Source organism: Arthrobacter sp. BGA-UO-ETr-C19 (assembly GCF_059568005.1).
This window is the reverse complement of sequence record NZ_JCAQPC010000022.1, coordinates 1-115,343: the sequence shown is the minus strand read 5'-3', so window position 1 is coordinate 115,343 and position 115,343 is coordinate 1. Positions and strand designations below refer to the sequence as shown.

The 115,343-nt window shown below is 66.6% G+C and carries 103 protein-coding genes and 2 pseudogenes (1 of these 105 running past the window's edge); 73 read left to right on the top strand and 32 right to left on the bottom strand.

Annotated elements, in window-relative coordinates:
- Together secF and AC57BR_RS15385 are read left to right on the top strand one after the other, a co-directional pair.
- On the top strand, positions 1–586 hold the 3' portion of the coding sequence (gene secF, locus AC57BR_RS15390) for a protein translocase subunit SecF (protein WP_496362049.1). Its footprint begins 431 nt before the window's first position; 586 of the gene's 1,017 nt are visible here — the last part of the coding sequence; its start codon lies off the left edge, out of view; it ends in the stop codon at positions 584–586.
- Positions 587–817: 231 nt separating this feature from the next.
- Positions 818–3,211, top strand: a complete 2,394-nt coding sequence (locus AC57BR_RS15385) for a RelA/SpoT family protein (protein WP_496362323.1) — start codon at positions 818–820, stop codon at positions 3,209–3,211.
- Here AC57BR_RS15385 and AC57BR_RS15380 read toward each other — a convergent pair.
- The 3 genes from AC57BR_RS15380 to AC57BR_RS15370 all read right to left on the bottom strand — a co-directional run bounded on the left by AC57BR_RS15380 (position 3,092) and on the right by AC57BR_RS15370 (position 6,509).
- Positions 3,092–3,886 carry a hypothetical protein gene (locus tag AC57BR_RS15380; RefSeq protein ID WP_496362047.1) on the bottom strand — a complete coding sequence of 265 codons (795 nt, stop codon included), beginning with the start codon at positions 3,884–3,886 and terminating at the stop codon, positions 3,092–3,094. The genes AC57BR_RS15385 and AC57BR_RS15380 overlap by 120 nt on opposite strands.
- A 106-nt stretch (positions 3,887–3,992) precedes the next feature.
- Positions 3,993–5,618: a DUF349 domain-containing protein gene (locus tag AC57BR_RS15375; RefSeq protein WP_496362045.1), complete on the bottom strand. Its 1,626-nt coding sequence runs from the start codon at positions 5,616–5,618 to the stop codon at positions 3,993–3,995.
- A 72-nt stretch (positions 5,619–5,690) separates the two neighbouring features.
- Positions 5,691–6,509 carry a peptidylprolyl isomerase gene (locus AC57BR_RS15370; RefSeq protein WP_496362043.1) on the bottom strand — a complete coding sequence of 273 codons (819 nt, stop codon included), beginning with the start codon at positions 6,507–6,509 and terminating at the stop codon, positions 5,691–5,693.
- Between the two features lie 277 nt (positions 6,510–6,786).
- Between AC57BR_RS15370 and hisS the strand changes: the two genes are divergently transcribed.
- Positions 6,787–8,139: a histidine--tRNA ligase gene (gene hisS / locus AC57BR_RS15365; RefSeq protein WP_496362041.1), complete on the top strand. Its 1,353-nt coding sequence runs from the start codon at positions 6,787–6,789 to the stop codon at positions 8,137–8,139.
- A 30-nt stretch (positions 8,140–8,169) separates the two neighbouring features.
- Here the strand turns inward: hisS and AC57BR_RS15360 are convergent, their stop codons facing one another.
- Positions 8,170–9,447, bottom strand: a complete 1,278-nt coding sequence (locus AC57BR_RS15360) for an APC family permease (protein WP_496362039.1) — start codon at positions 9,445–9,447, stop codon at positions 8,170–8,172.
- A gap of 99 nt (positions 9,448–9,546) precedes the next feature.
- On the opposite strand from AC57BR_RS15360, the gene aspS reads away from it, so the two are divergent.
- Together aspS and AC57BR_RS15350 are read left to right on the top strand one after the other, a co-directional pair.
- Complete coding sequence (gene aspS, locus AC57BR_RS15355) at positions 9,547–11,352, top strand: aspartate--tRNA ligase (protein ID WP_496362037.1); 1,806 nt, start codon at positions 9,547–9,549, stop codon at positions 11,350–11,352.
- 76 nt (positions 11,353–11,428) lie between these two features.
- Positions 11,429–12,268, top strand: a complete 840-nt coding sequence (locus AC57BR_RS15350; RefSeq protein WP_496362035.1) for a GNAT family N-acetyltransferase — start codon at positions 11,429–11,431, stop codon at positions 12,266–12,268.
- A 30-nt stretch (positions 12,269–12,298) separates the two neighbouring features.
- On the opposite strand, the gene AC57BR_RS15345 is transcribed toward AC57BR_RS15350, so the two are convergent.
- The 5 genes from AC57BR_RS15345 to AC57BR_RS15325 all read right to left on the bottom strand — a co-directional run bounded on the left by AC57BR_RS15345 (position 12,299) and on the right by AC57BR_RS15325 (position 17,432).
- Complete coding sequence (locus AC57BR_RS15345) at positions 12,299–13,693, bottom strand: MFS transporter (protein ID WP_496362033.1); 1,395 nt, start codon at positions 13,691–13,693, stop codon at positions 12,299–12,301.
- 10 nt (positions 13,694–13,703) lie between these two features.
- Positions 13,704–14,033: a Dabb family protein gene (locus AC57BR_RS15340; RefSeq protein WP_496362031.1), complete on the bottom strand. Its 330-nt coding sequence runs from the start codon at positions 14,031–14,033 to the stop codon at positions 13,704–13,706.
- A gap of 1 nt (position 14,034) precedes the next feature.
- Positions 14,035–15,714, bottom strand: coding sequence for a 4-oxocyclohexanecarboxylate 2-dehydrogenase (gene chcC1 / locus AC57BR_RS15335; RefSeq protein ID WP_496362029.1), 1,680 nt, complete (start codon positions 15,712–15,714; stop codon positions 14,035–14,037).
- 64 nt (positions 15,715–15,778) lie between these two features.
- Positions 15,779–16,540, bottom strand: a complete 762-nt coding sequence (locus AC57BR_RS15330; RefSeq protein WP_496362027.1) for an SDR family NAD(P)-dependent oxidoreductase — start codon at positions 16,538–16,540, stop codon at positions 15,779–15,781.
- A 106-nt stretch (positions 16,541–16,646) separates the two neighbouring features.
- Positions 16,647–17,432, bottom strand: a complete 786-nt coding sequence (locus AC57BR_RS15325) for an IclR family transcriptional regulator (RefSeq protein ID WP_496362025.1) — start codon at positions 17,430–17,432, stop codon at positions 16,647–16,649.
- Between the two features lie 133 nt (positions 17,433–17,565).
- Between AC57BR_RS15325 and chcC2 the strand changes: the two genes are divergently transcribed.
- The 6 genes and pseudogenes from chcC2 to AC57BR_RS15295 all read left to right on the top strand — a co-directional run bounded on the left by chcC2 (position 17,566) and on the right by AC57BR_RS15295 (position 23,251).
- The gene (chcC2, locus tag AC57BR_RS15320; protein WP_496362023.1) at positions 17,566–19,326 is read left to right on the top strand and encodes a 4-oxocyclohex-2-ene-1-carboxylate 5-dehydrogenase; all 1,761 of its coding nucleotides are present in this window, start codon (positions 17,566–17,568) and stop codon (positions 19,324–19,326) included.
- A gap of 21 nt (positions 19,327–19,347) precedes the next feature.
- Positions 19,348–19,515: pseudogene (locus tag AC57BR_RS15315) on the top strand (helix-turn-helix domain-containing protein); the annotation flags it as partial.
- A 36-nt stretch (positions 19,516–19,551) separates the two neighbouring features.
- A pseudogene (locus AC57BR_RS15310) lies at positions 19,552–20,067 on the top strand (IclR family transcriptional regulator); the annotation flags it as partial.
- Positions 20,068–20,244: 177 nt separating this feature from the next.
- The gene (locus AC57BR_RS15305; RefSeq protein WP_496362021.1) at positions 20,245–21,567 is read left to right on the top strand and encodes a cytochrome P450; all 1,323 of its coding nucleotides are present in this window, start codon (positions 20,245–20,247) and stop codon (positions 21,565–21,567) included.
- 43 nt (positions 21,568–21,610) lie between these two features.
- Positions 21,611–22,876: an NAD(P)/FAD-dependent oxidoreductase gene (locus AC57BR_RS15300; protein WP_496362019.1), complete on the top strand. Its 1,266-nt coding sequence runs from the start codon at positions 21,611–21,613 to the stop codon at positions 22,874–22,876.
- A gap of 9 nt (positions 22,877–22,885) precedes the next feature.
- Positions 22,886–23,251 (top strand): 2Fe-2S iron-sulfur cluster-binding protein, encoded by a 366-nt coding sequence (locus tag AC57BR_RS15295; RefSeq protein ID WP_496362017.1) that lies wholly within the window; start codon positions 22,886–22,888, stop codon positions 23,249–23,251.
- Between the two features lie 26 nt (positions 23,252–23,277).
- On the opposite strand, the gene AC57BR_RS15290 is transcribed toward AC57BR_RS15295, so the two are convergent.
- Complete coding sequence (locus AC57BR_RS15290; RefSeq protein WP_496362015.1) at positions 23,278–23,952, bottom strand: acVLRF1 family peptidyl-tRNA hydrolase; 675 nt, start codon at positions 23,950–23,952, stop codon at positions 23,278–23,280.
- Positions 23,953–24,013: 61 nt separating this feature from the next.
- Between AC57BR_RS15290 and AC57BR_RS15285 the strand changes: the two genes are divergently transcribed.
- The 14 genes from AC57BR_RS15285 to nusB all read left to right on the top strand — a co-directional run bounded on the left by AC57BR_RS15285 (position 24,014) and on the right by nusB (position 37,630).
- On the top strand, positions 24,014–25,534 hold the full coding sequence (locus AC57BR_RS15285; protein ID WP_496362013.1) for a replication-associated recombination protein A: 1,521 nt from the start codon (positions 24,014–24,016) through the stop codon (positions 25,532–25,534).
- Positions 25,535–25,705: 171 nt separating this feature from the next.
- On the top strand, positions 25,706–26,332 hold the full coding sequence (rpsD, locus tag AC57BR_RS15280; protein ID WP_011692125.1) for a 30S ribosomal protein S4: 627 nt from the start codon (positions 25,706–25,708) through the stop codon (positions 26,330–26,332).
- 145 nt (positions 26,333–26,477) lie between these two features.
- On the top strand, positions 26,478–26,852 hold the full coding sequence (locus AC57BR_RS15275; RefSeq protein WP_003800727.1) for a DUF948 domain-containing protein: 375 nt from the start codon (positions 26,478–26,480) through the stop codon (positions 26,850–26,852).
- 19 nt (positions 26,853–26,871) lie between these two features.
- Positions 26,872–27,102 carry a DUF6167 family protein gene (locus AC57BR_RS15270; RefSeq protein ID WP_387101157.1) on the top strand — a complete coding sequence of 77 codons (231 nt, stop codon included), beginning with the start codon at positions 26,872–26,874 and terminating at the stop codon, positions 27,100–27,102.
- 105 nt (positions 27,103–27,207) lie between these two features.
- Positions 27,208–29,886: an alanine--tRNA ligase gene (gene alaS, locus AC57BR_RS15265; protein ID WP_496362009.1), complete on the top strand. Its 2,679-nt coding sequence runs from the start codon at positions 27,208–27,210 to the stop codon at positions 29,884–29,886.
- A 6-nt stretch (positions 29,887–29,892) separates the two neighbouring features.
- Positions 29,893–30,492, top strand: a complete 600-nt coding sequence (gene ruvX, locus AC57BR_RS15260) for a Holliday junction resolvase RuvX (protein ID WP_496362007.1) — start codon at positions 29,893–29,895, stop codon at positions 30,490–30,492.
- Positions 30,489–32,162 carry an endolytic transglycosylase MltG gene (gene mltG / locus AC57BR_RS15255; protein ID WP_496362005.1) on the top strand — a complete coding sequence of 558 codons (1,674 nt, stop codon included), beginning with the start codon at positions 30,489–30,491 and terminating at the stop codon, positions 32,160–32,162. The genes ruvX and mltG overlap by 4 nt, the downstream gene beginning before the upstream one ends.
- Positions 32,159–33,019 (top strand): shikimate dehydrogenase, encoded by an 861-nt coding sequence (locus AC57BR_RS15250; RefSeq protein WP_496362003.1) that lies wholly within the window; start codon positions 32,159–32,161, stop codon positions 33,017–33,019. The genes mltG and AC57BR_RS15250 overlap by 4 nt, the downstream gene beginning before the upstream one ends.
- 26 nt (positions 33,020–33,045) lie before the next feature.
- A complete protein-coding gene (aroC, locus tag AC57BR_RS15245) occupies positions 33,046–34,245 on the top strand; it encodes a chorismate synthase (RefSeq protein WP_496362001.1) in 1,200 nt (399 codons plus the stop codon).
- Between the two features lie 59 nt (positions 34,246–34,304).
- Positions 34,305–34,886 carry a shikimate kinase gene (locus tag AC57BR_RS15240; RefSeq protein WP_496361999.1) on the top strand — a complete coding sequence of 194 codons (582 nt, stop codon included), beginning with the start codon at positions 34,305–34,307 and terminating at the stop codon, positions 34,884–34,886.
- Positions 34,883–35,971 carry a 3-dehydroquinate synthase gene (gene aroB / locus AC57BR_RS15235; RefSeq protein WP_496361997.1) on the top strand — a complete coding sequence of 363 codons (1,089 nt, stop codon included), beginning with the start codon at positions 34,883–34,885 and terminating at the stop codon, positions 35,969–35,971. Before AC57BR_RS15240 ends, aroB begins: the two co-directional genes overlap by 4 nt.
- Complete coding sequence (locus AC57BR_RS15230; RefSeq protein WP_496361995.1) at positions 35,971–36,489, top strand: tetratricopeptide repeat protein; 519 nt, start codon at positions 35,971–35,973, stop codon at positions 36,487–36,489. The genes aroB and AC57BR_RS15230 overlap by 1 nt, the downstream gene beginning before the upstream one ends.
- 167 nt (positions 36,490–36,656) lie before the next feature.
- On the top strand, positions 36,657–37,220 hold the full coding sequence (gene efp / locus AC57BR_RS15225) for an elongation factor P (RefSeq protein ID WP_003800749.1): 564 nt from the start codon (positions 36,657–36,659) through the stop codon (positions 37,218–37,220).
- Positions 37,220–37,630, top strand: a complete 411-nt coding sequence (gene nusB / locus AC57BR_RS15220; RefSeq protein WP_003800750.1) for a transcription antitermination factor NusB — start codon at positions 37,220–37,222, stop codon at positions 37,628–37,630. Before efp ends, nusB begins: the two co-directional genes overlap by 1 nt.
- Positions 37,631–37,710: 80 nt before the next feature.
- On the opposite strand, the gene AC57BR_RS15215 is transcribed toward nusB, so the two are convergent.
- On the bottom strand, positions 37,711–38,955 hold the full coding sequence (locus AC57BR_RS15215) for a PrsW family intramembrane metalloprotease (protein ID WP_496361992.1): 1,245 nt from the start codon (positions 38,953–38,955) through the stop codon (positions 37,711–37,713).
- A gap of 203 nt (positions 38,956–39,158) precedes the next feature.
- On the opposite strand from AC57BR_RS15215, the gene pyrR reads away from it, so the two are divergent.
- The 13 genes from pyrR to AC57BR_RS15150 all read left to right on the top strand — a co-directional run bounded on the left by pyrR (position 39,159) and on the right by AC57BR_RS15150 (position 54,279).
- Positions 39,159–39,743 carry a bifunctional pyr operon transcriptional regulator/uracil phosphoribosyltransferase PyrR gene (gene pyrR / locus AC57BR_RS15210; RefSeq protein ID WP_496361990.1) on the top strand — a complete coding sequence of 195 codons (585 nt, stop codon included), beginning with the start codon at positions 39,159–39,161 and terminating at the stop codon, positions 39,741–39,743.
- Positions 39,740–40,735, top strand: coding sequence for an aspartate carbamoyltransferase catalytic subunit (locus tag AC57BR_RS15205; RefSeq protein ID WP_496361988.1), 996 nt, complete (start codon positions 39,740–39,742; stop codon positions 40,733–40,735). Before pyrR ends, AC57BR_RS15205 begins: the two co-directional genes overlap by 4 nt.
- The gene (locus tag AC57BR_RS15200) at positions 40,735–42,096 is read left to right on the top strand and encodes a dihydroorotase (RefSeq protein WP_496361986.1); all 1,362 of its coding nucleotides are present in this window, start codon (positions 40,735–40,737) and stop codon (positions 42,094–42,096) included. Before AC57BR_RS15205 ends, AC57BR_RS15200 begins: the two co-directional genes overlap by 1 nt.
- Complete coding sequence (locus AC57BR_RS15195) at positions 42,096–42,614, top strand: PH-like domain-containing protein (RefSeq protein WP_214856761.1); 519 nt, start codon at positions 42,096–42,098, stop codon at positions 42,612–42,614. The genes AC57BR_RS15200 and AC57BR_RS15195 overlap by 1 nt, the downstream gene beginning before the upstream one ends.
- On the top strand, positions 42,595–43,944 hold the full coding sequence (carA, locus tag AC57BR_RS15190; protein WP_496361984.1) for a glutamine-hydrolyzing carbamoyl-phosphate synthase small subunit: 1,350 nt from the start codon (positions 42,595–42,597) through the stop codon (positions 43,942–43,944). The genes AC57BR_RS15195 and carA overlap by 20 nt, the downstream gene beginning before the upstream one ends.
- Positions 43,944–47,288: a carbamoyl-phosphate synthase large subunit gene (carB, locus tag AC57BR_RS15185; RefSeq protein ID WP_496361982.1), complete on the top strand. Its 3,345-nt coding sequence runs from the start codon at positions 43,944–43,946 to the stop codon at positions 47,286–47,288. The genes carA and carB overlap by 1 nt, the downstream gene beginning before the upstream one ends.
- Positions 47,281–48,168 carry an orotidine-5'-phosphate decarboxylase gene (gene pyrF, locus AC57BR_RS15180; protein ID WP_496361980.1) on the top strand — a complete coding sequence of 296 codons (888 nt, stop codon included), beginning with the start codon at positions 47,281–47,283 and terminating at the stop codon, positions 48,166–48,168. The genes carB and pyrF overlap by 8 nt, the downstream gene beginning before the upstream one ends.
- A gap of 98 nt (positions 48,169–48,266) precedes the next feature.
- Positions 48,267–48,590 carry an integration host factor, actinobacterial type gene (gene mihF / locus AC57BR_RS15175; RefSeq protein ID WP_043418338.1) on the top strand — a complete coding sequence of 108 codons (324 nt, stop codon included), beginning with the start codon at positions 48,267–48,269 and terminating at the stop codon, positions 48,588–48,590.
- A 43-nt stretch (positions 48,591–48,633) separates the two neighbouring features.
- Positions 48,634–49,230, top strand: a complete 597-nt coding sequence (gene gmk / locus AC57BR_RS15170; RefSeq protein WP_496361976.1) for a guanylate kinase — start codon at positions 48,634–48,636, stop codon at positions 49,228–49,230.
- Positions 49,231–49,245: 15 nt separating this feature from the next.
- Positions 49,246–49,506 (top strand): DNA-directed RNA polymerase subunit omega, encoded by a 261-nt coding sequence (gene rpoZ / locus AC57BR_RS15165; protein ID WP_307028775.1) that lies wholly within the window; start codon positions 49,246–49,248, stop codon positions 49,504–49,506.
- Positions 49,507–49,546: 40 nt separating this feature from the next.
- Complete coding sequence (gene coaBC, locus AC57BR_RS15160; protein ID WP_496361974.1) at positions 49,547–50,782, top strand: bifunctional phosphopantothenoylcysteine decarboxylase/phosphopantothenate--cysteine ligase CoaBC; 1,236 nt, start codon at positions 49,547–49,549, stop codon at positions 50,780–50,782.
- 76 nt (positions 50,783–50,858) lie between these two features.
- Positions 50,859–52,094 carry a methionine adenosyltransferase gene (metK, locus tag AC57BR_RS15155; RefSeq protein ID WP_496361972.1) on the top strand — a complete coding sequence of 412 codons (1,236 nt, stop codon included), beginning with the start codon at positions 50,859–50,861 and terminating at the stop codon, positions 52,092–52,094.
- A 112-nt stretch (positions 52,095–52,206) separates the two neighbouring features.
- Positions 52,207–54,279, top strand: coding sequence for a primosomal protein N' (locus AC57BR_RS15150; RefSeq protein ID WP_496361970.1), 2,073 nt, complete (start codon positions 52,207–52,209; stop codon positions 54,277–54,279).
- A 22-nt stretch (positions 54,280–54,301) separates the two neighbouring features.
- Here the strand turns inward: AC57BR_RS15150 and AC57BR_RS15145 are convergent, their stop codons facing one another.
- The 4 genes from AC57BR_RS15145 to AC57BR_RS15130 form a co-directional block, all read right to left on the bottom strand.
- Complete coding sequence (locus AC57BR_RS15145; protein WP_496361968.1) at positions 54,302–55,378, bottom strand: glycosyltransferase family 4 protein; 1,077 nt, start codon at positions 55,376–55,378, stop codon at positions 54,302–54,304.
- The gene (locus AC57BR_RS15140) at positions 55,375–56,304 is read right to left on the bottom strand and encodes an alpha/beta fold hydrolase (RefSeq protein ID WP_496361966.1); all 930 of its coding nucleotides are present in this window, start codon (positions 56,302–56,304) and stop codon (positions 55,375–55,377) included. Before AC57BR_RS15140 ends, AC57BR_RS15145 begins: the two co-directional genes overlap by 4 nt.
- A 14-nt stretch (positions 56,305–56,318) precedes the next feature.
- Entirely contained in the window at positions 56,319–57,188 is an 870-nt protein-coding gene (locus tag AC57BR_RS15135) for an aldo/keto reductase (protein WP_496361964.1), read from the bottom strand.
- Between the two features lie 76 nt (positions 57,189–57,264).
- Positions 57,265–57,627 carry a VOC family protein gene (locus tag AC57BR_RS15130; RefSeq protein ID WP_496361962.1) on the bottom strand — a complete coding sequence of 121 codons (363 nt, stop codon included), beginning with the start codon at positions 57,625–57,627 and terminating at the stop codon, positions 57,265–57,267.
- A gap of 266 nt (positions 57,628–57,893) precedes the next feature.
- On the opposite strand from AC57BR_RS15130, the gene AC57BR_RS15125 reads away from it, so the two are divergent.
- Positions 57,894–58,211: a hypothetical protein gene (locus tag AC57BR_RS15125; protein WP_496361960.1), complete on the top strand. Its 318-nt coding sequence runs from the start codon at positions 57,894–57,896 to the stop codon at positions 58,209–58,211.
- Position 58,212: 1 nt separating this feature from the next.
- Here AC57BR_RS15125 and AC57BR_RS15120 read toward each other — a convergent pair whose 3' ends face one another.
- Complete coding sequence (locus tag AC57BR_RS15120; RefSeq protein WP_496361958.1) at positions 58,213–59,175, bottom strand: sugar-binding transcriptional regulator; 963 nt, start codon at positions 59,173–59,175, stop codon at positions 58,213–58,215.
- Between the two features lie 140 nt (positions 59,176–59,315).
- On the opposite strand from AC57BR_RS15120, the gene AC57BR_RS15115 reads away from it, so the two are divergent.
- From AC57BR_RS15115 to holA, 11 genes are all read left to right on the top strand, one after another.
- Entirely contained in the window at positions 59,316–61,088 is a 1,773-nt protein-coding gene (locus AC57BR_RS15115; protein ID WP_496361956.1) for a glycerol-3-phosphate dehydrogenase/oxidase, read from the top strand.
- A gap of 58 nt (positions 61,089–61,146) precedes the next feature.
- The gene (locus AC57BR_RS15110) at positions 61,147–61,893 is read left to right on the top strand and encodes an MIP/aquaporin family protein (RefSeq protein WP_496361954.1); all 747 of its coding nucleotides are present in this window, start codon (positions 61,147–61,149) and stop codon (positions 61,891–61,893) included.
- Positions 61,894–62,013: 120 nt separating this feature from the next.
- Positions 62,014–63,528 (top strand): glycerol kinase GlpK, encoded by a 1,515-nt coding sequence (gene glpK, locus AC57BR_RS15105; protein WP_496361952.1) that lies wholly within the window; start codon positions 62,014–62,016, stop codon positions 63,526–63,528.
- A 391-nt stretch (positions 63,529–63,919) separates the two neighbouring features.
- The gene (gene leuS / locus AC57BR_RS15100; protein WP_496362321.1) at positions 63,920–66,445 is read left to right on the top strand and encodes a leucine--tRNA ligase; all 2,526 of its coding nucleotides are present in this window, start codon (positions 63,920–63,922) and stop codon (positions 66,443–66,445) included.
- Between the two features lie 73 nt (positions 66,446–66,518).
- On the top strand, positions 66,519–67,547 hold the full coding sequence (locus AC57BR_RS15095) for a DegV family protein (RefSeq protein WP_496361950.1): 1,029 nt from the start codon (positions 66,519–66,521) through the stop codon (positions 67,545–67,547).
- A gap of 70 nt (positions 67,548–67,617) precedes the next feature.
- Entirely contained in the window at positions 67,618–67,887 is a 270-nt protein-coding gene (locus tag AC57BR_RS15090) for a hypothetical protein (RefSeq protein ID WP_496361948.1), read from the top strand.
- A gap of 139 nt (positions 67,888–68,026) precedes the next feature.
- The gene (locus AC57BR_RS15085; RefSeq protein WP_496361946.1) at positions 68,027–69,679 is read left to right on the top strand and encodes an HNH endonuclease signature motif containing protein; all 1,653 of its coding nucleotides are present in this window, start codon (positions 68,027–68,029) and stop codon (positions 69,677–69,679) included.
- A 139-nt stretch (positions 69,680–69,818) separates the two neighbouring features.
- Positions 69,819–70,004 carry a hypothetical protein gene (locus AC57BR_RS15080; RefSeq protein ID WP_496361944.1) on the top strand — a complete coding sequence of 62 codons (186 nt, stop codon included), beginning with the start codon at positions 69,819–69,821 and terminating at the stop codon, positions 70,002–70,004.
- A 66-nt stretch (positions 70,005–70,070) separates the two neighbouring features.
- Positions 70,071–71,147 carry a ComEA family DNA-binding protein gene (locus AC57BR_RS15075; RefSeq protein ID WP_496361942.1) on the top strand — a complete coding sequence of 359 codons (1,077 nt, stop codon included), beginning with the start codon at positions 70,071–70,073 and terminating at the stop codon, positions 71,145–71,147.
- A gap of 127 nt (positions 71,148–71,274) precedes the next feature.
- Positions 71,275–73,095, top strand: a complete 1,821-nt coding sequence (locus tag AC57BR_RS15070; RefSeq protein WP_496361940.1) for a ComEC/Rec2 family competence protein — start codon at positions 71,275–71,277, stop codon at positions 73,093–73,095.
- On the top strand, positions 73,032–74,045 hold the full coding sequence (holA, locus tag AC57BR_RS15065; RefSeq protein WP_496361938.1) for a DNA polymerase III subunit delta: 1,014 nt from the start codon (positions 73,032–73,034) through the stop codon (positions 74,043–74,045). The genes AC57BR_RS15070 and holA overlap by 64 nt, the downstream gene beginning before the upstream one ends.
- 302 nt (positions 74,046–74,347) lie before the next feature.
- Here the strand turns inward: holA and rpsT are convergent, their stop codons facing one another.
- Positions 74,348–74,608, bottom strand: coding sequence for a 30S ribosomal protein S20 (gene rpsT, locus AC57BR_RS15060; protein WP_111903413.1), 261 nt, complete (start codon positions 74,606–74,608; stop codon positions 74,348–74,350).
- Between the two features lie 185 nt (positions 74,609–74,793).
- Entirely contained in the window at positions 74,794–75,339 is a 546-nt protein-coding gene (locus AC57BR_RS15055; RefSeq protein ID WP_496361936.1) for a type II toxin-antitoxin system PemK/MazF family toxin, read from the bottom strand.
- 182 nt (positions 75,340–75,521) lie between these two features.
- Between AC57BR_RS15055 and lepA the strand changes: the two genes are divergently transcribed.
- Entirely contained in the window at positions 75,522–77,375 is a 1,854-nt protein-coding gene (lepA, locus tag AC57BR_RS15050) for a translation elongation factor 4 (RefSeq protein WP_307103078.1), read from the top strand.
- Positions 77,376–77,414: 39 nt separating this feature from the next.
- Entirely contained in the window at positions 77,415–78,644 is a 1,230-nt protein-coding gene (gene hemW / locus AC57BR_RS15045; protein WP_496361933.1) for a radical SAM family heme chaperone HemW, read from the top strand.
- A 97-nt stretch (positions 78,645–78,741) separates the two neighbouring features.
- Here hemW and AC57BR_RS15040 read toward each other — a convergent pair whose 3' ends face one another.
- Both AC57BR_RS15040 and AC57BR_RS15035 read right to left on the bottom strand, forming a co-directional pair.
- The gene (locus tag AC57BR_RS15040) at positions 78,742–79,161 is read right to left on the bottom strand and encodes a DUF4870 domain-containing protein (RefSeq protein WP_076802815.1); all 420 of its coding nucleotides are present in this window, start codon (positions 79,159–79,161) and stop codon (positions 78,742–78,744) included.
- 130 nt (positions 79,162–79,291) lie between these two features.
- Positions 79,292–80,143, bottom strand: coding sequence for a DUF3097 domain-containing protein (locus tag AC57BR_RS15035; protein WP_496361931.1), 852 nt, complete (start codon positions 80,141–80,143; stop codon positions 79,292–79,294).
- 212 nt (positions 80,144–80,355) lie between these two features.
- On the opposite strand from AC57BR_RS15035, the gene hrcA reads away from it, so the two are divergent.
- From hrcA to AC57BR_RS15020, 3 genes are read left to right on the top strand one after another with little or no spacing between them, the layout of a single operon-like run.
- Positions 80,356–81,369 (top strand): heat-inducible transcriptional repressor HrcA, encoded by a 1,014-nt coding sequence (gene hrcA / locus AC57BR_RS15030; RefSeq protein ID WP_496361929.1) that lies wholly within the window; start codon positions 80,356–80,358, stop codon positions 81,367–81,369.
- A gap of 58 nt (positions 81,370–81,427) precedes the next feature.
- The gene (gene dnaJ, locus AC57BR_RS15025; protein WP_496361927.1) at positions 81,428–82,555 is read left to right on the top strand and encodes a molecular chaperone DnaJ; all 1,128 of its coding nucleotides are present in this window, start codon (positions 81,428–81,430) and stop codon (positions 82,553–82,555) included.
- Between the two features lie 2 nt (positions 82,556–82,557).
- Positions 82,558–83,328 carry a 16S rRNA (uracil(1498)-N(3))-methyltransferase gene (locus AC57BR_RS15020; protein WP_496361925.1) on the top strand — a complete coding sequence of 257 codons (771 nt, stop codon included), beginning with the start codon at positions 82,558–82,560 and terminating at the stop codon, positions 83,326–83,328.
- 35 nt (positions 83,329–83,363) lie between these two features.
- Here AC57BR_RS15020 and AC57BR_RS15015 read toward each other — a convergent pair whose 3' ends face one another.
- Positions 83,364–84,281, bottom strand: coding sequence for a GerMN domain-containing protein (locus AC57BR_RS15015; protein WP_496361923.1), 918 nt, complete (start codon positions 84,279–84,281; stop codon positions 83,364–83,366).
- A gap of 345 nt (positions 84,282–84,626) precedes the next feature.
- Here AC57BR_RS15015 and AC57BR_RS15010 point away from each other — a divergent pair, with 345 nt between their 5' ends.
- The 5 genes from AC57BR_RS15010 to AC57BR_RS14990 all read left to right on the top strand — a co-directional run bounded on the left by AC57BR_RS15010 (position 84,627) and on the right by AC57BR_RS14990 (position 90,178).
- Positions 84,627–85,727 (top strand): PhoH family protein, encoded by a 1,101-nt coding sequence (locus tag AC57BR_RS15010; protein WP_003800832.1) that lies wholly within the window; start codon positions 84,627–84,629, stop codon positions 85,725–85,727.
- Entirely contained in the window at positions 85,711–86,184 is a 474-nt protein-coding gene (gene ybeY, locus AC57BR_RS15005; RefSeq protein ID WP_496361921.1) for an rRNA maturation RNase YbeY, read from the top strand. The genes AC57BR_RS15010 and ybeY overlap by 17 nt, the downstream gene beginning before the upstream one ends.
- Positions 86,181–87,524 carry a hemolysin family protein gene (locus tag AC57BR_RS15000; RefSeq protein WP_496361919.1) on the top strand — a complete coding sequence of 448 codons (1,344 nt, stop codon included), beginning with the start codon at positions 86,181–86,183 and terminating at the stop codon, positions 87,522–87,524. The genes ybeY and AC57BR_RS15000 overlap by 4 nt, the downstream gene beginning before the upstream one ends.
- Positions 87,508–88,467: a GTPase Era gene (gene era, locus AC57BR_RS14995; protein WP_003800837.1), complete on the top strand. Its 960-nt coding sequence runs from the start codon at positions 87,508–87,510 to the stop codon at positions 88,465–88,467. Before AC57BR_RS15000 ends, era begins: the two co-directional genes overlap by 17 nt.
- 127 nt (positions 88,468–88,594) lie before the next feature.
- Entirely contained in the window at positions 88,595–90,178 is a 1,584-nt protein-coding gene (locus AC57BR_RS14990; protein WP_496361917.1) for an LCP family protein, read from the top strand.
- Positions 90,179–90,228: 50 nt separating this feature from the next.
- Here AC57BR_RS14990 and AC57BR_RS14985 read toward each other — a convergent pair whose 3' ends face one another.
- Positions 90,229–92,181 carry a M13 family metallopeptidase gene (locus tag AC57BR_RS14985; RefSeq protein WP_496361915.1) on the bottom strand — a complete coding sequence of 651 codons (1,953 nt, stop codon included), beginning with the start codon at positions 92,179–92,181 and terminating at the stop codon, positions 90,229–90,231.
- A gap of 250 nt (positions 92,182–92,431) precedes the next feature.
- Between AC57BR_RS14985 and leuA the strand changes: the two genes are divergently transcribed.
- The 3 genes from leuA (at position 92,432) to AC57BR_RS14970 (ending at position 95,836) form a co-directional block, all read left to right on the top strand.
- Complete coding sequence (gene leuA / locus AC57BR_RS14980; RefSeq protein WP_496361913.1) at positions 92,432–94,171, top strand: 2-isopropylmalate synthase; 1,740 nt, start codon at positions 92,432–92,434, stop codon at positions 94,169–94,171.
- 76 nt (positions 94,172–94,247) lie between these two features.
- Positions 94,248–95,012 carry a DNA repair protein RecO gene (gene recO / locus AC57BR_RS14975; RefSeq protein WP_496361911.1) on the top strand — a complete coding sequence of 255 codons (765 nt, stop codon included), beginning with the start codon at positions 94,248–94,250 and terminating at the stop codon, positions 95,010–95,012.
- 2 nt (positions 95,013–95,014) lie between these two features.
- Complete coding sequence (locus AC57BR_RS14970) at positions 95,015–95,836, top strand: isoprenyl transferase (RefSeq protein WP_496361909.1); 822 nt, start codon at positions 95,015–95,017, stop codon at positions 95,834–95,836.
- Positions 95,837–95,874: 38 nt separating this feature from the next.
- Here AC57BR_RS14970 and AC57BR_RS14965 read toward each other — a convergent pair whose 3' ends face one another.
- Entirely contained in the window at positions 95,875–96,846 is a 972-nt protein-coding gene (locus tag AC57BR_RS14965) for an alpha/beta hydrolase (RefSeq protein ID WP_496361907.1), read from the bottom strand.
- A gap of 89 nt (positions 96,847–96,935) precedes the next feature.
- Here AC57BR_RS14965 and AC57BR_RS14960 point away from each other — a divergent pair, with 89 nt between their 5' ends.
- Positions 96,936–98,012 carry a quinone-dependent dihydroorotate dehydrogenase gene (locus AC57BR_RS14960; protein ID WP_496361905.1) on the top strand — a complete coding sequence of 359 codons (1,077 nt, stop codon included), beginning with the start codon at positions 96,936–96,938 and terminating at the stop codon, positions 98,010–98,012.
- Positions 98,013–98,132: 120 nt separating this feature from the next.
- On the opposite strand, the gene AC57BR_RS14955 is transcribed toward AC57BR_RS14960, so the two are convergent.
- On the bottom strand, positions 98,133–98,723 hold the full coding sequence (locus AC57BR_RS14955) for a DUF3043 domain-containing protein (protein ID WP_496362319.1): 591 nt from the start codon (positions 98,721–98,723) through the stop codon (positions 98,133–98,135).
- 129 nt (positions 98,724–98,852) lie between these two features.
- Here AC57BR_RS14955 and AC57BR_RS14950 point away from each other — a divergent pair, with 129 nt between their 5' ends.
- The 5 genes from AC57BR_RS14950 to AC57BR_RS14930 all read left to right on the top strand — a co-directional run bounded on the left by AC57BR_RS14950 (position 98,853) and on the right by AC57BR_RS14930 (position 104,036).
- Positions 98,853–100,298 carry a dipeptidase gene (locus AC57BR_RS14950; RefSeq protein WP_496361903.1) on the top strand — a complete coding sequence of 482 codons (1,446 nt, stop codon included), beginning with the start codon at positions 98,853–98,855 and terminating at the stop codon, positions 100,296–100,298.
- A 160-nt stretch (positions 100,299–100,458) separates the two neighbouring features.
- Complete coding sequence (locus AC57BR_RS14945; RefSeq protein WP_496361901.1) at positions 100,459–100,848, top strand: HesB/IscA family protein; 390 nt, start codon at positions 100,459–100,461, stop codon at positions 100,846–100,848.
- A 185-nt stretch (positions 100,849–101,033) separates the two neighbouring features.
- Positions 101,034–101,906, top strand: coding sequence for an aa3-type cytochrome oxidase subunit II (gene ctaC / locus AC57BR_RS14940; RefSeq protein WP_331569378.1), 873 nt, complete (start codon positions 101,034–101,036; stop codon positions 101,904–101,906).
- 10 nt (positions 101,907–101,916) lie between these two features.
- Positions 101,917–103,638 (top strand): aa3-type cytochrome oxidase subunit I, encoded by a 1,722-nt coding sequence (gene ctaD / locus AC57BR_RS14935; RefSeq protein WP_496361899.1) that lies wholly within the window; start codon positions 101,917–101,919, stop codon positions 103,636–103,638.
- Positions 103,635–104,036, top strand: a complete 402-nt coding sequence (locus AC57BR_RS14930; protein WP_102974540.1) for a cytochrome c oxidase subunit 4 — start codon at positions 103,635–103,637, stop codon at positions 104,034–104,036. Before ctaD ends, AC57BR_RS14930 begins: the two co-directional genes overlap by 4 nt.
- Positions 104,037–104,116: 80 nt before the next feature.
- Here AC57BR_RS14930 and AC57BR_RS14925 read toward each other — a convergent pair whose 3' ends face one another.
- The gene (locus AC57BR_RS14925) at positions 104,117–104,410 is read right to left on the bottom strand and encodes an HPr family phosphocarrier protein (protein WP_496361896.1); all 294 of its coding nucleotides are present in this window, start codon (positions 104,408–104,410) and stop codon (positions 104,117–104,119) included.
- Between the two features lie 184 nt (positions 104,411–104,594).
- Here AC57BR_RS14925 and AC57BR_RS14920 point away from each other — a divergent pair, with 184 nt between their 5' ends.
- Complete coding sequence (locus AC57BR_RS14920) at positions 104,595–105,386, top strand: GntR family transcriptional regulator (protein WP_003800861.1); 792 nt, start codon at positions 104,595–104,597, stop codon at positions 105,384–105,386.
- 112 nt (positions 105,387–105,498) lie between these two features.
- Here AC57BR_RS14920 and qcrB read toward each other — a convergent pair whose 3' ends face one another.
- The 4 genes from qcrB to ctaE form a co-directional block, all read right to left on the bottom strand.
- Positions 105,499–107,169: a cytochrome bc1 complex cytochrome b subunit gene (gene qcrB / locus AC57BR_RS14915; RefSeq protein WP_496361894.1), complete on the bottom strand. Its 1,671-nt coding sequence runs from the start codon at positions 107,167–107,169 to the stop codon at positions 105,499–105,501.
- Complete coding sequence (gene qcrA / locus AC57BR_RS14910; protein WP_496361892.1) at positions 107,147–108,217, bottom strand: cytochrome bc1 complex Rieske iron-sulfur subunit; 1,071 nt, start codon at positions 108,215–108,217, stop codon at positions 107,147–107,149. Before qcrA ends, qcrB begins: the two co-directional genes overlap by 23 nt.
- Before the next feature lie 100 nt (positions 108,218–108,317).
- Positions 108,318–109,106, bottom strand: a complete 789-nt coding sequence (gene qcrC / locus AC57BR_RS14905; RefSeq protein WP_496361890.1) for a cytochrome bc1 complex diheme cytochrome c subunit — start codon at positions 109,104–109,106, stop codon at positions 108,318–108,320.
- Positions 109,107–109,194: 88 nt separating this feature from the next.
- Positions 109,195–109,833 carry an aa3-type cytochrome oxidase subunit III gene (ctaE, locus tag AC57BR_RS14900; RefSeq protein WP_217491537.1) on the bottom strand — a complete coding sequence of 213 codons (639 nt, stop codon included), beginning with the start codon at positions 109,831–109,833 and terminating at the stop codon, positions 109,195–109,197.
- 148 nt (positions 109,834–109,981) lie between these two features.
- On the opposite strand from ctaE, the gene trpD reads away from it, so the two are divergent.
- Complete coding sequence (gene trpD / locus AC57BR_RS14895; protein ID WP_496361888.1) at positions 109,982–111,040, top strand: anthranilate phosphoribosyltransferase; 1,059 nt, start codon at positions 109,982–109,984, stop codon at positions 111,038–111,040.
- Positions 111,041–111,122: 82 nt separating this feature from the next.
- On the opposite strand, the gene AC57BR_RS14890 is transcribed toward trpD, so the two are convergent.
- Positions 111,123–111,404, bottom strand: coding sequence for an Lrp/AsnC family transcriptional regulator (locus AC57BR_RS14890; protein ID WP_003800871.1), 282 nt, complete (start codon positions 111,402–111,404; stop codon positions 111,123–111,125).
- Between the two features lie 110 nt (positions 111,405–111,514).
- Positions 111,515–111,925 carry a DUF3054 domain-containing protein gene (locus AC57BR_RS14885; RefSeq protein WP_496361885.1) on the bottom strand — a complete coding sequence of 137 codons (411 nt, stop codon included), beginning with the start codon at positions 111,923–111,925 and terminating at the stop codon, positions 111,515–111,517.
- A 97-nt stretch (positions 111,926–112,022) separates the two neighbouring features.
- Between AC57BR_RS14885 and AC57BR_RS14880 the strand changes: the two genes are divergently transcribed.
- Together AC57BR_RS14880 and AC57BR_RS14875 are read left to right on the top strand one after the other, a co-directional pair.
- Entirely contained in the window at positions 112,023–112,406 is a 384-nt protein-coding gene (locus tag AC57BR_RS14880) for a VOC family protein (RefSeq protein WP_496361883.1), read from the top strand.
- A 126-nt stretch (positions 112,407–112,532) separates the two neighbouring features.
- Entirely contained in the window at positions 112,533–113,309 is a 777-nt protein-coding gene (locus tag AC57BR_RS14875; protein ID WP_496361881.1) for a glycoside hydrolase family 16 protein, read from the top strand.
- Between the two features lie 61 nt (positions 113,310–113,370).
- On the opposite strand, the gene AC57BR_RS14870 is transcribed toward AC57BR_RS14875, so the two are convergent.
- Positions 113,371–115,134, bottom strand: a complete 1,764-nt coding sequence (locus AC57BR_RS14870) for a thiamine pyrophosphate-dependent enzyme (protein ID WP_496361879.1) — start codon at positions 115,132–115,134, stop codon at positions 113,371–113,373.
- Positions 115,135–115,343 lie beyond the last annotated feature (209 nt).

Here is a 115,343-nt window from a genome sequence, read left to right as displayed (position 1 = left end):
GATCGGCCTCGTGGTCTTCGTTGCCCTCGCGACGGTCCTGATGGCCCTGTACTTCCGGACCTGGAAGATGTCCCTCTCGGCGATCGTGGGCATGCTCGTCACGATGTTCATTACGGCCGGCGTCTACGCCTTGAGCGACTTCGAGGTCACACCGTCGGCGATCATCGGGTTCCTGACGGTGCTCAGCTACTCGCTGTACGACACCGTGGTGGTGTTCGACAAGATCCGTGAAAACACGGCCGACATCGACTCCTCCACGCGCCGGACCTTCGGCGAGGAAGTCAACCTTGCCGTCAACCAGACCCTGGTCCGCTCCATCAACACCATGATGGTGGCCATCCTTCCGGTCGGGGCGATCCTGTTCATCGGGGCCGGCTTGCTGGGTGCGGGAACCCTGCGTGACCTTTCGCTGGCCCTGTTCGTCGGGATCCTGATCGGCACGGCCGCGACGATCTTCATCGCCGCCCCGATGTATGCCTGGCTGCGCCAAAGTGAGGCGCCGCTGGTCAAGCAGGCCCATCGTGTCAAGCAGCGCCGCGCTGACGCTGCCGCCAAGGCTGCGGCCGCCGAGCCCGCTAAAGCCTAGCGGCCTGTAATGCCTGGGGCGCCCGCGAAAGCATAGAGCCCCGACCTTGGACCGGATGCCGTCACCGCGACGGCATCCGGTCCTTGCGTTAAGCGCCTGTCCTAGTCGCGTCGGGCCGTCCGGGAACCGGGCTGCGTATTCGGTTGCGCCGTTGGTGACGGACGCGGTTATCAGTCGGGCCCGGAGCGGGAATAGACTGGGATAATTAAACGGGTCGTGAGGGGTACTTCATTGGAAGAAGGTTCGACGTCGGCGCCAACGGCAGCCGGAGGCAACGGTCCGGGCCAGGGACAACAGACTGGTCTGGTGGCTGCCGGGCGCCCGGCGCCCGGCGTGCCCGTGGACAACTCCGGCGTCCGGCCCACTTTCCCGGGCCGGCGTGAGCGCACGAGATCCCGCCTGGCACGTTTGACGGGCCGCAGCACCGCGACGTACTCGCCCATCCTGGAGCCGCTGCTGCGGACCGTCCGGGCGAACAACCCCAAGGAAGACTTCGACCTCATCCAGCGTGCCTTCGTGGTCGCGGAGCAGAGCCACCGCGGACAGAAGCGCAAGAGCGGTGACCCCTACATCACCCATCCCGTCGCCGTCGCAACGATCCTCGCCGAGCTGGGACTCAGCGGCACCACGCTGGCGGCGGCACTGCTGCACGACACCGTGGAGGACACGCCGTACACCCTTGAGGACCTTCGGGCGGACTTCGGGGCCGAAGTCGCCATGCTGGTCGACGGCGTCACCAAGCTGGACAAGGTCAGCTTCGGCGAGGCAGCCCAGTCCGAGACCGTCCGCAAAATGGTCGTGGCCATGGCCAAGGACATCCGGGTCCTCATGATCAAACTTGCGGACAGGCTGCACAACGCGCGCACGTGGCGGTTCGTCTCCGCCGAGTCCTCAGCCCGCAAAGCCAGGGAAACCCTGGAAATCTTCGCCCCCTTGGCACACCGGCTCGGTATGAACACCATCAAGTGGGAGCTCGAGGACCTGTCCTTCGCGGCGCTTTATCCCAAGGTGTACGAGGAAATCGTCCGCATGGTGGGGGACCGAACGCCGGAACGCGAAAAGAGCCTCAGCGTGATCCGGAACCAGATCGCCGACGATCTGCGCACGGCACGGATCAAGGCCACGATTACCGGCCGGCCAAAGCACTATTACTCGATCTACCAAAAAATGATCGTCCGGGACAAGGACTTCGACGACATCAACGACCTCATGGGCGTCCGGGTCCTGGTGGACTCGGTCCGCGACTGTTACGCCGCCCTGGGCACCCTGCATTCGCGCTGGAACCCGCTGCCTGGCCGGTTCAAGGACTACATCGCGATGCCGAAGTTCAACATGTACCAGTCACTGCACACCACGGTTATCGGCCCCGGCGGCAAGCCGGTTGAAATACAGATCCGCACGCACGAGATGCACCGCCGTGCCGAGTACGGTGTGGCCGCGCACTGGAAGTACAAGGACCAGCCGAACCGGACCGCCACCGGACCAGGCAGTCCGCGCGACGGCGACATGGGCTGGCTCCGCTCCCTGGTGGACTGGCAGCAGGAGACTTCCGATCCCGGCGAGTTCCTCGACTCGCTCCGGTTTGAGATCAACGCCCGCGAGGTGTTCGTATTCACCCCCAAGGGCGAGGTCATGGCCCTGCCGGCCGGTTCCACCCCGGTGGACTTCGCCTATGCCGTGCACACCGAGGTGGGCCACCGCACCATCGGAGCCCGGGTCAACGGCAAGCTCGTGCCGCTCAACAGCGAACTCAACCATGGCGACTGGGTGGAGATCTTCACCTCCAAGGCCGAAGGCGCCGGCCCGAGCCAGGACTGGCAGCACTTCGTCAAGAGCGCCCGGGCACGCAACAAGATCCGGCAGTGGTTCAGCAAGGAACGGCGCGAAGAGGCGATAGACCGCGGCAAGGAGCTGCTGACCCGCGCCATGCGGAAGCAGAACCTTCCGCTGCAGCGCCTGATGACGCACGACGCACTGGCCGCCGTGGCTGAGGACTTCAAGTACGTCGACATTTCCGGGCTGTACGCCGGAGTGGGCGACGGCCACACCTCCGCGCAGTCCGTCATGGAAAAGCTCGTGGAGAGCCTTGGCGGCAATGAAACACCCGATGACGACCTCACCGAAGTCAGCATTCCCACCCAGGTCAGCAAGGCCCGGTTCTCGGATTCCGGCGTGGTGGTCCGCGGCGTGGGCGACGTCTGGGTGAAGCTGGCCCGCTGTTGCACCCCCGTGCCGCCTGACCCGATCCTCGGCTTCGTCACGCGCGGGTCGGGCGTGTCGGTGCACCGGACGGACTGCACCAACGTGGCAGGCCTGAAGGACCAGCCTGATCGGATCGTCGACGTCGACTGGGCGCCGACCCAGTCAAGCGTCTTCCTGGTGGAAATCCAGGTGGAGGCACTGGACCGGAAGTCCCTCCTGTCCGACGTGACGCGCGTGCTCTCGGAGAACCACGTGAACATCCTGGCCGCCAGTGTGCACACGTCCACGGACCGCGTGGCCATCTCAAAGTTTGCCTTCGAGATGGGTGACCCCAAGTACCTCAGCCACGTGCTCAGTGCTGTGCGGCGGATCGACGGGGTGTTCGACGTCTACCGGACCACGGGCAACCGCCGGAGAAGCTAGCAGGGAGAGCTTCTCCAGCGCCGCGTTTTTGTGCGGCAGCCGGGGCATCGCCTCGACCGCCAGCACCAGGAGCCGGAGCCTGACATCGAGTTCGGGTTTCGCCAGGAGCAGCCGCAGTGCCGGAACCGCCCTCTCGGCCTCCACATGCAAGGCGATGTCCAGTGCAGTCCGGAGCGGACTCGAGACCATCAGGCCGCCCAGGCTGACGACGTCGAACGGGCCCAGGCGGACCTCGTGGAGAGTGCAGCCACGGGTGGAGCGAAGGCTGGAGATCCGGCGTTTGGCGTCCACCAGGAGGGCCAGCCGGTCCGGCTCGCGGGCGCAGCCGTAGATCCAGGCCGCGGTCATCCGTCCCGCTACCACGCGCCGGCGCACCGGGGCCGGTACCCCGTGGGCCGCGGCGCGTGCCCGCAGCTGCGGGGAGGCTGCAGTCCCGGGAACGGTGTAGCCGTGCTGATAGAGCTGCGTGAGCACGCCGTCAGCCGCCATGGACTGGAGCTCAGGCCAGGTGAAGGGCAGCCCCGGCGAATAGAGCTCCAGCAGCTGCGCGGGGGAGTCCGGAGACAGGGAATCGCCCCGGACCTGGAGCGAATGGGCCCGGGAGGCATGGGCCTGAAATGCAGGTGTCTGCGAAACAGGTTCCCGAGAAACAGGGGGCTGCGAGAACGGTGCCATTCCGTCATCCTGCCGGAAGCGGCCTTAACGGGTAAGGCCCCGTCCCGGTTATGTGGATAACCGGAACGGGGCCTTTCCTCGTCCTGCTGAGGGGAGCAGGCGCTGCCTAGGAGAGCTCGCTCGCCGACCGCTGGATCTGGTCCAGCCAGGCCTGGCGGGCTTCAAGGGCTTCCCTTGCGGCCTTGATCTTGCGCTGGTCGCCTGCCTTCTCGGCGTCGGCCAGGTCATCCTTCAGGCCGGCGATGGCGGATTCGAGCTGGCTCAAGGCGCTGTTGGTGCGCGCCTTGGTCTCCGGGTTGGAGCGCTGCCACTTCTCGTCCTCGGCCTGGCGGACTGCATCCTCGATCCGGCGCAACCCGGCCTCGATCCGGCCCATGTCCGCGCGCGGAACCTTGCCTGCCTCTTCCCAACGGTCGTGGATGGACTGCAGGGCCTTCTTGGCGGCTGCGATGTCCTTGACCGGGACGATGGACGAGGCCTCCTCGAGGAGCGCCTCCTTGACCTTGAGGTTGGCGGCGTATTCCTGGTCGATCTCGTCGTTGGCAGCCTGGCGCGAGCTGAAGAAGACGTCCTGGGCGGCGCGGAACCGGGCCCACAGTGCGTCGTCATCCTTGCGGCTGGCACGCGGCGATGCCTTCCACTCGTCCATCAGCCGGCGGTATTCCCCGGCAGCGAAGCCCCAGTCGGTGGACGTCGAGAGAGCCTCGGCCTCCGCAATCAGCTTCTCCTTGGCAGCCTTCGCCGCCGAGTTGTTGCTGTCCAGCTGGGAGAAGTAGGCGCGGCGGTGGCGGTCAAAGACGGTCCGGGCGGCACGGAAACGCTTCCACAGGGCGTCCTCGTTGCTGCGGCCCAGCCGTACCCCGCTCTTCTGCGCGGCCTTCCAGCTTTCAAACAGCTCGTTCATGCGCGCGCTGGATGTCTTCCACTGCACCTGGGCCGGATCGGTACCGGAGATCGCCTCGGCCTCGGCCACGATGGCCTCACGGGCGGCCAGCTCGGCGGCACGAACGGCGTCGTGCTCTGCCTTTTCCGCCTTCTCCAGCTCGGTGATCTGGGTGGACAGGGTGTCCAGCCGGCCTTCCGCGGAACGGATGTCGCCCACCATGTTCCGTTCAGCGAGCTGCTCGCGCAGGTGCGTCACGGTCTTCTGCATGTCAGTGGTGGGGGCCTTCGAGGCCACACGCTGTTCCAGCAGCACAATCTGGGCGACGACGTCGTCATACTTCCGCGCGAAGTAGGCCAGGGCCTCGTCATTGCTGACGTCGGGGTACTGACCGACCGGGTGCTCCTCGCCGTCGATGGTCAGGAACACGTGGCCGTCGCCCTCAACGCGGCCCCAGCGGGCGGCTTCGGCCAGCGAGGTGGCGGGCGGTGCCTGCACCGGCGTTACGGTAGCAGCAGGGCCGGCCTTGGGCCGGGCAGCAAACGCTGCCGGCGTCGGCGCGGGACGGGGTGTCGGCGACGGACGCGGTGACGGTGCCGGGCTGGGAGCCGGTGCTTCCTGCACAGCCTCCGGCTGCGGGCTTTCCTGGGCAGCCTCTTCGGGCTGCGAGGCTTCGGCCTGGGCAGCCACTTCGGGCTGCGAGGCATCGGCCTGGGCCTCACCCGCAGGCTCGGTCGCCTCCGCAGGCTCGGCCGTTTCCACGGGCTGTGCCGTTTCCACTGATTCGGGGGAAGCCTGGACCTCGGTCACTTCGGCTGCTGTTTCGTCGGATTTCTGACTGTCTGTCACCGCTAAAAGTCTTTCGCTTGGAGGAAGATACTCATTCATAAGTCGCCCGTGGCGGCTGGCGCCACAACGTTCCTACTTCAGAGAAAACGAGTCTATCGTGACTGCTTCCGCAGGTGCGCCGTCCGTGTCGCTTTCGCCGGTCTTAAGTCCGGCAGCTGCAATCTTCGTCACGACTTCCAGGCCCGAAGTCACCTTGCCCACGACGGTGTAGCCGCCGGCGGAGTCGGCCGGAATGACGGTGTCCTTGTAGACGATGAAGAACTGCGTGCCGTTGCCGTAGGCGTTGTTGCCCGTGCGGGCCACCGCAATCGTGCCGGCAGGGTACTTGTTGTCTGCCGGCGTGTTCTCCAGCGGCCCCCAGGTGTAGTTGGGGTCGCCCTGGCCATCGCCGGTCTTGGAGCCGCACTGCAGGACGCCGAAGTTCTCGGCGGTGGTGAGGCGGTGACAGCTGACGCCCCTGTAGTAGTTCTGGTCAGCCAGGGACTTGAACACGGCGGCCGCCTGCGGGGCCTTGGTGCCGTCCAGCTGCACACCCAAGGTGCCGCTGTTGACCTTCAGTGAGCCGGTGAACGTCTTGCCGGCCGCCGTCGCGGGCTTGGGGATGTTTGCCGCGTTGGTCTTCGCTGCAGTCGGAGTCGCCGAGGCGGAAGGGGCGGCTGAGGGCGATTCAAGGCCCGCCTGGGCGGCAGCGAATTCCTCTTCGGTGGGGTTCCCGGCAAATACCGTCAGCTGAAGCACGACGGCGAGCACCACCGCGGCGGCGCCCGCACTTCCCGCCACCACGTTGTCCCGTTTGCGGCGCTTCTCCTGGTCACGTCGAAGCTCGCGTTTGGCTTCCATCTGCTGGATGCGCCTCTTGGCTTCGCGTGTTTCGCGTGGACTGGCCGCCACGGGTCCTCCTCATTGATCGGACTGCCCGGCCGGGCAGGCCCGTGAAGGCATCCCCGGCTGCAGATTGCGCTGCTGCAGATTTGAACAGCGGCAGCCCGCCACCGCCCGGTTTCCCGCATTAGAGATGCAGGCGCCGAAAGCATAAACTGACTGCCGCACATAAGTTTATGCAGAACAGGCTGGACTCCCGCCGCTGCCGCAGCTGTTTGATCCAAATAGCGACGCGGAACATGGCGCAGCGGCTCCGGCCTTCGTTTACCTGAGGAGAAACTCCACCATGGCACGCACCGCCTCCCTGTCCGGATTCCCCGAGTGGCTTCCCGAGGAGCGGCTGGTGGAGCAGCACGTCCTGGACTCGCTGCGCCGCACGTTCGAGCTGCACGGTTTCGGCTCCATCGAGACCCGCGCCGTGGAAACGGTCGGTCAGCTGCTGCGCAAAGGCGAGATCGACAAAGAGGTCTACGGGCTGAGCCGGCTCCAGGACGATGAGGGAGAGGAAGCGAAGGGCAAGCACGATCCGCACGCCCTGGCCCTGCACTTTGACCTCACCGTGCCCTTCGCCCGGTACGTCGTGGAAAACGCCGGCTACCTGGCCTTCCCGTTCCGCCGTTACCAGATTCAGAAGGTCTGGCGAGGGGAACGGCCGCAGGAGGGCCGCGCCCGCGAGTTCACCCAGGCGGACATCGACGTGGTGGGCGACGGCGAGCTGCCCTTCCGCTACGACGTCGAGATCGCCCTGGTCATCGCCGAGGCGCTGGGCGCCCTCCCGATTCCGGAGTTCCGGCTGCGCATCAACAACAGGAAGCTCGCCGAGGGCTTCTACCGCGGCATCGGCCTGCCCGACACAGCCGGAGTGCTACGCAGCATCGACAAGCTGGAGAAAATCGGCCCGGAGAAGGTAGCCGAACTGCTCAAGTCCGAGCTCGGCGCCACCGACGAGCAGGCACAGGCGGCCCTGAAGCTGGCCGGCATCAAGACCGAGGACACCTCCTTCGTTGCGCAGGTCCGCTCCCTCGGGGTCAGCAACGACCTCCTGGAGGAGGGCCTGAACGAACTCGAACAGGTGATCGAGGCCGCCGTGAAGCGGGTCCCCGGCAAGGTCGTCGCCGACCTCAGCATTGCCCGCGGCTTGGACTACTACACCGGAACCGTCGTGGAAACCGTCCTGGTGGGCCACGAGCAGCTCGGCTCGATCTGCTCCGGCGGCCGCTACGACGCCCTGGCCAGCAAGGGCAACCGGAAGTTCCCCGGCGTCGGGCTGTCCATCGGCGTGACCCGGCTCGTCTCCCGCATCCTCAGCCAGGACCTGGCAAAAGCTTCCCGTTCCGTCCCCACGGCAGTGTTCGTGGCGCTCACCTCGGACGAGAGCTGGGGCGAGGCGCAGGACGTGGCCACCGAGCTGCGCAGCCGCGGCATCGCCGCCGAGGTGGCCGCCAAGGCAGAGAAGTTCGGCAAGCAGATCAAGTTCGCTGACCGGCGCGGCATCCCCTTCGTCTGGTTCACGGACGAGGACGGCAAGCACCAGGTCAAGGACATCCGCTCCGGCGTGCAGGTGGACGCCGATCCGGCGACGTGGACGCCGTCGGACGAGGACATCCGCGTCCAGGTCGTCGCCGCGCCCGCTTCCTGAGCTGTCCCTTCCGGGCTGCCGTAGCCGGGGCTACCGCAGCCGCCGCTTCCGCAGCGCCAGGACGGCGGCCCGCCCGGCGAGTCCGGCGGCCATGACCGCAGCCATGCCAAGCGCCGGGGCAGGCGGCAGGGTGAAGGCCAGGACCAGGCACCCGGCCAGCCCTGCGGCGTTCAGCCACTTGGGGGCGTGCCGGGGCCGGTCCCGGAGCGTGAACGCGGCGGCATTCGTCACCGCGTAGTACAGCAGGACGCCGAAGCTGGAAAAGCCGACCACCGTCAGCACGTCGGTGGTGAGCAACAACAGAACGACGACGGCGGCCACCGCCAGTTCGGCCGTTACCGGCACCGGATGGCGTCCGCCGAGCCGGGCCAGGGGACCGGGGAGGTCGCGTTCGCGGGCCATCGCCATGGCCGTGCGTCCCACTCCGGTGATGAGGGCGAGCAGCGCGCCGAGCGAGGCGGCGGCGGCCCCGGCCTGGACGGCCGGCGCTCCGGCGGCCAGCTGGGACTGTTCCACGGCGTCGAGGAGCGGCGCCGTGGAGGAGGCAAGCATCTGCGCCGGAAGATGCGCCAGGAGCAGCGCCCCCAACAGCAGGTAGATCACCAGGGCGCCGCCCAGGGCCCCGAGGATGGCGCGCGGAATGACGCGCGCCGGGTCCTTCACCTCCTCGCCGAGTGTGGCGATGCGGGCGTACCCGGCAAAGGCGAAGAACACCAGGCCGGCGGCGGGCAGGATGCCCCAGAAGCTGCCGGCTGGCCCGGGAGAGGCGCCGGCCTGTCCGGCAGCTGTCCCGCCGTCGGGAACATGCGGTCCCAGGATGCTCGCGGCGGCCACGAAGGCGAGGGTGGCCAGGACCATGGCCAGCAGGATGCGCGTCAGGAAGGTGGTCCGGGTGATGCCCAGCAGGTTAACGCCGGTCAGTGCAGCCACGGCAGCGATGGCCACGGGGGTGGCGTATCCCGGCGCAACGTACTGGCCGAAGGTCAGGGCCATGGCCGCGCAGGAGGCCGACTTGCCGGTCACGAAACCCCAGCCGGCGAGGAAACCGGGCCACTCGCCGAGTTGCTTCCGACCGTAGACGTACGTCCCGCCGCTTTGCGGATACTTTGCCGCGAGCTGGGCTGAGGCCACGGCGTTGCAGTAGGCCACGGCGCCGGCCAGGGCTATGGCCACCAGGAGCAGCGATCCGGCCAGCCGGGCCGCCGGCGCGAAGACGACAAAAACGCCGGCCCCGAGCATGGATCCGAGGCCGATGGCTGTTGCGTCGGCCACACCGAGCCTTCGCTGCAGCTGCTGGTGCTTGGTCATGGCGGGGCAGGAACCTTTCAAACGGGTAAACTCGGACGGGATCGTTTCCGCAACGATCGTATTTAAACTTCATTCTGTCTTCCTTCTGAAAGGAATGCTGTGCTGCGCACACATGACCTCGGATCCCTTCGCTCCGAGCACATTGGACAAACCGTAACCCTGGCAGGCTGGGTTGGCCGCCGTCGTGATCACGGTGGTGTCGCATTCGTCGATCTGCGTGACGCCTCGGGCGTGGCGCAGGTGGTGGTCCGTGAGGAAGAGGTCTTCCACGGGCTGCGCAACGAATACGTGCTGCAGGTGACCGGCACGGTCTCCAAGCGCCCGGAAGGCAACGAGAACGCTGCCCTGGCCACGGGCGAGGTGGAGGTCATGGCGGACAAGGTGGTCATCCTCAACACCGCCGACGCCCTGCCCTTCCAGATCGATGAGCACGTGGAAGTGGGGGAGGAAGCCCGGCTCAAGCACCGCTACCTGGACCTGCGCCGCCCCGGCCCCAGCCGCAACATCCGCCTCCGGTCCGAGGCCAACCGCGTGGCCCGCGAGCTGCTGCACGAAGAGGGCTTCGTCGAAATCGAGACGCCGACCCTGACGCGTTCGACGCCGGAAGGCGCCCGTGACTTCCTGGTGCCCGCCCGCCTGGCTCCGGGTTCCTGGTACGCCCTGCCGCAGTCGCCGCAGCTGTTCAAGCAGCTCCTGCAGGTGGGCGGCTTCGAGAAGTACTACCAGATCGCCCGCTGCTACCGCGATGAGGACTTCCGCGCCGACCGCCAGCCCGAGTTCACCCAGCTCGACATCGAGGCCAGCTTCGTGGAGCAGGACGACATCATCCGGCTCGGCGAGAACATCGTCAAGGCTGTCTGGAACCTGATCGGCGTCGAAATTCCGACGCCGATCCAGCGCATCACCTACGCCGACGCCATGGCCCGGTACGGGTCGGACAAGCCCGACCTGCGGTTCGGCCAGGAGCTGACCGAGCTGACCGAGTTCTTCAAGGACACCAACTTCGGCGTCTTCAAGGCCCCCTACGTCGGCGCCGTCGTCATGCCCGGCGGTGCTTCGCAGGCCCGCCGTGCACTCGATGCCTGGCAGGAATGGGCCAAGCAGCGCGGCGCCAAGGGCCTGGCCTACGTCCTCTACAAGGAGGACGGCGAGCTCGCGGGCCCCGTGGCCAAGAACCTGACCGAGACCGAACGCGCCGGCCTGGCCGACGCCGTTGGCGCCAAGCCCGGCGACTGCATCTTCTTCGCCGCCGGCGAGAAGACCCCGTCCCGTGCGCTCCTGGGTGCTGCCCGCGTTGAGATCGGGCACCGCACCGGCCTGATCGACCCCAACGCGTGGGCTTTCTGCTGGGTGGTGGACGCCCCCATGTTCGAACCCGCCGCTGCCGCCGTGGCGTCGGGCGATGTGGCCGTTGGCGGCGGCCAGTGGACCGCAGTGCACCACGCCTTCACCTCGCCGAAGCCGGAGTTCCTGGACACCTTTGACCAGGACCCGGAGGCCGCCCTGTCCTACGCCTACGACATCGTGTGCAACGGCAACGAGATCGGCGGCGGATCCATCCGTATCCATGAACGCGAGGTGCAGGAGCGCGTCTTCGAGCTCATGGGCCTGGACAAGGCCGATGCCCAGACGAAGTTCGGCTTCCTGCTGGAGGGCTTCAAGTACGGCGCCCCGCCGCACGGCGGCATCGCCTTCGGCTGGGACCGCGTGGTGGCGCTGCTGGCGGGCGTGGACTCGATCCGCGACGTCATCGCCTTCCCGAAGTCAGGCGGCGGCCACGACCCCCTGACCGACGCCCCCGCCCCCATCACCGTGCAGCAGCGCAAAGAGGCCGGCGTCGACTTCAAGCCCGAGGCCAAGAAGGCCGAGCCTGTACCCCAAAAGGCCGAGGACGCAGCCAAGTAGAGTGACCTGACTGTCAGCAAAGGCTCCCCGGGAAACCGGGGAGCCTTTGCCGTTCCAGGCCGGAAGGAGGAGCGCGATGGACCGGGAGACAATCCCCGAGCTGGACGTCGGGCTGGACGGATTGATGGATGCCGCCTGGCCCGCACCGGACCGGGAGCTGTCCGGCGGCTGGGTTCTCCGCGCCGCCGGTGGCGTCACCCAGCGTGCCAACTCCATCTGGCCGCGTTCGGAGCCGGTGGGGACGCGCGCTGAACGGCTCGCTGCGCTGCGCGATGCCCGGGCCTGGTATCGGGGCCGCCGGCTGCCGGTGATCTTCCAGGTCTTCGACAGCCCCGGCAGCTCCGCGCTGAACTCCGTCCTGGATGAGGAAGGCTTCACCCGGCAATCCGAGACGCTGATCATGGTGGGTGCAGCTGACGTTGCACCTGCGGCCGGCGGGGATGCTTCGGAACCTGGCGCCGGAGTCGAAATTGCCGAACATCCATCAGGGGAATGGCTGGACCTGTGGTGGTCCGTGGACGGCCGCGGCGGCGCCGCGGAACTGGAGACTGCCCATGCGATCCTCACCGGCTGCCCGGCGCTGTACGCCATGGTGAGGGACGACGACGGCGGCCCGGCCGCCGTCGGACGCCTTGCCGTTGTTCCCGGCGGGGCAGCTGTTCCCGGCGGGGCAGGCACCTGGGGTGGGCTGTACTGCATGGCCACCCGGCCCGATGCCCGGCGCCGCGGCTACGCCACCCGGGTCCAGCAGGCCCTGTTCAGCGCAGGCGCGGCGCGGGGACTGGCCGGGTACTGGCTGCTGGTGATGGCATCGAACACTTCTGCCCGGGAGCTGTACTCCCGGGCAGGTTTCTCTGAAGTGTCCCGCTATTACTACCGCCAGGAGCGGCCCCGGCGATCGCTGACCGGCTGCTGACTTGGTCTTTCGTTCCGGTGCGGCGTCGGCTCAGCGGTCCTGGAGGGCGGGCTGCTGCGCTTCGGCCTGCCGCCGGCGTGCGGTGCCGTCCAGGTACGGTCCGCCGAGCTCCCCGATGGGCGTGGCGGCAGTCTCCCGGGACCAGAACGCCGATCCTGCGGCGATGAGCATGCACACGGTGCCGAAGACAGCCACGGGCACCCAGCCCCAGGCTCCCGGGGCCAGCAGCATCCCGGCGATCATCGGGCCAAAGCCGGCGAGGACCAGGCCGAACTGGTTCCCCAGCGCCATGCCTGAGTAGCGGACCGGCGCTGCGAACTGTTCGGCGAAGAACGCCGGCCAGACGCCGTTGAAGCCCGAGTACAGGACCGTCATATTCAGGAATGCGGCAAGGAACACCAACACAATGTTGCCGGAGGAGAGCGCCAGGAAGTAAAGGAAGATCGTGGCGGAGCAGCCGATCGCGGCGGTCAGCAGGAGGGGGCGGCGGCCGATCCGGTCGGAAAGCCTGGCCGCCAGCGGCATGGCGAACATGGACAGGCCGATGGCCACGGCGTTCACGGTCAGGATGGACGCCCGGTCGAAGCCGGCGCCGGACGTGGCGTAGGCGAGTCCGAAGACCGTGAAGATGGTCTGCATCACGGACATGATGGACATTCCCGCCACGCGCAGCACATCCGCAGCCTGGAAGCGGAGCACTTCCTTGAGGGGCATCGGAGACACCTGGCGGCGTTCCTGGGCCTCCTCGAAAACCGGGGTTTCGTCCAGGTGCGTGCGGACCCAGTAGGCGATGGCGAGGACCACGATGGAGAGCCAGAACGGAATTCGCCAGCCCCAGCTCATCATGGCCTCCCGGGGCAGTGACGTAACCGGGATGAAGACCAGGGTGGCCAGCACCATGCCGGAGGCGTACCCGGTCATCACGAAGCTCGTGAAGAACCCTCGCCTGCCTTCTGGTGAGTGTTCCAGCGTCAGCGTGGAGGCACCCGCCGACTCGGCGCCGGCGGAGAAGCCCTGCGCCAGCCGGCCCGCCACCAGCAGGATGGGGGCCCAGACGTCGAGCTGTTCGTAGGTGGGCAGGAAACCGATGCCGAGAGACGCCAGGCCCATGATGCCGAGGGTCAGCAGCAGGATTTTCTTACGGCCCAGTTTATCGCCGAAGTGCCCCATCACCAGTCCGCCAACCGGCCGGGCCACGTATGCGACGCCGAAGGTGGCGAAGGCGCCGATCAGCCCGATGGCCGGGTCCGCGGAGGGGAAGAACAGGTGGGGGAACACCAGGGCTGCTGCGGTGCCGTAGATGAAGAAGTCGTAGTACTCCAGTGTGCTGCCGAGGAAGGACGCCAGGGCGGCCTTGCGGGGCGTTTTCGGCGGGGCCTGCAGGGGAATTTGGAGCGGAACCTGAGGTGATGGGGTTGTGGTCACGGGATTCTCCTTAAGACTGCGTTGTCTCAATGGGTGCCGGCGAGGTCTCCGGGAGGTGGAAATCCACCGCGAGGATCTGCCGGCTGTTGGGGAACGAGTACGCCTTCAGCGGCTCGTGGAGCGGGTGCGTGTTGTACACGGCGATGTCCTCGACGCTTTCGAAGTCGGCCACGATGGCGTAGTCGAAGGAGCGTGCGGTGTTCAGGACGTCCGGGCCATGGCTGAGGCTGAGCATGCCGGGGATCTTTCCGGCCATGTTGCTGAGCCCGTCAATCCAGGCCTGACGGTCGGCCGGCGGGAAGTCGGGCTTGAACTTGAAGAGCACGGTGTGGCGGATCATCTCAGGCACCCGTCCCGACAAGCTCGACCACCGGTGACGGCGCGGCAGAAACATATTCGGGGGACTGGCCGGCAAGGGTCCGGCCAGCGAGGTAGCCCATGGTCATGATGGGCCCCAGGGTGGCGCCGGCTCCAGGGTAGCCTGCCGCGTAGGCGTTTTCGGTGGTGTTGCCGGCGGCGAACAGGCCCGGAATAGGGCGGTTGTCGACGTCGAGCACGCGGGCCGACCCGTCGGTGGCCACGCCGCCATTGGTGCCGAAGGCGCCGTTCACCACTTCCAGTGCGTAGAAGGGCCCGGCCTCGAGCGGACCCAGGGAGGGGTTCGGCCACGGGCAGTCGGCGTCGCCCCAGTACTTGTCGTAGGCGCTTTCGCCGCGGCCGAAGTCGGGGTCCTCGCCCTTGGCTGCGAACTCATTGAACCGGGCCACGGTGGCTTCCAGGTGTTCCGCCGGAACGTTGATTTTCGTGGCGAGTTCACCCAGTGTGGGCGCCTCGATCAGGTAAGCCGGCGTCGGCTGGCCTGCGCGGTGGGCCAGGAGGCCGTAGCGCTCCAGGTAGCCGTGGTCCACGATCACGTGCGCCGGGGTGTTGAGGGTCTGGTTGGCGGCGGAGTCCCAGGACTGCAGGCTGCGGGCGAGGTCGTTGTAGTTCTGCGACTCGTTGGCGAAGCGGCGGCCGTGCCGGTTCACCATGATGGAGCCCGGGCCCTGGCGTTCGAACCGCAGCAGGGTGCCGATCGCCTGCCCGTCGCGGGTGTCGCCGGTGACGGACATCGGCGCCCACCAGGCTTCGCGCGTGCCGCGGGTCTGGCCGCCGATACGCTGCGACATCCGCAGCCCGTCGCCGGTGTTGGAGGGCGGTGAGCACATCGTGTAGAGCCGGGAAGCGAGCATCGAGTCGGCCAGGGCCTTGTCCCATTCGAAGCCGCCCGTCGCGAGCACCACGCCGTCACGGGCATGGAACACCTCGCCGGTTTCCAGTTCGACGCCGGTCACCCGGCCGCCGCCGGTGCGCAGCCGGTGCCCGCGTGCCCCGGTGACGAGTGTGGCGTTGTCGCGGAGCAGGCTGGCGAGCAGCATGGAAACGAGGGCCTGTCCCTTGGCCACGAGGCCGTCGTCCTGGCGGCCGGCCAGGTCGTCCCACGGGAACTTGGTGAAGGCGCCCCACTCCTCGTATTCCTGCATGGTGAACGGGGCGCGGCCGTCACTGCGCACGTGCGCGCGGAGACCGCCCAGGGCCCCGGTGCTGTTGAACAGCTCGGGTTCCACCGTGCGGCCGCCCGTCACGGCACCGGGGAGGTCCTGACGGTAGTCGGGGAAGTTGTCGAGGAAGATGAAGTGGACGCCGCACTCCGCCTCGACGAAGCGGAGCATCTGGTCGCCGTAGTTCAGCGCAGCGTCCAGCAGTTCCTCCCGGCCCCTGCCGCGGGCGACGGCCCGGACGTACTCCGCAGCCGCTGCCTTGGAATCGGTGATCCCGGCCTTCCGTGCGTGGTGGTTGTCCGCCACCCAGAGCATGCCGCCGGACACGGCGGAGGTCCCGCCCAGGAGGTCACTCTTTTCGAGGACGACGACGGACTTGCCGGCCCGGGCGGCGGTGGCCGCCGCGGTGAGTGCCCCCGCACCGGAACCGACGACGACGACGTCGTAAGTGTCCGCGGAGGTGCCGTTGACGAATTTCATGGGGTTTGCCTTTCAGAGCGGAGAAGATGGGGGTTGCGGCCGTTGCCGCAGTTGGGGGGCGGCGTCAGACGGCCGTGTAGCCGCCGTCAATGACGAGCTCGGAACCGGTGGTGAAGCGCGACTCGTCCGAGGCCAGGTAGAGCACGCCGTACGCGATCTCATCCGGTTCGCCCTGGCGGGGCAGCGGGTTGGAGCCCACCAGCTGCTTGTAATAGGCCTCGGGACCGATGTCCGACTGCTCGGCGGAGCGGCGACTCATCCTGGTGTTCATGGACCCGGGATGGATGGAGTTCACCCGGATGCCGTAGCCGCCATAGGCCGCGGCGTCCGACTTGCTCAGGAGCCGCACAGCCCCCTTGGTGGCGTGGTACAGCGGAACGTTCCGGCCGCCGGTAAGGCCGTGGATGGAGGAGAAGTTGACGATGCTGCCGGTACCTTGTTCGATCATGCCGGGGACCACGTGCTTGGTCATCAGCCAAACACCCTTGACGTTGACGTTGAAAATCGTGTCGAAGTCGGCCGTCGAGGCGGTGTGGGAGGCTCCTGCCGGGCCGATGATGCCGGCGGCGTTGACCAGGATGTCAGGGGTGCCCAGTTCGTCGCGGACCCGGCCGATAGCTTCGGCAACGCTGGCCTCGCTGGTGACGTCGACGTCGTACTCAGTGATGTTTGCGTGGGCAGCGGCGGCGGGGATGCCGGCAACGTCCAGGCTGGCAACCTTTGCGCCGTGTTCGGCAAGGAGGGCGGCAGTGGCGCTGCCAAGGTCTCCGCGGCCTCCGGTGACAATCGCGGTCTTTCCGGCCACGCGGTTCTGGATGGGATTCATGTGGTGCTCCTCGTGATCCTGCAGCCTCGTCGCTGCTTCCCAGCCAGCGTGGCAGGGGATCTGTGAGCGGAACCACATGATTACCGATGAACGGCAAAGCCGGCCTTCAGTGGCTTTGCCGGAGCGTCCCCTTCAGCTCGCCCCGCCAGCCCAGGGCGCGGGAGATCCCGCGTGCGGCGGCCATCAGCACGGGGACCCGGGCGGCCGCGTTCTCCTCGTTGCGGGGCACCACGACGCTCAGCGCCGCGCGGACGGTGTTGTCGGGCCCGAACACCGGCACGGCGATGCCGCTGGATTCTGGCACGATCACCCCGGGCATGGCAGCGAAGCCGCGCTGCCGGATCTCGGCCAGGTGGCGCCGGAGCGCGGCGGGATCGGTCAGGGTGGTTTCGGTGAACTTCGTCAGGGGCCGGGCCAGGAAGCTGTCCTGGTAGGCGGCGGGGGAGTTGGCCAGCAGCACCAGTCCCGAGGATGTGGCGTGTACCGGCAGCCTGCCGGCGATCTTGGTGATGTCCACGATGGTCCTGTCCGAGCCGAGCCGCTCGATGTACAGGACCTCGTCCGAATCGAGGATGCCCAGCGTGGTGGAGTGCTGCACCACGGCCTGGACGTCCTCCATGAAGGGCAGGGCAGCCTCGCGCAGGCCCAGCATCTTGGAGCCCCGGGAAGCCAGTTCCCACATCCGCGTGCCGATGTGGATGTCCCCGCCGGGCTCGCGTTCGAGCAGACGCTCGAGCAGCAGGTCGTTGACCAGCCGGTAGGTGGTGGTCACCGGCAGGCCGGTGCGGCGCCCGAGCTCGGCAACGCTCATGGCGGGGTGCCGGTCATCGAAAGCGCTCACGATCTTGACGAAGCGGCCGATGATCGACTCGCCGGATGCGGAGTTGGCCACGGTTCCTCCTGTCGATTCCCGCTCAATGGTAATCCTCCTCCCGGGCCTGCGTGCGCCCGGGTCTACTGGGGGTTTGTCAGTCAACGCCTGCCGCCGCAAAGGAGTGGCCTGCAGGCAGAACGGAGCAGGAACCATGACAGAAACTGCAACGACGGCGGTCTGTGACGTCCTCGTCATCGGATCGGGTGTGGCCGGGATGGCCGCGGCACTGAAGGCCGCTTCGCAGGGATTGAGCGTGATCGTCGCGGAAAAGGAGCAGTACTTCGGCGGGACCACCGCCATTTCCGCAGGATGGGCCTGGGTCCCCGGCAACAAGCATGGCGTTGCGCAGGGCGACACCCGCGAGGACGCCGAGACCTACCTGAAAAACCTGGCGCCGGAGACGTTCAACGAAGCGGGAGTCCGGAACTTCCTGGACACAGTGCCCGAGGCGATCTCCTTTTTCGAGAACGAAACCGACGTGAAGTTCATCTACCCGGAAAAGGCCCCGGACTACCAGATGGACCTGCCCGGGGCGAGGCTGTCCGGCCGGGCCATCCTGCCGCAGGACGTGGACGCGCGGGTGCTCGGGGACAAGCGGCTCCTGATGCAGCCGTACATGAGCTCCTATACAGTCTTCGGCTACATGCCGCAGGTGGGGCCGGACATCAACGAGTTCTTCCACGTGAACCAGTCGGTAAGGTCCTTCATCTACGTCGCCAAGAAACTGCTGCGCACCTGGGCCGACGCCGCCCGCTACAAGCGTCCGGTCCTGCGTTCCAACGGCAACGCCTTGATGACCCGCATGGTCAAGAGTGCGGACGACCTGGGCGTCCGGCTGTGGAAGGCCTCACCGGCGCTGTCCCTCACCAGGAACGACGCCGGAACCGTCACCGGTGCGGTCATCGGGGGAGAGCACGCCGTCACCGTCACAGCGCGCGCCGGCGTCATCCTCGCCGCCGGCGGATTCTCCGGGAACAGGGAGCTGCGGCGGCGCTATTTTCCGCACGACGCCGGCGGCGACGACCACTTCACCCCCACGGTGGGCCACGGCGGGGACGCCGCCACCCTGGCGATGGACGCCGGCGGCTACATCGACGATTCCGTGTTCAGCGTGGGCTCCTGGGCGCCTGTGACCGTGTTCAGGTACCTCAGCGGCGAACAGCGGCTCTTTCCCCACCTGCGGGCCATCGGCCTGCCCGGGCTGATCGCCGTCGACCGCCACGGCAGGCGCTTCGGCAATGAGGCCCTGAGCTACCACGACTTCGGCGGGGCCATGATCGAGCACAACAAGGACGAGGACAGGACCTTCGGCTACGTGATCGGCGACGCGAAGACGATGCATAAATACGGCATCGGCTATGCCAAGCCCTGGCCGATGCCGCGCGGCTACTTCTACCGGACCGGCTACCTAGTCAAGGGGAGCACCCTTGCTGAGCTGGCCGGCAAGCTCGGCATCGATGCCGCGGGCCTTGAAGCCACCGTCGATGAATTCAACCCGGCGGCTGAGCGCGGCGAGGACCCCGCCTTCGGCCGCGGCTCCACGCAGTACAACCACTTCCGGGGCGACCTCGAGCACAAACCGAACCCGAACCTCGCGCCGGTGGGCAGGGGCCCGTATTACGCGGCGAAGATCCAAATGGGCGACCTGGGCACCTTCGCCGGTCTCGGCGTCAACGAACACTCCGAAGTGGTCACGGCCGAGGGAGCGGTGGTTCCAGGGCTCCTGGCCGTGGGCGCGGCTGCAGTGAGCGTCTTCGGCGGCGGCTACCCCGGCTACGGCTCCCACATCGGCCCGGCTTTGGTGTTCGGCTACCGTGCCGGACGGGACATCGCCAGGCTTGCCGGGGAGCGGAACGCGGACCGGACGGGGGACCACACCGGATCGCGGCCAGCCAAGGCGGTGTCCCGCTAGGCGCCGGGCCGGAGACCCGCCATGGCGAACTCTCCCTCGGGGGAATCGGTGATCAGCCGCGTGGTGCGGCTCATGAGCGCCTTCGACCGGGATCTGCCGGCCATGACGCTCTCCGGCCTCGCCCGCCGCGCCGGCCTGCCGCTGACCACCGCGCACCGGCTCGTGGATGATCTGGTCCTCCACGGCCTCATTGAGCGGCTGCCGGACGGGAACCTGTGCTCCGGGATGCGCATGTGGGAACTCGCTGCCCGCGGCTCCCGTGCACTGAACCTTCGTGAGCTGGCGCTGCCGTTCATGGAGGACGTCCAGGCAGCCGTCCACCAGCACACCACCCTTGCCGTGCTGGACCACGGCACCGTGCTGTACGTGGAGCGTCTCTCCTCGCCGCACTCCAGCCTGGATGCCGCGCACATTGCGCAGCGGATGCCCATCCACGCAGCCTCGTCCGGCCTGATACTGCTGGCGTTCTCGCCGCCCGCAGTCCAGGCCGGGGTGCTCGAAAAACCCCTCAAGGCCGTGACCTCCGAAACCATCACCGATCCTGCCCTCATCCGCAAGCACCTGGCCGAGATCAGGCAGCGCGGCTACGTGGCCCTGCCAGGCATTGGCGTCACTGAGTGGACGGGCATCGCCGTGCCCGTCTTCGGGCCAGGCAACACGATAGCTGCGGCGCTCAATGCCATCGTGCCGCGGCAGGAAGCGGCTGTTCCGCTGATCGTCCCCGCCCTGCTGACCGCTGCGCACGGGATCTCCCGCGCGCTGAAATCCGCCCAGTCGGAAGGGCAGGCAGACTTTCGCAACCGATGAACGGAAGACCTGTGGGGGCGGCCACGGCGCATCCCGCAAGGTGGGTGAGAGGCGGATCACACCGGATCACGCCGAAGCCAACCGGAAAGAAGGACGATGATGTCTTGCCCGATGACAGCAACACCCCCGGTCTCCACGCACGTCAGGACCGGCGGAGGCATGGACGCCTTCACCGGCGGAAGCGCAGGCGAAGGCACCGCACTGCCTCCCTACTCGCATGAACTGGACTGGCCCGAGGGCTTGGCGCCCTTCAAAGTGGTGGACGACGGGAGCCAGGGTGATCCTTACCGCCACTACGAGTGGATGCGCGCGAATGCGCCGGTGCTGCGCGCGCATTCACCCGTATCGGATGTGTGGTTCATCTCCCGGTACGACGACGTCCGCCGGGCCATGCGGGCACCGAAAGTCTTCTCCTCTCAGGTAGTGGACCCGGTCCCGCTGACCTTTCTGACGCTGTTCGACGCCCCCAACCACACCCGGCTCCGCCAGGTGGTGGCGCAGGCCTTCACCCCCAAGGCCATCGCCCGCTTCGAGGACCGGGTGCGGGAGAACGCCGAAAAGTACCTGGCACCCATGCTCGCCGCCGGCGGCGCGGACGCCGTGGACGACTACGCCATCCCGCTCAGCATGTCCACCATCAGCGCCCTGCTCGACGTTCCGGCCGAGGACTTCGAGAAGATGAAATTCTGGTCCGACGAGACCTTCAGCTACTTCGGCCGGCTCGCCCGCAACGCCCGGGGCACCGGCACCGACGAGCAGAGCACCCTCGAGTTTTTCGCCTACCTGAAAGACGCCATGGAGCGCCTGTACCGCGAGGAGAGCGACTCCGTCGGCGGACACATCGCACGGATGTGGAAGGAAGGCCTGCTCAGCGAGAAGGAAGCCAAGGAACTCTGCGCCTTTGTCTTTGTCGCCGGCCATGACACCACCACCATCCTGCTGGCCAACGCGTTCCGGATCTTCAGCGAACAGCCGGACCTGCTGGAACGGATCCGCCTGAATCCGGACGATGCGGACCTCTTCGGTGAGGAACTGGCCCGCTACCGCGGCACCGTCCAGCGGGCCAGCCGGATCACCACGGAGCAGGTGGAGGTTGCCGGCGTGACGATTCCCGCCGGCGCCATCGTCCGCCTGCTGCCCGCCGCGGCCAACCGGGACAGCAGCAAGTATCCCGACGGCGAGCGCTTCGACATTGACCGCAACACCGACGGCCACCTGGGCTTCGGGCACGGCGTCCACAGCTGCCTCGGCGCGCCCCTTGCCAGGCTTGAAGTCCTGGTCACGGTGAAGCTCCTGGCGGAGAAGCTCGCGTCGCTCACGCTGGACCCGGACAAACCCATCGAATACGTGCGCGGCAACAACCTGACGAACTCGGGCCCGGAGCACCTCCACGTGCTGCTGCAGCAGGTCAACGCAGGGCAGTCCAATGCGTAGCGGGACAGTTGCCGCAGCACCGGTATTGGCCCAGGACCCGGTGATGATTCAGGACCCGGTGGTCATCGTCGGTTCGGGACACTCCGGCGTCGCTGTCGCCGCAGGGCTCCGCACCCGCGGCTGGCAGGGCGACATTCTGCTCATCGACGCGGAGAACGAACTGCCCTATGAGCGGCCGCCGCTGTCCAAGGAGCTCTTAAAGGACGGCGCCCCGGATGAGTCGGCCGTGCTCCGCAAGGAGAAGTTCTATGCGGACAAGGGCATCGGCCGGCTCGTCGGGGTCACCGCGGAATCCATCGACAGGAACGGACGGACAGTGCTGCTGTCCGACGGGACGCGGCAGGCCTACCACCGGCTGGTCATCGCCACAGGTTCGCGGGCGCGGCCCCTCACTTTGCCAGGTGCCGGACTTGCGGGAGTAAGATCCCTGCGGACCCGGGGCGACGCCCTCGAACTCAAGCGGCTGCTGGTTCCGGGAGCCCGCGTGGCCATCATCGGTGCCGGATACATCGGACTGGAAGTGGCCGCAGCTGCGGCCGCGAAGGGCTGCGAGGTCACAGTGCTCGAATTCCAGGACCGCGTGATGAGCCGGGTAACGTCAGCCCCCGTCTCGCGCCACTTCGAGCACCTCCACGAGCGGCACGGGGTGCGGTTTGTCTTCGGCGCCGCGGTCACCTCGATCGACGGCGGACCACGGGCTGAGCGCGTGACCGTCGCCGACGGCACGGTCTTTCCTGCCGACGTCGTGCTCGCTGGCATTGGCGTCCTACCCAACCAGGAGCTGGCCGCAGGCGCCGGCATCGACTGCCGGGACGGCATCGTCGTGGACGGGGACGGCCGGACTTCAGATCCCGCCATCTACGCCAGCGGGGACGTCACGCGGTTCACCAGTCCCATCGACGGTGCCAGCCAGCGGCTCGAATGCATCCAGAACGCGGTGGCACAGGCAGACCGCGTGGCCGCGCACATCGCCGGCCAGGTGGCCGCTGAACCGGAAATACCCTGGTTCTGGACCGTCCAGCACGGTGTCCGGCTGCAGACGGCAGGCGTCCGCCATCCGGAGGACCAGGCGATACTCCGCGGCGAACCCTCGGGCGGCAAATTCTCCGTGGTCTACCTCCGCGACGGCCGCCTCGCCGCCGTCGACACCATCGCCAATCTGTCCGACTTCCGCACGGCCAAACGGCTGATCGCCCAGGGAGCCTGCATCGACCCGCTGCTGGCCGCGGACCCCGGCGTCCCCCTCGCCGAAGCCGTTTCCGGCATACCCAACCACTCCGATGCTGACCTTGCAGCAGCGCGACCCTAAGGAACCGACATGAGCAACACCAGCATCAGCAACACAGCCACCAGCAACACCGCCGTCAGCACCAAACTGACCGTCGTCGACCGCGAAGGCGCCACCCATGACCTTGAATGGGAGCCGGACCAGAGCATGATGGAGGCCCTCCGGGACAACGACCTGCCCGTGCTGGCCTCCTGTGGCGGCACCGCCTCCTGTGCCACCTGCCACGTGTTCCTGGACCAGGAGGTCTTCGACACCCTGGAGGAACGCAGTGACGACGAACTCGAGCTGCTCGTGGAGGCCGAGGGCTACCGGGAACGCGGCTCGAGGCTCTCCTGCCAGGTGGGCTTCAGCCGGGACCTGAACGGCGTGACCGTGACGCTGGCCCCCGAGGAGTAAAGGCAGTCCACCGCCAGGTCAGGGAGCTAGCTCCCGGGCGGGTCCGTTACCGTCAGCCGCACCGCGCAGGCGTCCGCCGCGGCCTTCTTCAGGACAGCGGCACGGGGATCGGGAACATCGAGATAGGCCAGGCGCGGCAGGCCCGCCCAGGGCTTCAGGGCAGGCAATGCCAGGACTTCGTCGGCCAGGGCGCGGTCACCGCCCGGGAGGATGTACTCGAAGGCCTGACCGGCAAAAACCAGCCGCGCCTGATCCGCAACCGCCTCCGCCATCGCGTCAGCCTGGTTGGTGCGGCGCCGGGCGAACCGCTGCTGCGACTGGCCGCCGGCGGCGGTGCGGGACTGCACATACTTGGAGCCGGTCTTGGCGGCGAGAAGGATTCCCTCGCTGGCGACGGCCACACCGTATCCTCCGCGCCGGACCAGGACAAGGCCGAGAGTGCGCGGCTGGGATGCCAGGGAAGCCAGCCGTTCCACGAGGCCCGATCCCCGCCCCGGCCGGCCGTCGTCGGGCCACGGCGCCACCAGCAGGGCGGTGGCGCCGTCCGCGGCAGCCAGCCGTACGCCGTCGTCGTGGTCCTCATATTCAAGGCCACCGTGGCTGGCGGCGAACCGTTCCACCCAGCCGGCCAGCCGCGGGCCGGGGACGAACGCGGTCCTGGTGGACGCCGGACGTCCCTGCGTCGGACGGGTGCCTGGCATTGCCGGTTCCCTGCTTTCGTGGCCGGATTTTTCCTGTTGGATCTAGAAGTAGCCTATCTATGTGGATGATCTCTTTGGTTCGGCGGCCCAGGACAGCGACGACGGCGACACCGACGACGCCGATTCCGCCCAGTCCCGGTCCGCCCAGTCCCGTTCAGCACAGTCCCGCTCCACCCAGCCGCGCAGCCCGCTGGCCGTCCGGATGCGCCCCCGAACGCTGGACGAGGTGGTGGGCCAGCAGCACCTGCTGGGCCAGGGGTCCCCGCTGCGGCAACTGGCAGCAGGTACCGACGCCGCCGGTCCGGCCGGCCCCAGCTCGCTGATCCTATGGGGGCCGCCGGGTACCGGGAAAACCACGCTTGCCCACGTGATTGCACGCGGGCCCGGGCGCAAGTTCGTGGAGCTTTCAGCCATCACCTCCGGGGTCAAGGATGTCCGCCGCGTCATGGACGACGCCCTGACCGCCCGTGACCTGTACAAGACCACCACCGTCCTGTTCCTCGACGAGATCCACCGCTTCAACAAGGCACAGCAGGACGCGCTGCTGCCCGGCGTCGAAAAGGGCTGGGTTGTCCTGGTGGCGGCGACCACGGAAAACCCGTCGTTTTCGGTGGTCTCGCCGTTGCTGTCCCGCTCCCTGCTCCTGACGCTCAAGCCGCTCACCGACGCGGACATCGAGGGCCTGCTGGTGCGGGCCGTTCAAGATCCCCGCGGGCTCAACGGCAACGTCCGGCTCAGCGACGAAGCGCTGGAACACCTCGTCCGGCTTTCCGGCGGCGACGCCCGCCGGGCCCTGACCGCGCTGGAAGCCGCCGCCGGCGTCGCGTTCGGTGACGCGGACGACGTCGTAAATTCCGGTGCGGGGGACGGTGGCACTGATGCAGACGGCGCGGTTGATCACGGTACACGTGATGATGGCTCAGGGCAGCCGGTCAGTGCTGAGCCGGTCGCCGTCGAACTGCGGCACACCGAGCGTGCCCTGGACGCCGCAGCGGTCCGCTACGACCGCGCCGGGGACCAGCACTACGACGTGGCCAGCGCATTCATCAAGTCCATCCGCGGGTCCGACGTGGACGCGGCCCTGCACTACCTCGCGCGGATGCTGGAGGCGGGGGAGGACCCGCGCTTCGTGGCCCGGCGCATCGTGATCTCGGCCGCGGAGGACGTGGGCATGGCGGACCCGACGGCGCTGCAGACGGCGGTGGCCGCGGCGCAGGCCGTGCAGCTCATCGGAATGCCCGAGGGCCGCATCGTGCTCGCCGAAGCGGTGGTCCACCTTGCCACGGCGCCAAAGTCCAACGCTGCCTACATGGGCATCAACAAAGCCGTCGCGGACGTGCGGGCGGGCCTGGGCAACGGGATCCCCGCGCACCTGCGCGACGCGCACTATCCAGGGTCAAAGCAGCTGGGGCACGGAGTGGGCTACAAGTACGCCCATGATGCCCCGCACTCGGTGGCCGCCCAGCAGTATCCGCCGGACGACCTCGTGGGCCGCGACTACTACGAGCCCACTGCAAACGGTGCGGAGCGGGACATCGCCGTCCGGCTTGAACGGCTGCGGAAGATCGTCCGGGGCAAGTGACCGCCGTGGTAGGATGGATGCTTGTCTGGCAAGGCACGGACGCACAATCCCCCGAATTTTAGTTCGACGGAGCTGTGCCCTGTGCCCAGTAGCAAAAGGCAGCGGTTGGCCGATGCTCTCCATCGTGGAGGCCAGTAACACTGACACACCGCAGATATTGGAAGGACACAAGTGGCTAACAACACTCGTGCTCGCCGTACCGCACGCCTCTCGCGTGCACTCGGCATTGCTCTGACCCCCAAGGCCGCCAAGTACATGGAGCGCCGCCCGTACGGCCCCGGTGAGCATGGCCGTGCCCGCAAGAAGCAGGACTCCGACTACGCCGTACGTCTGCGCGAAAAGCAGCGTCTGCGCGCCCAGTACGGCATCCGCGAAGCCCAGATGACCCGTGCCTTCGAAGAAGCACGCCGCACCAAGGGCCTGACCGGTGAAAACCTGATCGAACTGCTCGAGATGCGCCTCGACGCCCTCGTGCTGCGTGCCGGCTTTGCCCGCACCATCGCCCAGGCCCGCCAGCTGGTTGTGCACCGCCACATCCTGGTTGACGGCATCCGCGTTGACCGCCCGTCCTTCCGCGTCGGCGAGGGCCAGCTGGTCCACGTTCACAGCCGCAGCGAAACCATGCCTCCGTTCCAGGTTGCAGCAGCCGGCGCGCACCGCGACGTCCTGCCCCAGGTTCCGGCCTACCTGGACGTCAAGCTTGACGCCCTGCAGGCCCGCCTGGTTCGCCGCCCGAAGCGCTCCGAGGTCCCCGTGACCTGCGAAGAGCAGCTCGTCGTCGAATTCTACGCACGCTAAATTCCGGCAGCGTATACAAAGAAGCCCGTGGCAAGCGCCGCGGGCTTCTTTGTATGTAAGGTACTTGGGGGACATTTGCGGCTGCAGGACTTTGGCCGCCGCACGCCCGGTACAGTTCCACGGAGTTTCAAGGAGATGAACGTCTATGTCTGGTGGCGATATTGCCGGCCTGATCGCGGCCGGGGTATTTGCGCTCCTGGTCCTGTTGCTTGCTGTGCCCATCCTCAAGCTGGGGCGGGTGTTCGACGAGGTGCGGACATCCATCCGCTCCATCAGTGACGGCGCCACCCCGCTCATGGACGAGGTCACCGCCACGGTCTCCACCACCAACCAGCAGCTGAAGAAAGTGGACGGCATCGCCTCCAACGTTTCGGATGCCTCTGCCAACATCTCCGCGCTGTCCTCCCTCGTGGCCGCGACTGTCGGATCGCCGCTGATCAAGGTGGCCGCGTTCAGCTACGGCGTCCGTTCCGCGTTCGCCACCCGCAAGAAGCCCGCCACCGGCCGCCGCAGCCGCTAAGCCCACCCGGAGAACTGAAATGAAACGACTTGTCTGGATGGGAATCGGCGTGGCCATCGGGGTCATCGCCTTCCGCAAGGTCACCGAGGCGCAGTCAGCGCTGGGCCCGGAAGGCCTGAACCGGGCCGTGGGCCGGCTCGCCGACGGAGTCTACGACTTCGCCGACGCCGTCCGCGCCGGCATGCGCGAACGGGAAACGGACCTGCGCGCCGCTCTGGGTGTTGAATCCCAGGACGTCGTCCGCCGCTAAACGCGCAAGAATTAAAACTGCAGTGCCGTTCAACACCGGCACTGCCTCTGAATCAAACTCTCACGCGCCAGCATGCGTGAACCAAGAAGGGTAAGTAATCAGCTCATGAAGTCGCAGGAGATCACAAAGCGCTGGGTCGATTTTTTCGTCAGCAAAGGCCACACGGCGGTTCCCTCCGCATCGCTGGTCTCCAGCGACCCCTCCCTGCTGTTCACGGTTGCCGGCATGGTTCCGTTCATCCCGTACCTGACCGCGCGCGAGGAACCGCCCTACACCCGGGCCACGAGCGTGCAGAAGTGCATCCGCACCGGTGACATTGAGGAAGTGGGCAAGACAGCACGCCACGGCACCTTCTTCCAGATGTGCGGCAACTTCTCCTTTGGGGATTATTTCAAGGAAGACGCCATCAAGTTCGCGTGGGAGCTGCTGACCACGAGCGTTGCCGACGGCGGGTACGGGCTTCCGCCGGAGCTGCTGTGGGTGACGGTCTACGAAGAGGACGACGAAGCCGAGGAACTCTGGCTCAAAAACACCGGAGTACCCGCCGAGCGCATCCAGCGCATGGGCAAGTCGGACAACTACTGGTCCACCGGCCAGCCCGGCCCGGCAGGCCCCTGCTCGGAGATCTACTACGACCGCGGCCCGGCCTACGGCGCCGAGGGCGGCCCCATCGCCGACGAGAACCGCTACGTGGAGATCTGGAACCTCGTGTTCATGCAATACCAGATCGACAACGTCCGCTCGAAGGTCGAGTTCGACATCATGGGCGAACTGCCCAAGAAGAACATCGACACCGGACTGGGCATGGAACGCCTTGCCATGATCCTGCAGGACGTCGAGAACATGTACGAGACCGACCAGGTCCGCCCGGTCATCGACATGGCCGCCAAGCTCTCGGGCAAGGAATACACCTCCGCCGAGACCGAGGACGATCCGCACCACACCGATGACGTACGGATGCGCGTCGTTGCCGACCACATCCGCTCGGCCCTGATGCTCATCGCCGACGGCGTCACGCCCTCCAACGAAGGCCGCGGCTACGTACTGCGCCGCCTCATCCGCCGCGCGGTCCGCTCCATGCGCCTGCTCGGCGTGGAACAGGCCTGCCTTCCGGACCTGCTGCCCGCCTCGCGTGACGCCATGAAGGGCGTGTACCCCATCGTGGACACGGACTTCGACCGCATCAGCCGGATCGCCTACGCCGAAGAAAAGGCGTTCCTGCGCACCATAGCGTCCGGCACGGCCCGCCTCGAGGATGCCGTCAACGAATCCAAGGCGGCAGGCCGCCCCCTCTCCGGCGCCGACGCCTTCACCCTGCACGACACCTACGGTTTCCCGATCGACCTGACGCTCGAAATGGCCGAGGAAGCGGGCCTGAAGGTGGACGAGCCCGAGTTCCGCAAGCTCATGCTCGAGCAGCGCCAGCGCGCCCAGGCCGACGCCAAGGGCAAGAAGGGCGGCCACGCCGACCTCTCTGCCTTCCAGGAGCTGCTGGCAGAGGGTGAGACGGTCTTCACCGGCTACACCGACCTCGAAGGCGAATCCCGCGTCCGCGGCATCCTCAGCGGCGGCAGCAAGGTGTCGCAGGCTGCCACCGGCGACGAAATCGAACTTGTGCTCGCCGAGACCCCGTTCTACGCCGAGGCCGGCGGCCAGGCAGCCGACACCGGTCTCATCACCGGCGACGGCTTCGTCGTCGAGGTCCTCGACGTCCAGCGTCCGGTCAAGGGCCTGAGCGTCCATAAGGCCATCGTCCGCGAGGGCGAGATCGCCTCCGACGCACTGGTCCGCGCTGCCGTGGACCGCGAACGGCGCCACGCCGCCGAGCAGGCGCACACCGGAACGCACATCGTGCACGCGGCACTGCACCAGATCCTCGGCCCGCAGGCCACCCAGCGCGGTTCGTACAACAAGGCCGGGTACCTGCGCTTCGACTTCGCCTGGGGTGAGGGACTGAGCGCCGCCACCAAGTCCGAAATCGAGGAAGTCTCCAACCTCGCCATCCGGAACAACTTCCACGTGGACACCAAGATCATGGGCCTCGCCGAGGCCAAGGCCCTGGGCGCCATGGCCCTGTTTGGCGAGAACTACGGCAGCGAGGTCCGGGTTGTGGAGATCGACGGCGCGTGGTCGCGTGAGCTGTGCGGCGGCACCCATGTGTCCAACACCTCGCTGATCGGCAGCCTGTCCCTGCTCGGCGAGCAGTCCGTCGGCTCGGGAAACCGCCGCGTCGAGGCGTTCGTCGGCATGGACGCCTTCCGGCACCTGGCTGCCGAGCGCGCCCTCGTGACGGAACTCACCGAAATGCTCAAGGTGCCCTCGGGGCAGCTGGCTGACCGCATCTCGGCGACCCTCACCAAGCTGAAGGCCACGGAAAAGGAGCTTGAGCGGCTCCGGAAGGAACAGCTCACTGCCGCCGCCGCCCAGCTCGCCGGAACCGCGGTGGACGCCGCCGGCGTCCGGGTCATCGCGCACGACGCCGGCCAGGTCAGCGGTGCCGACGACATCCGCGGCCTCGCCTTGGACCTCCGCAACCGGCTTGGGTCCGAAGCCGCCACGGTTGCCGTGGCCGGCGTCAGCAACGACCGCCCGGTCATCCTGGTGGCCACCAATGAAGCCGCCCGTGAAGCCGGTGTGAAGGCAGGTGCCCTGGTCCGGCTCGCCGCCGGAATCCTCGGCGGCGGCGGTGGCGGCAAGGACGACGTGGCCCAGGGCGGCGGCACCGACGCCTCCAAGGTCGGCGCCGCACTGACCGCCGTCGTCGACGCCGTCACCAGGCGCTAACCAGCCGTGAGTTTTTCCGCTGAGCCGCACGTCCACCCCCAGGGCATTAAACTGGGGGTGGACGTGGGCACCGTCCGCGTCGGCGTCGCCATTTGTGACCGGGACGAGATCCTGGCCACACCGCTGAAGACGCTGGACCGCAATCCCAAGAAGAATTCGGACGTCCGGGTCATCGCCGCCCTCGCGGCTGACCGGGGAGCCGTGCAGATTTTCGTGGGCCTGCCGCGGACCATGAAGGGCGAGGAACACGCCTCAGCCCGCATGGCCACGGAGTACGCCCAGCTGCTGGCTGACGAACTGGACCGCGCAGGTTCGGACGTCCCGGTACACCTGGTTGACGAGCGGCTCAGCACCGTCACGGCCCACCGCAACCTTCACGAAGCTGGCATGAGCAGCAAGAATCACCGTAAAGTGGTGGATCAGGTTGCGGCTGCAGGAATATTGCAGCACGCCATCGATATGCAAAAAGCCAGGGGAACGGATGTGGGGAGCCGTGTGCGCGCGCTTCCCCGTACGGGGCTGCCCGGACACGCCGCCGCAGATATTGCGGAACGGCCTGACCCGGAAAAGGAAACACGATCTTCAGAGGATGGACAGCTACAGTGAGCCCGGTCAATAGCGACGACTCCTCCGGCGACCCCTTCGCGGACGCCGGACGGCCCCTGACACGCAAAGAGATCCGCGCCCGCGAGAAGGCCATCACCGCCGAGTCCGGCGATGCCGTGCCCGAGCAGGCCTACGAGTCCGGTGAAGAGCTGCACGTGGGCGTGGGCGGGGCACAGCGGACCGGGTCATCGGCTGCCGCTTCCGGTTCGGACAGCCCCCGGACGGCTGCAATAGCCACACCTCCGGCTGCCGTTCCTGCTGCAGAGCCCGTCCCGGCCGCCGAGGTTCCTGACGTTCCGCCGGTTCCGCCCACCATCCACGACCCGGCAGAACATGCGGACTCCGCCGTGCATGGGGACGCTGCTGACGAGGTCCACGGTGCCCAGTCCGAGCACGCCCCGCATTTTGCCGAGTTTGCGGACGGCCACGCCGGGCCCCACGCTGACATTCACCACGGAGCCGTCCACCATGAGGACGGCCACCACTATGACGTCCACCATGACGCAGTAGCCCACGAGCCCTTCGAGGAGCATGAGCCCTACGGGCAGCAGGCCGTGGGGCACCAGCTCCTGGCCGGTGCCGAGAACGCAGCAACGGTGACCCGGCCCTCCAAGAAAGTCCGGCGCCGGCGCCGGCTCGTGGCTCTGCTGCTGACCCTCGCGCTCTTCGTCACGGCCACCGTCGTCGGCGCGCAGTTCCTGAAACCACTGCTCGGGAACGATAAGCCGGCCGACTATCCCGGCCCCGGCACCGGCCAGGTCAAGGTAGCGGTCGATCCGGGCGAAGGGCCAGTGTCCGTCGCGGCCAAGCTGGAGGACGCTAAGGTCGTGGCCAACGCCGACACCTTCATGGCGGCGCTGTCCGCATCCGGCGGGACGCTCTCGCCGGGGGAGTACGACTTCAAGCAGGAGATGAAGAACTCCGACGCCGTCTCCGTACTTCTCAACGAGGGACAGGCCAAGGTCATGTATTTTGCCCTCAGCGCCGGCCTGCGGATCGATGAATCGCTGCAGGCGATCTCGGAAGGCTCGGGCCTCTCCATCGCCCAGCTGAAGGCGCTCAGCGACGCGCCCAAGCAGTTCGGATTGAGCTCCAAGGCGAAGAACCTGGAAGGCTTCCTGGCCCCGGGGGAATACCGTTTCCCGCTGGGATCCACCGCCAAGGACATCCTCACCAAACTGGTCAAATCCACCCAGGATGAACTGAAGGCACAGGGCGTCACGGACGCCGCAAAGCAGTACGACGTGGTGACCGTCGCCAGCATTGTGCAGGCAGAGGGCGGCCAGGCCGAGTACAAGGACGTGGCGGGCGCCATCTACAACCGCCTCAAGCCCACCAACACGGAGACCAACGGGCTGATCCAGTCGGACGCCACCGTCACCTACGGCCTGGGCAAGAAGACCTTCCACATCGACGAGGCCGAGAAAGCCGACAAGTCCAACCCGTACAACACGTACGCCATCCAGGGCCTGCCGGCGGGGCCCATCGGATCGCCGGGCAAGACGGCCATCGACGCGGCGGCCAAGCCGAACGACAACGATTACCTGTACTGGGTGACCATCAACCTTGACACCAAGGAGACGAAGTTCTCCAAGACGCTGGCCGAGCACAACGGCTACGTCGAACAGTACAACGCCTGGTGCGAGGCCAACCCGGGCCGTTGCGTATGAGCCTTCGGGCGGCCGTCCTGGGGCACCCCATCGGCCATTCGAAGTCACCGGCGCTTCACCTCGCCGCCTACGCGCGGCTCGGAGCGGACATCGGCTACAGCGCCATCGATGTGACTGAAGAGTCACTGCCGGCGTTCATGGACGCAGTCCGCGCGGAGACCGGCTGGCGGGGACTGTCCGTCACCATGCCGCTGAAGAAAGCCATGGTCAGCGAGGTGGACGAAGTCCGCGGTGTGGCCCGGGTCCTGGGCGTCATCAACACGGTGGTGTTCGAGAGCGTCGGGGACTCCACCCGGCGCATCGGCTACAACACCGACGTCGCGGGGATCGTTAACGCCCTCCGCAATGCCGGGGCCGGCGACGGCCCCACGGGCGTCATTCTTGGCGGCGGCGGAACGGCAGCCGCAGCAGTGGCAGCCCTGCAGGAGCTTGGTGCCGTGAAGGTGGACCTGTACGTTCGGAACACTGCCCGGGCTGAAGAAGCCAGGGCAGCGGCCAGCGGGCTCGGCGTGGACCTTACCGTCCATTCCCTGGACGGTGCCGTCGAAGCGATGGCCGGTGCCGGCGTCGTAATCTCCACCCTGCCGCCGCGGGCGGCGGACGGGATGGCTGCGGAACTCGAAGCCCTGGGGCGGCGCATGGACGGCGTCCTGCTGGACGTCGCCTACGACCCCTGGCCCAGCCAAATCGCCGCGGCCTGGCACGCCGGAGGCGGAACAGTGGTCCCCGGCCTTGAGATGCTGCTCTACCAGGCGGTGGAGCAGGTCCGGCATTTCACCGGCCTGGCAGAGGCCGGCAGTGCCGAAGTCATAGATGTGATGTGCGACGCAGTCGGGGCACCCCGGCGGGTGTCCTGACCGCCAGACATGGCAGGATGGTTTTTATGTTGCGTTGGTTGACCGCCGGTGAGTCCCATGGCCCGGCATTGGTCGGAATTATTGAAGGCGTCCCCGCAGGTGTTGAACTCACCAGCGGGCAGATCGCCGATGCCCTTGCCCGCCGGCGGCTCGGCTATGGCCGCGGGGCACGGATGAAGTTTGAGCAGGACGTCGTTACGATCCTCGGCGGTGTCCGCCATGGCATCACCCAGGGCGGCCCCGTCGCCGTCCAGGTGGGCAACACCGAATGGCCCAAGTGGGAACAGATCATGTCAGCCGATCCGGTGGACCCCGAGGAACTCGAGGGCCAGGCCCGCAACGCCCCGCTGACCCGGCCGCGCCCCGGACACGCCGACTTCACCGGCATGCAGAAGTACGGCTTCGACGAGGCCCGCCCCGTGCTTGAGCGCGCCAGCGCCCGCGAGACCGCCACGCGTGTTGCCATGGGCACGGTTGCCGCCCAGTTCCTGAAGCACCTGGGCATTGAGCTGGTCAGCCACACAGTCTCCATCGCCAGCGTGACCGTTCCGGAGGGCCGGCCGCTGCCGCTCCCGGACAACGTGATTGCGCTCGACGCCGATCCGCTGCGCTGCTTTGACCGCGAAACGTCCGACGCCATGGTTGCTGAGGTGGACGCCGCCCACAAGGAAGGCGAAACCCTCGGCGGCGTGGTGGAGGTGCTCGCCTACGGCCTGCCCCCGGGACTCGGCAGCTACGTCCACTGGGACCGCCGCCTTGATTCCCGCCTGGCCGCCGCCCTCATGGGCATCCAGGCCATCAAGGGCGTAGAGGTGGGCGACGGTTTCCTCACCGCCGCACGCCGCGGCTCCGCCGCCCACGACGAGATCGTCAAGGACGCTGACGGCAGGATCATCCGCACCAGCAACCGCGCCGGCGGCATCGAAGGCGGCATGAGCATCGGCGACGTCCTGCGCGTCAGGGCTGCAATGAAGCCCATCGCCACCGTGCCTCGCGCCCTGAAGACCATCGACATCAGCACCGGCGAGGCGGCCAAGGCCCACCACCAGCGCTCGGACGTCTGTGCGGTTCCGGCTGCCGGCGTGGTGGCCGAGGCCATGGTTGCGCTGGTCCTGGCCGAGGCCGTGACCGAAAAGTTCGGCGGCGACTCCGTGGCCGAGACCGCCCGCAACATCAGGGGCTACCTCGAGAGCATTCCGGCGTCGCTGGATACGATCGGACTCTAGTGTCCCGGAGCAATACACCCTGCGACGCAGGGGACCGGCCCACTGTGCTCATAGGGCCGATGGCGGTCGGCAAATCGGCGATCGGGCAGCAGCTGGCACAACAGCTGGACGCCCCGTTCGTGGACACCGACGCGGTCATCGTGGAGGGCCACGGTTCCATCGCGGACATCTTTGCCAGCCGCGGCGAGCGTGCCTTCCGGGAGATCGAAGCCCGGACGGTTGCCCGCATCATCGAGGCCGCGGCCGGCACCGCAACCGTGGTTTCCCTGGGCGGCGGCTCGGTCCTGGACTCCGGCACGCAGCAGCTGCTGGAGCGGTGCACGGTGGTCTACCTGGAGTGCGACGCAGACACCGTCGCCGCCCGGATCGCCAAGAACTCCGGCCGGCCGCTGCTGGCCGGTGACGGCATCCGGCGCTGGAAGGCGCTGTTCGCCACCCGGAAGCCGGTCTATGAACGCCTCGCGGACATCGTGCTGGACGTCCGGCAGGGAACTGTGCCTCAGCTGGGGCTGAAGCTGGAAGCGGCGCTCTGCGAATTCGCTGCCGGCAAACCGCACGAAACCACCACCCGCGAGATCAACAAAACCGCGACGACGGCAGCCAACGGAAGTGCTGCCGCGAAACAGGAAGTTGAAAAGTGAGCGAATCAACCGTCATCAAGGTCACCGGCCAGTCGGCCGGGGACAACTACGACGTCGTAGTTGGCCGCGGCCTGCTCGGCACGCTGCCGGGACTGCTGGGGGAGCGCGTCCGCCGCGTCCTCGTCATCCATCCGCGGGCCCTCCGGCTCACCGGCGACACCGTCCGGGATGAACTGGCGGCTGCCGGCTTCACCGCCGTCACCGCGGAAATCCCCGATGCCGAGGAAGGCAAGCACATCCAGGTTGCCGCCTTCTGCTGGCAGGTGCTCGGACAGAACGATTTCACCCGCTCCGATGCCGTGGTCTCCGTAGGCGGAGGCGCTGTCACCGACCTTGCCGGCTTCGTGGCAGCCACCTGGCTGCGCGGCGTCAAGGTCATCCACATGCCCACCAGCCTCCTCGGCATGGTCGACGCAGCCGTGGGCGGCAAGACGGGGATCAACACGGCCGAAGGCAAGAACCTGGTTGGTTCTTTCCACCCGCCTGCGGCTGTCCTGACGGACCTGGACACACTGAAGACCCTGCCCCGGAACGAGATCATCTCCGGCATGGCCGAGGTCATTAAGTGCGGATTCATTGCCGATCCCGCCATCCTGGACCTCGTGGAAAAGGATCCCGACGCCGTGACGGATCCAGGCTCAGACGTCCTGCGCGAACTCATCGAACGGGCCATCGCCGTCAAAGCCCGCGTCGTCTCGGAGGACCTCAAGGAATCCGGACTCCGGGAAATCCTGAACTACGGCCACACCCTGGGCCACGCCATCGAACTCGTGGAACGCTACTCCTGGCGGCACGGGGCTGCCGTCTCGGTGGGCATGATGTTCGCGGCCGAGCTCTCCCGCAGCGTGGGGCGGCTTAGCGACGCCGACGCCGACCGGCACCGCAGCATCCTCGAATCCCTCGGCTTGCCCGTCACGTACCGGCGCGACCGCTGGCAGGGCCTTCTGGACGGCATGCGCCGCGACAAGAAGTCCCGCGGCGACCTGCTCCGCTTCGTGGTCCTCGACGGGATCGCCAAACCGGGGATCCTGGACGTGCCCGATACCTCCCTGCTCTTCGCCGCCTACCAGGAGATCGCGTCCTGATGCGCGACGACCAGACCGGAACGATCGAATGGCCCGACGGCGGATTCCCGGGGATCCGGGTCAACCCGGAATCGCTGCTTCCTGAAATTATCAGCGAAGAGACGTGTGCCGCCGCGCTCGAGGCATCCACCGACCCCGCCGAGCAGGTCCTTGTGCTGCTCGTCGCGGGACGCGCCGCCGACGCGGCCGAAGTGCTGGCAGAGGCACGCTACAGGGACCCAGAGTCATTCCGGCTGCGGGCCTATGAAGCGGACGTCCTGCGCGTCTCCCACCGCTACGACCGCGCCGTTGAGCTCTTCCGGCAGCTCCTCGCCGAAGCGCACGGCACGGCCAACGAAGCCCTCGCCCACCAGTACCTTGGCCGTGCGTACTTTGCCGCGGGAAACATCGGCGCCGCGGTGGAATCCTTCGCCCGGGCGCTCGATCTCCAGGTGGCGCAGTCCGCCGACGCTGCGCTTATCTACTCCTCAACGGTGGCGCTGCAGCGGGCGCGGGACGTCTTCGAACTGGCGTCCTGACGCGCCTTCCGGCCGCACCGCCGGATGGCCCCGAAAACCGGGCTGGCCTTTTCCGCTAGAATAGTTTCTGGATTTTTGATAACTACACGCTGGCGCGCCGTTCGGCATGCCTGCTGGGCATAAACAGCTGGCAGCCAGAACCAGTCAGACACAACCAGAGGAAACCAGTGGCAACCACAAACGACATCAAGAACGGGACCGTCCTGAAGCTCGAGGGCCAGCTCTGGAACGTCATCGAGTTCCAGCACGTCAAGCCGGGCAAGGGCGGCGCCTTCGTGCGCACCAAGATGCGCAACGTCATGTCCGGCAAGGTAGTGGACAAGACCTTCAACGCGGGCCTCAAGATCGAGACCGCCACCGTTGACCGCCGCGACTACCAGTACCTGTACCAGGACGGCGCGGACTTTGTCTTCATGGACACCTCGGACTATGACCAGATCACCGTTTCGGGCGCCACCGTGGGCGATGCCACCAACTTCATGCTGGAAAACCAGATGGTCAACATCGCCATCCACGAAGGCACCCCGCTGTACATCGAGCTGCCGCCGAGCGTTGTCCTCGAAATCACCTACACCGAGCCGGGCCTGCAGGGCGACCGCTCCTCTGCCGGCACCAAGCCCGCCACCCTGGAGACGGGCTACGAGATCCAGGTGCCCCTGTTCGTTGAGAACAACACCAAGGTCAAGGTCGACACCCGCGACGGCAGCTACCTGGGCCGGGTCAACGACTAGTGAGCGCCCGCGGTAAAGCCCGCAACAGGGCTCTTGAGGTCCTCTTCGAAGCCGAGCAGCGCTCTGTCTCGGCCTTCGACGTGCTGCGTGCGCGCCGCGAGAGGACCGACCAGATCGTCAATCCGTACACCCTCGAGATCGTCGAAGGCGTGGTGTCGATGCAGGCCACCATCGACGAATTCCTGGAGACCTACTCACAGGGCTGGACGCTGGAGCGCATGCCGTCTGTAGACCGCATCATCCTGCGGATCGGCACCTGGGAGCTGCTTTACAACGACGACGTTCCTGACGGCGTCGCCGTCAGCGAAGCTGTCGCTTTGGCCAAGACGCTCTCCACGGACGAGTCGCCGTCGTTCATCAACGGCCTCCTGGGGCGCCTTCAGCAGTTGAAGCCGTCCCTGCTCGCCTGAGCTGATTCATAAGCTGAGCTAAGTCCCACGCAGAAAGCCCCTGCCGGTTTGACCGGCAGGGGCTTTCTGCATTTACCCACTTACTGCTGGACGGCGGCCCGCAGCACGGTCAGGTGGCGCAGCTGCTGCGCCTCGTCCTGCTGGTGCAGCGGCACGTCCCTGCCGCTGAGGATCCGCTGCCGGGTGAAGGCCAGGCGCGTCGCCGCTTTGACGAACGCCTTCATCTCTTCGCCCCGGTTGTACGACCCCGCCCAGCGCACGGCCTGCCGGCGGCCTCCGGGAGTGGACAGCAACTCCACCTCGGCCGGCGCGAACCACCCCGCTGCGGCGTACTCCTGGAGGCGCTGCCGGGTGAGGCGAGTTTCCGCGACCCGCAGCACCACGATGCACGCCACGGCGAGCAGGAAGATGGGAACCTGCACCAGCACGTACTGGGCCAGGAAGTCCTGTCCCATGCTGTTCCACCTGTTGTGCAGGACCATGGCGGGAACCAGGCCCACGAAGAACGCGAGCACCGAGACACCTGAGTGCCAGCGCCGCGCTGCCAGGCCCATGACCAGGCCCGTGGTCCCGGTGAATATGGCGTGTGCGAACGGCGACATCACCCCGCGCAGAAAGAAGATCTGGACAAGGTCGCTGCCGGGCGTACCGGACTCGGCGATCGCCCGGCCGAAGTAGAGAATGTTCTCGGTGAACGCGAAGCCGCCGGCGATGGTGAAGGCAAACACCACGCCGTCGACGGGGCCGTCAAAGTTGCGGCGGGCGAACAGGAGAAGCAGCAGCAGGCCCAGGGACTTCGCGAACTCCTCCACCACCGGTGCCTGCACGGTGGTCATGAAATCGCGGAAGGCCGCCTCATCAGTGGCCGGGGCCGCGAGGGCGAAGACCGGCTGGATGAGCAGCGTCACGGCGATGGACACGGCAGCGCCCCAGGTGAAGGCAAACAGCAGCAGGCGTTTGGGCTCGGGTTCCCACCGGTCAATGACGGCCACGGCGAACAGCACCGCCGCCAGCGGGATCAGCGACGCAACAAAACCGATGACGAAACCGGTGACGCCGGTGCTGGCCAGGAGGAACGGCACCACTAGGAACAGGCTGACGAAGGCAAGTATGCCGCCGCCCACGACGAGTCCCAGGGTTCCTGCCCCGGGGCGGGCGGCCACGGTGGACGCGGCCTTCGGGATGACCTGGTACACGGCGCCGCCGCTGTGCCCGGGCGCCGGCCGGTAGTTCTGCGGCTGGACGTGTCCCATCCAGCTGGGATTCGGGGGCTGCCCGGGAAACTCCGGTCCGGGGAACTGCCTCTGCTGCGGGTTCATCGACATAGACACGAGCCTATGTGCCGTGGGGTAGGCAGCAAAGCACAGGGGTTCGCCCCGCCGCGGTGCGCGACAAATCACAGTGCCCCACGGTGTGACGGACGACGCCTTCTGGCGGGGCAGGGCGCAGGCGCCCGTGTGGTAATTTTGGAAGGCAAATGTTCCTTTTTTAATTCCGTCCCGTGAGGCGGGGAAAGGGGAGACGAGCGATGACTCCTGTCACACAGGCACCGGTTCCGGCCAGGGTTGTTCTCAACCAGGCGGACATTGACCGTGCCCTCACTCGTATCGCCCATGAAATCCTCGAGGCCAACAAAGGCTCCCAGGATCTGGTGCTGCTGGGCATTCCCCGCCGCGGCTACCCGCTTGCGGTCCGGCTCGCCCAAAAAATCGCCGCCGCCGATCCCGCCGTGGACGCCGCCGCCATCGTCGGCCAGCTCGATGTCACCATGTTCCGGGACGATCTCTCCTCCCAGCCCACCAGGCCGCCGCACCACACGCAGCTGCCCCTGACGGGCATCGACAATAAGGTGGTTGTGCTGATCGACGACGTCCTGTACTCCGGCCGGACCATCCGCGCCGCCCTGGACGCGCTGGTGGACCTTGGCCGGCCGCGCATTGTCCGCCTGGCTGTCCTGATTGACCGGGGCCACCGCGAACTTCCCATCCGTGCCGACCACGTGGGCAAAAACCTGCCCACCTCCTCTGCCGAAAAGGTCCGGGTCCGGCTCGAGGAGACCGACGCCGTCGACGGCCAGGCAGTCAACGAAGTGGTAATCGAGGGCGGCGCATGAAACACCTCCTCTCCACCGAAGACCTCAGCCTGGCCAACGCCGTCCGCATCCTCGACACCGCCGAAGAGATGTCGACCGTGGGGGAGCGCGAGGTCAAGAAGCTTCCCGCCCTGCGCGGACGGACCGTGGTGAACCTCTTCTTCGAGGATTCAACCAGGACCCGCATTTCCTTCGAAGCCGCAGCCAAGCGGCTCTCGGCGGACGTCATCAACTTCGCCGCCAAGGGATCGTCGGTCTCCAAGGGCGAGTCCCTCAAGGACACCGCCCAGACGCTGTCCGCCATGGGGGCTGACGCCGTCGTCATCCGCCACTGGGCCTCCGGTGCCCCGCACCGGCTGGCGGCCACCGACTGGATCGACGCCGCAGTCATCAACGCCGGCGACGGCACCCACGAACACCCCACCCAGGCACTGCTGGACGCCTTCACCATGCGGCGGCACTGGACCAAACTCTCCGGCCTGCCCTCCACCGGGGCGGACCTGCGCGGCATGCGCGTCGCCATCGCCGGCGACGTCCTGCATTCCCGCGTGGCGCGGTCCAACGTCTGGCTGCTGCGCACGCTCGGCGCCGAGGTCACCCTGGTGGCGCCGCCCACACTGCTGCCCATCGGCGTCGAACACTGGCCCTGCAGCATCAGCTACGACCTGGACGAGACCCTGGAAAAGGGGGTCGACGCGGTGATGATGCTCCGCGTCCAGGGCGAGCGGATGAACGCCTCCTTCTTCCCGTCCACCCGGGAATACTCCCGCCGTTGGGGCTTCGACGACAACAGGCTCCGCGCGCTGGACAGCCTGGGCCTGAAGGACACCATTATCATGCACCCCGGACCCATGAACCGGGGCCTGGAAATTTCCGCGGCCGCCGCCGATTCACCCCGTTCCACCGTGCTCGCACAGGTCAAAAACGGTGTGTCGATCCGCATGGCCGCCCTGTACCTGCTGCTCTCCGGGGACACCCGTGAACCAGCCACCACCCTGAAGGAGAGCAACTGATGGCTGACGAAACCACCTACCTTATCCGGGGCGCCGCGATCCTTGGCGGCGACCGCGAGGACCTGCTCATCCGCGACGGCGTGATCACGGCCAGGGGCACCGATCTGTCGGAGACAGATGCAGCGGACGGAGCCACGGTGATCGACGCCGGCGGTCTCGTCGCCCTGCCGGGCATGGTGGACGTCCACACCCACCTCCGTGAACCGGGACGCGAAGACGCCGAAACGGTGGAAACCGGCACGCGCGCCGCAGCCCTCGGCGGCTTCACCGCCGTGCACGCCATGGCCAACAGCACCCCGGTGGCGGACACCGCCGGTGTGGTGGAACAGGTCTACAGCCTGGGCCGGTCCGCCGGCTGGGTGGACGTCCGCCCGGTGGGTGCCGTCACCGTGGGACTGGCCGGCGAACAGCTCGCCGAGCTCGGTGCAATGGCCGATTCCCGCGCCCAGGTCCGCATATTCTCCGACGACGGCATCTGCGTCCACGATCCCGTCCTGATGCGCCGCGCCCTCGAGTACGTCAAGGCGTTCGACGGCGTCGTGGCCCAGCACGCGCAGGAACCGCGCCTCACCGCCGGTGCCCAGATGAACGAAGGCGAAGTGTCCGCTGTCCTCGGCCTGACCGGCTGGCCGGCAGTGGCCGAGGAAAGCATCATCGCCCGCGACGTCCTGCTGGCCCAGCACGTGGGCTCCCGGCTCCACGTCTGCCACGTGTCCACCGCGGGTTCGGTGGAGATCATCCGCTGGGCCAAGGGCCGCGGCATCAACGTCACCGCCGAAGTGACGCCGCACCACCTCCTGCTCACCGATGACCTGGTCCGCAGCTACGACCCCGTCTACAAGGTCAACCCGCCGCTGCGCACCAACGACGACGTCCAGGCCCTGCGCGCCGCCCTCGCCGACGGCACCATCGACGTCGTCGGCACCGACCACGCCCCGCACCCGAGCGAGCACAAGGAATGCGAATGGGCGCAGGCGGCCATGGGCATGACGGGGCTGGAAACCGCCCTGTCCGTGGTCCAGCACGCCATGATCGAGACCGGCCTCATGACCTGGGCCGACTTTGCCAGGGTCACCTCTACCGCGCCGGCCGGCATCGGACGGCTCACGGACCAGGGCCGGCCGCTCGAGCCGGGCGAACCCGCCAACATCGTCCTCGTGGATCCGGCCGCGCGCTGGACCGTGGATCCTTCCACGATGGCAACGATGGGACGCAACTCGCCGTTCCGCGGCATGGAACTCCCCGGCAAGGTGGTGGCCACGTTCTTCAAGGGCCACCCCACGGTCCTGGACGGCAAGCTCAACACGCCCTACCGCTACCCCACGGAAGCGCCGGTTGCCGGCGCAGCAGGTGCCAACTGATGGAAAAAGTCCTTCCCGGACTTGCGATGCTGGCGGTCGTCGCCGTCGTTTTTGTCCTGATCTGGATCGGCTGGCGCAACCGGCTGCGGCGGCAGTCCGATATCGAACAGCTGCCGGCAGTTCCTGCCGGGCTGGGCGAGCCGCTGCTCTCGGCGGACGGACAGTACGTGGCTTCCACCACCGCGGGGGACTGGCTGGACAGGATCGCTGTGCACGGCCTCGGCATCCGCACCAACGCGGAGCTCTCCATCCATCCGGAGGGCGTGCTCCTGGACCGCTCCGGCGCGCGGCCGCTGTTTATCCCGGCGGCCTCGCTGGCCGGCGTCCGGCAGGACAGCGGCATGGCCGGTAAATTCGTGGAAAAGGACGGGCTGCTGATCCTCAGCTGGACGCTCGGAACCCACGCCCTGGACACCGGCTTCCGCACCCGCCGCGCCGCGGACAAGCCGGCCGTCCTCCAACAACTTCAGGAAATGATCTCCCCAGGCCCCCAGGCAGGTGCCCATAGTGGAAAGTAATAAAGTGACGGAAACCGAAGTGACATCAAACGCAGGAACTGCGCCGCAGGCCGCAGCATCCGCCCCCGCCGTCCTGGTGCTCGAAGACGGCCGCATCTTCCGCGGCCGCAGCTACGGCGCGCAGGGCACCGCCCTGGGGGAAGCGGTCTTCGCTACCGGCATGACCGGCTACCAGGAGACCATTACGGACCCGTCCTACGCACGCCAGCTGGTGGTGCAGACGGCACCGCACATCGGCAACACCGGTGTGAACAGCGAGGACGCCGAATCCCGCCGCATCTGGGTGGCCGGCTATATCGTCCGTGACGCCGCCCGCCGTCCGTCCAACTGGCGGTCTGAGCGATCCCTGGACGACGAACTCGTCGAGCAGGGCATCGTCGGCATCCAGGGCGTGGACACCCGGGCCATCACCCGCCACCTGCGCGAGCACAAGACCATGCGCGCCGGCATCTTCTCCGGCGAGGCAGCCAAGGCCACCGACAAGGAACTCGTCGACGCCGTGCTCGCCAGTGAGCCGATGGAAGGCGCCCGGCTTGCCGAGGAAGTCAGCATCGACGAAGCCTACGTGGTGGAGCCCAAGGACCACGGCTGGGACGGCGACGCACGCTTCAGCATCGCTGCGATCGACCTCGGCATCAAGGCTATGACGCCGGTGCGCTTCGCCGAACGCGGCGTCCGCGTGCACGTGCTGCCCGCCACGGCCACCATTGACGACGTCAAGGCCGTCAGCCCCGACGGCTTCTTCATGTCCAACGGCCCCGGAGACCCGGCCACCGCCGACAACCAGGTCAAGCTGCTCCGCACCGTCCTGGACGAGAAGCTGCCGTACTTCGGCATCTGCTTCGGCAACCAGATCCTGGGCCGCGCCCTCGGCTTCGGCACCTACAAGCTGCGCTACGGCCACCGCGGCATCAACCAGCCCGTCATGGACCGCCGCACGGGCAAGGTGGAGATCACCTCGCAGAACCACGGCTTCGCCGTCGACGCCCCGCTGGACGGCCCCACTAACGCGCCGGAAGAGCGCTACGGACGGGTTGAGGTCAGCCACGTCAGCCTGAATGACGAGGTCGTGGAAGGCCTCGCCTGCCTGGACATCCCGGCTTTCTCTGTCCAGTACCACCCCGAAGCCGCGGCCGGCCCGCACGACGCCGCCTACCTCTTCGACCGCTTCATCGAGCTGATGGAAGGCGCCCGGGACGGCCGCACCGCCAACCTGTCCAAGGAACCCGTGGACGCCCAGCACCCCGCAGAGGCCCAGCAGGACGGTGCCCTTCAGAATCAGGCCGCCGAGCCGACCACGACTGACAACAAGACTGAGGACAAGAAGTAATGCCCAAGAGAACTGACCTTAAGAGCGTCCTGGTCATCGGTTCCGGCCCGATCGTCATCGGCCAGGCCGCCGAATTCGACTACTCCGGCACGCAGGCCCTTCGCGTCCTCAAGGAGGAAGGCCTGCGCGTCATCCTCGTCAACTCCAACCCGGCCACCATCATGACGGACCCGGAGTTCGCCGACGCCACCTACATCGAGCCCATCACCCCCGAGGTGGTGGAGAAGATCATCGCCAAGGAGCGCCCGGACGCCGTGCTGCCCACCCTGGGCGGCCAGACGGCACTGAACACCGCCATCGCGCTGGACAAGAACGGTGTGCTGGAGAAGTACAACGTGGAACTGATCGGCGCGAACATCGCCGCGATCGAGCTCGGCGAGGACCGTGAGAAGTTCAAGGGCGTCGTGGAGCGCTGCGGCGCCGAATCCGCCCGCAGCCACATCATCCACACCATGGACGAGGCCCTCACGGCAGCCGAGGACCTCGGCTACCCCATGGTGGTCCGCCCCTCCTTCACCATGGGCGGCCTCGGTTCCGGCCTGGCGTACAACGAAGAGGACCTCCGGCGCATCGTCGGCCAGGGCCTGCAGTACAGCCCCACCAGCGAGGTGCTGCTCGAAGAGAGCATCCTGGGCTGGAAGGAATACGAGCTCGAGATGATGCGGGACAAGAACGACAACGTGGTTGTCGTCTGTTCCATCGAGAACTTCGATCCCGTGGGTGTGCACACCGGTGACTCCATCACCGTGGCCCCGGCACTGACCCTGACGGACCGCGAATACCAGCGGCTCCGCGACATCTCCATCGCTGTCATCCGTGAAGTCGGCGTGGACACCGGCGGCTGCAACATCCAGTTCGCGATCGACCCCGCGACCGGCCGCGTGGTGGTCATCGAAATGAACCCGCGCGTGTCCCGCTCCTCGGCGCTGGCGTCCAAGGCCACGGGCTTCGCCATCGCCAAGATCGCCACCAAGCTCTCGCTCGGTTACACCCTGGACGAGATCCCGAACGACATCACCCAGAAGACCCCCGCCTCCTTCGAGCCCACCCTCGACTACGTGGTGGTCAAGGTCCCGCGGTTCGCATTCGAGAAGTTCCCCGCCGCGGACAACACCCTCACCACCACCATGAAGTCGGTGGGCGAGGCCATGGCCATGGGCCGCAACTTCACCGAAGCCCTCCAGAAGGCCCTGCGCTCCCTCGAGCAGAAGGGCTCGCAGCTGGACTTCAGCTCCGTCCCCGAATGGGAAGTCCCGGAGCTGATCGAAAAGGCCAAGCGCCCCACGACCGAACGCCTGCACCAGGTGCAGCGCGCCCTGCTCGGCGGCGCCAGCGTGGAGGACCTCTTCGAGGCCACCAAGATCGACCCCTGGTTCCTTGACCAGCTCCAGCTGCTCAACGAGATCTCCCAGGAGATCCGCCGCTCCGGAGCCCTCACCGAGGACATGCTCCGCAACGCCAAGCGGCACGGCTTCTCCGACGAGCAGATCGGCACGCTGACCCACAACTCGGAGGCCGTTGTCCGCGGCGTCCGCCAGGCGCTGGGCATCCGCCCGGTCTACAAGACCGTGGACACCTGCGCCGCCGAGTTCGCCGCCTACACGCCATACCACTACTCGGCCTACGACGAGGAAGACGAGGTTGCGCTGCACTCCAAGCCGTCCATCCTCATTCTCGGCTCCGGACCCAACCGCATCGGCCAGGGCATCGAGTTCGACTACTCCTGCGTCCACGCCTCCATGGCGCTGCGCAAGGCCGGCTACGAGACGGTCATGGTCAACTGCAACCCGGAAACCGTCTCCACCGACTACGACATCTCCACCCGGCTGTACTTCGAGCCGCTGACCCTCGAGGACGTCCTCGAGGTCATCGCGGCCGAGGAACGCGCCGGCGGCGTGATGGGCGTCTTTGTCCAGCTCGGCGGGCAGACCCCGCTGAAGCTGGCCCAGCAGCTGGCTGACGCCGGGGTGCCTATCCTGGGCACGTCACCCGAGGCGATTGACCTCGCCGAGCACCGCGGCGCCTTCGCCCGCGTGCTGGACGAAGCCGGCCTGGTTTCCCCGAAGAACGGCACCGCCGTTTCCTTCGAGGACGCCAAGAAGATCGCCGACGAGATTGGCTACCCCGTCCTGGTCCGCCCGTCCTACGTCCTGGGCGGCCGCGGCATGGAGATCGTCTACGACGAGCCCAACCTGTCCCGCTACATCGCCAACGCCACCGAGATCACCGCCGAGCACCCGGTGCTGATCGACCGGTTCCTCGAGGACGCCGTCGAGATCGACGTCGATGCCCTGTTCGACGGCACCGACATGTACCTGGGCGGCATCATGGAGCACATCGAGGAGGCCGGCGTTCACTCCGGCGACTCCGCGTGCGTCCTGCCGCCGATCACGCTGGGCAACAACGTGCTGGAACGCGTCCGCATCGCCACCCGTGCCATCGCCGAGGGTGTGGGCGTCCGCGGCCTCATCAACATCCAGTTCGCGCTGGCCTCCGACGTCCTGTACGTCCTGGAAGCCAACCCCCGCGCATCCCGGACCGTGCCCTTCGTGTCCAAGGCCACCGGCGTGCAGATGGCCAAGGCCGCCGCGCTTATCGGCACCGGCGTGACCATCGGCCAGCTCCGCAGCGCGTACAAGATGCTGCCGGAAACCGGCGACGGCTCCACGCTGCCGCTGGACGCGCCCGTCTCCGTCAAGGAGGCGGTCCTTCCGTTCAGCCGCTTCCGCACCCCGGAAGGCAAGGTCGTGGACTCGCTGCTCGGACCGGAAATGCGCTCCACCGGCGAGGTCATGGGCATCGACAAGCACTTCGACACGGCCTTCGCCAAGAGCCAGGCGGCCGCCAACAACGCCCTGCCCACTGAGGGCAAGGTCTTCGTGTCCGTGGCCAACCGTGACAAGCGTTCGGTGATCATGGGCGTCAAGCGCCTCTCCGACCTCGGCTTCGAGATTGTCTCCACCGGCGGCACCGCCGACGTCCTGCGCCGCAACGGCATCCAGGCCACGCCGGTGCGCAAGGTGGCCGAGGGAAGCAGCGCCGAAGGTGAAGGCACCATTGCCGACCTCGTGATTGCCGGCGAAATCGACATGGTGTTCAACACCCCGTCCGGCGGCGAGGCCCGCAGCGACGGGTACGAACTCCGTGCCGCCGCCACGTCCATTGGCATCCCCTGCATCACCACGGTGGCCGAGTTCAACGCCGCCGTCCAGGCCATCGAGGCACTGCGCACCTACGCCTGGTCCGTGACCAGCCTGCAGGAGCACGCCGCGGCGCTCATTGCCTCGCAGGAGGCCGCCCTGCAGAAGGCAGCCGCGCAGAGTCCGGCAGCGCAGAATGCCTGAGGCAGGGAACACTGCCGCAGGCGGCAACATTGCCGCAGGCGCCGGCCGGGAGTCGTTCGGCTCCCGGCTGGGCCGGGCCATGGCGGACCGCGGTCCGCTGTGTGTCGGCATTGACCCGCACCCCGCCCTCCTGGCCAGTTGGGGCCTGGACGACGACGCCGCCGGCCTAAGGCGCTTTTCGCTCACCGCCCTGGAGGCAGTGGCTTCGCTCGCTGCCGCGGTCAAGCCGCAGGTGGCGCTGTACGAACGCCACGGTTCGGCCGGCATGGCCGTGCTGGAAGAAGTTCTTGCCGTGGCACGGGACGAGGGTGTGCTGACCATCGCCGATGCCAAGCGCGGCGATATAGGGTCCACCATGGCCGCGTACGCCGACGCCTGGCTCCGTGACGGCTCCGCCCTTGCGGCGGATTCCGTTACGCTGAGCCCGTACCTGGGCTTCGAGTCGCTCCGGCCGGCCTTGGATCTGGCTGCCGAGCACGGCCGGGGCGTGTTCGTCCTGGCGCTGACCTCCAACCCGGAGGGCGCCTCGGTGCAGCACGTGGGCGGAAGCGATTCCGTGGCACGCCGGATTGTTGAGGCCGCAGCCGCGGAGAACGAACGCTACTCCGGGCCCCTGGGCTCAGTGGGCCTCGTGGTGGGTGCCACCGTGGGCACGGCGCTGGCCGACCTGCAGCTGGATCTGGGTGCCGTCCGCGGCCCGATCCTCGCGCCGGGCCTGGGCGCCCAGGGCGCCACCCCGGCAGACCTGCGGAAAACCTTCGGCGCCGCCTACCCCCAGGTCCTGGGAACCTCCAGCCGCGACATCCTCAAGGCCGGCCCCGGAGTCCGGGAGCTGACCGAGGCGGCGGAGCGCACCCTCGCCGGGCTCCGCTCCGAATAGTCCATTGATTTCTCCGGCCGGCAGGGAGTAGGTTCAGGACAAATCCGTGGCTGCTCCAACGCCGCCGGCCGCGGATCCGTTGGCTGACCCCAGGGGAAATGACCGTGAGCTTGCGACCCTTGTCACCGCAGGAACGTTCCGACGCACTTAGGAAGGCCGCGGCGGCAAGGGCTGCCAGGGCCTCGGCCAAGGAACGGCTCAAATCCGGAGAGCTGACCGTGGCCCAGATCCTGGACTCCGGCGGCACCGAGGAAGCCATAGCGCGGATGCGCGTGTCGGAACTCCTCGAGGCCCTGCCGGGGATCGGGAAGGTCCGGGCCGCGGCCATCATGGACAGCCTCGGCATCGCAGCGTCCCGCAGGGTCCGGGGGCTGGGCATCCACCAGCGCCGGGCGCTGGTAGATTTTATGAACGAGAAATAGCTTCATCCGAACAGAGTCATCTGTAGACCGTCCAAAGGAATACGTGAGCAACAAACCCGGACTGACAGTCCTCGCTGGTCCTACGGCTGTTGGCAAAGGCACCGTGTCCACCTATATCCGCGACACCTACCCCGAGGTCTGGCTGTCCGTCTCGGCCACCACCCGGGCCCCGCGGCCCGGTGAGATCGACGGCGTGCACTACTACTTCAAGTCCAAGGAAGAGTTCGAGGCCCTTGTGGCCGCCGGCGAATTCCTGGAGTGGGCCGTGGTGCACGGGCAGAACACCTACGGAACCCTGAAGAGCACCGTCAACCAGGCCATCGCCGAGGGCCGCTCAGTGCTGCTGGAGATCGACCTGCAGGGGGCACGCCAGGTGAAGCAGGCACTTCCGGATGCCCAGTTCGTATTCCTGGCACCGCCCAGCTGGGAGGAACTGGTCCGCCGGCTGGTCGGCCGCGGCACGGAATCGCCCGAGGAACAGCAGCGCCGGCTGGAAACCGGTAAAGTAGAACTTGCTGCTGAACCGGAGTTCGACCACACCGTCATCAATGACGACGTCCGCCGGGCAGCGGACGAGCTTGTTTCACTCATGGGGCTGACCCCGCACCCGCGCCAGCCGCAGACGCCATCAGCCCGCTAGAAATTTGGAGAATTCGTGTCCACGAACCTTGAAGGCATCATCAACCCGCCGATCGATTCGCTGCTCCAGGCAGCCGATTCCAAGTACGGCCTGGTGATCTTCGGTGCCAAGCGTGCACGCCAGATCAACGCCTACTACGCACAGCTGCACGAGGGTCTCTTCGAGTACGTCGGCCCGCTGGTTGACACCAAGCTGAACGAGAAGTCGCTGTCCATCGCGCTGCGCGAGATCAACGAAGGCAAGCTGGTTTCCACGCCGATCGAAGCTGCAGAGTAACCACTGCAGAGTAAACAGACTGCCTGCTGACGGAGTTCACGTGCGCATAGTCCTCGGAGTCGGGGGAGGGATCGCCGCCTACAAGGTGGCATCGCTCCTCCGGCTTTTTACTGAAGCCGGCCATGACGTCACTGTCATTCCCACGGAAGCCGCCACCCGCTTCGTCGGCGTGGCCACCTGGGAGGCGCTGTCCGGGAACCCCGTGACCAACAGCGTCTTCGACGACGTTGACCAGGTCAAGCACGTCCGGCTGGGCCACGAGGCAGACCTGATCGTGGTGGCCCCCGCCACCGCCGATCTTCTGGCCCGTGCCGCCACCGGCCAGGCCAATGACCTGCTCACCAACACGCTTCTCATGGCGAGCGGCCCGGTGCTGTTCGCGCCGGCCATGCACACCGAGATGTGGCAGCACGCGGCCACCCAGGCCAACGTAGAAACTCTGCGCAGCCGTGGCGTGACCGTGCTGGAACCCGCCAGCGGGCGGCTGACCGGCAGCGACTCCGGTCCCGGCCGGCTGCCCGAGCCCCAAGCCATCTTCGACGCCGCCATCGCCTTGATGCAGGACACGGGCGTTCCGGCGCATCTCCCGCTGGCCGGCCGCACCGTGACCGTCAGCGCCGGCGGCACCCGGGAGCCCCTGGACCCCGTCCGGTTCCTGGGCAACCGCTCCTCCGGCAAACAGGGCGTGGCGCTGGCCGCCGCCGCCCGCGACGCCGGAGCCACCGTACGGCTCGTGGCCGCCCACATGGAAGTGCCCGCCCCGGCGGGCGTCGAACTCATCGCCGTCGAAACGGCCCTGCAGCTCCGCGAAGTCATGCTGGCAGCGGCAGCCGATTCCGACGTCGTCATCATGGCGGCGGCGGTGGCCGACTTCCGGCCCGCAGAGGTGTCCGGAAGCAAGATCAAGAAGCGGGACGACACCGCCGACCCCGTGATCACGCTGGTCCGCAACCCTGACATCCTGCACGAACTCGTCGCGGTCCGTGACGCCGCAGGCAGCAGCCAGCTGGTGGTGGGCTTTGCCGCCGAGACAGGGGACGAGCAGGGTGATGTGCTGTCCTATGCAGAGGCAAAGCTGAAGCGGAAGGGCTGCGACCTGCTGGTGGTGAACCACGTGGGCGCTGACAAGGTCTTCGGCCAGGACAGCAACTCCGTGGTCATCCTCTCGCGGGCCGGCTCCGAGCCACAGTCGGCGTCAGGGTCAAAGCAGGACGTCGCCGCCATTGTCATTGACCGCATCGGCATCGAACTGAGCCGGGTCTTTCCGCGAACCTGACGGGCGTAAGCAACGTCTCCTTAGCATGGGGACACACGCTGCCGCCCCTCCGTTTGCCAACCAGTAAGGTAGTTGAGTGACTTTACCGCTGCACATTCCAGAATCCCACGGGTCCACACCCGCCGCGCTTCGGCTCTTTACCTCGGAGTCGGTCACTGAAGGGCACCCGGACAAGATCTGTGACCAGATCAGTGATGCGATCCTGGACGCCCTGCTGGACAAGGACCCCGAGTCCCGCGTCGCCGTCGAGACCATGGCAACCACCGGGCTGGTCCACGTGGCCGGCGAGGTGACCACCGACGCTTATGTCGAAATCCCGCAGATCGTCCGCGAGACGATCCTGGGCATCGGCTACGACTCCTCCGCCAACGGCTTCGACGGCGCACGCTGCGGTGTGTCCGTGTCCATCGGGCAGCAGTCCAACGACATCGCCGGCGGCGTCTTCAACTCCCTGGAAGCCCGAGAAGGCCGCCAGGAGGACGACTACGACCTGCAGGGCGCCGGCGACCAGGGCCTGATGTTCGGCTACGCCAGCGACGAGACCCCCTCCTACATGCCCACGCCGATCTGGATCGCGCACCGCCTCTCGGAGCGCCTCACCGAGGTCCGCAAGAACGGCGAACTCTCCTACCTCCGCCCGGACGGCAAGACCCAGGCCACCATCGGGTACGACGGCGACCGGCCCGTTTCCGTGGAAACCATCGTGATCTCCAGCCAGCACGCCGATGGCTTCAGCCTCGACCAGCTGCGGGCTGACCTCGCGACGCACGTCATCGACCCGGTCCTTGCCCTCGCGGACCTGGACATTTCCCGCACGGTCAACATCCTCAACCCGGCCGGCGCCTTCGTGATCGGCGGTCCGGTGGGCGATGCAGGCCTCACCGGCCGCAAGATCATCGTGGACACCTACGGCGGCATGGCCCGCCACGGCGGCGGCGCCTTCTCCGGCAAGGACCCGTCCAAGGTGGACCGGTCAGCAGCGTACGCGATGCGCTGGGTTGCCAAGAACGTGGTGGCAGCGGGACTCGCCAAGCGCGCCGAAATCCAGATCGCCTACGCGATCGGCCAGGCCCGCCCGGTGGGAACCTACGTCGAGACGTTCGGCACCGAGACCGTAGACCCGGCAAAGATCAGCGGCGCGATTGCGGAGATTTTCGATCTGCGTCCCCGTGCCATCATCGACGCCCTGGACCTCAAGCGTCCCATCTATGCCAAGACGGCCGCACACGGCCACTTCGGCCGCGATGATCCGGACTTCACCTGGGAGCGCCTGGACCGCGTGGATGACCTGAAGGCGTACTTCAACGCCTGAGCCGTCCCGACCGCGGCCATCAGCACCGGGAATGTCAGACCCGTTTGATTGGCTGAGGCGTAAGCCAGGACGGAGGTAAGGCGCCATTTCTTCTAACCGCATGTCTTCGCACATGTCTTCAAGCCCGGCGCCGGAGCCGCAGCAGCTGTCATTGCTGCAGGGGTTCCCGGCCACGGCCAGGGCGGTTGGCGGCCCGCCGCTCGCCGCTGACCGTCCGGTGGCGCGGGTGCTCATCGAGTCGCCGCTGCCGCACCTGGACCGGCCGTTCGACTACAGCGTGCCCGCCGAATTGGATGCGGACGCCCAGCCGGGAGTCCGCGTCCGGGTCAAATTCAGCGGCCAGGAACTCGGCGGCTACATCCTGGACCGGGTTCAGGAATCCGATGCCGGCCAGCCCCTCGTCCCGCTGCACAAGGTCGTCTCGCCGGTCGCCGTCCTGACCACGGCCCAGCAGGAACTCGCCGGGCGCGTGGCCGCACGCTACGCGGGCACCGTCAGCGACGTCCTCCGCGTGGCTATCCCGCCGCGCGTGGTCAAGGTGGAGAAGGAGCTTGCCGACGCTCAGCCGGCCGGGCCTCCCGCGACGGATCATGACCTGTCCGGCTCCGGCTGGACCTCGTACCGCAACGGCGCCGCCTTCCTCCGCCATCTTGCATCCGGAGGCTCACCCCGGGCTGCCCTCAGTGCGCTGCAGGGGTTTGGCCCGGACGGCTGGCCGCGGTTAATCGCGGATGCCGTGGCGGCGGTCCGGCAGTCCGGACGCGGCGCCGTCGTCGTCGTTCCCGACTACCGCGACCTGGACCGCGTCCAGGCTGCCTTCGAAGACATCCTGCCCGCCGACGACGTCGCCCGGCTGACGGCCGACGACGGCCAGACACCCCGGTACCGCAGCTACCTCAGAATTCTCACGGGCTCCGCGGGCGTGGCCGTGGGCACCCGCTCGGCGGCCTACGCCCCGGTGCAGAACCTGGGACTCGTGGTGTGCTGGGACGACGGCGACGACCTCCACATCGAACAACGTTCCCCGTACGCCCACACCCGCGAGGTGCTGCTGCTCCGTGCCGAGCAGGAGGGGGCTGCGTGCCTGCTGGCGGGGCACGCGCGCAGCACGGAGGTGCAGCGGCTGGTGGACGCCGGCTGGGCGATGCCCGTGCAAGCCGAACGCACGGTGCTCCGCCGCACGGTTCCCCGCGTCCTCAACACCGCCGACAGCTTTGAACAGGAGCGCGACCCCCTCGCCCGGCTGGCAAGGCTGCCCGGCGCAGCGTGGCGCACAGCCAAGGAAGCACTGGAACGCGGCCCGGTCCTGGTGCAGGTTGCCCGTGCCGGGTATGCGCCCTCGCTGGCGTGCGAAACCTGCCGGGAACCGGCGCGCTGCCCGTCCTGCCAGGGTCCGCTCGCCATCGCGGGCAGCGCCGCTGTTCCCCAATGCCGGTGGTGTTCGACGCCGGCCCCGCAGTGGCGCTGCGGGCACTGTAATGGCACCCGGCTGCGCCGCGGTGCAGCCGGCGTGCTCCGCACGGCTGAGGAGCTGGGCCGGGCGTTCCCCGGCAAGGCCGTGATCACGTCCTCCGGCCAGAACGTCAAGGCCGCGGTGCCGGATGCCTGCGCGCTGGTGGTGGCCACGGTGGGCGCCGAACCCGTAGCGGCGGGAGGGTACGCCGCCGCGCTGCTGCTTGACGGCGACTCGCTGCTGCGCCGGGAGAACCTGCGCGCGGGCGAGGACGCCGTACGGCGCTGGTTCAACGCCGCCAGCCTGGTCCGGCCGGCCACGGAGGGCGGGATCGTCGTCATCACCGCCGACGACACGGCCGGCGTCGGCGCGCTGCTGCGGTGGGACCCGGCGGGCTATGCCCAGCGTGAGCTGGGGCTGCGCGCCGAGCTGCAGCTTCCGCCGGCGGTGAGGGTAGCCGCCGTCACCGGCGGCAGCACCGCCGTCGGCCATTTCACGGCCTCGGCCACTAAGCTTCTTGCCGCCGAGGGCGTGGAGCTGCGCGTTGCCGGCCCGGCACCCCTGCTGCAGACAGCGGGGACGGAAAGCGAGGACGTGCGCACGCTGATGTTCATTCCGTACGCGCAGGCCGCCACGGTGACGAGGGTGCTCCGGGCTGCGAAGGCCGCGGGGGCGGCGAAGCGCACGGAAGACCCGGTGCAGCTGCGGCTCGACGGGGTTGACGTGCTCTGACGCTGACGGACTGATGCCCTGGCTATTTGCGGCGGAGGGCCATTGCCTCTGCGGCAACGTCCACCAGCTGGCGGGCGGATTCGTCCCAGCTGAACTGCTGTGCGCGCGCCACCGACCGCCGGGAGACGTCCTGCCAGTGCTGCCCGTCGGCGAGGCTGCGCACGGCGGCGGCGAACTCCGGCGCCGACTCCGGATCTACGTAGGTGGCGGTATCTGCGCCCACCTCGCGGAAGATCGGGATGTCGCTGGCGATGACCGGGGTTCCCAGTGCCATGGCCTCCACCAGGGGCAGGCCGTAGCCCTCGGCCCGGGACAGGGTGACCAGCGCGGTGGTGCGGTTCAGCAGTGCCGTGTATTCGTCGTCGGTGACGCCGTTGTGGAACACAACGTTGGCGCCGGCGGGGACCTGCGCTTCAAGCTCGGCGCGGCGGTGCGGGGTGATCCGGCTGAGCAGGTGCAGCGTGTAGCCAGGCAGTTCGGCCATCCCGGCGACCATGGTTTCGACGTTCTTGTAGGGCATGAACGAGCCCATGTAGAGCAGTGTCTTCTCCGGCGCCGTTGCCGGGTCCCGGGGCTGCTGGGCCGGCTGCGGAGCGTTGCTGACGATGCGCACCGGACGGCTGGTCAGCCGGTACTTGGCCATCAGGGCCTCGGTGGTCCTGCTGATGGTGGCGACGACGTCGGCCCGGTTGAGCAGGAGCCGCTGGGGCCAGAACGCCTTGTGGTACAGGCGCCACAGGATCCGCACCGGGGCCGGCAGGAAGCCCGGCGGTGCAGGGTGTTCGTAGTAGATGAGGTCGTGCAGGGTCAGTACCAGGCCGTACTTGCGTCCCCACGTCCCCATGGTCTGCATGGGGCACACCACCACATCCGCGCCGAGCTGGTTGACTTTCCGCGCCACGAAGAGCTCGGCGGGGGAGAGCGGGCTGCTGATGAGCGTGTACGGAACGTCGGGAAGCAGGGCCAGTTGCCGGAGGTCGCTGATGAGCATGGACACATCGGCGATCTTTGAGACGGCGGCAATGAGGCTGGAGCCGTAGCGGCTGATCCCGTCGTGGTGGTCCGTCCGGGTGAAACGGGCGTCGATGACTATCTTCACGCGGGGTGGTCCTTAAGGAAGCGGCGGATGAATCCTGCGGCAGGTTCGGGCGTTTCGTAGTGGATCAGGTGGCCGACGCCCGGGATGACATCGAGCGTTGCGTCGGGGAGCAGCCCGGCAAGCCGGTGCTGGTCCCGCAGCAGCGCGATTTCGTCCTTTTCGCCGGCGACCAGCAGCACGGGCAGGGTGAGCTGGGGCGCGACTTCGGCCACGTTGCTGCTGACCGACGCGGTGAAGGATTCCAGCAGGCTTTCCCGGTTCGCGAACGCACTGAAGTATGCGTGGTGCTGCCCGTGGATGAACCGCAGCAGGTCCTTGTCCTTCGTCTTCGCCATGGCCATGCTCATTACCCGCACAATGAGCGGGCTGCGGAGCAAGGCCAGGCCAAGGGGGCGGGGGAGCCGTGCGGAGAGGCGGTAGTACAGCACGGCCAGCCGGGTCATGACGCCCTTGGGGCCTTCGAGCGCGGGCGCTGCGATGGGGTTGACCAGTATGAGCGGGCGGACGGCGTCCGGATGGGCGGCAACGAAGTGGGCGGCCACGATGGAGCCGAACGAGTGCCCCAGCAGAACGGTGTCCGGCCCGAGTCCAAGGGCGGCCATGAAGTCGCTGATGAACCGGCCGTAGCGGTCCACGCTGTGGGCGCCGCCGGTGAATGCCCCGGAGCTGCCAAAACCGGGAAGGTCCGGCATGATCAGTCGCATCTCGGGCAGCTGGTCGGCCACCCGCAGCAGCCCGTGGTGGTCACCGCGGAAGCCGTGGATGACCAGGATGGTCCGGGTTTCAGCGGTGGTCTTTTCCGGTTCGTAGACCCAGTAGGCAACGTTGCTGCCCGCCAACTGCACGGTGGATGCACGGGTGCGGTCGGCGAGTCCGCTGCTGACGAAGGACGGTGCTGTGGCGGGCTCGGAGTCGGCTGTTTTCATCTGCTGGGGAAGTCCTAGTTGACGTTGTCGGGGTGGGAGCCTGTGCGGTGGCCGCGCTCCAGGGCTTCGATGTCAGCCATGTCGAGGGCTGACAGCTCGAAGCCGAAGACATCGAGGTTCTCACGAATCCTGGCGGCAGAGCTTGCCTTCGGGATGGTGACGTTGCCCAGCTGCAGCTGCCAGCGCAAAATAACCTGCGCGGCGCTCACCTTGTGCTCGGCCGCGAGGGCGCCGATGACGGGATCCTCCAGGACCTGGCCGCGGCCCAGGGGGCTCCACGCTTCGGTGAGGATTCCCAGCCCGCGGTGCTTTTCCCGGAGCTCGGCCTGCTGCAGCCACGGATGCAGCTCGATCTGGTTGACGGCCGGCACCACCTCGGCTGTCTCCAGAAGCTGGTCCAGGTGCTGCGGCTGGAAGTTGGACACGCCGATGGCCCGCACCTTGCCTTCCTGGTACAGCGTCTCCAGCGCGCGGTACGTCTCCTGGAACAGTCCCCTCTTCGCGCACGGCCAGTGGATCAGGTACATGTCCACGTATTCCAGGCCGAGGTTGATCATGGACTTGTCGAAGGCCCGCAGTGTCGCGTCGTAGCCGTGGTCGTCGTTCCAGACCTTTGTGGTGATGAACAGATCCTCGCGGGACGCGCCCGGCGCGGCCTCGCCCGAACCGCCGGTGGCGGCTTCCGTGGCGAACAGGTCCACCAGGCCGCGCGCCACCCCGGATTCGTTCCCGTACATGGCGGCGGTATCGAAATGACGGTAGCCGGCGTCCAAGGCGGTCAACACCAGATTGGCGGTGTCTTTCGGCGGAACCTTGTAAAGCCCGAAACCCATCTGGTCGATCAGCACGCCGTTGTTCAGGCTGAGCCGGGGTGAGGTAGTCATGGATACGACTCTACCGATACCGCGCCGCGGCCGGTGTGACCGGCAGGCGCAGTGTTAGCCCAGGCCTGGCCCAGACTTAACCCCAGCAGAGGCAGAACGGGTGGCCCGCAGGGTCCGCGTAGACCTGGAAGCCTTCGGCGGAGGTGATGTCTTCAGCTGGTTTCAGGAGCCGTGCACCGAGGGACATGGCCTCCTCGTGGGCGGACGCGACGTCCTCAACATAGAGGTCAAGGTGGATCTGCTGGGGGTTCCCCTCAGGCCATTCCGGCGGCTCGTGGTTGGGCGCGAGCTGAAAACCCAGGCGCGGTTTTCCGTCGACGCTTACCGTATGCCAGTCATCCTCCGCGTCCACGGTGCCGCCGAGCAGGCCGGCCCAGAAGGCGCTCTCGGCAGGAAGGTCGGCGGTGTCGAACACGACAATCTCTCTGGTGATTTTCATGCGGTCATCCTTGCATGGCTATCGTGATTTTCGGAGACCCGGGTGAGGCGGGTGCCCGGTCGCGCACGACGGCGATACCACGCACGGCAGCGAGAGCGAGAACCCGGCAATCGACTCGCCGCAGCCCAAGGCGCACCGGCCGCGGACCGTCGCGGACTGGTGGCCGAACCAGCTCGACCTCGGATGAGCTGGCACGCAGCAGGCACATACCGGGTTCACGACGGCCGCGGCGGTGCGGGGGACGGCAGCCAGCGGTTCGCGCCCCTGTGCAGCAGCAGTTCAACTCCGCCCAGACGCGGGGCCAAAAGGTCTCGCTGGCAGACCTGATCGTCCTCGGCGGCTGCGCCGCGGTGGAGAAGGCGGCGAGGGACGCCGCACATGGCGTTCTCACCGAAAGGCCCCAGGTCCTGACGAACGACTTCTTCGTCAATCTGCTCTCCCCGGGCACCCGCTGGAAGGCGTCAGAGGGAGTGGAGAACGTCTACGAGATCAGCGACGTCGCCAGCGGCGAGCTGAAGTGGAGCGCCACACCCGTCGACCTGGTCTTCGGCTCCAACGCCTGCCTCACCTCGTCGCGCCCGTAGTTCAGACGGCATCCTCGAAACTGACCAGCCGCCGGGCCGAGGCCTCATCGAGGATCAGATCAGTCGCCAGCCCGGCCACCAGCGCCCCGCGGAGCCCGTTGATCTTGGACGCGCCTGACACCACGCAGATCCGGCGGCGCACCTGGCGGAGCTGGTCCAGAGACGGTCCCGTGGAGCGTTCGTTCAGGGTGATGCCGTCAGAGGAGCCGTCGCCGCGGAAGAAGACGGTGGCCACGTCCCCGACCACGTCGGACTTCGCGAGGGTGACCAGGTCATCCTCGTCGAGGTAGCCCCCGGCGTAGACGTGGCTGGGGTAATCGGCATCCACCGAACCCACGCCGAAGATCGCGATGCTCATCCGGGACTGCAGGTCGAGGATGCGTTGCACGCTCCGTTCATTCCACATCGCGGTCTTCGTGGCGGCGTGGTCGAAGAAGGCCGGCACGGGAAACTGTTCAACCCTCGCCCCGTAGGCGCTGCCGAAACGCCGCATGATGTCGCTGGCGTAGGTGATGCCGGTGGTCTGCATGTTGCCCGCGCCGTTCAGCTGCACCACCACGCTGTCGTGGGTGACCTTGCGCGTCAGGTGCCGGCTCACCGCGCTCAGGGTGGAGCCCCAGGCCACGCCGATGATGGCGTTGGAGTCCACAAGCGGGCCGATGGTGCGGGCGGCCTGCATGGCCACACGGTCCAGCGTCTCCGCCTCATTCAGGGTGTCCAGGACGGGAACCACGTGCACATCCACCTTGTACTGGGCCCGGATCAGCCGCTCCAGTTCCGGCCCTGTGTCCAGCGGGCTGCGGATTTGGATCTGCACCAGGCCCGTTTCCCGGGCCGTCGAGAGCAGCCGGGAAACGGTGGAGCGGGAGGTCCGCAGTTCCCGGGCGATGGCGTCCATGGTGAGGTCCTGCATGTAGTAAAGCTGGGCCGCGCGCAGCGCTTCGGAATGTCGGGGACGTGGCATGCAACCCTTCCGTTCTGCACGTTTGTGCATAGTGCTTGACGTTATTTTCCAATAATTCAAACAATAGTGGTGAACGGCCCCGCACCTTTCGGTGCGCCGCCTGCAACAAGACTTTCCGAACCAAACCCAAAGGAGCAGATTTGGGACTCAAGGATTCATCCGGCCATACCAACAGCGCTACCGCCCGCGGCGCGGAGCGCGAGTCCATCTCCCGGCTGCGCCGGCGTCCCAGCGCCCGGGTGCTGATCGTCGGCGGCGGCATCAACGGCGTCGGAACATTCCGCGACCTCGCCCTGCAGGGTGTCGACGTGGCGCTCGTGGAGCGCGGCGACTACTGCCAGGGCGCCAGCGGCGCCTCGTCGCACATGATTCACGGCGGCATCCGCTATTTGGAAAACGGCGAATTCCGCCTGGTCCGGGAATCCGTGGTCGAGCGCAACAGGCTCCTGCGGATCGCGCCCCACTACGTCAAGCCGCTGCAGACCACCATTCCGATCTTCAGCACATTCTCCGGTGTCCTGGCCGCGCCCCTGCGGTTCCTGACCCACAAGCAGCAGGGCAAGCCCAAGGAGCGCGGCGCGTTCCTCATCAAGCTGGGGCTCAGCCTTTACGACTCCTTCTCCCGCGACGGCGGCAGCGTCCCGCGGCACCAGTTCCGCACACGGCAGAAGGCGCTGGCCGAACTCCCGATGCTGCACCCCGGCGTCAAATACACGGCCACCTACTTCGACGCGTCCGTGCACAACCCCGAGCGGCTCACCCTGGACGTCCTGCAGGACGGGGAGAAGGCCGGCGGCCGGGCCAGCAACTACCTGTCCCTGGCATCCGTCAGGCCCAACGCAGACGGCTCCAGCACCGCGACGCTCCGAGACGAACTGACCGGCAAGGAATTCACCTTCACCGCTGACGTCATCGTCAACACCACCGGCGCGTGGGTGGACCTCACGAACCAGGCCATGGGCGCGCCCACCACGTTCATGGGCGGGACGAAGGGATCACACATCGTCCTTGACCACCCGGGCCTGCTCGCTGCCTGCAAGGGACGGGAGATCTTCTTCGAACACACTGACGGCCGGATCGTTCTCATCTATCCCATGGGCGACCGCGTGCTGGTGGGAACCACAGATGTCGACGCCGACATGTACCAAGACGCCGTCTGCACGGACGGGGAGATTGACTACTTCTTCGACCTCATCGGCCACGTCTTCCCGGACATCGCCGTGAACCGCGGACAAATCGTCTACACCTTCTCGGGCGTGCGTCCGCTGCCCAGGCACGACGCCACCCAGCCGGGGTTCGTGTCCCGGGACTACCGCATCGAACGGCGTGCTCCGGAACCAGGCGCCCAGGAGGGCGGCGCCGTCGTGCTCAGCCTGGTGGGCGGCAAGTGGACCACCTTCCGCGCCTTGGCCGAACACCTGGCCAGCGACGTCCTCGCCGAACTGGGAACGGAACGGAAGATTTCGACGGCGAAACTCGCCATCGGTGGCGGTTCCGGCTTCCCGGACAGCGAAGCCGGAATCCAGAAGTGGATCAAGGCGCACATGACCGCAGCCCGCGACGCTGACCGGACCGCCGGCCTCCTCACCAGGTACGGCACCCGCGCCGAGGAAGTCATCAGCTATCTCGACGCCGGCCCCGACCGCCTGCTCCGCTCCACCCGGGAGCTAAGCGTCAGGGAACTGCAGTTCATGGCTGCCCACGAACAGATCGGCCACCTCGTGGACGTGCTGATCCGGCGTACCTCGCTCGCTTTCCGCGGCCTGGTCACCGGGGAGCTGCTGAACGAAGTTGCCGAGTGCTTAGCCGAGCCCCTCGGCTGGGATGCGGCAGGAGTTGCCGCTGAAATCAACCACGCTCAGGAGGTGCTGAAGCGGTACCACGGCGTCGAGGTCCACAGCCTCGTCGCCTAGCGGGAAACCGTCCTTCAAATACGCGAAGGACTGCCAACAGAAAATAGAGGAGTCAAAGATGTCTCTTGGATTGGTTTTTCTTTCCGAAGTCTTCGGAACCGGCATGCTGACCCTGCTGGGTTGTGGCGTGGTGGCCAACGTTGCGCTCAAAGGCACGAAGGGCAACAACGGAGGATTCCTGATGGTCACCTGGGGATGGGGCATCGCCGTCTTCGCCGGTGTCTATGTCGCTGCCAGGTCCGGTGCCCACCTAAACCCGGCCGTGACCCTGGGCCTCCTGGTCAACGGCAAGGCCGAATACGCCCCCGGAGTTCCTGTCGACTTCGCCTCCACGCTGACCTACTTCGGCGCTGAAATGACCGGCGCCTTCCTGGGTGCCGTGGTCACCTGGCTCGCGCACAAGCAGCACTTCGACGTCGAACCCGAGCCCGCGAACAAGCTGGGCGTCTTCTCCACCGGCCCGGCGATCCGCTCCACCCCCTGGAACCTGGTCACGGAAATCATCGGCACTTTTGTGCTGGTCTTCGTGATCCTCACCTTCGGCGGAACGCCGTCCGGTCTTGGCCCGCTCGCGGTGGCGCTGCTCGTCGTCGGCATCGGTGTTTCCCTGGGCGGACCCACAGGCTACGCCATCAACCCTGCCCGTGACCTCGGACCCCGCATCGCGCACGCCGTCCTGCCCATCAAGGGCAAGGGATCCAGCGACTGGAGCTATTCGTGGATTCCGGTGGTCGGCCCGCTCGTCGGCGGCACGCTCGCCGGCCTCGTGGGACTGCTTCCCATCGTGTTCAAGGCAGCCACCTGAATCCCGGCGTTTTTCCACCGGCGCCTGCTTCGGGCGGCGCCTTCCAAGCGGTACCCATCTCCGAAACCATATCCATAACCACATCTGTTCAAACGCAAGCACAACGACAAGGACGTCATCATGAGCCAATACGTAATCGCCGTCGACCAGGGCACCACCAGCACCCGCGCCATCGTCTTCGACCAGAGCGGCAACATTGTTTCTTCCGGCCAGATGGAACACGAGCAGATCTTCCCGCAGGCCGGCTGGGTGGAGCACAACCCCGCGGAAATCTGGGACAACACCCGCGAGGTCATTGGCTCCGCCCTGTCCAAGGCGAACCTGACCCGGCACGATATTGCCGCCGTCGGGATCACCAACCAGCGGGAGACGGCGGTGGTCTGGGACAAGACCACCGGCAAGCCCATCTACAACGCGATCGTGTGGCAGGACACCCGGACCCAGCCCATCGTGGACGAACTGGCGAAGGACGGGGGAGCGGACCGGTTCAAGCAGAAGGTGGGGTTGCCACTGGCCACCTACTTCTCCGGAACCAAGATCAAGTGGATCCTGGACAATGTCGACGGCGCACGGGAAAAGGCCGAGGCCGGGGACCTGGTCTTCGGCAACACCGACTGCTGGGTGCTGTGGAACCTCACCGGCGGCGTTGACGGCGGCGTGCACGTCACCGACGTCACCAACGCCTCCAGGACCCTGTTCATGGACCTCGACACGCTGCAGTGGGACGAGGAGATCCTGGGCATCTTCGGTGTTCCGGCGTCCATGATGCCCGCCATCAAGTCCTCCTCCGAGGTCTACGGCACGGTCCACACCTCGCAGCTGCTGCGGGAGGTCCCGGTGGCCGGCATCCTCGGTGACCAGCAGGCCGCCACGTTCGGCCAGGCTGCGTTTGAGACCGGTGAAGCGAAAAACACCTACGGCACCGGGTGCTTCCTGATCTTCAACACCGGCGAGGAGATCGTGCACTCCAAGAACGGGCTGCTGACCACCGTCGGCTACAAGCTGGGGGACGCTGCACCGCACTACGCGCTGGAAGGATCGATCGCCGTCACGGGTTCGCTCATCCAGTGGCTGCGCGACAACCTGAACATGATCAGCAGCGCGCCCGAAGTTGAGACGCTCGCTGCCTCGGTCAAGGACAACGGCGGCGTGTACATCGTCCCCGCGTTCTCCGGACTCTTCGCGCCCTACTGGCGCTCGGACGCCCGGGGCGCCATCGTCGGCCTGACCAGGTTCGTCAATAAGAGCCACATCGCCAGGGCCGCGCTTGAGGCCACGGCCTTCCAGACCCGCGAGGTTTTGGATGCCGTCAACGCTGACTCGGGCGTTCCGCTCACGGAACTGAAGGTCGACGGCGGGATGGTCGCCAACGATGCCCTCATGCAGTTCCAGGCGGACATCCTCGGCGTGCCGGTCATCCGCCCGAAGGTGGTGGAAACCACGGCTTTGGGTGCGGCGTACGCTGCGGGCCTCGCCGTCGGCTTCTGGAAGGACCTCGGCGAGCTGTCCGCCAACTGGTCTGAGGACAAGCGCTGGGAACCGAACATGGACACCGGAGAGCGGGAACGGCAGCTGCGGCTCTGGAAGAAGGCCGTCACCAAGTCCATGGACTGGGTCGACGCGGACGTACGGTAGCCGGTTCGCGGTTGAGAAAAGGCGGCCCCTGCCCCGCCCGTCCCCGGCTGCTCCCAACGCTCGCAAGCTCGTGAGGGGCCCTCGCAGCCGTGGGCCCCTCACGGGTGCGCACCACACCCGGGCGAGGGGCCGCCTTCCCTCAACCTTTCAATGGCTGCCGGCCGCCGTCGCTTGTTTCCATGTATCGGTGGACAAGCGGTAAGGTGGCTGTATGCGTGCGATCCTTCTGCTTAGCTAGCCGCTTGGTATCCCGAACAAATACGGATTATCGAGCGGCCGCCCCTCCATGTCGAGGGGCTTTTGTGTGTCCGGGGAGACCTTCCCGGCAGGCGGCGGGGATCAGACCGTTGTGACAGGACAGAGGGTCATGACAGAACAGAAGAGGGCAGCAGTGAGCGTTCAGCCGGAGACCGAAACCGGAACAGCAGCAGGTGGAGCGGAGACGCCCGAAGAGGGCGCGTACAGCTTCGCGGCGATGGAGGCCCGGTGGCCGCAGGTGTGGGAAGACCTGAAGGTCTTCACCCCCGCCGACGACGGATCCCGGGAGCGCCGCTACGTCCTGGACATGTTCCCCTACCCGTCCGGTGACCTTCACATGGGCCACGCCGAGGCGTTTGCCATGGGCGACGTGGTGGCACGCTACTTGCGCCAGCAGGGCTACGACGTGCTGCACCCGATCGGCTGGGACTCGTTCGGACTCCCCGCGGAAAACGCGGCCATCAAGCGCAACGCCCACCCGAGCGAGTGGACCTACGCCAACATCGACACCCAGGCGGCCTCGTTCAAGCGCTACGCCATCTCCGCCGACTGGTCCCGCCGGCTGCATACGTCCGACCCCGAGTACTACCGCTGGACCCAGTGGCTGTTCAAGCGCTTCTACGAGCGCGGCCTGGCCTACCGCAAGGACTCGCCGGTCAACTGGTGCCCCAAGGACCTGACCGTGCTGGCCAACGAGCAGGTTGTGAACGGTGCCTGCGAGCGGTGCGGCACTGCCGTGACCAAGAAGTCGCTGAACCAGTGGTATTTCAAGATCACCGACTACGCGGACCGGTTGCTGGACGACATGTCCGAGCTGCAGGGGCATTGGCCCGAGCGGGTGCTGGCGATGCAGCGAAACTGGATCGGCCGCTCGGAAGGCGCGCATGTTCGGTTCGTGATCGAGGCATCTGACGGACGGGCCGAGCGGGAAGTCACCGTCTTCACCACGCGCCCGGACACCCTGTACGGGGCCACGTTCTTTGTGGTGGCCGCGGATGCGCACCTGGCGCTGGACCTGGTCACTCCCGAACACCACGACGCACTCATGGCCTACCGCGAAAAGGTCAAGGCCCTTTCCGACATCGAACGCCAGTCCACGGAGCGCGAAAAGACCGGCGTGTTCACCGGCCGCTACGCCATCAACCCACTGAACGGTGAGAAGCTTCCCGTGTGGGCAGCGGACTATGTCCTGGCGGACTATGGCACGGGTGCCATCATGGCCGTTCCCGCGCACGACCAGCGCGACCTCGACTTCGCCAAGGAATTCGGTCTGCCTGTACGCGCTGTGCTGGACACCGGGGAAGAGGATCCCGCCGTCTCCGGCAAGGCAACAGCGGGGGAGGGCACGCTCATCAACTCCGGCACGCTGGACGGCCTGCCCAAGGCGGAGGCCATTCCGGAAGCCATCCGTATTCTCGAAGGGCAGGGCACCGGCGAGAAGTTCGTGAACTTCCGTCTGCGCGACTGGCTCCTGAGCCGCCAGCGCTTCTGGGGCACCCCGATCCCCATCATCCACTGCGCCGAATGCGGCGAAGTGCCGGTGCCCGACGAGCAGTTGCCGGTGACGCTGCCGGAGGACCTGCGTGGCGAGGCACTGTCCCCGAGGGGAACCTCGCCCCTGGCCGCGGCCGCCGAATGGGTGAACGTCGAGTGCCCGAACTGCGGACGTGCAGCCCAGCGCGACACGGACACCATGGACACGTTCGTGGACTCGTCCTGGTACTTCCTTCGCTTCGTCTCCCCGCACTACACCGACGGTCCGTTCGATCCCGCGAAGATCAATGACTGGATGCCGGTCGGGCAGTATGTCGGCGGCGTCGAGCACGCCATCCTGCACCTGCTCTACGCCCGCTTCTTTACCAAGGTCATTCATGACATGGGCCTCCTGGCAGCGGACGAGCCCTTCAGCGCCCTGCTGAACCAGGGCCAGGTGCTGAACGGCGGCAAAGCGATGAGCAAGTCGCTGGGCAACGGTGTTGACCTGGGGGAGCAGCTGGACAAGTACGGCGTTGACGCCGTCCGGCTCACCATGATCTTTGCCTCCCCGCCCGAGGACGACGTCGACTGGGCTGACGTTTCGCCGTCGGGCTCCGCGAAGTTCCTGGCCCGCGCCTGGCGCCTCAGCCAGGACGTGTCCAGCGCCCCCGGTGTGGACTTCAGCACCGGTGACCGCGCGCTGCGTTCGGTCACACACAGGACCATCGCGGACGCCGCGGAGCTGCTGGACAACAACAAGTTCAACGTCGTGGTAGCCAAGCTGATGGAACTGGTCAACGCCACCCGCAAGGCGATCGACTCCGGCGCCGGCGGTGCTGATCCGGCCGTGCGTGAGGCTACCGAGGCCGTCGCCGTCATCCTGAGCCTCTTCGCGCCCTACACGGCGGAAGACCTGTGGAACGTCCTTGGGCACCCGGCGTCGGTGGCCAATGCTGGCTGGCCTTCGCACGACGAGGCCCTGCTGGTGCAGGAGACCGTCACCGCTGTGGTCCAGGTGCAGGGCAAGGTCAGGGACCGGCTCGAGGTCTCACCGGCCATCTCCGAGGATGACCTGCGCGAGCTTGCGCAGGCCTCCGAGAACGTCCAGCGTGCCCTCGACGGCCGGGGCATCCGGACCGTGATCGTGCGTGCACCTAAACTGGTGAACATCGTCCCGGCCTAGCGGGAGCGACTGACTGGCCGGGTTCCGGCCGCCGGCACAGCCGGCGGCCGGAAACAACTGCAGGAGGTGTGCCGTGATTGACCGCGAACCGGCCGCCTGGCTGTGGTTAAAGGAGCATCTGGTCCGTCTCCGCCAGGCCACACGGCCGGGGCAGGCCACGCCCACGGGTGAGCCCGCCGTCGTCGTCCGTACCGCCGTGGTGACGGACTCTGCCGCCGCCCTGCCGGCTGACTGGGTGCGGGCCTTCTCCATCAACGGCCGGCTGGCCGTCATTCCCATGCCCGTCATGGTGGGCGAGGAGATTTTTGGCGAAGGCGAGGATGATATTGCCGGGACAATCGCGCTGGCGCTGGCCGCCGCGACGCCCGTCAAGACCTCCCGGCCGTCGCCGGGCCAGTTTGAGCAGGCCTACCTGGCCGCCGAACGGCAGGGCTTTGAGTCCGTTGTGTCCATTCATATTTCCGGCGGCCTGTCGGGCACCGCTGATGCCGCCCGCCTCGCTGCCGGCCGGGTGAAGATCCCCGTGGAGGTGCTGGACACCCGCACTGTGGGAATGGCACAGGGACTCGCCGTCCAGAGTGCCGTGGTGGCGGCGGCGGACGGCCGTGATGCCAGCGAAGTGCGCCGGCTCGCCGAGGAACGCGCCGCAAGGTGCAAAGTGTATTTCTACGTGCCCAGCCTGGAGCAGTTGCGGCGCGGCGGCCGCATCGGCGCTGCAGCCTCGCTGGTCGGAGCCATGCTCGCTATCAAGCCGATTCTCGCGGTCGACCACGGCAAGATCGTTCCGCTGGAAAAGGTCCGCTCGGCAGCGAAAGCCATTGCCCGGCTTGAGGAGATCGTGGTGGCTGAGGCCGCGGGCCGGCCGCTGGGGGAGGCACGGCTGGCCATCCACCACTTCGGCAACAGGCCCGAGGCCGAGATGCTCGCGGCCCGGCTCGCGGCGAAGCTCCCGGCCATTCCGGCGGCACAGATCAGCTCGCTGCCCGCGGTACTGGCGGCCCACGCCGGGCTTGGCGTCCTGGCAGTGATCGTGGGGGAGAGCAGCTCGTCGGTTGCCGGCTGCCTCGCCGCCGGTGCCGGCGGCACTGAGGCCGCCACCTGAGGCCCGAGCGGCGTCAGGTTCGATTCGGTGCGGCGGCTAAATTGTCGGTGCCTCGTGGGATGCTTTCGGCATGAAGGACAGTGCAGTGGTGGAGGCGGTGGAGGCCGTGGGTGCTTCCGTCTCTGCGCTTGCTGTTTTGGCTCACCGCGGGACGGGCGGCCTGGTCTCTACGGATGCTGATACTCTTCGGGACCAGGCGGATGTGTGTCTGAGCGGGCTCGCTGAGGTGGCCAGGATGGAAGCTCGCATCGCCGCCCTGAAACTTGACCTTGTGACCGGAAACGGCGCCGCGGCCACGGCTGCGGCGCCGCCGGTTAAGACGCCCCTGGACGTGCCGTGAAGCCGCCGCATGTGCCTGCGGCGCTTTGTGATCTGCCTCTTTTGCACCATATGGGACCCCGCGCCAAGCAGCCCCCGTTGCGTCGGCTATCACTACTCGGTTCGGCATTCTTGTCAGTGCCTCGTGGGATGCTTTGGGCATGAATGACAGTGCAGTTGTGGAGGCGGTGGAGGCCGTGGGTGCTTCCGTCTCTGCGCTTGCTGTTTTGGCTCACCGCGGGACCGGCGGGCCAGTCCTGACCGGCGCTGACGGTCGGGACCAGACGGATCCCTTGCAGGAATGGGCGGATGCGTGCCTGGACGGGCTGGCGGAGGTGGCCAGGCTGGAGGCCCGGGCGGCCGCCTTGAAAGTCCACTTCGCTGCCGAGTATGCCAACGCTTCCAGGGCCTTGGCGCCGCCGGCCGAGGGCCTGAGGGACCGTGAGGTCCGGCGGATGTCCGTTGCCGCGGAAGTTGCCTGTTCCCTGACCGTTAGCGAGGGCGCGGCGGAGCGGTTGCTGGTTGAGTCGGCCTCGTTGAGCACGGACCTGCCGTTGACGTTGGCCGCGCTGCAGGCGGGGACGGTGTCCTGGCAGCACGCGCGGGTGATGTGCGATGAAACCGATGGGCTGGATCCCGCAGCCGCCGCGGCGTTGGAAGCCCACTTCCTGGATCCCGACGTCCCCAACCCGGCGCGAGGCTGCCCCGCCGGGGAGCTGGTGCCGGGCAGGTTCCGGGCCAGGGCGCGTGCCTGGCGGGAACGGCACCACCCGGTCAGCATCGAAACCCGCCACACCAAGAGTGCGGGGGACCGGCGGCTGGAGTATGTCCCGGACCGGGACGGCATGGCCTGGCTGTCGGCGTATCTGCCCGCGGACCAGGCTGCCGGGATCTGGGACCGCGCCACGGCCGCTGCCCGTGCCCTGCAGGGCCCGGGAGAGTCCCGGACCCTGACTCAGCTGCGGGCTGATGTGGCCGCCGGCTGGCTGCTCACGCCGGCCCAGGGTGTTGACGGCACGGTCTCAGGTTCTGTGCCCGCAGGCTCTGTGCCTGCAGGTTCTGCGGGGGCTGGTGAGGTTCCGTCCCCGGCGGCGCAGGTCCTGGTCACGGTTCCGGTGTTCTCGCTGCTCGGCCTGACCGAGGAGCCGGCCATGCTGGATGGCTATGGACCGATCCCGCCGTCGATGGCCCGCCGGCTCGTCGCCGACGGCGGTGGATCGTTCCTGCGGGTGCTGACGGACCCGCGGGACGGGGCACCGCTGGAGATCGGGCGCACCAGCTACCGATTGACGAAGCCGATGCGCCAATGGCTGCGGCTGCGCGATGCGCGGTGCACGTTCCCCGGATGCAACAACCACTCCCTGGACAACGAGGCCGACCATTTGCTGGCCTGGTCCGGCGGCGGCGGGACCGGCGTCGCCAACCTTGGCCAGCCCTGCCCGAAGCACCATCGCCTGAAGCACTCCACGGCGTGGAGACCGGTCGGCGCGACCCGGGAGAGCCCGCCGGCCTGGATTTCACCGTCGGGTCGGTCCTACCCCGCCGAATACCAGGACTGGGAGCCACCCCGGTGGCCTGACCCGCCACCTGGCCAAGAATGGCATAGGCTGCCGGACCGGCCCGAATCACCGGGCCTGCCAATGCCGCCCGACTGGCCCGATCCACCAGACGGGTCAGAACCGCCGGACTGGGAGGACGAGCCGGGCTGTCCAGAGGAATCCGGCGGCCCCAACGGCCCCAAATCTCTCGACGGAATGGGACGACTGCTGCCGGTAGGCTCTCTGCCCGATTGGCGAAAATTCGACGCGGCATAAGATTGCGCTGCCCTAGGTCTGCGTCTGCTCAACAGACCGTTCGCCGTCGGGTACTCACGCCGCTGCCCGGGGGATAATCACGCCCTAGTAGTGCTTGGCCACTGGTAGTACAGTCTCCCCACCGAGCAAGGAGACTCCCATGTCCATGCAAGTCCACCACGTAGCCCAGCTGGACCGGGACGTGTCTGACGAAGTCACGCAATGGCTGAAGTACCTCAAAGGCCAGGTGACCAGCGTCCAGTTCCTCACCACCACGATCCCTGATCCCAAGGAGCCGGAGAAGTGGCGCGTGCAGTACGAGGCGTACATCACGTACCAGCGGTAGCGGCGCTATCCACATAGGGCACGACGGGGCTGTCGGGAGGACCGCCCGTTTCCTAGCGTGGTGGGTATGTCACGCCGGACCGCTGGAGCCGCAGCCAGCGCTCAGCCGCGCGTTGGTGAGGGGCGCGCCGGTCATGGACGTGACTCCGCGCAGCAGAGGGTCACCGACGGGCGGGCTGCCAGAAGGCTGGCCGCCTCACTCGGGCCGCCCGCCGGGCCCGGCCTTACCGGCGATGAAGAGCCCGAGCGGCTGCCCGGCAGCGCCCACTCGGGACTGCTTGGGACGGGCACGGGCGGCGGCTTTGCTTACGGCCGGCAGGCCGGTGCGGCCGGGTCTGCGGCGTCCGGCGAAGTGGCCGAACCACGGTTCCGCTGGCGCCTGGGCATCCGTGCCGCGGCAATGGTGGGCGTGCTGTCACTGATTGGCGCAGCCTTGCTCTGGTGGCAGGTGGCTGCCAACGGTCCTGTTGTCCTTCCGCTCAGCTCAGTGACTCAAGACGCGGCGGGAGAACCGCCCACCAGCACCCCTGACCAGGAGAGCGGCAGCCCGGACAGCGGCGGCACGGAAAGCAGTGGGCCGGACGAAAATGGGAAAGACGCTGACGGGACGGCCCCTGGAAGGACGAACAGTGACGGGGCGAACAGTGACGGGACGCCGGTCGGGAACGTCGTGGTGCATGTCGCCGGAGCGGTGAAGAAGACCGGAGTGGTTAGGCTCCCGCGGGGAAGCCGGGTACATGAGGCCATCGCTGCCGCCGGGGGAGCCAGCCCGGAGGCGGAGCTCGACCGGCTCAACCTCGCCTCCCTGCTGGAAGACGGCCAGAAAATCTACGTACCGCGCCGTGGCGAGGCAGCACCAGCTGACAAATCCGGCCCGGCAGGCTCATCAGGAGCAGGCGCCGCCGAAGCCGAAGGAACCTCCGGGCCTGCAGGCGAGGGCAGCGGCAGCGGAGGCAAGATCAACCTCAATACCGCCACCGCGGAAGAACTCGCTGAGCTGCCGAAGGTTGGCCCGGTGCTGGCCCAGCGCATCGTCGACTGGCGCACACAGCAGGGACCTTTCAAGTCCCCTGAGGAACTGGACGCCGTCGACGGAGTCGGTCCCAAAATGCTGGAAACGCTGCTTCCGCTGGTGACCGTCTGAAATGGACGGCAGGAACGGACGCGCGCCCAGCCGGTGGCACCGCTATGTCCAGGCGGCCGTGGATTGCCCAAGGGCTGGCTCCACGCCGGGTGAACCTTTCCCTGGCGGTTCCGCGCCTGCTGATTCTGTGCCGTCACAGCCTACCTCCCGGCCCGGTCCCGCGAGTGCGCTCGGGCAAAAGATCCGGGCTGACATCCGCCGGCGTCTGCTGCCAGACGAACGGGACGCGGCCTCAACCGAGCCGAACCGCCGCCGGACCGACCTTCGCCTCGCCCCGGCTGCGCTTCTGGTGTGGGCCGCCACCGTCGCTGGACCATGGCTGACACCGGCCACACTCCTGCTCGCGTGGGGCGGTCTCGTCGCGTGCGCCGGATCGATGCTCGCCATGGTTCTGCGCAGGAAGAAAGCGGGAGGTCACTGGCGGCGCAGTTTCCTGACCACCCTGACTGCTGCACTCATGCTTGCCGCGGCATCGACCGCCCATTCGGCAGTGTCCTCGGCCCAGTGCCACGACGAGCAGGTGGCAGGACTGGTCGCCGGGCGGGCATCAGTAGTGGCGGAAGCTGAGATCACCGGGGCACCCCGTGCCCTCAAGACGCCCGGCCCCTCCGGGCGTGCCGAACGCTGGGCAGTGGGAGCGGTGGCCCGGTCATTGACGTCGGGAGGCCAGGTAACGCACGCGCGTCTTCCGGTGGTCATCATCGGCGGGCAGGAGTGGCAGCACGCCGGCACCGGCCAGGTGCTCCGGGTCACCGGAAAGCTCCGGCCCCCGGACGCCGGCCGGGTGGAGGCGGCGATCCTGAGCGCGTCATCACCGCCCGTCAGGCTCGCAGCAGCGCAGGACTGGCAGCAGGCACCCGCCGCCCTGGGCCGGCGTTTTGCCTCGGACGCCGCCTGGCTGGCACCCGACGCGAAGGGTCTCCTCCCGGGCATGGTCACGGGCGATACCGGCGGCCTGAGCGAGGAACTCGAGGCAGCCATGAAAACCGTGGGCCTGACTCACCTGACGGCCGTCTCCGGCGCCAACTGCAGCCTGATACTCGGCGCCCTGCTGTTGGGGGCACGCTCGCTGCGCCTTGCCAGGATTCCGGCCGCGGCTGTCGCTCTCTCCGGCCTCGGATTGTTCGTCCTCATGGTGGGCCCCGATGCCAGCGTGCTGAGGGCATCGCTGATGGGCGCGGTTGCTATCGCATCCCTGGCAGGCGGCCGGGCTGGCCGCGGACTGAGTTTCCTTTGCCTGGCCGTGATTGCCCTGCTCCTCGTGGAGCCCGAACTGGGCATCAGCTTCGGGTTCCTGCTCTCCGTCCTTGCCACCCTCGGGATAATCGTGCTGGGCCGGTGCCTGATGGGCTGGTTTCCAGCGGGCGTGCCGCGCTGGGTGGCGGCCGCTATCGCCGTACCCCTGTCAGCCCAAGTGCTGTGCGGCCCCGTCATTGTGGTGCTGCAGCCACAGTTTTCGACCTATTCGCTGCTGGCCAACGTGCTTGTTGCCCCGCTCGTTGCACCCGTCACCATCCTGGGCACGGCTGCCGTGGCGTTCCTGCCCCTCGCACCTTGGCTGGCGGCGGTACTGATCGGCGTGTCCGGCTTCTTCGCCGGTGGTGTGGCAGCCATCGCCCGGTTCACCGCCGGTCTTCCCGGCGCTGCGCCGCCTTGGCCGGAGGGCGTGTTCGGGTTGCTGACCATGCTGCTGTTCTCCATTGTGACTTTGCTTGCGGTCTGGATGGCCTCCCATCCCGCCCGGACAGTCAAGATCGTCCTTGCTGCGCACGCCGGCACGGCCCGGCTCCTCGACCGGCTGCCGGAGGCCAACTTCCGCCGCGGCAGCCCCAGCGGCCGTGGGAGACTTAGAGTCTGCAATCTGAACTCCGGGAGGAACTACCAGTGGCCGCTGCCCAGCAACGACCGAAGACGCCGGCAGCCAATTCGGCGACCTGGCGGGACGTAACCCCTGCGGCGGTCGTCCTGATCACGGGCCCTGAGGAGTACCTCGGCATCCGGGCGATGGACCGTGTCCGGACACAGGTACGGACGGCCGCGCCGGACGTGGAAATTACCAGGCTCAGTGCCGGAGCGTACGAGCCCGGGGCGCTGGCCATGAACGTCAGCCCGTCACTGTTCGGCGAGAGCAAGCTGATCGAGGTGGACGGCCTCGAAGCGATGAACGACGCCTTCCTGGCGGATGCACTGACCTACCTCAAACACGTGGAACAGGACGCTGTCCTCGTGCTCCGGCACGGCGGCGGAACCCGCGGCAAGAAGCTCCTCGACGCAGTGAAGGCCGGGGGATGGCCGACTGTCGACTGCCAGCCGATGAAAAAAGATGCGGAAAAGACCGCCTTTGTCACTGCGGAGTTCAAGGCCGCCGGCAGGCGGATCACACCGGAAGCAGTGCAGTCCCTGGTCAACGCGGTCGGCGCCAACCTGTCCGAACTGGCGGCGGCGTGCAGCCAGCTCATTGCCGACGCCTCCACCGCCGTTGACGCTGACATGGTGGACCGCTACTACGGCGGCAGGGTCGAAGCGACGGCCTTCAAGGTGGCCGACGCTGCGATGGCAGGAAACGGTCCGGTCGCTCTGTCCACACTCCGTCACGCACTGGCCACCGGCGCAGACCCGGTGCCGCTGGTCGCTGCCCTGGCAGCGAAGCTGCGGACAGTCGCCAAGGTCGCCGGCGCCAAGGGCTCGGCGGCGCAGATCGCCAAGCAGTTGGGCATGCAGCCGTGGCTGGTGGAGCAGGCACAGCGGGACGTCCGGAGATGGACGCCGGAGGGCCTGGCGCGGTCCATCCAGGTCACGGCCGAAGCCGACGCGCAGGTCAAGGGACTGTCACGTGATCCTGTCTACGCCGTGGAACACGCCGTGACGGTGATAGCGGCTGCCGCCCGCGGCCGCTAGCTGTACTGTCCCGGCCCGCGGGCGCCCGGTCAGTTAGTAGGACCGGCTCAGTTTGTAGGCGGGCTCAGTTTGTAGGGCCCCGGTCAGTTTGTAGGCTCAGGGTGAGGGGGCGGTTGTGACTGACGGATTGTTGAGCGGTCCGCCCGGGCGCTGGTCCAGGCAGAGGTAGTCCAGACAGAGGTAGTCCAGACGCCGTCGGAAGCGACGCCGTCGGCCGTTAGCGCCGCCGTCGGACGTTAAAGAGAAGTGGCCGGCACCAATGGTGCCGGCCACTTGCATCAGTTCAGATGAACTGGAAAACCTTAGAGTGCGTTGACCTTCTTGGAGATCGCCGACTTGCGGTTTGCAGCGTTGTTCTTGTGCAGAACACCCTTGCTGACAGCCTTGTCCAGCTTACGGCTGGCAGAAACGAGCGCAGTAGTAGCAGCGTCCTTGTCGGAGGACTCAACGGCGGTGTTGACGGCGCGGATGGCCGTCTTCAGCTCGGACTTGACTGCATTGTTGCGCAGGCGAGCCTTCTCGTTGGTCAGGATGCGCTTCTTCTGGGACTTGATATTTGCCACGTGTGAACTCTCTTTGTAATGCGGAAATGGTCTAGAGGGCTTTCAGGCTGGCCTTGACTGAGCGGCGTGGGGATACCTATGGCGGCCAGCCATCAGTGACCGTCGACCTGCACGGACACACAGCTATAAATCTTAGCAGGTCTGGGCCATTTGTGGCCATTCAGCCACCGGACGGCGCGCCGGCGTCATTTCCAGCCGTGCAGCCGCCGTAACTCGTCCGCCACCAGCCTAAACGTCTTCCGGTCCAGAACCGACCCCTCGCGCCGGATGTCAGCCGGGTGGAGCTGCAGGACGCGGTCCAGTTTGGCTTCGCTGGGCCGGCCCTGCCTGTCCCAGGGGCCGGTGCCGATATCCACGTAGTCGAGGCGGGCACGCGGGTAGCCGTCGTGGTCCTTGCTGGTCAGCATCAGGCCCAGCAGATACCGCCCATGGCTGCCAACAAGGAGGACGGGCCGGTCCTTGCCGCGCGAATGGTCCTCTTCGAAGGGAACCCAGGTCCACACGATCTCGCCGGGGTCCGGGCGGCCGTCCGGGGAAGGGGAGTACCGCAGCGTCGCCGTACCGGTGAAGTCGCCCGGGTAGGTGCCCGATACGCCGCCCCGGAGCCGGGATGCGTTTCCGGGCCTGCCCCGGGCGGGCGCGGGAGTCCGGCCCGCCGGCTCCCTCAGCACGCCGAGGAAGCGGAGCGATGCGCGGACGGCGCCGCCGATGGAAGAGAAGTTCAAAGCCATGCGGGCCACCCTACCTGCGCGGCCTCCGGAGCTGGCGGACCTGCCGGCGTGCGGGCCGCGCAAAATGTACTGCCAGCGCCCCGGACGTGGGAGACTAGAGGTTCAGATATTGCGGCAGGCAGCAGGATGGCCAGAGTTCAGCCTGAACAACGCCGCTGAAATGCCAACAGTAAGGACCCTGCGTGTCTCCCATGGCCCGCACCGCCCCGGTGCCCGCCGCGACAGATCCGGCCATTATTCGGAATTTCTGCATCATCGCGCACATTGACCACGGTAAGTCCACCTTGGCCGACCGCATGCTGCAGTTCACCGGCGTCGTGCAGTCCCGCGACATGAAGGCCCAGTATCTGGACCGCATGGATATCGAGCGGGAACGCGGCATCACCATCAAGTCCCAGGCTGTCCGCATGCCCTGGGAGCTCGATGGCAAGAGCTACGCCCTGAATATGATCGACACGCCGGGCCACGTGGACTTCACCTACGAAGTTTCCCGTTCTCTCGCCGCCTGCGAGGGTGCCGTTCTGCTGGTGGACGCAGCGCAGGGCATTGAGGCCCAGACGCTCGCCAACCTGTACCTGGCCATGGAGAACGACCTCACCATCATCCCGGTCCTGAACAAGATCGACCTGCCGGCCGCCCAGCCGGAGAAGTACGCCGCCGAACTGGCCAGCCTGATCGGCGGTGATCCCGAAGACGTGCTGCTGGTCTCCGGCAAGACCGGCGTGGGTGTCGAGGCACTGCTGGACAAGATCGTGCGCGACCTGCCCGCACCGGTCGGCGACCCCGAGGCACCTGCCCGGGCCATGATCTTCGACTCCGTCTACGACACGTACCGCGGTGTGGTCACCTATGTCCGCGTGGTGGACGGCATGCTGCACCCGCGTGAGCGAATCCAGATGATGTCCACCAAAGCCAGCCACGAACTCCTGGAAATCGGCGTCAGCTCCCCGGAGCCCATACCGTCCAAGGGCCTGGGCGTCGGTGAGGTCGGATACCTCATCACCGGTGTGAAGGATGTCCGCCAGTCTAAAGTCGGCGACACCGTCACCAATCTGGCCAAGCCCGCCGCTGAATCGCTGAGCGGCTATGCCGATCCCAAGCCGATGGTGTTCTCAGGCCTCTACCCGCTCGACGGCACCGACTACCCCGTGCTCCGCGACGCGCTGGACAAGCTCAAGCTGAACGACGCCGCCCTGATCTACGAACCGGAAACCTCCGCAGCACTCGGCTTCGGCTTCCGGGTGGGCTTCCTGGGCCTGCTGCACCTGGAGATCGTCCGTGAGCGCCTCGAACGTGAATTCAACCTGGACCTGATCTCCACGGCGCCGAACGTGGTCTACGAGGTCACGCTCGAGGACAAGAACGTGGTCACTGTGACCAACCCCAGCGAGTTCCCCTCCGGGAAGATCAATGAGGTCCGCGAACCGATGGTGGCCGCGACAATCCTCGCGCCCAACGAGTTCGTCGGTGCCATCATGGAACTCTGCCAGGGCCGCCGCGGCGTCATGCGCGGCATGGACTACCTCTCCGAGGACCGGGTTGAGCTGCGGTACTGGATGCCGCTGGCCGAAATTGTTTTCGACTTCTTCGACCTGCTCAAGTCCAAGACGCGCGGCTACGCCTCGCTGGACTGGAAGGCCGACGGCGAACAGGTCGCCGACCTTGTCAAGGTGGACATCCTGCTCCAGGGCGAACAGGTGGACGCCTTCAGCGCCATCACCCACAAGGACAAGGCCTACGCCTACGGCGTGATGATGACCGGCAAGCTGCGCGAACTCATCCCGCGCCAGCAGTTCGAGGTGCCCATCCAGGCGGCCATCGGGTCCCGGATCATCGCCCGCGAGTCCATCCGCGCCATCCGCAAGGACGTTCTGGCCAAGTGCTACGGCGGTGACATCTCCCGTAAGCGCAAACTCCTGGAAAAGCAGAAGGAAGGCAAGAAGCGCATGAAGATGGTGGGGCGCGTGGAAGTGCCGCAGGAAGCCTTCATCGCAGCCCTGACCACCGACGAATCCAAGGACAAGGCCAAGAAGTAGTGGTGATGACCGTGGCTGGAACCTCCGGAGGCCGCACGCATGCCTAGCGTTCTTCCCCTGGGTGACCCCGCGCCGTCGGACGGCCTCCTGCCGCAGCAGGCCGCCAACGGTGCAGCCGACCGGGCCTTCGGGCTCTACGTGCACATCCCGTTTTGCGCGGTGCGCTGCGGTTACTGCGACTTCAACACCTACACCGCAACCGAGCTTGGCGGCGGCGCGTCCCAGGACGCCTACGCCTCTACCGCCATCTCGGAAGTGGACTTTGCCGCGCGGGTCCTTAAGGAGTCGGGCCTGCCTGCCCGCAAGCTGAGCACCGTCTTCTTCGGCGGCGGCACGCCCACGCTCCTGCCGGCCGAGGATCTGGCGCGGATCCTTCGTGCCGCCATAGACACGTGGGGGATCGAACCCGGTGCCGAGGTGACCACGGAAGCAAACCCGGACTCCGTCACGCCGGAATCTCTGCAGCTGCTCGCGGACGCGGGCTTCACGCGGGTCTCCTTCGGCATGCAGTCCGCCGTGCCCCACGTGCTGAAGGTCCTCGACCGTACGCACACCCCGAGCCGTGTCCCGCTCGTGGTGCAGTGGGCGCGCGACGCCGGACTCGCCGTCAGCCTGGACCTCATCTACGGCACCCCCGGCGAGTCACTGGAGGACTGGCGCTTTTCGCTGGAGACCGCGCTGTCGTACCGGCCGGACCATATCAGCGCCTACGCGCTGATTGTCGAGGACGGCACCAAGCTCGCCGCCCAGATCCGCCGTGGCGAAGTTCCGGGAATCGACGACGACGACCACGCCGACAAGTACGAACTCGCCGACCGGATGATTTCCGACGCCGGCCTGCACTGGTACGAGGTCAGCAACTGGTCCGCTGCACCGGAGCAGGCGTGCCGTCACAACCTCGCCTACTGGCGCGGGGACGACTGGTGGGGCATCGGACCCGGCGCGCACTCGCATGTGGGCGGGGTGCGCTGGTGGAACGTCAAGCACCCCACGGCGTATGCCGGCCGGCTTGGCTCCGGCGCCTCACCGGCGGCAGGACGGGAGACCCTTGACGCGGAAACCCGGGGCGTCGAAAACGTCATGCTGGAAGCCCGACTTTCGTCCGGGCTTCAAACCGCTGCGCTCTCCCCGTCAGGCCGGAAGGCCGTGGCCGGGCTGATCGCCGACGGCCTTGTGGTGCCCGAGGAAGCCTTCCGGGGCCGCCTGGTCCTCACACTGAAGGGCCGCCTGCTGGCGGACGCCGTGGTCCGCAGGATCCTCCCGGACTAACGCCTTAATCCGCAACGCGGGGTCACTTACAGCCCAATATCCTTAGCGGATTGGGCTGTAAGTGACCCCGCGTTGTTGTTGGTGGTTATTCGCCCGGCTACTTAATCCAGCGGAGGTTGTACTGGTACCGGTGCGGCTGGCCCTTGTTGACGTGGACGCCGGCGGACACCGCGAAGCAGGTCAGCGCAATCCAGATGAGCGTCGCCAGCACGGCGAAGAGGTTGCCGACGACGGGAAGCAGCACCAGGAGGTTGGCCACGAAGGCCGCAATCGTCGGCGGCAGGGTGAAGTTGAGGGCTTCCTTGGACTCCTGGGCTGTGAACGGGCCGCGGTCGCGGAAGATGAGGTAGATCAGCAGCGCCGGAACACAGCCGAGGATGCCTCCGAAGTGCGCTAAGGTGGCCCACTGCCGGTCCTCGCTGGCGGTCAGCGGAAGCGCGTTGGCCGGAACCCCATGGTACTGGGGCAGGTCCTGTCCGGACTGTGTGTCCCTGCGGTCGCGAGCGTCTTCTGCCACGGTGTCTTCCTTTAGCTTGCGTTGGTGCGATAGTGCATTGGGCGCCGGGGCCGCGGTGCGGTGACGCCGTACCAAGGATACCGGGCTGTGCGGGCAATCGCGGTCCGAACGCCGGATCGCGGGACTGAAGCTACGGAACTGTTAGAAAATCGATGACCTCTTCCACCCGGCCCAGCAGGGCGGGCTCTAGGTCGGCGTAGGTGCGCACGGCGCCGAGGAGTTTCTGCCAGCCGAGGCCGATGTCTTCCTTGGTCTCGTGCGGCCAGCCGAAGGCGGTGAGGATGCCGGTTTTCCAGTCCGTGCCGCGCGGCACCACCGGCCACTGCGGAATGCCCAGCACCGATGGCCGGATGGCCTGCCAGACGTCAACGTACGGGTGGCCCACAATCAGCACGTTTCCGGCGGCGCCGGGGGACGCCATGACGGCGTCGGCGATCCTGGACTCCTTGGAATCAGGGACCAGGTGGTCCACCAGAACTCCCAGCCGGCGGCCGGGACCCGGGCGGAAGGAGGCAACGGCCGCTGCCAGGTCATCGATGCCATGGAGGGGTTCGACGACGATGCCCTCCACCCGGAGGTCGTCGCCCCAGACTTTTTCCACGAGTTCGGCGTCATGCTTGCCTTCAACCCAGATCCGGCTGGCCTTGGCTACCTGCGCGCGCTGCCCTTCCACCCGCACAGAACCCGACGCCGTCCGTGCAGCGCGCTGCCCTGCGGGCTTCGCCTTGGGTGCCGGGGGCATCAGGCGGATCGGCTGCCCCTCCAGGAGGAATCCGAAGCCCAGCTTGAACGACCGCGACTTTCCGCGGCGGTCCTCGAGCGCCACCAGGTGCATGCCGCCGGACTTCTCCACGCGGGTCACTGCGCCCACCCAGCCTGACTGGACGTCCTCGAGCACCATGCCGCGCTCCACCGGCACCTCGGGCAGGCTGTTCTTGGCGGGCGCTGCGATCTCCTGCGGGCCCCAGGTCTGGTACTGCATTCGTTCACCGCTCTGCACTCGGAAGGAGCCGCTCCGGCCGCGGGCATGCCGCCGGGGGACAGGCGCCCGGAATTTCGCCCGGAGCGGTACCAATGCTAACAACGCGGCGACTCATATTAGACTTGTTAGCACTTAGGCATGTCGAGTGCTAACCACAGCGTTTGCGGGCAGGATTGTCGCCCGGCGCGGTTATGGCCAAAAGGAGGTGGACTGTGAGCGAACCACGGAAGCTTGAGGTGCTGCGCGCCATCGTGGAGGACTATGTCCATTCCCGCGAACCTGTCGGCTCCAAGGCCCTGGTGGAACGGCACCATCTGGGCGTTTCCAGCGCCACCATCCGCAACGACATGGCGGCGCTGGAGGATGAGGGCCTTATTACGGCCCCGCACACCAGCGCAGGCAGGATTCCCACGGACAAGGGTTACCGCCTGTTCGTTGATCAGATCTCGGCGGTCAAGCCGCTGTCCCCGGCAGAGAAGCGCGCCATCCAGTCGCTGCTCGAAGGGTCAGAGGACCTGGACGACGTCCTGGACCGGACGGCCCGGCTCCTCTCCCAGCTGACCAACCAGGTCGCCGTCGTGCAGTACCCGCACCTGAGCCGCGCCGTGGTCCGGCACATCGAATTCGTGCTGCTGGCGCCCCGGAAGGTGCTGATCGTGCTGATCGCAGACTCCGGGAAGGTGGACCAGCGTGTCGTCGACGCCGGGCAGGACCTGTCGGACGACACGCTCGCCAACTTGCGCACCCGGTTCCTGACAGGAGTTGCCGGAACGCCGGTGGCCAGCCTGCCCCAGCACCTGGCCGCCGTCGTGGCTGGCTGCACGCCGGCCGAGCGCCTCGTTGCCATGGCCCTCGGCAAGGGACTGGAGGGTCTCGCCCACAACAGCCGGGAAGACCGGATGGTCCTGGCCGGAACGGCCAATCTGGCGCGGTCCAACGTAGACTTCCCGCTCAGCATTGGACCTGTGCTGGAAGCCCTCGAGGAGCAGGTTGTGATGCTGCGGCTCTTGAGCGACATGGCGCAGGACCCGCGCGGCGTGGCTGTCAGCATCGGCCGCGAAAACCCGTACGACGGGTTGGCCGAGGCGTCGGTGGTGGCCACCGGCTATGGACCCGACGCCAGTGCCAAAGTGGGCATCCTTGGCCCCACCCGGATGGACTATCCCACCACCATGGCCGCCGTGCGCGCGGTGGCCCGCTACCTTTCGAGGATTCTGGGCCCGTGACCGCACGCCCCGGGCATCCTTTGACCACAGGCAGTACAACCAGGAAGAGATACGAACTTTGAGCAGCCACTACGACGTTCTTGGAGTCTCCCCGGAAGCCACCGGCGAGGAGATCAAAAAGGCCTACCGCAAGCTGGCCCGCTCGCTTCACCCGGACGTCAACTCCGGGGAAGACGCAGCCGAACGGTTCAAGGCCGTCACCCACGCCTATGAGGTGCTGTCCGATCCGCAGAAGCGCAGGGTCTACGACACCACCGGCAACGAGAACGGCACCGACAACGGCTTCGGCGGTGGCGGCTACGCCGGCCAGGGCTTCGCGTTCCAGGACATCTTTGACACCTTCTTCGGCGCCGGCGGCACGTCCGGGCCCGCGTCGCGCGTCCGCCGCGGCCAGGACGCGCTCATCAGCGTCCGGATCGACCTGCGGGACGCCGTCTTCGGTGTCAACAAGAAGCTGGAAGTGGACACGGCCGTCACCTGCCCCACCTGCGAGGGCTCCTGCTGCCAGCCGGGCACGCATCCGGAGCGCTGCGACATCTGCGGCGGCAGCGGCCAGGTACAGCGGGCGGTGCGTTCCATCCTCGGCCAGGTCATGACGGCCGCCCCCTGCGGTTCGTGCGAGGGCTTCGGCACCGTCATCAAGGACCCTTGCAACGAATGCAGCGGCCAGGGACGCATCCGCAGCCGCCGGTCCCTGACCATCAAGGTTCCGGCCGGTGTGGCCACGGGAACGCGGATCCAGCTCTCCGGGCAGGGTGAGGCCGGCCCCGCGGGCGGCCCGTCCGGCGACCTTTACGTGGAAATCCGGGTCAACAACGATTCCACCTACATCCGCGAGGGCGACGACCTGCACGCGACCCTGAACATTCCCATGACCGCTGCTGCCCTTGGCACGGAACTGAGCCTGGAAACCTTCGATGGCAAGCAGGAGATCGACGTCAAGGCGGGCACGCAGTCCGGCGAGATCATCACCCTCCGCGGCCTCGGTGTCACGCACCTGCGGGGCTACGGCCGCGGTGACCTCAAGGTCCACCTGCAGGTGGAAACCCCGGCCAAGCTCGACCCCGCCCAGGAAGACCTTCTCCGGCAGTTGGCCAAGCTCCGCGGCGAGCAGTTCTCCGAGGGCAAGCTCGCAGCCAGCGGCGGCGTCTTCGCCAAGCTGCGGGACCGCCTCGGTAACCTGTAGCGGTGAGCAACCCCGTTTTCTTCACCCCGGCCGGCGCGCTGGACGGCACGGTTCCCGGTTCTGTGTTCGTCCTCGACGGCGCCGAGGCCCGGCACGCGGTCACCGTCAAGCGCCTCGCGGTGGGGGAGCAGGTGGACCTTGCCGACGGCGCCGGCAAACGCATCACCGGAACCGTGACGGATGCCGCCCCCGCCGAGCTGACGGTCGAATGCACCTCCGTCAGCGTGGAACCGCGGCCGGACGTGCGTCTGGTCCTCGTCCAGGCCCTCGCCAAGGGTGACCGGGACGAACTCGCGATCGAAACCGCCACCGAGCTGGGGATCGACGCCGTGATCCCCTGGCAGTCGGAGCGTTCCATTGTCAGGTGGAAGGGTGACCGGGCGTCCAAGGCGCACGGGAAATGGCAGTCCACCGTGGCTGCGGCTGCGAAGCAGGCGCGCCGCGCCTGGATCCCTGAGGTGCGTCCCGCCGTCGACACCCAGGCTCTGGCAAAGACCGTGGCGGAAGCCGGTCTTGCCGTGATTCTGCACGAAGATGCGGTGACGCCGCTGCGGCGGGTTCTCGGCAAATGGTCTGAGGAGCGCCAGGAGGCGGCCGGCCCCGGCGAGATTCTCCTCATCGTTGGCCCTGAGGGGGGCATCAGTCCCCGGGAGGTCACCCGGCTGTGCAGCGCCGGGGCGGTCACAGCATTGTTGGGACCGCACGTCCTGCGGTCATCGACGGCGGGACCGGCCGGCGTCGTGGTTGCCAGCGACGTCCTGGGCCGCTGGTAACTTCTCGCGGCCGGAACCGCTAGTGAACTGTGACCCTAGCGGACCGTGAAGCCTCGCGAGTCCACGTTGAGTTCGTCCTCGGGCTTGCCCGGGCCAATCTGGGAGACGCGCACCTCGTAGTTGCCGGGCGCGAGATTGACCGTGATGCCGAAGACTCCGGCTGCGGCGGGATCCGCGGCCGCAGTGGCTTCGCCAGTCAGGTAGCTTTCCTTGTCGCCGTTGTCGTGGACCTTGAGGATCCGCCAGTGGAGTTTGCCGTTGGGGACGGTGCTTCGTCCGGAGATCTTGACCCGGCCGTCGCCGACTTCGGTGCCCTGCTGCGGATCGATGATCCATACCGGCGCCACCATTCCGGCGCTGCGGGACGTGGGGGCTCCGAGCTTGACGTGCTTGAAGGCCAGGTAATCGGTGTGCCCGTCCACCAGGATCACCACTTCGATTTGCTGGCCGGCGTCAATCAGGCCTGAACTGGCTCCTGCGGCCGTTGCGGTGTACACCAGTTGCTGGATGGCCCGCTGGGCCATGTCCGCGTCAAGGTTGCTGTTGAAGGCATCGGCGGAAACATCCACGGTAATGACGTTGGTGCCCGAGATCGACGTCGCGAGGTTCTTGGGGTTCTGCCACGGCGTGAAGTAGTCCGGATCCAGGGGAGTCTCCGACATCATGGCGCGAAGGGCCCGCGTGATCGGGTTCTCATCGTCCGGCACGTCGCGGAACTCGCGGTACAGGAAAACGTTGCTGTTGCTGCGCCCGATCCAGTAGACCGGCGCCTTGTTCGAGGACTGCGTTGTCTCCAGTGGCGCGCTGGTAGTGGGAACGCCGTCCGTGCCGGCGGCCCGGCGCGACGAGGACGTCGGAGAGTTGGCGGAGGTCACGGCGGGATCGGGATCGGCGATGCACCCTGACATCAGCAGGGCAGCCGGAAGCAGCGCGGACAGCAGCACGGAGCGCATCCGCGGTACTTTCCGGCCCGGAGTTCCTGGCTGACTGATGCTGGCGATCCCTTCGAATAAGCATTTGTTTGCGGGCACGCCGGACCGTTGCCGGCGAGCTCCTTTTCCAGCATTACACGAGACCTGGGAGCGCTGCGTGCCTTTCGCTGCAGGCGGCCGAACTGCAACGGGAACGATATGAGGCCGATACAAAGTTGATATCTAATTGCGGGAACGCGTTACAGAATTGCGGTCCGCCGTGACCTCCCGGGACGGCAGGCCATGGCGTGCGCTGGCGTAAGATGTAGAGACACAAACGAGTTATGTTCCGAACTGGAGGGAACCGAAGGCCTGTGGGCCGTCACCATGACTGAATCAGCTAACGGAAAGCGCCGCCTCAACACGGGGGACCGAACCACGGGCGAATTCCCCCATACTCTTCCCGGTGTCCGGACGGAGGTGGTCATCTTCGATAACTCTGATCAGATGGTGCAGTCGCTGGGCAGCCACGACGAGGCCCTCCGCTTCATCGAGGACCAGTTCCCGGCAGTCAGTTTCCACGTCCGCGGCAACGAACTCTCCATTAACGGACCCGCGGCCGATGTTCCGCGGATCATGCGCCTGCTCCACGAGGTCCGGGGGCTCGTGGCCCGCGGCACCATTATTACGCCGGCAGTTCTCCAGCAACTGGTTTCGCTGCTCCGCAGCCAGTCGCTGCAGAATCCGGTAGAGGTGCTGACGCACGACATCCTGTCCAGCCGCGGCAAGACCATCCGGCCTAAGACGCTGAACCAGAAGAATTATGTGGACGCCATCGACGCGAACACGGTGATCTTCGGGATCGGCCCCGCCGGCACCGGCAAGACCTACCTCGCGGTGGCCAAGGCGGTGCAGGCCTTGCAGCAGAAGGAAGTCAGCCGGATCATCCTCACCCGGCCCGCCGTCGAAGCGGGCGAACGGCTCGGATTCCTCCCCGGCACGCTCAGCGACAAGATCGACCCCTACCTGCGGCCGCTGTACGACGCGCTGCACGACATGATGGACCCCGAGTCCATTCCCCGGCTGATGGCTGCCGGAACCATCGAAGTGGCGCCGCTGGCCTACATGAGGGGCCGGACGCTGAACGACGCCTTCATCATTCTTGACGAGGCCCAGAACACCACGCCGGAACAGATGAAGATGTTCCTGACCCGCCTCGGCTTCGGTTCCAAGATGGTGGTCACCGGCGACGTCACGCAGGTGGACCTTCCGTTCGGAACCCGCTCCGGCCTGCGCATCGTCGAGGAGATCCTCACCGGAATCGACGACGTCAGCTTCTCCGTCCTGGACGCCGCCGACGTCGTCCGCCACCGCCTGGTGGGGGACATCGTCAACGCCTACAGCATCTGGGACGAAGCACAACGCAACCGGGTCAAGCATTCCGTTCCCCGGGAACGACGGGAGAGCACGCATGAGCATCGAAGTTAACAACGAATCCGGCATCCAGGTGGACGAACCCCGGCTGGTGTCGTTGGCCCGCTTCATCTTCGAGCAGCTGTACATCCATCCGCAGGCGGAGCTGTCCATCCTGCTGGTCGATGAGCCGGCCATGGAAAAGCTGCACATCGAACTCATGGATGAGCCCGGAGCCACCGATGTGCTCTCCGTGCCCATGGACGAGCTGACTCCGGGAACCCCGGACAAGCCCACGCCGCAGGGCATGCTTGGCGACATCGCGATCTGCCCGCAGGTGGCCGAGGTCCAGGCCCGCAACGCCGGACACTCCACGCAGGATGAGATGCTGCTGCTGACCACGCACGGTATCCTTCACCTGCTCGGCTACGACCACGCCGAACCCGAGGAGAAGGCAGAAATGTTCGGCCTGCAGCGCGAACTGCTGACGGCATTCACCGGCAAAGAAGCACCGGCCGAGACCACCCAGTGACCTCCCTGCTCCTGGTCTGCATGGCGCTGGCGTTTCTCGGTGCCGCAGCGCTGCTGACTGCTGCCGAGGCGGCGTTCAGCTTTCTCCCGCGCCACGACGCCGAGCAGGCTGTGCAGGGGAGCCAGGGCCCGGCCCTGCGGAGGATCCTGAATCAGCCGATGACGCACATGCGGGCCCTGCGTTTCTGGCGGATCTGGTTCGAGTCGGCCTCCGCCGTGGCCGTTGCTGTGCTGCTTTACAGCCTGCTGGACAACGTCTGGCTGGCCGGCCTGGCCGCGACAGGCATCATGGCGGTCCTCGGGTTTGTTCTGGTGGGAGTCTCACCGCGCCAGCTGGGCCGCTCGCATCCTGCGGCAGTGGCGCGGTATTCGGCGTCACTGGTCCGGTTCCTGGCCTGGATACTCGGGCCGATCCCCGCCTGGCTGGTCCGGCTGGGCAGCGCCGTGGCCCCGGGTTCGCCCAACGGTGACGATTCCTACTTCAGCGAGGAGGAATTCCGCGAACTGGTTGACCGGGCCACCGAGTCGGACGTGATCGAGGACAACGAGGCCGAACTCATCCAGTCCGTCTTCGAGTTCGGCGACACCCTGGTTCGCGCCGTGATGGTGCCGCGGACCGACATCCTGACCATCGACGCCGGTTCGAGCCTGCACAGCGCGATGGCACTGTTCCTCCGGTCCGGCTATTCCAGGATCCCCGTCATCGGCGAAAACACCGACCAGATCCTGGGCATCATTTACCTCAAGGATGTGGCCGCCGCCATCCACGGGATGGACCCGGAGGCCGAACCGCCCGTGGTGGACGTACTGGCCCGCGAGGTCCGCTACGTTCCGGACTCCAAGCCGGTGAGCGATCTCCTGAGGGAACTCCAGAAGGAATCCACCCACGTGGCCATCGTCATTGACGAATATGGCGGGACCGCAGGGCTGGTGACGCTCGAGGACCTGATCGAAGAGCTCGTCGGCGAAATCGTGGACGAATACGACTCGGAGAGCGCCGCCGTCGTCGATCTGGGCGACGGCACGTACCGGGTTAGTGCCCGGATGGGGATCGACGACCTCGGCGAGCTGTTCGGCATCGAACTGGACGACGACGAGGTGGACACCGTGGGCGGCCTGCTGGCCAAGGCCCTCGGCCGCGTCCCGATCGTGGGCAGCGCGGTGGATATCGACGGCGTTTCGCTGCGCGCCGAGCGGCTGGAGGGCCGCCGGAACCGCGTCAGCCACATTATTGCGGGGGCCGCGCCGAAAGGCCCCGTTACACAAAATACTGACCTTGAAGAACTTCTCGACGAGGCCGAATCAATGCAACAGGGAGTTCCACGTGAGCAAGCAGAATAAGGCCGACGGCGGCGAACCGTTCGGCGGGTACCATGCCGGATTCGCGGTGCTGGTGGGCCGGCCCAACGCGGGCAAATCCACCCTCACTAACGCCCTGGTGGGCAAAAAGGTGGCCATCACGTCCGCCAAGCCCCAGACCACGCGGCACACCATCCGCGGAATCGTCCACCGCGAGGACGCCCAGCTGATCCTCGTGGACACCCCGGGCCTGCACCGGCCGCGCACGCTGCTGGGCAAGCGGCTAAACGACCTCGTGGCCGACACACTCTCAGAAGTGGACGCGATCGGGTTCTGTATCCCCGCCAACGAGAAGATCGGCCCCGGCGACAAATTCATCGCTGCCCAGCTCGCCGCCGTCGGCCGCAAGCCGGTGATTGCCCTCGTGACCAAGGCAGACCTGGTGGACCGGCAGGCCCTGACGGAGCAGCTGCTGGCCGTCGCCGAGCTCGGCAGGGAAGTGCTGGGCGAGGACGGCTGGAAGGACATCGTTCCGGTTTCAGCTGCGGACGGGTTCCAGGTGGGCACGGTGGCGGACGTCCTGATCAGCCACATGCCGCCGTCGCCCCCGCTTTATCCGGACGGCGAGCTGACCGATGAGCCGGAGGCGGTCATGGTGGCTGAACTCATCAGGGAAGCTGCGCTGGAGGGTGTACGCGACGAGCTGCCCCACTCACTGGCCGTGGTGGTGGAGGAAATCGTTCCGCGCGAGGGCCGGACCGAAGACAACCCGCTCCTGGACGTCCGCGTCAACCTCTACGTGGAGCGCCCGTCGCAGAAGGCGATCATCATCGGCAAGGGCGGAAGCCGTCTGCGGGAGGTCGGCACCAATGCCCGGAAGGGCATCGAGGCGCTCCTGGGCACACGCATCTACCTCGACCTGCACGTCAAGGTGGCCAAGGACTGGCAGCGCGACCCCAAGCAGCTGGTGAAGCTCGGGTTCTGACCCGCTGCCGCCTGCATTCCGGGGCTGCCGCCTGCGCGCCGGGCCGCGAACGCCGCATTTCCGGCGTTTTCCCAGAAACGGCTACTAAAATAGGCCGGATCCCATTTTTTCGAGGAAGGTACACCCTGTGGTGCGACGCCGCGACAACCGCGCCCAAGGACCGGGCACTCCTGCCCGCTCCGAGCCAGCTGCCCGGCATGCCGAGGACTCCCGGCTGGGCGCTGCCCGGCACCTGAATGTTCGCCACATGCCCACATGGCTCAAGGTGACCACCGCCGTCGTCGCTGTGGTCCTGGCCGGCGGCCTGGCCTTTGCCGGCTACTGGTACTTCAGGCTGCAGTCCAACATCTCCACGGCCGCATTGGGCGCCGGAAGCAGCCGCACCGACACCACGGACGACGCCACCGGCAGACTGCAGATCCTGATCCTGGGCTCCGACACCCGTGACGGCAAGAACTCCAATTACGGCAGCACCGAGGATTCCACCGGCTACGGCAATTCCGACGTCATGATGCTGATGGACATCTCTGAGGACAACAAGAGGGTCAACGTCATCAGCTTCCCCCGTGACCTGCTCGTGGACATCCCCAAATGCACCGACCAGAAGACTGGCAAGAAGTACGCGGCCCGCAGCGGCATCATGATCAATGAGGCCATGAAAGAGGCCGGCATCGGCTGCGCCGTGGACACGGTCAACAAGCTGACCGGCATGGAGGTGGACCACTTCATGATGGCCGACTTCAACGCCGTCAAGGAACTGTCGAACGCCGTGGGCGGCGTCTCGGTCTGCATCAGCGACGCCGTCTATGACCCAGACTCGCGGCTGCGGCTTCCCAAAGGCACCTCCCAGGTTCAGGGCGAACAGGCCCTTGCATTCCTTCGCACACGCCACGCTTTCGGCGACGGCGGCGACCTCGGCCGCATCAAGGCGCAGCAGGGTTTCCTGTCCTCGCTGACCCGCAAGATCAAGGATGACGGCACCCTCTCCAACCCGGCGAAGCTCCTGAACATCGCCGACGTCATCACCAAGAACCTGACCGTCGACGACGGACTCTCCTCCGTACCGGCGATGATCACCATCGCCAACCGGCTGAAGACGATCGACGTCGGCAAGGTCGCCTTTGTGGCGCTGCCGACTGTCCCTGCCACCAGCGATCCCAACCGGTTGGAGGCTGCGCAGCCGGCGGCCTCACAGCTGTTCGCCGCCCTGCGCAAGGACGTCGACCTGACGGACCCGGACGGGAAGGAAACCCCGGCACCGTCGGCGACGCCCAAACCTTCGGCCAGCTCCACTCCGAAGGCCACACCGAAGCCCACCGCGACCGGGGCGCCGTATGACAAGGCGCTGCAGCCCATCACCGTGGCCAACGGAACCGGCTCAGCCACCAGGACACAGGAAATCGTTGAGGCCGTTGTTGCCGGCGGCTTCACCCAGGTGGGGCAGCTGGAGGCCGACACCACGGCAAAGACCATGGTGTACTACGGACCCGAGTTCGCGGACGTCGCCGCGGATGTGGCAGCCCTGTTCGGTATTCCGGCCGCCCAGGTGGCGCCGTCGTCCGGCGTCTCCGGAGTGCAGCTGTACCTGGGCAGCGACTTCCCGTCCGGAACCAAGTACGGCAAGACCAGCGTTCCCAAGGACATCGTCAACCAGACAGCCGGCGACACCGTTTGCCAGCAGGCAAACCCGGAGCTGATCGTCCAGCAGTGATCAAAAAATGCCGGGCCGCCCCGAATGGGGGCGGCCCGGCATTTTGGGGTTCACCAGATGCTGACGCGCTCCGCCGGAGGCATCCACATGCCGTCCTCCTCCGTGACGCCGAACGCGGCGTGGAAGGAATCGAGGTTCTTGGCAATGGCGTTGGTGCGGAACTCGTTGGGGGAGTGCGGGTCCGTGGCAAGGCGCCGGATGGCCTCCTCGCTGCGGATCACCTGGCGCCAGCCGGCGGCCCAGGAGGCGAAGAAGCGCTGTTCACCCGTCAGCCCGTCGAGCACTGGCGGTTCCTGGCCGTCGAGGCTGAGACGATATGCCTTGTGCGCAATGGTCAATCCGCCAAGGTCGCCGATGTTTTCGCCCAGGGTGAGCTTGCCGTTGACGTTGTGCCCGGGCGCGGCGTAGGGGGACAGCGCGTCGAACTGGTCCACGAGGCGTCCGGTCAGGGCTTCGAAGGCCTTGCGGTCAGCCTCTGTCCACCAGTTGCGCAGCTCGCCCGTGCCGTCGAACTGTGAGCCCTGGTCATCGAAGCCGTGGCCGATCTCGTGTCCGATCACGGCCCCGATGCCGCCGTAGTTCACGGCATCGTCCGCGTCGGCGGTGAAGAACGGCGGCTGCAGGATGGCGGCCGGGAAGACGACCTCGTTCAGCATCGGGTGGTAGTACGCGTTGACGGTCTGCGGCGTCATGAGCCACTTGTTGTGGTCCACCGGCTTGCCCACCTCGTCCAGGTGCCGGTCGACGTCGGCATTGTGGGCCCGCTCGACGTTCCCCAGCAGGTCTGCGGGGTCGATCACCACGGCCGAGTAGTCGATCCACTCGTCGGGGAAGCCGATCTTTGCCCGGAAAGCCCCCAGTTTCCGGAGCGCCTCGGCCTTGGTGTCCTCGCCCATCCATTCCAGGGCGCTAATGCTGTGCCGGTAGGCCTCAATCAGGTTGCCCACGAGCGTCTGCATGCGGGCCTTGTGGCCCTCCGGGAAATGCTTGGCCACATAGATCTGGCCCACGGCCTCGCCCAGTGCTGCCTCGACGACGGCGACGGCCCGCTTCCAGCGGTCCTTGTTCCGCGGCGTGCCGCTGATGGTAGTGCCGTAGAAGGCAAAGTTCGTATCCACAAAGGAGGAAGACAGGTAAGGGGCCGCCGAATTGATGACCCGCAGGGCAAGCCATTCCTGCCACACCGGCAGCGACTCCGAGGCCAGCAGTGCGGCGGCGCCGGCAAAGAAGTCGGGGGTGCTGACCACGATCTCCTGCCGCTTGTCCGCGGCGATGTCCGCGGCCTCGAACCACGTGTCCAGCAGGGGGAAGAGCTCGCGTGCCTCGTCCGCAGACTTCAGGTTGTAGGTTTTCTGCGGGTCGCGGAGCGTGACGTTGTCCCAGTGGTGCGAGGCCAGGGCGGTCTCCAGTGCCACCACCCGGGCCGCGGCGTTTTCGGGATCCCCGACGCCGGCCAGGCCGAACATGGTGCCCACGTACTCCCGGTAGGACTGCACCACCGGGGCGAATTTCTCTTCGCGGTAATAGGACTCGTCGGGGAGCCCGAGGCCGCCCTGTCCCGTGTACAGCAGAACGCGGTCGGGGTTGCCGGCGTCGGGTGCCGGGTAAATGTAGAAGAGCCCCGAAACATCAGCACGGAAGAGCCGGCCGGCCAGTGCCAGCAGATCGGAAATGCTGGCCGTGGCGAAGACCTCGGCCAGGCGTCCGCGGATGGGGTCCAGGCCCTTGGCCTCGACAGCTGCCTCGTCCATGAAGCTGCTGTAGAGATCGCCGATCTTCCGTTCGATGCCGCTGGCCTCGGATCCCTTGGCGGCGGCTTCCTCGATAATTTCCTTGACCGCGAGCTCGGAGCCGTCGCGAAGGGCCGTGAACGTGCCTTCCAGCGGACGGTCGTCGGGGATGGTGGTGTCCTTGAGCCAGGCGCCGTTCACATGCTGGTAGAGGTCGTCCTGCGGCCTCACGCTGCGGTCGATGTTTGACAGGGCGATCCCCGAAATTGGCACAGGAGCTCCTTCGATGACGGGCTGCGGCCGGCGCTCTCACCGGTGCAGCGTCTGCATGGTGGACGTTACTGGAGGTGTTGCCCCTTCATCTTACGCACCCGTGTTACTGTGAAATGGTGCGTGCAGAGCTCCTTCTTCTTAGCTGCCGCGGCGAGGCCTCAGACGCGATCTAGCGCAAGGCCCACCCTCGTCGCGGAGTTTGCGTTGCCCGGCCACCCTTTCACTCAGAATCACAGAAAAGGCCAGATTAATGCGAAACGCACAGAAGCCCTCGGGAATGCCGGTCCACCGCTACATCCCCTTCCAGGACCAGATCAAGGTCGATCTGCCGGACCGTACCTGGCCGGACAAGGTCATCACCACGGCCCCGCGCTGGTGCGCAGTGGACCTGCGGGACGGCAACCAGGCACTGATCGACCCCATGAGCCCGGCGCGCAAGATGAAGATGTTCGACCTGCTGGTCCGGATGGGCTACAAGGAAATCGAAGTTGGTTTTCCCTCCGCGTCCCAGACGGACTTCGACTTCGTCCGCCAGCTGATTGAGGGCAACCACATCCCGGATGACGTCACAATCCAGGTGCTGACCCAGGCCCGCGAACACCTCATCGAGCGGACCTACGAGTCCCTGGTGGGTGCCAAGCAGGCCATCGTGCACCTGTACAACTCCACGTCCGTCCTGCAGCGCCGCGTGGTATTCAACCAGGACGAGGACGGCATCCTGGACATCGCGCTGCAGGGCGCCCGACTGTGCAAGAAGTACGAAGAAACGCTGGGCGACACGCACATCACCTACGAGTACTCGCCCGAGTCCTTCACCGGCACCGAGCTGGAGTACGCGGTCCGCGTCTGCAATGCCGTCGCCGACGTCTTCGAGGCATCCGCCGACCGCCAGGTGATTATCAACCTGCCCGCCACCGTGGAAATGGCCACTCCAAACGTCTACGCGGACTCCATCGAGTGGATGAGCCGCCACCTGCACCCCCGCGAAGGCATCATCCTCTCCCTGCACCCGCACAATGACCGCGGTACCGGTGTGGCCGCGGCCGAGCTGGGCTACCAGGCCGGTGCCGACCGCATCGAGGGCTGCCTGTTCGGCAACGGTGAGCGCACCGGCAACGTGGACCTGGTGACCCTCGGCCTGAACATGTTCGTGCAGGGCATTGACCCGATGATCGACTTCTCCGACATCGACGACGTCCGGCGCACCGTGGAGTACTGCAACCAGCTGCCCGTGGCGGAGCGTGCACCGTACGGCGGCGACCTCGTCTTTACCGCGTTCTCCGGGTCCCACCAGGACGCCATCAAGAAGGGCCTCGAAGCCCTGGAGAAGGATGCGGCGGCCGCGGGCAAGGACGTCAGCGACGTCACCTGGCAGGTTCCCTACCTGCCCGTGGACCCGAAAGACCTCGGCCGCAGCTACGAAGCCGTGATCCGCGTCAACTCCCAGTCCGGCAAGGGTGGCGTGGCGTACCTGCTGAAGAACGAGCACAGCCTGGACCTGCCGCGGCGGGCGCAGATCGAATTCTCCGGCGTCATCCAGCGGCAAACGGACACCGTGGGCGGCGAGGTCAGCGGCGCCCAGCTGTGGCAGCTGTTCCAGGACGAGTACCTGCCCTCCGCCAAGGCGGAAAACCAGTGGGGCCGTTACTCGCTGGGCTCTGTGAAAACCGAAACCGACGAGGACGGGTCCATGACCCTGCACGCCTCGCTGGGCGTGGACGGCACCCACGTCAGCCGCACCGGCACCGGCAACGGCCCCATCGCCGCGCTGCTGGACATCCTCGGCCAGGACGGTGTGGACGTGCGGGTGCTGGACTACAGCGAGCACGCCCTGTCGGAAGGCGGCAGTGCCCTCGCCGCGGCCTACGTCGAAGCCGCCGTGGGAGAACGTGTCCTGTGGGGCGTCGGCATCGATGCAAACACCAGCACGTCGGCGCTGAAGGCAGTCATCTCCGCCGTGAACCGGGCCATCCGGGACGCCCAGGCCTGAGCTTCCTGACAGCTGCGCCGCCGGTCCGCACCGGCGGCGCAGCTGTTTCGGCGGCTGAGCTGTTTTCACGGAGTCAATGGGAAGATTAAGCGTGGTCCAATCATTTGCAGCGCGCAGCTACCGCGACGACGCCGTGGTGTTGCGCACCCACAAGCTGGGCGAAGCGGACCGCATCATCACCCTCCTGACCAAGCACCACGGCCAGGTCAGGGCGGTGGCCAAAGGGGTCCGGCGGACCACCAGCCGCTTTGGCGCCCGCCTCGAACCGTTCATGGTGGCAGACCTGCAGTTGGTGTCCGGCAAGACCCTCGACATCGTGACGCAGGCCGTCGCGAAAGGGGCGTACGGAGGCAACATCGCCGCCGACTACGGGCGGTACACGGTGGCAGCTGCCATGACCGAGACCGCCGAAAAGCTTACCGACGTCGACGGTGAAGCCGGATCCGCGCAGTACAACCTTCTGGTCGGCGCCCTGGCCTCGCTAAGCCGCGGGGACCACGCACCGGAGCTGATCCTGGATTCCTACCTGCTGCGGGCCCTTTCAACCGGCGGCTGGGCGCCCAGCTTCACCGACTGCGCGCGCTGCGGCGCGACCGGACCGCACACCGCCTTTTCTGCCCCGCTGGGCGGCATGGTCTGCGGCGACTGCCGCCCGCCGGGCTCTCCGGCACCGGCGCCGGAGACGGTCTCCCTGCTGGGTGCGCTGCTCACCGGGGACTGGCCGACGGCGGACGCCTCCCTTCCGCTCAACCGCCGGGAATCCGCGGGGCTGGTGGCAAGCTATTTGCAGTGGCACCTGGAACGTGTCCTGAAATCCCTCAAACATGTGGAGCGTACCTAACAGTGTCCTTGGGAAAGAAGACCAGTCCTGCCCGGCGGCGCACCGCTCCGGTGGTGGCCCCGTACCCGCACCCCTCGGGCGCGGTTCCGCCGTCGATTCCGGCCGAGTTCGTGCCCCGGCACGTGGCCATTGTGATGGACGGCAACGGCAGGTGGGCCAACCAGCGCGGCCTGCCGCGGATCGAAGGCCATAAGGCGGGGGAGCCCGCCCTGCTCGACGTCGTGGCCGGGGCCATTGAACTCGGCATCGAATACATCAGCGTGTACGCCTTCTCCACGGAGAACTGGCGCAGGTCTCCCGAGGAAGTCCGCTTCCTGATGGGGTTCAACAAAGAGGTGCTGCGCAGGCAGCGCAACCAGCTCGACGACTGGGGCGTCCGGATCCGCTGGTCCGGCCGGCGTCCCCGGCTCTGGGGTTCCGTGATCCGCGAACTCGAGGAGGCGGAGGCATACACCGCCGGGAACAGCACCTGCACGCTGACCATGTGCGTGAACTACGGCGGCCGGGCGGAAATAGCGGACGCTGTGTCCGCCATTGCCCGGGATGTAGCCGACGGAAGGCTCAAGCCCGGGGCCATCACCGAGAAGACGATCCAAAAGTACCTCGACGAGCCGGACCTTCCCGACGTCGACCTCTTCCTCCGCAGTTCCGGTGAACAGCGCCTGTCCAACTTCATGCTGTGGCAGTCGGCGTACGCGGAGTTCGTCTTCCTGGACACGCTGTGGCCCGACGTCGACCGCCGGACCCTCTGGGATGCGGTGGAGATCTATGCGCAGCGGGACCGCCGGTACGGCGGGGCGGTGGACGCCGCCCAGGCCCTTTAACGCCGGGCCCTGTAGGTTCTGGCTACCCCGCACCCGGCTTAGGCGGCGTAACCCCTGACCCACCTGGCAAGGCGCGCGTAGGCGTCGGCCCGCACGTCGGCGCGGGAAAGGAACACATCGTGGAGGGCGCCGTCGATGCGCTCCACGGTGACGCTCCTGCCCAGCGACATGGCACGGGCGGCAATGGTGTTGACGTCCAGCACAGCGTCCGTTCGGCGCATTTCCTCGTTCCACACCATCCCGTTTTCACTCGCTGCCGACAGAAGGACCAAGATGGGAACCCCGATGCCCAGTCCGCGGGCCACTTTGGCCTGCCCGGCCAGGATGGCACTGAGCCAGGCGGCGCGCACCGGAAAGGCCAGGGGCGGCCGGTAGGCAGGGTCCAGGGTCCACTCGCCTTCCGCGGAACTGCTGATGCTCCGCCAGTAGAAACCGCGTTCCGGCAGCCTGAGCACGGCCTCGGGCCGCAGGCGGGCGATCGGCTCCACCATGGTCCAGGCCGCGCGCCGGACCAGTGCACTGCCATGCATTTCGAGCCACGGACTGTTCAGGACCAGCTGGGAAACCACGCCGGGATTGCGGCTGGCCCACAGGGCTGCCACGAGGCCGCCCGTAGAATGTCCCATGAGCGCGAGCTGCACGGGTCCTGCCCCGCCGGACCCGCCGATCATGCCCACCGCGGTGCCGATCTCGGCGTCGTAATTTCCCAGATCCGCGACGTAGCCGCCGTGCGTGCCCGGCTGCAGGCTGCGGCCATGGTTGTGCATGTCCAGGGCAAAGAACTCGAAGCCCCGCCCTTCCCAGAACCGCGCCAGCTCAACGTTGAAGAAGTAGTCGCTCCAGCCATGCAGGAAGAGCACTGCCCGGCGCGGCCCGGCAGAACGGACCTCGGAGGCATCCGGGGGAGTGAAGCGGACCAGCGTCGCCCTGCGGCGGACGCCGTCTTCGCCCGCGGCCTCGAAGGCGCGGTACTCGAAGCCCGGCCCCAGGATGTCGCTCTGCCACTCCATGGCAACAGCGTAGGCTTTCCAGTCCGGGCCCGGGTGGTGTTGTGTCAGCCCGGTTTGGTCTGTAACGCCGAAGACGGAAAACTAGAGGCATGCGCGTATACCCCACATTTTTCAGGCTGGCCTTTTCATGGATGGACGCCGAACGCGCCCACAAGATCGGTTTCAAGGGAATCCGGCTGGTCCATTCCGTGGGAGCGGGCCGGCTGCTGGAACGGTTCACGGCACCGCCGGCGTCCCTGCAGACGAACGCGCTAGGCCTGACCTTCCCGTCGCCGTTTGGGCTGGCCGCCGGCTTCGACAAGGAGGGCCACGGGATCGAGGCCCTGACGGAGCTTGGATTCGGGCATGTTGAGGTGGGCACCATCACCGGCCAGGCGCAGCCCGGCAACGAAAAGCCCCGGCTGTTCCGGCTGGTTGAGGACCGGGCCGTCATCAACCGGATGGGATTCAACAATGATGGGGCGTCTGCCGTGGCTCCGCGGCTGAAGTCCGCCCGGGCCGCGCTGCAGCGGCGCCATGCCAAGGTGCGGCCCGTGATCGGCGTCAATATCGGCAAAACCAAAGTCGTGGAGCTTGAGGACGCCGTGGAGGACTACCTCATCAGTGCCCGCGGCCTCGCCCCGGCAGCGGACTACCTCGTGGTGAATGTCAGCTCGCCGAACACGCCCGGGCTCCGGCTCCTGCAGAATGTGGAAACCCTCCGGCCGCTGCTGAAGGCAGTGGGGGAGGAAGCAGACAAGTCAGCAGGCCGTCACGTCCCGCTGCTGGTCAAGATCGCCCCTGACCTCACCGACGAGGACATCGACGACGTCGCCCGGCTGGCCATGGACCTCGGCCTGGACGGCATCATTGCCACGAACACCACAATCAGCCGCGAGGGGCTCGATTCTGCAACGGAAAAGGTGGCGGCCTGCGGTGCCGGCGGCCTGTCGGGTGCTCCGCTGAAGAGCCGTTCACTGGAGGTGCTGCGCCGGCTGAAGTCGGTCACGCAGGACAGGCTTACGCTGATTTCCGTGGGCGGCGTGGAGACCGGCCAGGACGTCCAGGACCGACTGGACGCGGGCGCCACCCTGGTACAGGGCTACACCGCCTTCCTGTACGAGGGACCGTTCTGGGCCGCCCGGATCAATAAGGAACTGGACAGGAACCGCCGGAAAGCCCATTAAACGGCGGAAAGCGCGGTACGCGCGTTAAACACAGCAGCCCGGCGGTTACACCGCCGGGCTGCTCTGTTCAGGTCCGGGACCGACTCCTGACAGGCTGGGCCGCAGGAGGAAGACGAGGAATCAGGACGGGTACTGCCCGCGGCGGACGAGGGGCTTGGGCAGGCGAAGCTTGCGGAATTGCAGCGAACGCATGGAGCCGTACCAGACCGTGCCGCGCTCAACTTCGCCGAACTTTTCGGCGAGGCGCTTGCGGAGTTTGCGGGAGAGGATGAACACGTCCACGAAAACAGCCAGGAACATCACCCAGAAGCCGCCCAGCACGTAAATCATCATGCTGCTGTTGGACGGCACGACGAGCGAGATGATGACGAACACCAGGGCGCCGAACATCAGGTACTCGCCCAGGCTGAAGCGGGCGTCCACGTAATCACGGGCAAACCGCTTCTGCGGACCCTTGTCGCGGATCGGCAGGAACCGTTCGTCGCCGGTATCCATTGCCTGGCGCATCTTCAGGCGCTGCTCCTGGGCGGCGGCACGTTCCGCTTCCTTGGAGGCCTTGCGGTCCTCTGGCACCAGGGGGCGCTTGCGGGCTGCTTCCTGTGCTTTGCGCTTGGGCGTGGGCGCGCCTTTGCCCGCTATTGCGGCTGCCTCGGCAGCCTGCTGGTCAACTACATCCTGCGCCGCTGGCGCTTCCTTTTTACGTCCGAACACCACAACAGAATACCTTGGCGGGCTGTGCCCCCGGTCATGCCCGGCTGCCCGCGGAACGCCATGCCGGGGCAGCCGGAGTCCGCCGCCGGCGATGTTTGTTGTGGCGTGTGACACAGGTAGTGTTTGGCCATGACTACATTCCCTGCGGCGACCCCGCAAGAGTACGACGCCCAGCAGTTTGAGGGGACAGCGGCCGGCGTCGACAGCGACGCCCTGCGGGCGGCCGTTGATGCGGCCTTCGACACCACAGTTGCCCAGCTGAAGGACCTGGTGGCCATACCCGGCATCGCCTGGCCCAGCTTTGACCCCGCCCCGCTGGACGCCAGTGCCGAAGCCGTCGCCAGCCTGGTGCGCGCGGCGGGCATCGGGGACGTCCGGATCCTGCGGTGCGACAAGGAAGACGGCGCCCCCGGCGGGCCCGCCGTCGTGGCACGCCGCGAGGCCGCGCCCGGCAAGCCGACCATTCTTCTATACGCCCACCACGACGTCCAGCCGCCCGGCGATCCGGCGCTGTGGGAGTCCGAGCCGTTTACCGCCGTCGAACGCAACGGGCGCCTCTACGGGCGTGGCGCGGCCGACGACAAGGCCGGGATCATGGCCCACGTTGCCGCCTACGGCGCCGTCACCCGGGTGCTCGGTGATGAATTCGGGCTGGGCGTCACCCTGTTCTTCGAAGGGGAGGAGGAAGCCGGTTCGCCGACCTTCAGGACGTTCCTCGAAACCCACCGCGAACTGCTCCGTGCCGACGTCATCGTGGTGGCCGATTCCAGCAATTGGAAAGTAGGCGTGCCGGCGCTGACCACCAGCCTGCGCGGACTGGTCGACGGAACCATCGAGGTGCAGGTCCTCGACCATGCCGTGCATTCGGGAATGTTCGGCGGCCCGGTGCTCGATGCACCTACCCTGCTCTCGCGCCTGATCGCCACACTGCACGATGACGATGGCAGCGTGGCCATCGCTGGGCTGGTGGGCCGGGACGAAACCGCCGTGGACCTTACCGAGGAGGAGTACCGGGCAGATTCGTCCGTGCTCGACGGCGTGAAGCTGGCAGGCACGGGGACCATCGCCTCGCGGCTGTGGACCAAGCCGGCGCTGTCGATCATCGGCTTCGATGCGCCGTCCGTCAGCGTGGCCTCCAACACCCTGCTGCCCCGCGCCCGGGCCAAGTTCAGCCTGCGGCTGGCCCCCGGACAGGACCCGGCGGAAGCCATGGAAGCGGTGCGCCGGCACGTTGAAACCCGCGCGCCGTTCGGCGCCAAGGTGACCTTTACGCCGGGGGAGAGCGGCAACGCCTTCCAGACGGACACGGGTTCGGCGGCTGCCGGCATCGCTATGTGGGCGCTCGGCGAGGCCTGGGGCGTTCCGGCCGTGGAAATGGGGATTGGCGGTTCGATTCCGTTCATCAGCGACCTGACCGAGCTGTACCCCGAGGTCCAGATCCTGGTGACGGGCGTGGAGGACCCTGATTCGCGCGCCCACTCCGCCAACGAGTCGCTGCACCTCGGGGACTTCCGCAACGCGGTGGTTGCCGAGGCCCTGCTTTTGGCGCGGCTGAATTCAGAGGGGCTCCGCTAACAGGCCGCGGAGGGAACAACGAAGGGCCTGGGAGGGTTACGCCTGAAGTTAGAGCTCCGCGCCGGATCGACGTAGCATGTAGTTATAGCCCGTACTGTTTCCGTAGGGGTAGGCACCGTGCAAGCGGGGCAGCCACAACCGTCGTTAGTAAGGTAGGCCAATGAGCACAACGACCAATGAAAACAGCACCGAAACCACCGGCACGGCCAGTGAGGAACTGGCGAGCCACGAAGTTCAGCTGACGGACGTTGCAGCAGGCAAGGTCCGGAGCCTCCTGGAGCAGGAGGGCCGCACCGATCTTCGCCTCCGGGTAGCCGTGCAGCCGGGTGGCTGCTCCGGCCTCATTTACCAGCTGTACTTCGACGAGCGCCTCCTTGAAGGTGACGCGGTACGCGACTACGACGGCGTCGAGGTCGTCGTCGACAAGATGAGCGTGCCTTACCTCAGCGGTGCCAGCATCGACTTTGAAGACACCATCTCCAAGCAGGGCTTCACCATCGACAACCCGAATGCGGGCGGCTCATGCGCCTGCGGTGATTCGTTCCACTAAAGGGTAAGTAAGCCCTTCGTGAACCTCTTGGCGGCGCCGGTGAAAACCGGCGCCGCCACACGGTGGGGACATGTGGGCGAAAACCTGCGGGGAGCGGTAAGCTCTACACCGAGTAGTAAAACTTTTAGTGTGCCCGGGAAGCTTTTTGCCGCCCTGGCAACAGCAACAAGTAGGAAGGGCCGTCTGTGAGTTCGCAGAACCGAACCGGCAGCCGACGCAAAACGATCACTACGATCACTGGCTTGGCAACTGCCGGCGCGTTGGTTTTGACTGGATGTTCGCCAGAGGTAGAGAAGGGGTGGCTGCCCACTGAGCGTGGCACCACCAATCACACTGACCGCATCATGGACCTCTGGGTCAACTCATGGATTGCCGCCCTCGTGGTGGGCATCATCACTTGGGGCCTGATCGTCTGGTGCCTCGTTGCCTACCGCCGCCGCAAGGGCACTGTGGGCTTCCCGCGGCAGACCAGCTTCAACCTGCCCCTTGAGGTCTTCTACCTGACGATCCCGCTGTTCATGGTCCTGGTGTTCTTCTACTTCACCGACCGTGACCAGCAGGCGATCGATGACCGCTCGCAGCCGGCCGACGTCGTAGTGGACGTCCGCGGCAAGCAGTGGGCATGGGACTTCAACTACAAAAAGGGTGACGTCGTCACCGAGGACCTCCACGAAGCGGGCGTCCAGGCGCACCTGACGGGTGAGGCGATCAACAAGGACAAGCTCCCCACCCTGTACCTGCCCGTCAACAAGTCCGTTGACCTGGAACTGAACTCGCGCGACGTGATTCACTCCTTCTGGGTTCCGGCGTTCCTGCAGAAGAGGGACATGATCCCTGGCAAGACCAACTACATCCGGTTCACCCCCACCAAAGAGGGCACCTACGACGGCAAGTGCGCCGAGCTCTGCGGTGAGTACCACTCCGAGATGCTGTTCCGCGTCAAGGTTGTTTCCGAGTCTGAATTCCAGGCTCACATGAACCAGCTTCGCCAGGACGGCAACACGGGCCTGCTTGGTGACGAGTACGACCGCAACCCGAACCTGAACGCAACGAAGTAAGGGAAGCGAAGTGGCTACTTACACCCAGACCCCCGGGATCCTTGAGGCTCCCGTAGTTCCCAAATCCAAGGGGCGCATCGTCGTCAACTGGATCACCTCCACGGACCACAAGACCATCGGGTACATGTACCTGATCGCGTCCTTCGTGTTCTTCTGCTTCGGCGGCGTGATGGCCCTGCTCATCCGCGCCGAGCTCTTCGAACCGGGTATGCAGATCCTGCAGACCAAGGAGCAGTACAACCAGCTGTTCACCATGCACGGCACTGTCATGCTGCTGATGTTTGCCACCCCGCTGTTTGCCGGCTTTGCGAACGTGATCATGCCGCTGCAGATCGGTGCGCCGGACGTCGCGTTCCCCCGACTGAACGCGCTGGCCTTCTGGTTCTTCCTGTTCGGCTCCACCATCGCCGTTTCCGGCTTCATCACCCCGCAGGGTGCTGCATCCTTCGGCTGGTTCGCCTACGCGCCGCTTTCGAACACCACCTTCAGCCCCGGCGTCGGCGGTGACCTGTGGGTCTTCGGCCTGGCACTGTCCGGCTTCGGCACCATCCTGGGTGCGGTCAACTTCATCACCACCATCATCTGCATGCGCGCCCCCGGCATGACCATGTGGCGCATGCCGATCTTCACCTGGAACACGCTGGTCACGGCCATCCTGGTCCTGATGGCGTTCCCGCCGCTGGCCGCAGCACTCTTCGCCCTCGGTGCGGACCGCCGCTTCGGCGCCCACATCTTCGACCCGGAGAACGGCGGCGCCGTCCTGTGGCAGCACCTGTTCTGGTTCTTCGGCCACCCCGAGGTGTACATCATCGCGCTGCCGTTCTTTGGCATCGTGTCCGAGATCTTCCCGGTCTTCAGCCGCAAGCCGATCTTCGGCTACAAGGGCCTGGTCTACGCGACCATCGCCATTGCTGCCCTGTCCGTAACCGTGTGGGCGCACCACATGTACGTCACCGGCTCCGTGCTGCTGCCGTTCTTCTCCTTCATGACCATGCTCATCGCAGTCCCCACCGGTGTGAAGTTCTTCAACTGGATCGGCACCATGTGGCGCGGTTCGCTGACGTTCGAAACGCCCATGCTGTGGAGCATCGGCTTCCTCATCACCTTCCTCTTCGGCGGCTTGACCGGTATCATCCTGGCCTCCCCGCCGCTGGACTTCCACGTCTCCGACTCCTACTTCGTGGTGGCCCACTTCCACTACGTGGTGTTCGGCACCGTGGTGTTCGCGATGTTCGCCGGCTTCTACTTCTGGTGGCCGAAGTGGACGGGCAAGATGCTCAACGAACGCCTCGGCAAGATCCACTTCTGGCTCCTGTTCCTGGGCTTCCACGGCACCTTCCTGATCCAGCACTGGCTCGGCGTCGAGGGCATGCCCCGCCGCTACGCCGACTACTTGGTCGAGGACAACTTCACCTGGATGAACCAGTTCTCCACCATTGCCTCGTTCGTCCTGGGTGCGTCCCTGATCCCGTTCTTCTGGAACGTGTACATCACCGCACGCAACGCCGAGAAGGTTCAGGTTGACGATCCCTGGGGCTTCGGTGCCTCGCTGGAGTGGGCCACGTCCTGCCCGCCGCCGCGGCACAACTTCACGTCCCTGCCGCGCATCCGCTCGGAGCGTCCGGCTCTGGACCTGCACCACCCTGAGCTCTCCCAGTCACACACCGTTGAGTCGCCGGCACCTGCAGCAAGCGTGCTCGGCAACGCCGATCAGAAGGACACAGCGCAATGAGAATCGAGTCATGGATTTTTGGAGCAGGAGTCTTCTTCTTCGTTCCGGTTTCCATCATCTACGGCTTCCTCACCAACTGGTCTGAGTGGGTCGGCATCCTGGGCATCCTCCTGGTGGGTGGCCTCGCGGGCATGATCGGTGCCTACCTCGGCTTCACCGGCAAGCGCGTGGGCATGCGTCCCGAGGACCGCGCTGACGCCGAAATCCACGAAGGCGCCGGCGAGCAGGGCCACTTCAGCCCCTGGAGCTGGTGGCCGTTGGTCCTGGGCCTGTCCTGCGCCGCAGGATTCCTCGGCCTGGCCGTAGGTTTCTGGATCGTGTTCATCGCCGGCGGCATGGCGCTGGTGGCCCTCGTGGGCTGGGTCTACGAGTACAGCCGCGGAGACCACGCACACTAGCGTTTCTGTTCCATAGAACGACGGCGGGCCCCACCATTTTGGTGGGGCCCGCCGTCGTTCTTCTTGTGTTTAACCCGGTACTAGCTGGCCTTCTGTGACGCGAGCAGCTCTACGAGACCGGAGAGGGCCGCTTCGGCCTCACCCAGGCTCTTGCCCGCAGGCAGGGCTGATTCCTTGACCGCCAGCTCAACCTCGCAGCCGTAGTTGAAGTCGGCAGTCATGACCTCGAGCAGGGAGCGGGCATCTACGGCGTCAATGCCGTCTTTGCGGATGGTCACCGGTAACCCTGTCTCCGTGACCGCGCGGACGAACACCGCTGCCGGTCTGGCGTGCAGGCCGATGGCCGCAGAAACGATTGCCTTACGAACGGGCAACTGGACTCCTTCGTCTTGGACGGGATGGCACATTGGGGGGAAGCCGCCGTCGTCTTTCCATTTTGTTCGTCTCTAAGAATATCGGCCCCTGTGCCGCCAATCTGCCGGGGACGGGTCTGGTCTAGACCTGTGTCCGCGTTGGCTTACCCTTGAACTGTGAGCATGCAATACAGGAGCGGCCGCCGTGGCGGCTAACGTGGCCGGCATAGCCGGTGAAATCGATAGAACCAGCGGGACGCCGATCTACGTCCAGCTCCGTGAGATCCTCAGGACCTACATCGCGACGTCCTGCCCGCCGGGTTCGGCGCTACCGTCCGAACGGGACCTCGCCGAACGTTTCGGCCTTGCCCGGATGACCGTCCGCCAGGCCATCGACGCCCTGGTGGGGGAGGAGGTCATCGAACGGGTAGTCGGCCTGGGCACGTTCGTCCGGAAACCGAAGCTGGACCTGCAGGTCAAGCTGACCTCCTACAGCGAGGAGATGCAGCGCCGCGGCATGGTCCCGGCAGCGAAGGTGCTGAGCTTCGAGCAGATCGCAGCCAGCGCCTTCCTGGCCCGCGAACTGCAGCTGGAGGAGGGAACACCTCTGGTGCGCTTCCGCCGTCTCCTGCTGGCCGATAACGAGCCAATGAGCGTGGATGAGAACTTCATCCCGGCCCACCGGGTGCCGGGGCTGCTCGACGGCGAGCCGCCCACCTCGCTCTACAACGTCCTGAGCGAACAGTTCGGCCTGGTCATGGAATGGGGCGAGGACATGATTGAGGCCACGGCCGCGTCGCCCTCCACCGCCCGGCTGCTCAACGTTGAAATCGGCGCGCCGCTGCTGAAGATCCAGCGGCATGCCTTTGTTGCCAGGGCGATGGTGGACTATTCCGTGTCCTACTACCGCGCCGACCGGTACAAGCTCTGGGTGCCGCTGCAGCGTCCCGGAGTCCGGCCCACGCGCAACTACGCGTCGGGATACCGGCAGCAGTAGCCTGCCGGCTGCGGCCAGCGTCCAAGGCTTCTGTTCGGGGATACAGAGAAGGCCCGGTCCTGGTGGACCGGGCCTTCTCTGTGTGCTTCGTGGGTGAAGCGGTGCTGCCTTTTTAGTGGCTCAGGGTCTTCTGTCCCTCGCCGGCTTCAACGGCCTCGTGGTGGCCGTGGCCGGCTTCCAGCTCGGCGGGGGTTGCCGGAGCAACCCGGTCCTCGAAGAACCAGCGGGACAGCTTGGCGCGGCGGTTTTCCTTGCGGGTCACCACACCGTGCTCGTTCGGCTCGGCGGGCAGCGGTGCGAGCGACTCGAAGCCAACAAGCTTGTAGCGCTTGTACTCGTCGAGGGGAGCGTGCACCTCAATGAACTCGCCGTGCGGGAGGCGGACGATGCGCCCGGTCTCGCGGCCATGGAGGGCGATTTCGCGGTCCTTGCGCTGCAGGGCCAGGGCCACGCGCTTGGTGACGACGAAAGCGATGACCGGCCCGATGAAGAACAGTGCACGCAGCCAGTACGTGACGTCGTTCAGTGCCACGTGGAAGTGCGTTGCAATGAGGTCGGAGCTGGCCGCGGCCCACATGACGCAGTAGAACGTGAAGCCGGCCATGCCGATCGCCGTACGCGTGGGAGCGTTGCGGGGACGGTCCAGGACGTGGTGCTCGCGGTTGTCCTTGGTGATCCAGCGTTCGATCCACGGGTAGGTGAACAGCACGGTGAACACGAGGCCTGCAGGAACGAGCGCCGGAAGCAGGACGTTCAGCGTCAGCACGTGGCCGAAGATGATGTATTCGAAGTGGAAACCGCTGACCACACCGGGCATCAGGCGCAGGGCGCCGTCAACCCAGCCGATGTACCAGTCAGGCTGGGTGCCTGCGGATACGGGGGAGGGGTCGTACGGGCCGTAGTTCCAGATCGGGTTGATGGTGAAGAACGCAGCCATGAGCGCGATGACACCGAACACGATGAAGAAGAAGCCACCGGCCTTCGCAGCGTAGACCGGGCCAAGCGGGTAGCCAACGACGTTGCGGTCGTTGCGGCCCGGGCCGGGGTACTGGGTGTGCTTGTGGACAACAACCATGAAGAGGTGAACGACGATCATGAGCAGGATCAGTGCCGGCACGAGCAGGATGTGCAGCGTGTAGAGGCGGCTGATGATGACCGTTCCGGGGAACTCTCCACCGAACAGGAAGAACGAGATGTAAGTGCCAATCACGGGGATCGACTTGATCACGCCGTCGATGATGCGCAGGCCGTTGCCGGACAGCAGGTCATCGGGGAGGGAGTAACCGGTGAAGCCGGCAGCCATGGCCAGGATCAGCAGGACACCGCCCACCACCCAGTTCATCTCGCGGGGCTTGCGGAACGCGCCGGTGAAGAACACACGGAGCATGTGCACTGCGACGGAGGCCACGAACAGCAGCGCTGCCCAGTGGTGGACCTGGCGCATGAACAGGCCACCGCGGACGTCGAAGGAGATGTCCAGCGAGGAGCTGTAGGCCACGGACATTTCGACGTTCTTCAGCGGCGTGTAGGAGCCGGCGTAGTGCGTCTCCGCCATCGACGGATCGAAGAAGAACGTCAGGAACGTGCCGGACATGAGGAGGATGACGAAGGAGTACAGCGCCACCTCGCCAAACATGAAGGACCAGTGGTCCGGGAATACCTTGCGGCCGAATTCGCGGAGGATCCCCGACCCGCCGACGCGCTCGTCGACGAAGTCAGTGAAACGTCCGACTTTGGTGTTGGCTACGTAGGCGGGGGCTTCAGCTCTTGATGCTGCGCTCATGCTCATCACGCTCCCAGTAACTTGGTCCTACAGGTTCTTTGAAGTCGCTGGTGGCGACCAGGTAGCCCTCATCGTCAACTGCGATGGGCAGCTGGGGGAGCGGGCGGCTGGCCGGGCCGAAGATAACCTTGCATTCCTGGGTCAGGTCGAAGGTTGACTGGTGGCACGGGCACAGCAGGTGGTGCGTCTGCTGCTCGTAGAGGGCAACAGGGCAACCGACATGGGTGCAGATCTTGGAGTAGGCAACGATGCCGTTGTAGCCCCAGTTTTCGCGTCCCGCGGAGGGGTTCAGCGAGCCCGGGTCGAGGCGCATCAGCAGAACGACGGCCTTGGCCTTTTCGTTCAGCTTGCCTTCGTGCAGTTCGTTGAGGCCCTCCGGAATGACGTGGAAGGCGGAACCGATGGTGACATCCGAGGCCTTGATGGGGGTTCCATCGGGGTCGCGGGTGAGGCGCTTGAGCTTGCCGTCCTGCGGGGCCCACATGGTGTGCGCCAGCTTGTCGTCCGGGCGCGGTCCGAGGTCACCGAAGATGGCGATGGCCGGCAGGGGAGCCAGTGCCACTGCGCCAAGCAGGGTGTTCCGGATGAGGGGACGGCGCTTGATGCCCGTTTCCTCGACGATGTCGTCAACGATGCGGACCGCAGCCTGACGGTCGTCCTCAGTGCGGATCGCGTGGCGTTCCTCGGAGACTTCGTGGTCCGGCATCAGGGCTTTGGCCCAGTGCACGATACCGGTGCCGATGCCAAGCATGGCGAACGCTGTACCAATGCCGAGCAGCGCATTCTGCAGCCGGATGGTGGCAATGCTGGAGTCGTCTCCCAGGTCGATGGCGAAGTACGCCACCAGGAAGACCACGGTGCCAATGACTGAGGTTGCGAACAGAGCAGCAACCTGCCGTTCTGCCCGCTTGGCGGCCTTCGGGTCCGTGTCAGCCAGGCGCAAGCGGTGCGGGGGAATTCCAGGATCCTGGAATTTCTCCACCTCATGCTGACCAGCCGTAGCTACGGTGCCCGAGTGGTTCGGACTGCCGTCACTATGGTTGCCCATGATTCGCCTCATCCTTCTCTCGTCTCGGCCTTTGCCGAGTTATGTTCAGTTCCAAACCTGCTGTGCAATCAGCAGGACGTTCTTGTTGTGCCTGGTGTGGCTATGACGATCGGGACGTCAGCCAGATGGTGAAGGCGATGATGACGCCCAGGCCGGCGATCCAGACGAACAGGCCCTCAGAAACAGGACCAAGTGCACCCAGGTCTGCGCCGCCCGGGGAACCGTTGGCCTCAATCTGCTTCAGGAAGGTGATGATGTTGCGCTTGCCTTCAGGGGTGATGTTCGAGTCGTTGAACACCGGCATGTTCTGCGGTCCGGTCGCCATTGCTTCGTAGATGTGCTTGCCCGTGACGTCGGCCAGGGCCGGGGCAAACTTGCCTCGGGTGAGTGCACCGCCGGCTGCTGCGGCGTTGTGGCACATGGCGCAGTTCACACGGAACAGCTCGCCACCTTCGGCGGCGTTGCCCTTCTCATCCAGGTATTCCTCGGCCGGGATAGCCGGACCTGCACCCAGCGAAGCTACATATGCAGCCAGCTGGTGGGTCTGGGTGTCGTTGAACTGGGCCGGCTTCTTGTAGGCCTGGGGGCCGTTCATCTGCATGGGCATGCGTCCGGTGCCGACCTGGAAGTCAACAGCGGCGGCGCCGACGCCAACCAGTGAGGGACCATCCTGCGTTCCGCTGGCACCCATGCCATGGCAGGTGGCGCAGTTGGCTTCGAAGAGCTTCTGGCCTTCCTGTGTATCGCTGGCGGTGAACTCTGCAGTGCTGGCTTTGGCCTCGTTGACGGTGGTGGCAACGGCGTACAGCCCACCAGTGAGGAGGAGGCCCATCAACAGCAGGGCTATTGCTGCCAGTGGGTGACGTCGCTTCTGCGAGAGTGCCTTCACGTGGTGGTTCCTTTATTCGATCGTGCGTCGGCTCCGTGAGCCGCTTCTTGAAATTCGTTCTCTTGGAGAAGAGGGAGAAAAATCTGGACTACTTGAGGACGTAGATGACCAGGAAGAGGCCAATCCACACGACGTCCACGAAGTGCCAGTAGTAAGAGGTGACAATCGCCGAGGTCGCCTCGAAGTGACCGAACTTCTTTGCGGCGAAGGAGCGGCCCATGATGAGCAGGAATGCGACCAGGCCGCCGATGACGTGCAGGCCGTGGAAGCCGGTGGTCATGTAGAAGGCAGAGCCATAGGCGTTGGAGGACAGCGACACGTGCTCAGAGACCAGCATGGCGTATTCCGTGGTCTGGCCGGCAACGAAGAATGCGCCCATGAGGAAGGTCAGGGTGAACCATTCGTTCATGCCCCAGCGCGTGAACTGGAGCGGCCCGCCGCTGCGTCGCGGCTGGAGCCTTTCGGCGGCGAAAACGCCCATCTGGCAAGTGAAGGAACTTGCCACGAGGACGATGGTGTTAACGAGCGCAAAGGGGAAGTTGAGCTTGGCCGTCTCTTCCGCCCACATCTGGCCGGAAGTGGACCGGAGTGTGAAGTACATGGCGAAGAGGCCGGCGAAGAACATCAACTCACTGGAGAGCCAGACGACGGTCCCGACGGAGACCATATTCGGGCGGTTCAGCGTGGGGTGCGCGGGGGTACTGGGGGCATGGGTCGCAGATGTCACATAGACATTATGTCTGTAAAACTTCGGCTTGCCCAACGCAAACCGCCTTTTGCGGAGACTTTTTCTACAAAGACGCGAAATCGCGCTGAAAAGTTCCCGGGGACGTTCACATTGGTCTTTGCGACGGGCACCTCGATAGCATCAGGAGGTGACTTCACAGGTATCGGCACCGGCGGCAGGCAACACCTGGCCGCGCCTCATCTCGGCACTGTTGAACGGCGAACACCTGAGCGCGGACAGTACGTCATGGGCCATGGACACCATCATGTCGGGGGCCGCCACACCCGTCCAGATCGCCGGTTTCCTTGTGGCGCTGCGCGCCAAGGGCGAGACAGTGGAGGAGATCGCCGGCCTCGTTGACGCCATGGTGTCCCATGCCAATCCGATCTCCATCTCCGGTGAAAAACTGGACATCGTGGGCACCGGCGGTGACCAACTCAACACTGTGAACATCTCCACCATGGCGGCGCTGGTCTGTGCCGGAGCGGGCGCAAAGGTCGTTAAGCACGGCAACCGGGCGGCGTCGTCGTCGTCGGGATCGGCGGACGTCCTGGAAGCGCTGGGGGTGCGGCTCGACCTGCCCATCGCCGACGTTGCACGGAACGCCGAGGAAGCGGGCATCACCTTCTGCTTCGCCCAGGTCTTCCATCCGTCATTCCGGCACACGGCGGTTCCCAGGCGTGAACTCGCGATCCCCACAGCCTTCAACTTCCTGGGCCCCCTCACCAACCCCGCCAGGGTGCAGGCCTCCGCAGTAGGTGTGGCGAACGCCCGCATGGCGCCGCTGGTGGCAGGCGTCCTGGCGCGCCGCGGCAGCCGCGGCCTGGTGTTCCGGGGAAGCGACGGCCTCGACGAACTGACCACCACCGGACCGTCAACCGTGTGGGAGATCCGCGGCGGCGAAGTGACCGAACAGACGTTCTCACCAAAGGACCTCGGGATCCGTCAGGCGACGGTCGAGCAGCTTCGCGGCGGGGACGCGCAGGCGAATGCCGCCGTCGTCCGCAATGTCCTGGCCGGGGAAACAGGCCCGGTGCGGGACGCTGTCCTGCTGAACGCGGCGGCCGGCCTGGTGGCGTACGACCTTCAGGCCGACGGTCCGCTCGCCGACCGCATGAAGCTTGCCCTGGACCGGGCTGCGGAATCCATTGGCTCAGGCGCAGCCGCTGCCGTCCTCGAGAAGTGGGTCAGCCTCTCGCAGGCATAAGGCATCGGGCAGCCTCAACGCACTAACGTCAGAGGGGCCAGGCACCCACAGGTGCCTGGCCCCTCTGTTGCGTTTAAGTGCCCTATTCCTCGAACCCCAGCGCGAAGGCGGCGTCGAGGTCATGCTGTGAGTAGGCGCGGAAAGCGATGTGGGTGGTAGTGTGCACGACGGCGGGGACCTTGGACAGCTTGTCGGCGATGACGTCCGCGAGGTCTTCGTGCTGGGCCACGCGTGCAACAGCGATCAGGTCCCATTCCCCGGTCACGGAGTAGACCTCGCTGATGCCCTCAATGGCGGATATTTCCTCGGCCGTTTCGGGGATGCGCGAGGCGTCTGTCTTGATCAGGACGAATGCGGTGATCACTGTGAACCCTTCCGGATCTGTTGAGCTGTGCTGCCAGCCTAATACATGGGCGGACCTGTACCTGGGTGGCCACGCGCCGGGCCGCCGGCTGCGGCGCTGCCCCGCTGGAGTCAGGCGCGGCGGCGGGCACGCAGTCGGAGGACTATGGCGACGATGAGGCGGTAGCCGAGGAGGAAAACCGCCAGGCTCAGCAGGGCCACGATCACAAACGGCAGGACCACGGTTTGTCCCGTGAGCGCGCGCAGCGCCATTCCGATGGCCACCGTGCCGAGCCAGACAGCCACCCCGGCCGGCCACAGCGCCAGGGGCCGCCGCCACACCTGCAGCAGCAGCCAGGCGACGGCTGCGCCGGCCAGGAATGGCCAGGCCGTGGCCAGGATTCCCGTCACTGATTCACCCCGCGCGTGGGCGTCGCGGCCGATCGCGGCAAAGATCAGGATGAGGATGAAATCGGCCGCAGCTGCGGCGGCCGCCGGGGCCGGAACCGCCCGTGTTCCGGAAGGGTCTGTCGTGGAAGGCATGCTTCCGAGCCTATCCGTTTTTACCGGGTCTTGCCCCGGCGCGAATATGCCGTGACGATGTCAGGCAGAACAATGGGCACGGCTTGAAGGAGTACTGGTGAAGTTCATCCAGATCGCGCAGCACGCCGAGGACCTTGACCGGGCGGCGGAGTTCTACTCCGCCCTGCTGGGCACCGCTCCGGCGGCGGTCTTCGAGCCGCCGGGACTGCTGTTCTTCGATCTCGACGGCGTCCGGCTCCTGCTGGAGCGGGGAGCGCCGTCGTCGGTGATCTACCTCGGTGTCCCGGATGTGCGGTCACGCGTGGCGGAACTGGAGGCCGCGGGAGTGGAGGTGGTCGGCGCGCCGCACGTGATCTTCCATCACGATGATGCGCGGCTCGGCCCGGCGGGTACTGACGAATGGATGGCGTTCATCCGGGACAGTGAAGGAAACACCGTCGGCCTGGTGAGCCACACGCCCGACGACGGGGCGCCGGGCTGAGAAAGCGCCACGGGACCACCCCAAACCCCAAGGTTTTCCCAAGAAGGCGTCAGTACCCTGTGCGCAGGGTACTGAACAGGATGCGTTGGGCGGGGCGCTGCGAGGGCTGCAAACCGAGGTGAGGTCATGCTGTGGAGGCGAAAGCTGGCAACGGCGATCATCGCTGCCGTTACGTTGAATGTGGCGGCAGTCAACCTGAACGGAGACTTCTCCGTGGGGAAGATGGACGGGGCACTCGCTGCAACTGTCGTGCCGAACGTGCAGGCCGCAGTATTGCGCAACTGGGGCCCGGTGGTAGCCGGCGACGAGTTCAACTATTTGGGGGCACCCAACCCGCTGAAGTGGAAGGTGTACGACAGCGTGGGCCATGACGGCAACGGGATCCGCAGCCCCAAGGCGGTGAAAGTTATCTACGGTGCGGCCTTCATCACCGGCGACGCCCATGGCACCACTGGCGGGATGTCCGCCAAGTTCGCACAGCAGAAGTACGGCCGCTGGGAAACCAGAATGAGAACCACTGTGCGGGATGTGGAGTACCACCCGGTGGTGCTGCTGTGGCCCAATGACAATAATTCGCCGAACTGCGCCGAGGTTGACTACGCGGAGGCGCTGGGCAACGTCAACGTGATCAAGTTCAGCCTGCATTACGCCTGCACCCGGTCCAACTATCAGACACGGGCGGCCAAGGCCATCGACCTTACCCAGTGGCACAACTACGCCGTCGAGTGGACCCGGACCGGAATCACCGGCTACATCGACGGCGTCCCCTGGTACATCGACACGAATCCGTCCCACCTGCCAACCGTGGGCATGCATCAGACGCTCCAGCTCGACTGGTTCCCGGACGGAACCGTCACCAACCAAACCCAAATGATCGTCGATTGGGTGCGCGTCTACCGGTAGCCGGATCAGAAAAGTTCTCCGGGGGACGACGGCGGGAGGTCCCGCCGTCGTCCGTTTTCTGTCAGGCGGTGGCCTGGTAGGCCTTGACCCGCTGTTCCACCACGAGGTGGATGAGGGCGAAGACGCCGTCCTCGTCGATGGCGGCCAACGCCGCGTCCAAGGCGGCGGGAACGTCCTTGTCCTCGGTAGCTGTAATGCCGAAGCCGCCAAAGGCCGTGGCCATCATGGCGAAGTTCGGATTCTTCAACTGGGTACCGGACACGCGTTCGGGATAGTGCCGCTCCTGGTGGGTGCGGATGGTGCCGTACTCCTGGTTGTCCATGACGATGATCAGCGGTGTGGCACCGTACTGGGCGGCGGTGGCGAGTTCCTGGCCATTCATGAGGAACTCCCCGTCGCCGGCAACCGTGACCACGCGGCGCCGCGGTTCAGCAAGTGACGCCGCGACCGCCGAGGGGATGGAATAGCCCATGGAGCCGTTCCGGGCGCTGATCATTGAGGCGTACCGGCGGGTGGGGAAGTACCGGTGGGCCCAGTTGGTGTGCTCGCCCGCCCCGAACGTCACCAGGGCATCCTCCGGCAGATGGGGGACCAGGTGTGCCATCAGGGTGTCCATCCTGGCCGGGCCCGGAGCGGGAGTGGACGGTGGGAGCGCAGCGAATGACTCCTGCTCGGCCCTCATCCGGCCCGTCCACGCCTTCCACTCCTCCTTCACTTGAAGATCAATGCCGGCCAGGTCGCGGACGAAGGCCTCGGGTTTCGCCAGGATCTGCCGCGAGACAGGGCCCGAACGGCCGCGCAGTGAGGGATCAATGGTGACCAGGAAGTTCTTCTTGCTCCAGTCCTGCCGGCAGACGAATCCGTCCGTAATCACGTCTCCCGGGACAGTGCCCACAAAGACGAGAAGGTCGGTTTCCTCCAGCAGGTCGTAGGTGGGGCGCGGGCGGCCGTACCCGATGGGGCCCACATAGGACGGGGAGTCAAAGGAAACTGTTCCCTGGGTCCGCCATTCCGCGGCGGCGGGAATCTGGTGCCGCTCCAGCCAGGCGGTCAGTTGATCAGCTGCGGACTGGGTCCAGTCGTTGCCGCCCGTCACGAACAGCGGCTTGTTGGACAAAGCCAGTGCAGCCTTCAGTGCTTCGACATCGTTGCTGCTCATGCCGCCGCCCGCCACCGGGATGGCCGGGTGCAGCGTCGGATCAATCAGGTCCCGGAGGATGTCCTCCGGCAGGCCCACCACCACCGGTCCCGGCCGGCCGCTCATGGCGGCAAACATGGCCTCAGCCACGATCTCGGATGCCCGCTCCGCGTGGTCAAGGACCATGACGCGTTTGGCACCGGTATCGAACCAGGCTTTGATGTCGAACTCCTGGAACGCCTCGCGGTCCCGGTGCGCGAACGGAATCAGGCCCACGAACAGCAGCATCGGCGTCGAGTCCTGCCAGGCGGTGTGCAGCCCCACGTGCGCGTTGGCTGCGCCGGGTCCCCGGGTGACCATCGCCACCCCGGGCCGCTGGTTCATTTTTCCGTCAGCCTCTGCCATGTACGCCGCCCCGCCCTCGTGCCGGCAGACAATGGTTTCAATATCGGAGCTATGCAGGCCGTCCAGGACGTCAAGGAAGCTTTCACCGGGAACCACATAAGTGCGTTCCACGCCATGGGCCGCGAGCGAGTCAACGATCACATGCCCGGCGGATTTCAGGACCGGGTGCGGTCCTGCGGGGACGCTCTCGCAGCCGGTCTGCGGGAGCCCTTGTTCCTGGGGCCGCCCAAGGTGGGGAGGGATGTCGGTTGCGGTCAAGATGGACTGAGACTCTGTTGTCATGTGCTTTCTTTGGCTATTCGGCGGGCCGGTGTGTGTAAAGCTGCGGATCTTTATCTGATGGGCGTCGGGTTGGCGATGACGGGGGACTTGCCGGTGAAGCCTTCGCGGGCTTCGGCGATTTCGTGGATGCGTTTGCGGCAGGCGTACCAGCCGGCGACCATGAGGGCGATGGCGATGAGGGTGACCAGGAGGGTCAGGGGTGAGTCGAT

Coding starts and splice junctions, on each gene's coding strand:
- AC57BR_RS15380 (WP_496362047.1), bottom strand. CDS start 3,886: ATGGCACCGTTCTCGCAGCCCCCTGTTTCTCGGGAACCTGTTTCGCAG.
- hisS (WP_496362041.1), top strand. CDS start 6,787: ATGGCACGCACCGCCTCCCTGTCCGGATTCCCCGAGTGGCTTCCCGAG.
- AC57BR_RS15360 (WP_496362039.1), bottom strand. CDS start 9,447: ATGACCAAGCACCAGCAGCTGCAGCGAAGGCTCGGTGTGGCCGACGCA.
- AC57BR_RS15350 (WP_496362035.1), top strand. CDS start 11,429: ATGGACCGGGAGACAATCCCCGAGCTGGACGTCGGGCTGGACGGATTG.
- AC57BR_RS15340 (WP_496362031.1), bottom strand. CDS start 14,033: ATGATCCGCCACACCGTGCTCTTCAAGTTCAAGCCCGACTTCCCGCCG.
- chcC1 (WP_496362029.1), bottom strand. CDS start 15,714: ATGAAATTCGTCAACGGCACCTCCGCGGACACTTACGACGTCGTCGTC.
- AC57BR_RS15330 (WP_496362027.1), bottom strand. CDS start 16,540: ATGAATCCCATCCAGAACCGCGTGGCCGGAAAGACCGCGATTGTCACC.
- chcC2 (WP_496362023.1), top strand. CDS start 17,566: ATGACAGAAACTGCAACGACGGCGGTCTGTGACGTCCTCGTCATCGGA.
- AC57BR_RS15305 (WP_496362021.1), top strand. CDS start 20,245: ATGACAGCAACACCCCCGGTCTCCACGCACGTCAGGACCGGCGGAGGC.
- AC57BR_RS15300 (WP_496362019.1), top strand. CDS start 21,611: ATGATTCAGGACCCGGTGGTCATCGTCGGTTCGGGACACTCCGGCGTC.
- AC57BR_RS15295 (WP_496362017.1), top strand. CDS start 22,886: ATGAGCAACACCAGCATCAGCAACACAGCCACCAGCAACACCGCCGTC.
- AC57BR_RS15290 (WP_496362015.1), bottom strand. CDS start 23,952: ATGCCAGGCACCCGTCCGACGCAGGGACGTCCGGCGTCCACCAGGACC.
- AC57BR_RS15275 (WP_003800727.1), top strand. CDS start 26,478: ATGTCTGGTGGCGATATTGCCGGCCTGATCGCGGCCGGGGTATTTGCG.
- AC57BR_RS15270 (WP_387101157.1), top strand. CDS start 26,872: ATGAAACGACTTGTCTGGATGGGAATCGGCGTGGCCATCGGGGTCATC.
- alaS (WP_496362009.1), top strand. CDS start 27,208: ATGAAGTCGCAGGAGATCACAAAGCGCTGGGTCGATTTTTTCGTCAGC.
- AC57BR_RS15250 (WP_496362003.1), top strand. CDS start 32,159: ATGAGCCTTCGGGCGGCCGTCCTGGGGCACCCCATCGGCCATTCGAAG.
- aroC (WP_496362001.1), top strand. CDS start 33,046: ATGTTGCGTTGGTTGACCGCCGGTGAGTCCCATGGCCCGGCATTGGTC.
- AC57BR_RS15240 (WP_496361999.1), top strand. CDS start 34,305: ATGGCGGTCGGCAAATCGGCGATCGGGCAGCAGCTGGCACAACAGCTG.
- AC57BR_RS15230 (WP_496361995.1), top strand. CDS start 35,971: ATGCGCGACGACCAGACCGGAACGATCGAATGGCCCGACGGCGGATTC.
- AC57BR_RS15215 (WP_496361992.1), bottom strand. CDS start 38,955: ATGTCGATGAACCCGCAGCAGAGGCAGTTCCCCGGACCGGAGTTTCCC.
- pyrR (WP_496361990.1), top strand. CDS start 39,159: ATGACTCCTGTCACACAGGCACCGGTTCCGGCCAGGGTTGTTCTCAAC.
- AC57BR_RS15205 (WP_496361988.1), top strand. CDS start 39,740: ATGAAACACCTCCTCTCCACCGAAGACCTCAGCCTGGCCAACGCCGTC.
- AC57BR_RS15200 (WP_496361986.1), top strand. CDS start 40,735: ATGGCTGACGAAACCACCTACCTTATCCGGGGCGCCGCGATCCTTGGC.
- AC57BR_RS15195 (WP_214856761.1), top strand. CDS start 42,096: ATGGAAAAAGTCCTTCCCGGACTTGCGATGCTGGCGGTCGTCGCCGTC.
- carB (WP_496361982.1), top strand. CDS start 43,944: ATGCCCAAGAGAACTGACCTTAAGAGCGTCCTGGTCATCGGTTCCGGC.
- pyrF (WP_496361980.1), top strand. CDS start 47,281: ATGCCTGAGGCAGGGAACACTGCCGCAGGCGGCAACATTGCCGCAGGC.
- mihF (WP_043418338.1), top strand. CDS start 48,267: ATGACCGTGAGCTTGCGACCCTTGTCACCGCAGGAACGTTCCGACGCA.
- AC57BR_RS15150 (WP_496361970.1), top strand. CDS start 52,207: ATGTCTTCAAGCCCGGCGCCGGAGCCGCAGCAGCTGTCATTGCTGCAG.
- AC57BR_RS15140 (WP_496361966.1), bottom strand. CDS start 56,304: ATGAAAACAGCCGACTCCGAGCCCGCCACAGCACCGTCCTTCGTCAGC.
- AC57BR_RS15135 (WP_496361964.1), bottom strand. CDS start 57,188: ATGACTACCTCACCCCGGCTCAGCCTGAACAACGGCGTGCTGATCGAC.
- AC57BR_RS15130 (WP_496361962.1), bottom strand. CDS start 57,627: ATGAAAATCACCAGAGAGATTGTCGTGTTCGACACCGCCGACCTTCCT.
- AC57BR_RS15120 (WP_496361958.1), bottom strand. CDS start 59,175: ATGCCACGTCCCCGACATTCCGAAGCGCTGCGCGCGGCCCAGCTTTAC.
- AC57BR_RS15110 (WP_496361954.1), top strand. CDS start 61,147: ATGTCTCTTGGATTGGTTTTTCTTTCCGAAGTCTTCGGAACCGGCATG.
- glpK (WP_496361952.1), top strand. CDS start 62,014: ATGAGCCAATACGTAATCGCCGTCGACCAGGGCACCACCAGCACCCGC.
- AC57BR_RS15090 (WP_496361948.1), top strand. CDS start 67,618: ATGAAGGACAGTGCAGTGGTGGAGGCGGTGGAGGCCGTGGGTGCTTCC.
- AC57BR_RS15085 (WP_496361946.1), top strand. CDS start 68,027: ATGAATGACAGTGCAGTTGTGGAGGCGGTGGAGGCCGTGGGTGCTTCC.
- AC57BR_RS15080 (WP_496361944.1), top strand. CDS start 69,819: ATGTCCATGCAAGTCCACCACGTAGCCCAGCTGGACCGGGACGTGTCT.
- AC57BR_RS15075 (WP_496361942.1), top strand. CDS start 70,071: ATGTCACGCCGGACCGCTGGAGCCGCAGCCAGCGCTCAGCCGCGCGTT.
- AC57BR_RS15055 (WP_496361936.1), bottom strand. CDS start 75,339: ATGGCTTTGAACTTCTCTTCCATCGGCGGCGCCGTCCGCGCATCGCTC.
- hemW (WP_496361933.1), top strand. CDS start 77,415: ATGCCTAGCGTTCTTCCCCTGGGTGACCCCGCGCCGTCGGACGGCCTC.
- AC57BR_RS15035 (WP_496361931.1), bottom strand. CDS start 80,143: ATGCAGTACCAGACCTGGGGCCCGCAGGAGATCGCAGCGCCCGCCAAG.
- AC57BR_RS15015 (WP_496361923.1), bottom strand. CDS start 84,281: ATGCGCTCCGTGCTGCTGTCCGCGCTGCTTCCGGCTGCCCTGCTGATG.
- AC57BR_RS15010 (WP_003800832.1), top strand. CDS start 84,627: ATGACTGAATCAGCTAACGGAAAGCGCCGCCTCAACACGGGGGACCGA.
- ybeY (WP_496361921.1), top strand. CDS start 85,711: ATGAGCATCGAAGTTAACAACGAATCCGGCATCCAGGTGGACGAACCC.
- leuA (WP_496361913.1), top strand. CDS start 92,432: ATGCGAAACGCACAGAAGCCCTCGGGAATGCCGGTCCACCGCTACATC.
- recO (WP_496361911.1), top strand. CDS start 94,248: ATGGGAAGATTAAGCGTGGTCCAATCATTTGCAGCGCGCAGCTACCGC.
- AC57BR_RS14965 (WP_496361907.1), bottom strand. CDS start 96,846: ATGGAGTGGCAGAGCGACATCCTGGGGCCGGGCTTCGAGTACCGCGCC.
- AC57BR_RS14960 (WP_496361905.1), top strand. CDS start 96,936: ATGCGCGTATACCCCACATTTTTCAGGCTGGCCTTTTCATGGATGGAC.
- AC57BR_RS14950 (WP_496361903.1), top strand. CDS start 98,853: ATGACTACATTCCCTGCGGCGACCCCGCAAGAGTACGACGCCCAGCAG.
- AC57BR_RS14945 (WP_496361901.1), top strand. CDS start 100,459: ATGAGCACAACGACCAATGAAAACAGCACCGAAACCACCGGCACGGCC.
- AC57BR_RS14930 (WP_102974540.1), top strand. CDS start 103,635: ATGAGAATCGAGTCATGGATTTTTGGAGCAGGAGTCTTCTTCTTCGTT.
- qcrB (WP_496361894.1), bottom strand. CDS start 107,169: ATGAGCGCAGCATCAAGAGCTGAAGCCCCCGCCTACGTAGCCAACACC.
- qcrA (WP_496361892.1), bottom strand. CDS start 108,217: ATGGGCAACCATAGTGACGGCAGTCCGAACCACTCGGGCACCGTAGCT.
- AC57BR_RS14885 (WP_496361885.1), bottom strand. CDS start 111,925: ATGCCTTCCACGACAGACCCTTCCGGAACACGGGCGGTTCCGGCCCCG.
- AC57BR_RS14875 (WP_496361881.1), top strand. CDS start 112,533: ATGCTGTGGAGGCGAAAGCTGGCAACGGCGATCATCGCTGCCGTTACG.
- AC57BR_RS14870 (WP_496361879.1), bottom strand. CDS start 115,134: ATGACAACAGAGTCTCAGTCCATCTTGACCGCAACCGACATCCCTCCC.